At 35.6% G+C, this 111,814-nt stretch carries 105 protein-coding genes, 1 tRNA gene, 1 other RNA gene and 2 pseudogenes (1 of these 109 cut by a window edge); 77 read left to right on the top strand and 32 right to left on the bottom strand.

Going from position 1 to position 111,814, the window contains the following annotated elements; all coding sequences use genetic code 11:
- The first annotated feature begins 216 nt into the window (after nucleotides 1-216).
- The gene (locus tag K4G57_RS01575) at nucleotides 217-1,338 is read left to right on the top strand and encodes a CatB-related O-acetyltransferase (RefSeq protein WP_221531420.1); all 1,122 of its coding nucleotides are present in this window, start codon (nucleotides 217-219) and stop codon (nucleotides 1,336-1,338) included.
- A 192-nt stretch (nucleotides 1,339-1,530) separates the two neighbouring features.
- On the opposite strand, the gene K4G57_RS01570 is transcribed toward K4G57_RS01575, so the two are convergent.
- The 3 genes and pseudogenes from K4G57_RS01570 to K4G57_RS09375 all read right to left on the bottom strand — a co-directional run.
- Nucleotides 1,531-2,523 carry a cation diffusion facilitator family transporter gene (locus K4G57_RS01570; RefSeq protein ID WP_221531419.1) on the bottom strand — a complete coding sequence of 331 codons (993 nt, stop codon included), beginning with the start codon at nucleotides 2,521-2,523 and terminating at the stop codon, nucleotides 1,531-1,533.
- Nucleotides 2,524-2,683: 160 nt separating this feature from the next.
- Nucleotides 2,684-3,076: pseudogene (locus K4G57_RS09380) on the bottom strand (methyl-accepting chemotaxis protein); the annotation flags it as partial.
- A 345-nt stretch (nucleotides 3,077-3,421) separates the two neighbouring features.
- Nucleotides 3,422-4,705: pseudogene (locus tag K4G57_RS09375) on the bottom strand (PDC sensor domain-containing protein); the annotation flags it as partial.
- A gap of 544 nt (nucleotides 4,706-5,249) precedes the next feature.
- Between K4G57_RS09375 and K4G57_RS01560 the strand changes: the two are divergent.
- From K4G57_RS01560 to nuoN, 30 genes are all read left to right on the top strand, one after another.
- Nucleotides 5,250-7,262, top strand: coding sequence for a methyl-accepting chemotaxis protein (locus K4G57_RS01560; protein ID WP_221531418.1), 2,013 nt, complete (start codon nucleotides 5,250-5,252; stop codon nucleotides 7,260-7,262).
- Between the two features lie 121 nt (nucleotides 7,263-7,383).
- Nucleotides 7,384-8,166: a transporter substrate-binding domain-containing protein gene (locus K4G57_RS01555; RefSeq protein ID WP_221531417.1), complete on the top strand. Its 783-nt coding sequence runs from the start codon at nucleotides 7,384-7,386 to the stop codon at nucleotides 8,164-8,166.
- Between the two features lie 16 nt (nucleotides 8,167-8,182).
- Nucleotides 8,183-8,881: an amino acid ABC transporter permease gene (locus K4G57_RS01550; RefSeq protein WP_221531416.1), complete on the top strand. Its 699-nt coding sequence runs from the start codon at nucleotides 8,183-8,185 to the stop codon at nucleotides 8,879-8,881.
- Nucleotides 8,868-9,704 carry an amino acid ABC transporter ATP-binding protein gene (locus tag K4G57_RS01545; RefSeq protein WP_221531415.1) on the top strand — a complete coding sequence of 279 codons (837 nt, stop codon included), beginning with the start codon at nucleotides 8,868-8,870 and terminating at the stop codon, nucleotides 9,702-9,704. The genes K4G57_RS01550 and K4G57_RS01545 overlap by 14 nt, the downstream gene beginning before the upstream one ends.
- Nucleotides 9,705-9,767: 63 nt before the next feature.
- Complete coding sequence (gene lysA, locus K4G57_RS01540; RefSeq protein WP_221531414.1) at nucleotides 9,768-11,030, top strand: diaminopimelate decarboxylase; 1,263 nt, start codon at nucleotides 9,768-9,770, stop codon at nucleotides 11,028-11,030.
- Between the two features lie 9 nt (nucleotides 11,031-11,039).
- Nucleotides 11,040-12,101 (top strand): prephenate dehydratase, encoded by a 1,062-nt coding sequence (gene pheA / locus K4G57_RS01535; RefSeq protein ID WP_221531413.1) that lies wholly within the window; start codon nucleotides 11,040-11,042, stop codon nucleotides 12,099-12,101.
- 34 nt (nucleotides 12,102-12,135) lie between these two features.
- On the top strand, nucleotides 12,136-12,678 hold the full coding sequence (gene fliL, locus K4G57_RS01530) for a flagellar basal body-associated protein FliL (RefSeq protein ID WP_221531412.1): 543 nt from the start codon (nucleotides 12,136-12,138) through the stop codon (nucleotides 12,676-12,678).
- Nucleotides 12,679-12,681: 3 nt separating this feature from the next.
- The gene (gene acpS / locus K4G57_RS01525) at nucleotides 12,682-13,041 is read left to right on the top strand and encodes a holo-ACP synthase (RefSeq protein ID WP_221531411.1); all 360 of its coding nucleotides are present in this window, start codon (nucleotides 12,682-12,684) and stop codon (nucleotides 13,039-13,041) included.
- A gap of 73 nt (nucleotides 13,042-13,114) precedes the next feature.
- Nucleotides 13,115-13,681 carry a septum formation inhibitor Maf gene (gene maf / locus K4G57_RS01520; protein WP_221531410.1) on the top strand — a complete coding sequence of 189 codons (567 nt, stop codon included), beginning with the start codon at nucleotides 13,115-13,117 and terminating at the stop codon, nucleotides 13,679-13,681.
- Nucleotides 13,678-13,869 (top strand): cbb3-type cytochrome oxidase assembly protein CcoS, encoded by a 192-nt coding sequence (gene ccoS / locus K4G57_RS01515; RefSeq protein ID WP_221531409.1) that lies wholly within the window; start codon nucleotides 13,678-13,680, stop codon nucleotides 13,867-13,869. Before maf ends, ccoS begins: the two co-directional genes overlap by 4 nt.
- The gene (locus tag K4G57_RS01510) at nucleotides 13,866-14,825 is read left to right on the top strand and encodes an NAD(P)-binding domain-containing protein (protein WP_221531408.1); all 960 of its coding nucleotides are present in this window, start codon (nucleotides 13,866-13,868) and stop codon (nucleotides 14,823-14,825) included. The genes ccoS and K4G57_RS01510 overlap by 4 nt, the downstream gene beginning before the upstream one ends.
- A 66-nt stretch (nucleotides 14,826-14,891) precedes the next feature.
- Nucleotides 14,892-15,080, top strand: a complete 189-nt coding sequence (rpmB, locus tag K4G57_RS01505) for a 50S ribosomal protein L28 (RefSeq protein ID WP_221531407.1) — start codon at nucleotides 14,892-14,894, stop codon at nucleotides 15,078-15,080.
- 19 nt (nucleotides 15,081-15,099) lie between these two features.
- On the top strand, nucleotides 15,100-16,230 hold the full coding sequence (locus K4G57_RS01500) for a potassium channel family protein (RefSeq protein ID WP_221531406.1): 1,131 nt from the start codon (nucleotides 15,100-15,102) through the stop codon (nucleotides 16,228-16,230).
- On the top strand, nucleotides 16,223-17,413 hold the full coding sequence (gene argJ / locus K4G57_RS01495) for a bifunctional glutamate N-acetyltransferase/amino-acid acetyltransferase ArgJ (protein ID WP_221531405.1): 1,191 nt from the start codon (nucleotides 16,223-16,225) through the stop codon (nucleotides 17,411-17,413). The genes K4G57_RS01500 and argJ overlap by 8 nt, the downstream gene beginning before the upstream one ends.
- Nucleotides 17,414-17,499: 86 nt before the next feature.
- A complete protein-coding gene (locus K4G57_RS01490; RefSeq protein WP_221531404.1) occupies nucleotides 17,500-17,724 on the top strand; it encodes an HP1242/YdcH family protein in 225 nt (74 codons plus the stop codon).
- Between the two features lie 181 nt (nucleotides 17,725-17,905).
- Complete coding sequence (locus K4G57_RS01485) at nucleotides 17,906-18,730, top strand: cysteine ABC transporter substrate-binding protein (RefSeq protein ID WP_221531403.1); 825 nt, start codon at nucleotides 17,906-17,908, stop codon at nucleotides 18,728-18,730.
- A 463-nt stretch (nucleotides 18,731-19,193) separates the two neighbouring features.
- Nucleotides 19,194-19,583 carry an NAD(P)H-quinone oxidoreductase subunit 3 gene (locus K4G57_RS01480; protein WP_221531402.1) on the top strand — a complete coding sequence of 130 codons (390 nt, stop codon included), beginning with the start codon at nucleotides 19,194-19,196 and terminating at the stop codon, nucleotides 19,581-19,583.
- Nucleotides 19,565-20,074: a NuoB/complex I 20 kDa subunit family protein gene (locus tag K4G57_RS01475; protein WP_221531401.1), complete on the top strand. Its 510-nt coding sequence runs from the start codon at nucleotides 19,565-19,567 to the stop codon at nucleotides 20,072-20,074. The genes K4G57_RS01480 and K4G57_RS01475 overlap by 19 nt, the downstream gene beginning before the upstream one ends.
- A 9-nt stretch (nucleotides 20,075-20,083) precedes the next feature.
- On the top strand, nucleotides 20,084-20,887 hold the full coding sequence (locus K4G57_RS01470) for an NADH-quinone oxidoreductase subunit C (RefSeq protein WP_221531400.1): 804 nt from the start codon (nucleotides 20,084-20,086) through the stop codon (nucleotides 20,885-20,887).
- A 1-nt stretch (nucleotide 20,888) separates the two neighbouring features.
- Complete coding sequence (nuoD, locus tag K4G57_RS01465) at nucleotides 20,889-22,118, top strand: NADH dehydrogenase (quinone) subunit D (RefSeq protein ID WP_221531399.1); 1,230 nt, start codon at nucleotides 20,889-20,891, stop codon at nucleotides 22,116-22,118.
- Nucleotides 22,115-22,390, top strand: a complete 276-nt coding sequence (locus tag K4G57_RS01460) for an NADH-ubiquinone oxidoreductase subunit E family protein (protein ID WP_221531398.1) — start codon at nucleotides 22,115-22,117, stop codon at nucleotides 22,388-22,390. The genes nuoD and K4G57_RS01460 overlap by 4 nt, the downstream gene beginning before the upstream one ends.
- Nucleotides 22,387-23,214, top strand: a complete 828-nt coding sequence (locus K4G57_RS01455) for a hypothetical protein (RefSeq protein WP_221531397.1) — start codon at nucleotides 22,387-22,389, stop codon at nucleotides 23,212-23,214. The genes K4G57_RS01460 and K4G57_RS01455 overlap by 4 nt, the downstream gene beginning before the upstream one ends.
- Nucleotides 23,214-25,658 carry an NADH-quinone oxidoreductase subunit G gene (locus tag K4G57_RS01450; protein ID WP_221531396.1) on the top strand — a complete coding sequence of 815 codons (2,445 nt, stop codon included), beginning with the start codon at nucleotides 23,214-23,216 and terminating at the stop codon, nucleotides 25,656-25,658. Before K4G57_RS01455 ends, K4G57_RS01450 begins: the two co-directional genes overlap by 1 nt.
- Nucleotides 25,655-26,653, top strand: a complete 999-nt coding sequence (gene nuoH, locus K4G57_RS01445; protein ID WP_221531395.1) for an NADH-quinone oxidoreductase subunit NuoH — start codon at nucleotides 25,655-25,657, stop codon at nucleotides 26,651-26,653. Before K4G57_RS01450 ends, nuoH begins: the two co-directional genes overlap by 4 nt.
- Complete coding sequence (gene nuoI, locus K4G57_RS01440) at nucleotides 26,650-27,339, top strand: NADH-quinone oxidoreductase subunit NuoI (RefSeq protein ID WP_236033141.1); 690 nt, start codon at nucleotides 26,650-26,652, stop codon at nucleotides 27,337-27,339. The genes nuoH and nuoI overlap by 4 nt, the downstream gene beginning before the upstream one ends.
- A complete protein-coding gene (locus tag K4G57_RS01435) occupies nucleotides 27,339-27,905 on the top strand; it encodes an NADH-quinone oxidoreductase subunit J (protein ID WP_221531393.1) in 567 nt (188 codons plus the stop codon). Before nuoI ends, K4G57_RS01435 begins: the two co-directional genes overlap by 1 nt.
- Nucleotides 27,892-28,194: an NADH-quinone oxidoreductase subunit NuoK gene (nuoK, locus tag K4G57_RS01430; RefSeq protein ID WP_221531392.1), complete on the top strand. Its 303-nt coding sequence runs from the start codon at nucleotides 27,892-27,894 to the stop codon at nucleotides 28,192-28,194. The genes K4G57_RS01435 and nuoK overlap by 14 nt, the downstream gene beginning before the upstream one ends.
- A 4-nt stretch (nucleotides 28,195-28,198) precedes the next feature.
- Nucleotides 28,199-30,058: an NADH-quinone oxidoreductase subunit L gene (gene nuoL, locus K4G57_RS01425; RefSeq protein ID WP_221531391.1), complete on the top strand. Its 1,860-nt coding sequence runs from the start codon at nucleotides 28,199-28,201 to the stop codon at nucleotides 30,056-30,058.
- On the top strand, nucleotides 30,043-31,683 hold the full coding sequence (locus K4G57_RS01420) for an NADH-quinone oxidoreductase subunit M (RefSeq protein WP_221531390.1): 1,641 nt from the start codon (nucleotides 30,043-30,045) through the stop codon (nucleotides 31,681-31,683). Before nuoL ends, K4G57_RS01420 begins: the two co-directional genes overlap by 16 nt.
- On the top strand, nucleotides 31,684-33,171 hold the full coding sequence (nuoN, locus tag K4G57_RS01415) for an NADH-quinone oxidoreductase subunit NuoN (RefSeq protein WP_221531389.1): 1,488 nt from the start codon (nucleotides 31,684-31,686) through the stop codon (nucleotides 33,169-33,171).
- Between the two features lie 128 nt (nucleotides 33,172-33,299).
- Here nuoN and K4G57_RS01410 read toward each other — a convergent pair whose 3' ends face one another.
- Nucleotides 33,300-33,863 carry a hypothetical protein gene (locus K4G57_RS01410; RefSeq protein ID WP_221531388.1) on the bottom strand — a complete coding sequence of 188 codons (564 nt, stop codon included), beginning with the start codon at nucleotides 33,861-33,863 and terminating at the stop codon, nucleotides 33,300-33,302.
- A 108-nt stretch (nucleotides 33,864-33,971) separates the two neighbouring features.
- Between K4G57_RS01410 and K4G57_RS01405 the strand changes: the two genes are divergently transcribed.
- The 8 genes from K4G57_RS01405 (at nucleotide 33,972) to K4G57_RS01370 (ending at nucleotide 42,555) form a co-directional block, all read left to right on the top strand.
- On the top strand, nucleotides 33,972-34,616 hold the full coding sequence (locus tag K4G57_RS01405) for a hypothetical protein (protein WP_221531387.1): 645 nt from the start codon (nucleotides 33,972-33,974) through the stop codon (nucleotides 34,614-34,616).
- A gap of 9 nt (nucleotides 34,617-34,625) precedes the next feature.
- Nucleotides 34,626-35,768, top strand: a complete 1,143-nt coding sequence (locus tag K4G57_RS01400) for a metallophosphoesterase (protein WP_221531386.1) — start codon at nucleotides 34,626-34,628, stop codon at nucleotides 35,766-35,768.
- 57 nt (nucleotides 35,769-35,825) lie between these two features.
- Nucleotides 35,826-38,222, top strand: a complete 2,397-nt coding sequence (locus K4G57_RS01395) for a tetratricopeptide repeat protein (protein ID WP_236033140.1) — start codon at nucleotides 35,826-35,828, stop codon at nucleotides 38,220-38,222.
- A gap of 9 nt (nucleotides 38,223-38,231) precedes the next feature.
- Nucleotides 38,232-38,435 carry an exodeoxyribonuclease VII small subunit gene (xseB, locus tag K4G57_RS01390; protein ID WP_221531385.1) on the top strand — a complete coding sequence of 68 codons (204 nt, stop codon included), beginning with the start codon at nucleotides 38,232-38,234 and terminating at the stop codon, nucleotides 38,433-38,435.
- Complete coding sequence (locus K4G57_RS01385; RefSeq protein ID WP_221531384.1) at nucleotides 38,436-39,218, top strand: carbon-nitrogen hydrolase family protein; 783 nt, start codon at nucleotides 38,436-38,438, stop codon at nucleotides 39,216-39,218.
- 93 nt (nucleotides 39,219-39,311) lie between these two features.
- The gene (gene rpoD / locus K4G57_RS01380) at nucleotides 39,312-41,174 is read left to right on the top strand and encodes an RNA polymerase sigma factor RpoD (RefSeq protein WP_221531383.1); all 1,863 of its coding nucleotides are present in this window, start codon (nucleotides 39,312-39,314) and stop codon (nucleotides 41,172-41,174) included.
- Nucleotides 41,175-41,344: 170 nt separating this feature from the next.
- Nucleotides 41,345-42,286, top strand: a complete 942-nt coding sequence (locus K4G57_RS01375; RefSeq protein WP_221561789.1) for a glycosyltransferase — start codon at nucleotides 41,345-41,347, stop codon at nucleotides 42,284-42,286.
- Entirely contained in the window at nucleotides 42,283-42,555 is a 273-nt protein-coding gene (locus K4G57_RS01370; RefSeq protein ID WP_221561788.1) for a hypothetical protein, read from the top strand. Before K4G57_RS01375 ends, K4G57_RS01370 begins: the two co-directional genes overlap by 4 nt.
- A 1-nt stretch (nucleotide 42,556) precedes the next feature.
- On the opposite strand, the gene purH is transcribed toward K4G57_RS01370, so the two are convergent.
- The 7 genes from purH to ppsA all read right to left on the bottom strand — a co-directional run bounded on the left by purH (nucleotide 42,557) and on the right by ppsA (nucleotide 50,604).
- Nucleotides 42,557-44,089, bottom strand: coding sequence for a bifunctional phosphoribosylaminoimidazolecarboxamide formyltransferase/IMP cyclohydrolase (purH, locus tag K4G57_RS01365; protein ID WP_221531381.1), 1,533 nt, complete (start codon nucleotides 44,087-44,089; stop codon nucleotides 42,557-42,559).
- 9 nt (nucleotides 44,090-44,098) lie between these two features.
- Nucleotides 44,099-45,172, bottom strand: a complete 1,074-nt coding sequence (locus K4G57_RS01360) for an LptF/LptG family permease (protein WP_221531380.1) — start codon at nucleotides 45,170-45,172, stop codon at nucleotides 44,099-44,101.
- A complete protein-coding gene (pth, locus tag K4G57_RS01355; protein WP_221531379.1) occupies nucleotides 45,172-45,795 on the bottom strand; it encodes an aminoacyl-tRNA hydrolase in 624 nt (207 codons plus the stop codon). The genes K4G57_RS01360 and pth overlap by 1 nt, the downstream gene beginning before the upstream one ends.
- A gap of 23 nt (nucleotides 45,796-45,818) precedes the next feature.
- Entirely contained in the window at nucleotides 45,819-46,355 is a 537-nt protein-coding gene (locus tag K4G57_RS01350) for a 50S ribosomal protein L25/general stress protein Ctc (protein ID WP_221531378.1), read from the bottom strand.
- Nucleotides 46,356-46,426: 71 nt separating this feature from the next.
- Entirely contained in the window at nucleotides 46,427-47,425 is a 999-nt protein-coding gene (locus tag K4G57_RS01345; protein ID WP_221531377.1) for a transaldolase, read from the bottom strand.
- 11 nt (nucleotides 47,426-47,436) lie between these two features.
- Nucleotides 47,437-48,060 carry a phosphoserine phosphatase SerB gene (gene serB / locus K4G57_RS01340; RefSeq protein ID WP_221531376.1) on the bottom strand — a complete coding sequence of 208 codons (624 nt, stop codon included), beginning with the start codon at nucleotides 48,058-48,060 and terminating at the stop codon, nucleotides 47,437-47,439.
- Nucleotides 48,061-48,180: 120 nt separating this feature from the next.
- Nucleotides 48,181-50,604 (bottom strand): pyruvate, water dikinase, encoded by a 2,424-nt coding sequence (gene ppsA / locus K4G57_RS01335; RefSeq protein WP_221531375.1) that lies wholly within the window; start codon nucleotides 50,602-50,604, stop codon nucleotides 48,181-48,183.
- 200 nt (nucleotides 50,605-50,804) lie between these two features.
- Between ppsA and purL the strand changes: the two genes are divergently transcribed.
- The 11 genes from purL (at nucleotide 50,805) to K4G57_RS01280 (ending at nucleotide 59,564) form a co-directional block, all read left to right on the top strand.
- Entirely contained in the window at nucleotides 50,805-53,015 is a 2,211-nt protein-coding gene (gene purL, locus K4G57_RS01330; RefSeq protein ID WP_221531374.1) for a phosphoribosylformylglycinamidine synthase subunit PurL, read from the top strand.
- Nucleotides 53,002-53,451 carry a hypothetical protein gene (locus K4G57_RS01325; protein ID WP_236033139.1) on the top strand — a complete coding sequence of 150 codons (450 nt, stop codon included), beginning with the start codon at nucleotides 53,002-53,004 and terminating at the stop codon, nucleotides 53,449-53,451. Before purL ends, K4G57_RS01325 begins: the two co-directional genes overlap by 14 nt.
- Nucleotides 53,452-53,509: 58 nt before the next feature.
- Nucleotides 53,510-54,196: an AzlC family ABC transporter permease gene (locus K4G57_RS01320; protein ID WP_221531373.1), complete on the top strand. Its 687-nt coding sequence runs from the start codon at nucleotides 53,510-53,512 to the stop codon at nucleotides 54,194-54,196.
- Between the two features lies 1 nt (nucleotide 54,197).
- Entirely contained in the window at nucleotides 54,198-54,530 is a 333-nt protein-coding gene (locus K4G57_RS01315; protein ID WP_221531372.1) for a branched-chain amino acid transporter permease, read from the top strand.
- Between the two features lie 10 nt (nucleotides 54,531-54,540).
- Nucleotides 54,541-54,891, top strand: coding sequence for an arsenate reductase family protein (locus K4G57_RS01310; RefSeq protein WP_221531371.1), 351 nt, complete (start codon nucleotides 54,541-54,543; stop codon nucleotides 54,889-54,891).
- A gap of 2 nt (nucleotides 54,892-54,893) precedes the next feature.
- A complete protein-coding gene (locus tag K4G57_RS01305; protein WP_221531370.1) occupies nucleotides 54,894-56,243 on the top strand; it encodes an SH3 domain-containing C40 family peptidase in 1,350 nt (449 codons plus the stop codon).
- Between the two features lies 1 nt (nucleotide 56,244).
- Nucleotides 56,245-56,994, top strand: a complete 750-nt coding sequence (locus K4G57_RS01300) for a metal ABC transporter ATP-binding protein (RefSeq protein ID WP_221531369.1) — start codon at nucleotides 56,245-56,247, stop codon at nucleotides 56,992-56,994.
- A complete protein-coding gene (locus K4G57_RS01295; RefSeq protein ID WP_221531368.1) occupies nucleotides 56,991-58,346 on the top strand; it encodes an FAD-dependent oxidoreductase in 1,356 nt (451 codons plus the stop codon). The genes K4G57_RS01300 and K4G57_RS01295 overlap by 4 nt, the downstream gene beginning before the upstream one ends.
- Nucleotides 58,339-59,160 (top strand): metal ABC transporter permease, encoded by an 822-nt coding sequence (locus tag K4G57_RS01290; protein WP_221531367.1) that lies wholly within the window; start codon nucleotides 58,339-58,341, stop codon nucleotides 59,158-59,160. The genes K4G57_RS01295 and K4G57_RS01290 overlap by 8 nt, the downstream gene beginning before the upstream one ends.
- 16 nt (nucleotides 59,161-59,176) lie before the next feature.
- Nucleotides 59,177-59,392 carry a DUF5408 family protein gene (locus tag K4G57_RS01285; RefSeq protein ID WP_221531366.1) on the top strand — a complete coding sequence of 72 codons (216 nt, stop codon included), beginning with the start codon at nucleotides 59,177-59,179 and terminating at the stop codon, nucleotides 59,390-59,392.
- 85 nt (nucleotides 59,393-59,477) lie between these two features.
- Nucleotides 59,478-59,564: transfer RNA gene (locus K4G57_RS01280), tRNA-Leu, on the top strand.
- A gap of 248 nt (nucleotides 59,565-59,812) precedes the next feature.
- Here the strand turns inward: K4G57_RS01280 and K4G57_RS01275 are convergent.
- Nucleotides 59,813-61,213 carry an alanine/glycine:cation symporter family protein gene (locus tag K4G57_RS01275; RefSeq protein WP_221531365.1) on the bottom strand — a complete coding sequence of 467 codons (1,401 nt, stop codon included), beginning with the start codon at nucleotides 61,211-61,213 and terminating at the stop codon, nucleotides 59,813-59,815.
- Between the two features lie 230 nt (nucleotides 61,214-61,443).
- Between K4G57_RS01275 and K4G57_RS01270 the strand changes: the two genes are divergently transcribed.
- Nucleotides 61,444-62,772 (top strand): MATE family efflux transporter, encoded by a 1,329-nt coding sequence (locus K4G57_RS01270; protein WP_236033138.1) that lies wholly within the window; start codon nucleotides 61,444-61,446, stop codon nucleotides 62,770-62,772.
- Between the two features lie 29 nt (nucleotides 62,773-62,801).
- Here K4G57_RS01270 and K4G57_RS01265 read toward each other — a convergent pair whose 3' ends face one another.
- Nucleotides 62,802-63,014, bottom strand: a complete 213-nt coding sequence (locus tag K4G57_RS01265) for a hypothetical protein (RefSeq protein ID WP_221531363.1) — start codon at nucleotides 63,012-63,014, stop codon at nucleotides 62,802-62,804.
- A 131-nt stretch (nucleotides 63,015-63,145) separates the two neighbouring features.
- Here K4G57_RS01265 and serS point away from each other — a divergent pair, with 131 nt between their 5' ends.
- From serS to K4G57_RS01250, 3 genes are read left to right on the top strand one after another with little or no spacing between them, the layout of a single operon-like run.
- Complete coding sequence (serS, locus tag K4G57_RS01260; protein WP_221531362.1) at nucleotides 63,146-64,423, top strand: serine--tRNA ligase; 1,278 nt, start codon at nucleotides 63,146-63,148, stop codon at nucleotides 64,421-64,423.
- Between the two features lie 3 nt (nucleotides 64,424-64,426).
- Entirely contained in the window at nucleotides 64,427-66,850 is a 2,424-nt protein-coding gene (locus tag K4G57_RS01255) for a tetratricopeptide repeat protein (RefSeq protein WP_221531361.1), read from the top strand.
- Nucleotides 66,851-67,642: a TIGR02757 family protein gene (locus tag K4G57_RS01250; RefSeq protein ID WP_221531360.1), complete on the top strand. Its 792-nt coding sequence runs from the start codon at nucleotides 66,851-66,853 to the stop codon at nucleotides 67,640-67,642.
- A 2-nt stretch (nucleotides 67,643-67,644) separates the two neighbouring features.
- Here the strand turns inward: K4G57_RS01250 and K4G57_RS01245 are convergent, their stop codons facing one another.
- From K4G57_RS01245 to K4G57_RS01235, 3 genes are read right to left on the bottom strand one after another with little or no spacing between them, the layout of a single operon-like run.
- Entirely contained in the window at nucleotides 67,645-69,942 is a 2,298-nt protein-coding gene (locus tag K4G57_RS01245; RefSeq protein WP_221531359.1) for a flagellar hook-basal body complex protein, read from the bottom strand.
- Nucleotides 69,943-69,983: 41 nt separating this feature from the next.
- A complete protein-coding gene (flgD, locus tag K4G57_RS01240) occupies nucleotides 69,984-70,961 on the bottom strand; it encodes a flagellar hook assembly protein FlgD (protein ID WP_221531358.1) in 978 nt (325 codons plus the stop codon).
- 9 nt (nucleotides 70,962-70,970) lie between these two features.
- A complete protein-coding gene (locus K4G57_RS01235) occupies nucleotides 70,971-73,007 on the bottom strand; it encodes a flagellar hook-length control protein FliK (RefSeq protein ID WP_221561787.1) in 2,037 nt (678 codons plus the stop codon).
- Nucleotides 73,008-73,140: 133 nt separating this feature from the next.
- Here K4G57_RS01235 and typA point away from each other — a divergent pair, with 133 nt between their 5' ends.
- Nucleotides 73,141-74,940 (top strand): translational GTPase TypA, encoded by a 1,800-nt coding sequence (typA, locus tag K4G57_RS01230; protein ID WP_221531356.1) that lies wholly within the window; start codon nucleotides 73,141-73,143, stop codon nucleotides 74,938-74,940.
- Nucleotides 74,941-74,951: 11 nt separating this feature from the next.
- Nucleotides 74,952-77,324 carry a ribonucleoside-diphosphate reductase subunit alpha gene (locus K4G57_RS01225; RefSeq protein WP_221531355.1) on the top strand — a complete coding sequence of 791 codons (2,373 nt, stop codon included), beginning with the start codon at nucleotides 74,952-74,954 and terminating at the stop codon, nucleotides 77,322-77,324.
- A gap of 304 nt (nucleotides 77,325-77,628) precedes the next feature.
- Here K4G57_RS01225 and prfB read toward each other — a convergent pair whose 3' ends face one another.
- The 9 genes from prfB to ccoG form a co-directional block, all read right to left on the bottom strand.
- A complete protein-coding gene (prfB, locus tag K4G57_RS01220; RefSeq protein WP_221531354.1) occupies nucleotides 77,629-78,732 on the bottom strand; it encodes a peptide chain release factor 2 in 1,104 nt (367 codons plus the stop codon).
- Between the two features lie 9 nt (nucleotides 78,733-78,741).
- A complete protein-coding gene (mnmH, locus tag K4G57_RS01215) occupies nucleotides 78,742-79,740 on the bottom strand; it encodes a tRNA 2-selenouridine(34) synthase MnmH (protein ID WP_221531353.1) in 999 nt (332 codons plus the stop codon).
- Nucleotides 79,741-79,776: 36 nt separating this feature from the next.
- Nucleotides 79,777-79,874, bottom strand: an RNA gene (gene ffs / locus K4G57_RS01210) — signal recognition particle sRNA small type.
- A 701-nt stretch (nucleotides 79,875-80,575) separates the two neighbouring features.
- Nucleotides 80,576-81,556, bottom strand: coding sequence for an iron-sulfur cluster assembly scaffold protein (locus tag K4G57_RS01205; protein WP_221531352.1), 981 nt, complete (start codon nucleotides 81,554-81,556; stop codon nucleotides 80,576-80,578).
- Between the two features lie 11 nt (nucleotides 81,557-81,567).
- The gene (locus K4G57_RS01200; protein ID WP_221531351.1) at nucleotides 81,568-82,740 is read right to left on the bottom strand and encodes a NifS family cysteine desulfurase; all 1,173 of its coding nucleotides are present in this window, start codon (nucleotides 82,738-82,740) and stop codon (nucleotides 81,568-81,570) included.
- A gap of 266 nt (nucleotides 82,741-83,006) precedes the next feature.
- The gene (kdsB, locus tag K4G57_RS01195) at nucleotides 83,007-83,726 is read right to left on the bottom strand and encodes a 3-deoxy-manno-octulosonate cytidylyltransferase (RefSeq protein ID WP_221531350.1); all 720 of its coding nucleotides are present in this window, start codon (nucleotides 83,724-83,726) and stop codon (nucleotides 83,007-83,009) included.
- A gap of 2 nt (nucleotides 83,727-83,728) precedes the next feature.
- Nucleotides 83,729-84,010, bottom strand: coding sequence for a TFIIB-type zinc ribbon-containing protein (locus tag K4G57_RS01190; protein WP_221531349.1), 282 nt, complete (start codon nucleotides 84,008-84,010; stop codon nucleotides 83,729-83,731).
- Nucleotides 84,011-84,404: 394 nt separating this feature from the next.
- Entirely contained in the window at nucleotides 84,405-85,472 is a 1,068-nt protein-coding gene (locus tag K4G57_RS01185) for an AI-2E family transporter (RefSeq protein ID WP_221531348.1), read from the bottom strand.
- Between the two features lie 8 nt (nucleotides 85,473-85,480).
- Nucleotides 85,481-86,848, bottom strand: coding sequence for a cytochrome c oxidase accessory protein CcoG (gene ccoG, locus K4G57_RS01180; protein ID WP_221531347.1), 1,368 nt, complete (start codon nucleotides 86,846-86,848; stop codon nucleotides 85,481-85,483).
- Between the two features lie 189 nt (nucleotides 86,849-87,037).
- Here ccoG and rpsU point away from each other — a divergent pair, with 189 nt between their 5' ends.
- A complete protein-coding gene (rpsU, locus tag K4G57_RS01175) occupies nucleotides 87,038-87,250 on the top strand; it encodes a 30S ribosomal protein S21 (RefSeq protein ID WP_006803152.1) in 213 nt (70 codons plus the stop codon).
- A 288-nt stretch (nucleotides 87,251-87,538) separates the two neighbouring features.
- On the opposite strand, the gene K4G57_RS01170 is transcribed toward rpsU, so the two are convergent.
- The 7 genes from K4G57_RS01170 to K4G57_RS01140 all read right to left on the bottom strand — a co-directional run bounded on the left by K4G57_RS01170 (nucleotide 87,539) and on the right by K4G57_RS01140 (nucleotide 94,926).
- Entirely contained in the window at nucleotides 87,539-87,943 is a 405-nt protein-coding gene (locus K4G57_RS01170; protein ID WP_221531346.1) for a cyclophilin-like fold protein, read from the bottom strand.
- Between the two features lie 122 nt (nucleotides 87,944-88,065).
- Complete coding sequence (alaS, locus tag K4G57_RS01165; protein WP_221531345.1) at nucleotides 88,066-90,651, bottom strand: alanine--tRNA ligase; 2,586 nt, start codon at nucleotides 90,649-90,651, stop codon at nucleotides 88,066-88,068.
- A gap of 89 nt (nucleotides 90,652-90,740) precedes the next feature.
- Complete coding sequence (locus K4G57_RS01160; RefSeq protein WP_221531344.1) at nucleotides 90,741-91,661, bottom strand: hypothetical protein; 921 nt, start codon at nucleotides 91,659-91,661, stop codon at nucleotides 90,741-90,743.
- Nucleotides 91,661-92,743, bottom strand: coding sequence for a chorismate synthase (aroC, locus tag K4G57_RS01155; protein WP_221531343.1), 1,083 nt, complete (start codon nucleotides 92,741-92,743; stop codon nucleotides 91,661-91,663). Before aroC ends, K4G57_RS01160 begins: the two co-directional genes overlap by 1 nt.
- A gap of 1 nt (nucleotide 92,744) precedes the next feature.
- Complete coding sequence (rnc, locus tag K4G57_RS01150; protein ID WP_221531342.1) at nucleotides 92,745-93,413, bottom strand: ribonuclease III; 669 nt, start codon at nucleotides 93,411-93,413, stop codon at nucleotides 92,745-92,747.
- A 9-nt stretch (nucleotides 93,414-93,422) separates the two neighbouring features.
- A complete protein-coding gene (gene rnhA, locus K4G57_RS01145) occupies nucleotides 93,423-93,848 on the bottom strand; it encodes a ribonuclease HI (RefSeq protein ID WP_221531341.1) in 426 nt (141 codons plus the stop codon).
- Complete coding sequence (locus K4G57_RS01140) at nucleotides 93,823-94,926, bottom strand: tetratricopeptide repeat protein (protein WP_221531340.1); 1,104 nt, start codon at nucleotides 94,924-94,926, stop codon at nucleotides 93,823-93,825. Before K4G57_RS01140 ends, rnhA begins: the two co-directional genes overlap by 26 nt.
- A 105-nt stretch (nucleotides 94,927-95,031) precedes the next feature.
- Between K4G57_RS01140 and dnaG the strand changes: the two genes are divergently transcribed.
- From dnaG to tolB, 20 genes are all read left to right on the top strand, one after another.
- Nucleotides 95,032-96,711, top strand: a complete 1,680-nt coding sequence (gene dnaG / locus K4G57_RS01135) for a DNA primase (RefSeq protein ID WP_221531339.1) — start codon at nucleotides 95,032-95,034, stop codon at nucleotides 96,709-96,711.
- On the top strand, nucleotides 96,689-97,666 hold the full coding sequence (locus tag K4G57_RS01130) for an argininosuccinate synthase domain-containing protein (RefSeq protein WP_221531338.1): 978 nt from the start codon (nucleotides 96,689-96,691) through the stop codon (nucleotides 97,664-97,666). The genes dnaG and K4G57_RS01130 overlap by 23 nt, the downstream gene beginning before the upstream one ends.
- Nucleotides 97,667-97,669: 3 nt before the next feature.
- Complete coding sequence (locus tag K4G57_RS01125) at nucleotides 97,670-98,269, top strand: nitroreductase family protein (RefSeq protein WP_221531337.1); 600 nt, start codon at nucleotides 97,670-97,672, stop codon at nucleotides 98,267-98,269.
- A 132-nt stretch (nucleotides 98,270-98,401) separates the two neighbouring features.
- A complete protein-coding gene (locus tag K4G57_RS01120) occupies nucleotides 98,402-99,508 on the top strand; it encodes a methyl-accepting chemotaxis protein (protein WP_221531336.1) in 1,107 nt (368 codons plus the stop codon).
- Nucleotides 99,509-99,685: 177 nt separating this feature from the next.
- A complete protein-coding gene (locus tag K4G57_RS01115; RefSeq protein WP_221531335.1) occupies nucleotides 99,686-100,510 on the top strand; it encodes a putative metalloprotease CJM1_0395 family protein in 825 nt (274 codons plus the stop codon).
- Between the two features lie 28 nt (nucleotides 100,511-100,538).
- Nucleotides 100,539-101,441 (top strand): methionyl-tRNA formyltransferase, encoded by a 903-nt coding sequence (locus K4G57_RS01110; protein WP_221531334.1) that lies wholly within the window; start codon nucleotides 100,539-100,541, stop codon nucleotides 101,439-101,441.
- Complete coding sequence (locus K4G57_RS01105; RefSeq protein ID WP_221531333.1) at nucleotides 101,441-102,085, top strand: biotin--[acetyl-CoA-carboxylase] ligase; 645 nt, start codon at nucleotides 101,441-101,443, stop codon at nucleotides 102,083-102,085. Before K4G57_RS01110 ends, K4G57_RS01105 begins: the two co-directional genes overlap by 1 nt.
- Nucleotides 102,086-102,098: 13 nt before the next feature.
- Entirely contained in the window at nucleotides 102,099-102,887 is a 789-nt protein-coding gene (locus K4G57_RS01100; RefSeq protein ID WP_221531332.1) for a ParA family protein, read from the top strand.
- A complete protein-coding gene (locus K4G57_RS01095; protein WP_221531331.1) occupies nucleotides 102,887-103,786 on the top strand; it encodes a ParB/RepB/Spo0J family partition protein in 900 nt (299 codons plus the stop codon). The genes K4G57_RS01100 and K4G57_RS01095 overlap by 1 nt, the downstream gene beginning before the upstream one ends.
- A gap of 76 nt (nucleotides 103,787-103,862) precedes the next feature.
- Complete coding sequence (locus K4G57_RS01090) at nucleotides 103,863-104,288, top strand: F0F1 ATP synthase subunit B family protein (RefSeq protein WP_221531330.1); 426 nt, start codon at nucleotides 103,863-103,865, stop codon at nucleotides 104,286-104,288.
- Between the two features lie 13 nt (nucleotides 104,289-104,301).
- On the top strand, nucleotides 104,302-104,823 hold the full coding sequence (locus tag K4G57_RS01085) for a F0F1 ATP synthase subunit B (protein WP_221531329.1): 522 nt from the start codon (nucleotides 104,302-104,304) through the stop codon (nucleotides 104,821-104,823).
- A complete protein-coding gene (locus tag K4G57_RS01080) occupies nucleotides 104,824-105,360 on the top strand; it encodes a F0F1 ATP synthase subunit delta (protein ID WP_221531328.1) in 537 nt (178 codons plus the stop codon). It abuts the gene before it with no gap.
- A gap of 19 nt (nucleotides 105,361-105,379) precedes the next feature.
- Complete coding sequence (gene atpA, locus K4G57_RS01075) at nucleotides 105,380-106,894, top strand: F0F1 ATP synthase subunit alpha (RefSeq protein WP_221531327.1); 1,515 nt, start codon at nucleotides 105,380-105,382, stop codon at nucleotides 106,892-106,894.
- A gap of 15 nt (nucleotides 106,895-106,909) precedes the next feature.
- Nucleotides 106,910-107,797 carry an ATP synthase F1 subunit gamma gene (gene atpG, locus K4G57_RS01070; protein WP_221531326.1) on the top strand — a complete coding sequence of 296 codons (888 nt, stop codon included), beginning with the start codon at nucleotides 106,910-106,912 and terminating at the stop codon, nucleotides 107,795-107,797.
- Between the two features lie 24 nt (nucleotides 107,798-107,821).
- The gene (gene atpD / locus K4G57_RS01065; RefSeq protein WP_221531440.1) at nucleotides 107,822-109,225 is read left to right on the top strand and encodes a F0F1 ATP synthase subunit beta; all 1,404 of its coding nucleotides are present in this window, start codon (nucleotides 107,822-107,824) and stop codon (nucleotides 109,223-109,225) included.
- A 9-nt stretch (nucleotides 109,226-109,234) separates the two neighbouring features.
- The gene (gene atpC, locus K4G57_RS01060; protein ID WP_221531325.1) at nucleotides 109,235-109,627 is read left to right on the top strand and encodes an ATP synthase F1 subunit epsilon; all 393 of its coding nucleotides are present in this window, start codon (nucleotides 109,235-109,237) and stop codon (nucleotides 109,625-109,627) included.
- On the top strand, nucleotides 109,624-110,196 hold the full coding sequence (locus K4G57_RS01055) for a MotA/TolQ/ExbB proton channel family protein (RefSeq protein WP_221531324.1): 573 nt from the start codon (nucleotides 109,624-109,626) through the stop codon (nucleotides 110,194-110,196). The genes atpC and K4G57_RS01055 overlap by 4 nt, the downstream gene beginning before the upstream one ends.
- Before the next feature lie 15 nt (nucleotides 110,197-110,211).
- Nucleotides 110,212-110,610, top strand: a complete 399-nt coding sequence (locus tag K4G57_RS01050) for an ExbD/TolR family protein (RefSeq protein WP_221531323.1) — start codon at nucleotides 110,212-110,214, stop codon at nucleotides 110,608-110,610.
- On the top strand, nucleotides 110,603-111,337 hold the full coding sequence (locus K4G57_RS01045) for a TonB C-terminal domain-containing protein (RefSeq protein WP_221531322.1): 735 nt from the start codon (nucleotides 110,603-110,605) through the stop codon (nucleotides 111,335-111,337). Before K4G57_RS01050 ends, K4G57_RS01045 begins: the two co-directional genes overlap by 8 nt.
- A gap of 2 nt (nucleotides 111,338-111,339) precedes the next feature.
- Nucleotides 111,340-111,814, top strand: partial view of a Tol-Pal system protein TolB gene (gene tolB / locus K4G57_RS01040; RefSeq protein WP_221531321.1) — the 5' end (the start) only. Its footprint extends 806 nt past the window's final position; 475 of the gene's 1,281 nt are visible here — the first part of the coding sequence; it begins with the start codon at nucleotides 111,340-111,342; the stop codon falls past the right edge of the window.

The raw sequence follows: 111,814 nt of genomic DNA, 5'->3' as shown, positions 1-111,814 counted from the left end.
ATGTGATTTAAACAAATGTGTTTGATGTGTTTAAAAAATGCAGTTTGATACATATATCCTCCTTTAAATGTTTATTAAATAAATAAAACCTTATCAAATAAAGGCATTAAAAACAATAAAGGGGGAATGTGATTCGTATTAAAAAATGATTAGGTTTTGATTATTTTTGATAAAATAATAAAATATTTCACAATCTAAATAAGGAGTTTTATTTTAATGCAGATTACAATTAATGCTTTTGTTTTAGAAATTTTTGAAAGGAATAATATTTTTAATTCTTTTAATGGATTAAGTAGGTTTGCCATAGGCGATAAGATTATTATACCCGATGAGGGATTTTTGGAAGAATTTATTTCTTTTAATAGAGGTAATACCTTATGTCAAATGGGTGCTTTTTCTTATAGTAATGCAAATATTCCAAGAACGGATATAAAAATAGGACGTTACTGTTCTATAGCTTGGGGTTTGAACTTCTTACATGAAAAGCATCCGCTGCATTTACTTACAACTTCTTCAGTTTGTTATGATAGTAACTTTGCACCATTTAGAAAAGCTAATGAGGAATTTCCGCATAAACACGAATTTTATTTGAGAGATTTTCTTCCTGCACCTAAAGAGACTATCCTAGAAGATGATGTTTATCTTTGCACTAACGCTTGTTTGAAGCCCGGTATTACGCTTCACACAGGTTGTGTTGTTGGGCAAAATGCTTTAGTAACTAAAGATGTTCCAGCTTATGCTGTTGTTGGTGGAATCCCTGCTCGGGTGCTTAAATATCGTTTTGATGAAAAGACTATAGAGAGACTCTTAAGGCTAGAATGGTGGAAATATAATTTTTCTAGTTTTAAAAATATCAATTTAAAATTAGATATTAATGCTTATTTAGATGAGTTGGAAAAAAGCATTCAAGATAAAAAAGCTCAAATTTTAGAACCTAAGAAAATTGATTTTAAAGAACTTGCTCAAATAAGCACAATGCAAAAATCTATTGTTGTAGAGAAAAGATTAAATTTATCCGCAGCTGCTGTTTTGAGGGTTAAGAATCAACTCTCTTATAAACTTGGCTCTGCAATGCTTGATTCTAAGGGATTTTTGAAATTTTTTAAATTGATTTTTGTTTTGAAAAAGATTAGCAAGAAACATAAAAAAGAAAAGATGATTTATGAATGTATGCTTAAAGTCAATCCTTCTTTAAAGCTTGCTCCCTTAGAGGATCATCCTGACTATAAAGATGCTTTGTTAGTGCAAGAGAGTTTAAATTACAAACTAGGCAAAGCTTTGATAGAAGCAAATAATTCTAAATGGGCGGGGGGGGGGGGCTTTATGGTTTCTGCTTAAGTATAGCCTAATGAGTAGTTTTCAAAAGCAAGGACTTAAGAAACTCCTTTAAAACCCTCGTATTTTCGTGGCTTTTGTGGTTTATATACTTTAATTAGTCTTATCTATTTAGGGTAAGTTGTTGGTATTAGTAATTTTAATGCGAATTGTGTCGGGATTTGACAATTTCTTTAACTTTGAATTTTTAATAATTTAGAGCCATTTTGGGTCAGCAGTAAAGCTAACAGAGAGCCAAATTTTATAGCTTGGAATTGCAAGGGATTCTGCAATACGATTCCTTATATGGTCAAATTCTTGCATGCTTTTTGGTTTAAAATTTTCTTTTGTTAGGATATTGACTTCTATCATATAAAAGCGTCCAGACTTTGCAACATGCGTATCGTAATCCTGGAATCCAAATTCTACGCTAATATGCTCCATAATTTTTGTAATTCTATCATCAATTTCTGCTGGGGCTACCATTATTAAATCTTTAAAATTTGCAATGGCAATGCGTGTAGGAGAAATACAGAGTAACAAAGAGAGCGTAGCAAGCAAAATGGGATCCACATAGAATGCAAGAGCCGTGTTGGTTTGAGGTAAAAAATAGATGATTCCAAATGCTACTAAAGCACCTAGATAAAGCACACAGTCAATTTTCCATTCAATATTATCTACTTGAATTAAATCAGATTCCAAGATTTTGGTATAAAATAGGGTGTAAGTAAATAAAATCGCACAAAATACAAATGCGCATAAGCTATAAATTGCCGCGCCACCTATCTCTATGGCATACCCACCATGAATGATACTTTTTAGTGCATTAATGAAGGCATAAATACATACAAAGACTAGAACAAGGGATTTAAAGAGATTTACCATAGGTTCAAAACGTACATAACCGTATTGGAATATATCATCGTCCTCTTTGTAAATGTAACGTGAAGTAACGACACTTAGTGCGCCTAGACCAACACTAACAAGTGCGACGAAGCCATCAAAGATTACTGCCATTGATTTTACAAAGATTCCAAATCCGATTCCAAAGATTGCTAGAAGTAGTGCGCTAAACATAGAAACTTTTAAGATAAATTGTTCTTTTTGGTTATCAACAATAGAATCTTTGGTGTTAGAGAGGATACGCACTTGGTTATCACGTACACTCGTGCCATATTTTTTATTTAAAATTTTGCTTAAAAGACCCATTAGAGAAGCCTTTATGTTTAGATTAGAAGGATAAAATACAATAAAGTCTAAAAGTGTGGGTTTCTAACGCGTTAAAGTATTGGATAAATGGGGGAGATACATTATGTTAGAAACCCACGCCTTTAGACTTTAATCTAAAAAGATTTTAGTCTTTTTAGATTTAAAACTTCTTTTTATTGGTATCATCGGTAATATCTTGTGCGATTTGCCCAACATCTTTAGAAATGCTTGAAGTGCTATCAGCAATACTTAGATTGTTTTGTGTAATTTTTTCTAGTTGTCCTACTGCTTCGTTAATTTGCTCAATTCCAGCAGTTTGCTCTCTAATGGATTCTCCCATATCATTCACACCTTGTGCTAAAAGATTGATATTTGCATCAATTTCACTTAGAGACTTTCCTGTTCTCTCTGCGAGTTTTCTTACTTCATCAGCAACCACTGCAAAGCCTCTTCCATGTTCTCCTGCTCTTGCTGCTTCAATAGCGGCATTGAGTGCTAAAAGATTTGTTTGGTCTGCAATATCACGAATTACACCAACAACACTTTTAATATCATTGCTTTGGCTAATCACTTCTTGTGTTTTTGAGCTTGCATTTTGCATAGAGCTTGTGATTTCCTCTACTGCTTGTGCGGTTTGTTCCAAGCTTGAAGCTTGATTGTGAGAGCCTTCTATAAGTTTCCCCATCATTTCTTCTAAATCTTTTGATCTCTCACTTAGTGCATTTGCAAAACCAGCAGAAGTTTTTAACATCGTTTTAATTTCTTGTCCTAAAGTATTTACTGTAACTTCCACTATTCCTTTAGCATCTTTAACTTCTGTTGTGAAATCTAGGTTTGTGTAACTTTTAAAAACGCGCCCAATCTCATTTGTATCACTTCCGATTTTATCTTGCAGTGTTTGTAGCATTTCATTGAGGACTTTTTTAAGCTCATTTAATTGTGGATTATATGGATTTGCTGCAATTCTTGCTGTTAAATCTCCACTTTCAATTCTGTTTGCTGTTTCAATGGATTCTTTAACAGCTTGTGCATCGCATTCTAAACCTTTTTGAACTTTTTTTATACTATCATTAACGGCTATTGCCATTATTCCGATTTCATCTTGTGAACGTGGTTTGACAAAAGCAGGTGGTGTTTTTGTCTCGTAATTTAAGTATTTGAAGAATCCAAAAAGCAAATCGTAAAATGTGCTAATCCTTGTAACAATTTGTGTGCGGATATAGAAAAATAACACCAACCCAATAATCACTAATGTAGTTATTGTGCAAGCAATAATTATTGTCGTAAGAGAAGTAACAGGAGCCATAATAGAATCAATTGGTGCTGTTACAACCGCACTCCAAGATGTATTCACATTTTTTCCACCAATTTGAAAAGTGTTAATAGCTGTCAAGCTCTGGTAACCTCTTGCGTTGAAGTATTCATAGACACCTTCTTTTCCTTCTCTGATCGCTTCTCCAATTTTCTTGACGCTTTCATGAGGGTTAATACCGCTTATTGTCTTGCCTAGAACATTTTGGTCAATGTGTGCTGCGATTACGCCTTCAGAAGTAACAATTGCTTTATAATCACCTTCAAATACTAAACGATGTGGAAGATTAATCCTTGTGGAAATCGTATTTAGATTAACAAACAATCCTAAGACGGCAATCACTTTGCCTGCATCATTTATAATTGGATAGCTCATTGCTACACCAGCACTCTCTCCTTGTCCGGAGATATTTCTTATGTCTGGGACGCCAATATTTGGTTTGCCAGTTTGTAGTGTTTGAATAACGCTTGGAAGCTTAAGAATATTCTCATCAGCTTTCAATGCTTTTATGCCACCTGGATTTTCAACATCTGTATCTGCAAGCAAGATTAGGAGATGTCCATTGGGAAGTTTAAAATTCGTATTAACGATATTTTCTCTAGAGTAAGTCTCATCAGTAACATAGAGATACGCATAATCAGCAATTCCCGCAGAATCTAATAGAGTCTCAACAGTTTCTTTAAGCACTTCTTCGCTCACATGACGTTCTAGCATACCATCTATAGTATCGTGTTGGACTTCTAGCACGGCAAACATTTCATTAAAATACCCACTAGCAAGATTTGCAGCTCTAGCGGCTACATTTTCTAGGAGTTTATGAGCTTCTTGTATTTGAATAGCAGATGTGCGTGAGACAATCACATAAGACATCGTCAAAATACAGGAAAAAACAACTGCTAAAGCAACTAAAACTATCTTTGTTCCTAATTTTAATTTGCGGAAATCCATTTAATTAACCCTTAATATGATTTTGTGTCAAAGTCAAAGCAATTTTTTAAAAATACAACCCAAAACTTTGGAAAATCTTCAATTTTTTGAAAATTAAAGGCGTGATTATATCAAAAAATAAAATAAAAAAAAGATTTTTGAAAAAATTCGTAACATTTTTTAAGAGATAACACAAAAAATTAAAATAGAAAAATCTATTTTTCAAATTTATGTTGCTTTATGTGTTATTTTTTAAAGTGATAGCCCTTATTTTTAGATATCCAATAGGGTTTATTAAGTTTTTCGTTTGTGAAATTTTTAACTTTTTTCTTGGGATACAACATAATATCTAAGATTAAGATGTAAAAAATCTAAATTTTTACTCTCTAAATTGTTGAAAATTAATAAAGTATAAATAAATTTAGTGATAAAATCGCGGTTTTTAAGTTTTTTAAAATATTTACAGCGTAAATAAAAGGAGAGAATTATGCTACATTCATTAGGGGGAAAATTAACAGCAAGTGCAGTTGCTGTTTTTGCCGTGATTATCGTTGTGATAAGTGCCTTTAACTTTCAAAATACTTCAACAGATATGCAAGAGCTTTATCGTGGAATCCAAAAACAAACGCTTGAGTCTGCGTATAAGAGTATTTTTATTACTATGGGCGATGAAGCGCAATGGCATTTGCGTGTGCTTGCTAGAGATATTTCAAAAATTGATAAAAATAATGTTGTGCAACAACGTATTGTTTTGGACACAGCATCTGCTTTGGTTAAATATCCTGTCATGTTTATTGTTTATGAGGATGATGGAAAAGCAATTTTACAAGATTATAATAGTGAGGGAAATTCGCAATTTTCTTCGGAGTGGAGTGATGTAGGAAATATAGATTTGCGCCAACGCCCTTGGTATGTGCAGACAAAACAAGCAAATGCAGGAATCATTACTCCTGTTTATACTAGTGAAGCTGGCAAGTATAAGGGGGATTCTTTTGCAACAGCGACAATGCCGATTGTAAAAAATGGCAAGTTTATTGGTGTTGTTGGAATGGACATTCAAGTTAATCAATTTCAAGATCGTTTTGAAGCTTTTGAAAATCCAGAACTCCCTTCTATGAGTGTGTTTATTACAGATGCTGATGGCGCAATATTTTCGCATGAGGATATGGACCTTGTAAAAAGCGGTTACACAAAAGGCGTGGAGTCTGCACTCAAAGAAAAACTTAAATTCGGTAAAGAGGGTGAGATTGCGTATGATTTGACTTTAAGAAATGGAGAAGTTGTTGAGAAGCTTGGATTTTATAAGCAGTTTCCTTTTGGCTGGACAATGGTTGTAACAGCAAATAAGAGTGATTATACGGAGGTGGTTAATAATAGCTTGATAAAAACAATTATTTTAGCCATTGTAATGATTGCCATTGGTGTAGTTGTGATTTTATTTATTATTCGTTATTTTACAAATCCTCTAAATACGATCAAATTAACGCTCATTGAGTTTTTTAAATATCTTAATCACGAAAGTAAAGTTGCTCCAAAGGCACTTGAAATTAAAAGCCGTGATGAGATTGGCACAATGGCACGCGCAATTAATGCAAATATTGAACAGACAAAAAATAGTTTGAAAAAAGATGAAACACTTGTTGAACAGGCTGTTAAGGCGATTGAAAGGGCTAAAGAGGGTTATGCGGACTCTTTAATTGATTTAAATGGTTCTAATCCGCAGTTAAATCATTTACGTGATGCAGTCAATGATTTATTAAGATTACTTGCAACTGCTATTGGTAAAGATTTACCAGAATTAAATCGCGTTTTTGATAGTTTTGTGGCTCTTGATTTTAGTGTGCAAGTGGAAAATGCAGAAGGGCGCGTGGAGATTGTAACAAATACACTAGGTGAAGAGATTCGTAAAATGCTTAGAACTTCTTTAGAATTTGCAAATTCTTTAAATGCGCAAAGTGGGGAGCTTCAAGAAGCAGTAAATTCTCTAATGCAGTCTTCTAATTCTCAGGCTTCATCCTTGCAGCGCACTGCAACAACGGTGGAAGAAATCACTTCATCAATGCATAATGTAAGCAGTAGAACACAAGAAGTTATTCAGCAAACAGAAGATATTAAAAGTGTGATTGGGATTATTAAAGATATTGCAGACCAAACAAATCTTTTAGCACTCAATGCCGCTATTGAAGCAGCAAGAGCAGGAGAACATGGAAGAGGCTTTGCAGTGGTTGCAGATGAAGTAAGAAAACTCGCAGAGAGAACAGGAAAGTCTCTAGGAGAGATTGAAGCAAATGCAAATTTATTGGTGCAAAGTATTAATGATATGGCAGAATCTATTAAGGAGCAAACTGAAGGAGTTACGCAAATTAACGAAGCAATTGCAAATTTAGAATCTGCAACACAAGAGAATGTAGGCATTGCAAATACAAGCTCTGATATTTCTCAAAGTGTTTCTGAGATTGCTAAAGCAATTTTAGAAGATGCAAATAAGAAAAAAATCTAAATAAAATACAGAATCTAATTTAGATTCTGTATTCTCCGTATAACTCATATAGAATCTCTTTAACAAAACACTTAGGAATTTTGCTATAATCTCCGCTTATTTTATTAATAAGGGTTGTGCTATGTATCGTTTAGTTTTATTTGGAATTTTAGTAGCTTTTGTGAGCCTTGGAATAAGTGGTTGTAAGGGTGATGAAAAATTAGTGGTTGCAACTGCAGCGGAGTTTCCGCCTTTTGAGTATAAAGAAGGTCCAGAATATAAGGGTGTGGATATGGAAATATCCCAAGAAATTGCAAAACGATTAGGTAAAAAGCTTGAGATTAAAGATATGGAATTTGATTCTGTAATGAGTGCTGTAAGTAGTGGTAATGCTGACTTTGCTGCAAGTGGGCTTACAATTAATGCAACACGTTTAAAAGTGGCAGATTTTACAAAACCCTATTATAATGCAAATCAAGTGGTGATTATCAAAAGTGAAAATGCTGAACTTAAAGCAGTTGGTGGCGATGCAGAAGCACTAATTGCCACAATTTCTAAAAAAAATAAAATTAAAATTGGTGTGCAGACGGGCACAACGGGAGTATTTTTTGCTAAAGGCGATAAGGATTGGGGATTTGTAGGATTTTCAAATGCGGAAGTTAAGAGTTTTGTGAATGGTTCACTCGCAGTTAGCGCATTAGTCAATGGGCAGGTAGATATTGTAATTTTAGATGAAGCTCCAGCAAAACTCATCTCTAAGGCAAATGCAGGCACAGAAGTGCTTCTAGCCTCTCTGACACAAGAACAATATGGAATTGCGGTAAAAAAGGGAAATAAAGAGCTTTTGGATTCTATTAATAACGTACTTGATGCAATGAAAAAAGATGGCACACTAGAATCCATTATACAAAAATACTTCAAATAAGAGCTTTTATTAAGTTATGGATAAATTAGAAATCTTTTATAATCAGTTGATTACAAAAGGTGGCTACGCGCTTGTGCTAGAAGGGATTGGCGTAACTATTATACTTGCTATTTGTGGTTTGTTAATCGGTATCGTGATTGGCACATTATTAGCCATTTTACTTACAAAAGAGAATAAAAATACCTTAGAAGATGCGTTGGTTTTGCTTGGTAAACTCTATGTTGGTTTTTTTAGAGGGACGCCAATTGTCGTGCAGTTACTTTTTATTTACTTTGTGATTTTGCCACTTTTAGGACTTGCAGGAAGCAGTGCATTGCTTGTAGCAATTGTGATTTTTGGGCTAAATAGTGGAGCGTATGTGAGTGAGATTATCCGTGGTGGAATCTTAAGTGTGGATAGCGGACAAAATGAGGCGGCAAGGGCTTTAGGGTTAAATTCTGGGCAAAGTATGCGCTTTGTTGTTTTTCCGCAAGCTCTAAAAAATGCGTTGCCAAATTTAGGTAATGAATTTATTACGCTTTTAAAAGAAACTTCTGTGGCAAATTATGTCACAGTTCATGATTTAACCTACGCATTTAAGACTATTGGAAGCGCAAGCTATGAATATATGATTCCGTATTTCTTCTTAGCGTTTTGTTATTTGATGCTTGTAATGGTGGCTAGTTTTATCGTGAAAAAATACGAAGGGAGATTAAGAGTAAGTGATAAGCGTTAGAAATCTTGTTAAAAAATATTATGAAAATGTGCAAATAAAGTCTCTCAGGCAAGAAAAGATAGTCTTTAATGGTTTAAATGTGGATTTTAAACGTGGAGAAAAAGTTGTCATTGTGGGACCTAGCGGAAGTGGAAAAAGCACATTTTTACGCTGCTTGAATCTTTTAGAATCTTTAGATGGTGGAGAGATTTGGCTAGATAATCAAAGAATTTCTAATCTAAGCATTGAGTTTTACCCAGAGTTAGCTAAGCTTAAGGGTTGGGCGTTGGAGAAAGCAATTAGGGAATATGATAAAAAATATCGCATTGATATCAATCTAGCGCGCACAAAAATAGGAATGGTATTCCAGCATTTCAATTTGTTTAATAATCTCACCGTGCTTGAGAATATCACGCTTGCTCCTGTGCAATTAAAACGTGCTACACAAGAGGAGGCAAAAGAGCAAGCCCTTGCACTTTTAGCACGTGTTGGTTTGTATGATAAGGCACATGAATACCCCTCACGCTTAAGTGGCGGACAAAAACAAAGAATCGCTATTGCAAGGGCGTTGGCAATGAAGCCTGAAGTTATGCTTTTTGATGAGCCAACCAGTGCGCTAGATCCAGAGATGGTAGGTGGTGTTCTAGAACTTATGAAAAGTGTAGCAAATGAAGGAATGAGTATGGTTTGTGTAACGCATGAAATGGGCTTTGCTAGGGAAGTTGCTACACGCGTTTTGTTCATGGAAGGGGGAGAAATTTTGGAAGATTCTGCACCAAAAAGTTTTTTTAACTCCCCAAAAAGTGAGCGATTGCAGTATTTTTTAAGCCATATTAAACATTAAAAAAGCCTAATTTTTAAGGTGTTTTTTATTATAATGACAGAATTTGTTACTAAAGAGTAAATGATGAATAATACAGAGGAGTTAAATACTCCACAGCTTAGCGGGAATTTCAAAAAAGAATTATTGCAAGAGGCAGCAGATAGGTTTAATACGCCTTTGTATGTGTATGATTTAGATAGGATTCAAAAGCGTTTTAATGAGCTAAAACAGGCATTTTCTGGTAGAAAGGCATTAGTCTGCTATGCGTTAAAGGCAAACTCTAATTTGAGTGTGATTAAAAAACTTGCAAGTTTGGAGAGTGGGGCAGATTGCGTGTCTTTAGGGGAGATTAAGCGAGCGATAATGGCTGGGATTCCAAAATATAAGATTATTTATAGCGGTGTTGGAAAGCAGGATTGTGAAATCAAAGAAGCCATTAAACTTGGAATCTTGTTTATCAATGTAGAAGGCAAAGAGGAAATGTTGCGCATAGAAGCTTGTTCTAAGGAATTAGGAATTCCTGCGAGAGTTTCAATCCGTGTAAATCCCGATATTGACCCCCAAACACACCCTTATATTTCTACGGGATTAAAAGAAAATAAATTTGGTGTGAGTATTGAGGAAGCTAAAGGAATGTATCTGTATGCGCATAATGCAAAGTTTTTAGAGCCTATTGGAATCCATTTTCATATTGGTAGTCAGATCACAAAACTAAAACCTATTGCAGAATCTGCGCAAAAAATTGCACAGCTTACGCGGAGTCTTTTAGCACTTAAGATTGGTATTAAATTCTTTGATATTGGTGGTGGGATTGGTATTGCTTATAGCAAAGAGAACACGATTGATCTTTATGATTATGCACAAGCGATTTTAGAGGAGTTACGCGGACTTGATGTAACGATTGTTTGTGAGCCGGGTAGATTTATTGTGGGGAATAGTGGAGTGTTTTTAACTAAGGTGCTTTACCAAAAAGAAAATCAAGGTAAGCACTTTGTTATTGTAGATGGAGCAATGAATGATTTAATACGACCTAGTCTTTATGAGGCTTACCATCAAATTCTCTCCCTTAAAAATCCAAATGCGGAATCTGCTAGTTATCAAGTAGATATTGTAGGACCTATTTGTGAGAGTGGGGATTATTTGGGTAAAAACATTTCTCTACCATTGCTAGAGCAAGGTGATATTTTGGCAATTTTAAGTGCGGGAGCGTATGGTTTTAGTATGGCAAGTAATTATAATACGCGTCCAAGATGTGCAGAGGTGGCAATTGAGGGTGGAGAAATGCGTTTAGTACGTAAAAGAGAGTGTTTTGAGGATCTAATTGCGTTAGAGAAAGAGTATTTATAAGGAGTGGTTGTGAATTTACAGCATTTTAGGGCAGAAATTGATGGGATTGATGATAGCATTTTAGAACTTTTAGAAAAAAGAATGGAGATTGTCAAACGCATTGGTAAGGCAAAAATACAAAGCAATGTTCCCATTTATCGTCCAGAAAGAGAAAGAGAGATTATAGATCGCTTAAATTCTAAGAAATCTTTATTGCTTGATAAAACTGCTGTTGAGGCGATTTATTTAGAGATTTTTGCGGTGAGTCGGAATCTTGAATTACCAGAACGTGTAGCCTATCTTGGACCACTTGGGAGCTATACGCATCAAGCAGCAGAAAGTCGCTTTGGGGCAATGTGTGAGTATTTTTCACATAATACAATTACACAAGCTATTAAAAGCGTGGAAAATCGTCGTGCAAGTTATGCTGTGATTCCTATTGAGAATAATCAAAACGGAGCAGTTGGTGAGACGTTAGATTTGCTAAAGGATACGGAGCTAAAAATCGTCGCAGAGATTTATATGCCAATCCATCATTGTTTTGCAAGCACTGCGCAGAGCATAAAGGATATTGAAACGATTTATTCTAAGGATATTGCATTTGGGCAGTGTTCTAATTTTTTAAGTGAGCATTCTTTAGACCATATTCAAAGGATACCCGTAGATTCTACTGCACGTGCTGCGCAACTTGCGGCAGAGAATCCAAAATGTGCAGCAATTTGCTCTCACATTGCCGCAAAGCTTTATAATGTTCCAGTGCTTTTTGAAAATATTGAGGATAATTCATGGAATAAAACACGTTTTATTATTGTAAGTAATTTTAAAAACCAACGTAGCGGAAGAGATAAAACCTCATTATATGCAAGCTTGGCAAATGCAGATCGTCCAGGTGCGCTCTACCACTTGCTTTATGATATTAAGGATTTAAATATCAATATGACTTTCATTCAATCGCGTCCGGTTTCTGGCAGTGACTTTAACTATTGCTTTTTTATAGATATTGATGGGCATATTGATGATGCAAATGTGGGCACATTATTCCAACGTTATCCAAATGCCCTAAAGTGGCTTGGAAGTTATTTAAAAAACTAAGTATAATACGCAATTTAATTTATAAGGAGAGTGTATGGCTGAAGAAGAAGAGAAAAAGCCCTCAAAGCTAGATGGTTTGAAACAAAATAAAATGATTTTATTTATCATCATTGGCGTGGTTGCGTTGTTGTTGATTATTTTAATTGTGGTTGGAATCTTAATTTTTAGTGGCGGTGATGAGCCAGCAGCAGAAGGAGGTGCAGCACCACAAGCACAACAAAGTGCAGCAAACAAAGGTAGTGTAGCCAATCCAAATAGTAGTTTGTTAAGCGTAGGTCCGATGTATCCGCTAGATCAATTTATTGTGAATTTGCTTGCATCTGGAGGAGGGAAGCGTTATTTGAAAACTTCTATTGCTCTAGAATTGAGTATTCCTGAAATGCAAGCAGAGCTTGATACAAAGCGTGATGTATTGCGTGATACGGTAATTACGATTCTAAGTTCTAAGACATTTGAAGAAGTGCAAACGACTAAGGGTAAGCAAAAACTTAAAGAAGAGCTAATGGGTCGCATTAACGAATTTTTAGTGGATGGTAGAGTTGCAAATATGTTTTTTACAGAATTTGTTGTGCAGTAGTTTATGCTGTGTGTAGGAGTTGATATTGTTAGCATAGAACGCATAGAAGCGTTTGCTAAGAGGTTTAAAACACGGGGGCTTAGGCGTTTTTTAAGCGATTCTGAGATTTCTCTTGTGAAAACCCCTTCAAACATTGCAGGCTTTTTTGCGGCAAAGGAAGCTTGCGCTAAAGCTTTAAAATGTGGAATTGGAAAAGAGTTGGGATTCCATGATATTTTACTTTCAAAAAGCACCAAAGGTGCGCCTTTATTGCAATTAACTTCAGAAAAATTAGATTATTTTAAGGTGCAGGATTTAAGTCTTTCTATCTCGCATGATGGAGGATTTGCGATTGCAGTTGTAGCAGTAAGCTTACAAAGTTAATAAGCCTTATTATTTTATAATTTTAAAAAAGTTATAATTCCCAACTTACCTTATAAAGCATTAAAGAGGATTTATGTTGCGTTTATGCTCAACTTCTAAAGTGCGTCAAGAGATTTTAAGAAGCTTTGGAATTCCTTTTGTTGTGAGTGATAATGGTTTTGATGAAGAGATTTTGGAGATGACTTTAAAGATAGAATCTCCAAAAGTCTTTGCCTATGTCGCAGCTCTTGGAAAATACAAAAGTGCGCTTGAATGCTATGGCTTAGAAATTCCGCTATTAATTGCAGATAGTGTTGTTAGCTGTAATGGAATCTTGCAACGCAAAGCTAAGAATGAGGCTCAAGCATTTGCATTTTTAGAGGCGCAAAGCGGAAAAATCTTAAGTGTGATTAGTTGTGCTATTTTACATTGTGAAGCGTTTTATTATATGGATTTAAGCGCGACACATTATGAGTTGGAATATTTTGGGCAAAGTGAAATAGAATCGTATTTGCAAAGTGGGCTTTGGAAGGGCAAGGCGGGAGCTGTTATGGTGGAAGGATTCCATAAAGGCTTCATTAAAAAGCAAATTGGCTCTACGCACAATGCAATGGGATTACACATTGAAGCTTTGCTACCATTTTTAAAGGATATGCGATGAATACTACAATGGTTGCTGTAATGCTCGCAACTTCAATCGTGATTGGACTAATTGGACTAATTGCGTTTCTGTGGGGCTTGAAAAATGGGCAGTTTGATGATGAAAAAAAAATGATGCAAGGCGTTTTATTTGATAGTGAAGAGGATTTACGTCACATAGCAAACCAAAAAACAAAGGATAATCAATGAAAAAACTTTATAATATTGCAATTATCGGTGGTGGTCCAGGTGGAATCGCTTCAGCGGTGGAATCGCTAATACTTGGGATTAAAGATGTGGTTTTGTTTGAAAAAGGTGAGGGACATTCTACGACAATCCGCAAGTTTTATAAGGATAATAAGCGCGTAGATAAGGATTACAAAGGTCAAAAGATCGAGTTAAATGGGCACATTTATTTTTGCGATGGGACAAAAGAAAGCACGTTAGATCTTTTTGATAAAATCATTCAAGAAAATGGTGTGGAAGCGCATTTTCAGACAGAAGTGGAGTCAGTTAATAAAGAAGGTGAGTATTTTGTGATTCATACAACAAAAAATATTATGGTAAAGGCAAAGTTTATTGTTATCTCTATTGGCAAAATGGGACAACCTAATAAACCTAGTTATCCTATTCCAAATAGCATTAAGAATATAGTAAATTTTAATGCAAATAGTTGTGTAGATGGCGAGAATATCTTAATTGTGGGAGGTGGAAACTCTGCTGTGGAGTATGCTTGTGTATTAAGTGAAACAAATCCTGTAATGTTAAATTATCGTAAAGTTGAGTTTTCTAGGATTAATGAAACAAATCAAGAAAATCTTACACAATGCTTTAAAAGTGGCAAAATTACTCCAAAATTGGGTGTAGATATTGAAAGCTTAGAAGACGAAAATGGTAAGGTAAAAGTAAATTTTATGGATTCTACAAGCTTAGTATTTGATCGTGTGATTTATGCGATTGGTGGAATGGCACCAGTGGATTTCTTGCGTAAATGTGGAGTTTCTCTAGATAGTGATGGTGTGCCAGTTACCGATGAAAAACACCATAGTTCTGTGGATGGAATCTATATTGCAGGGGATATTTTGTATAAAAATGGTGGTTCTATTGCAGCAGCACTAAATCATGGATTTGATATTGTGCAAGAGATTAAAAAAAGGCTAAATTAATTTAAGCTTTCTAATATTTAGCTTTAGGTAGAATCACGGGTTTAAAGCAATTTTGAAGGATAAAAAATGGCAAGAAAATGTTTTTTTACAGGCAAGGGTCCAATGGTTGGTAATAATGTAAGCCATGCAAATAATAAGACAAAAAAGCGAAATTTACCAAACTTAAGGACAGTTAGAATTAAGCTAGAAGATGGCAGGACAATGAAAGTTAGAATTGCTGCTTCTACATTGCGCACAATGAAAAAACGCTCTTAATCCTGCATAAGATTGGGCTGTGGCTTTTAATAAGCTCAAAAAATTTCTCCATTGGGAAGGAACACAAAAGCCAGATATTGATATGTCTGGGTTGCTCTATGAGCAGTTAAAGCCTTTCCGAGCACCTTTTTTGTTACTTTTTGCAGGCTTACTGCTTAGCACTTTAGGTTATGTTGTTGTTACAGGTTATAGTTTAATTGATGCATTTTTTCAGGCTTCCTATACTTTTACCACAACAGGCTTTGGCGCACTCAAAGAAAGTGAATTTGACGGCTTAGATGTGTTTTATACTGCTGTTGTGATGATGGCAGGTTCGGCTGTTTTAAGTTTTTGTGTGATTAGTGTTATTGATGTGCTAAATAGAGGTAAGCTTATCCCAATTATTAAGGAACGCAATATGATTTACAGAATTGCGCGTTTAAAAAACCATTTCATTATTTGCTACCATAATGAATATACAATTCAGCTTTCTCAGCAGTTTAGAGAAGCTCATATTCCTTTTGTAGTGGTTGATAACAACGATGCACTAGAGGATATCGCACAGAAATATCGCTATCCGTTTTTTATCAATGAAGACCCGCATACAGAAATTGCAATGCTAAAGTGTCATTTATCCAGTGCTAGAGGCGTGATTACGTTATCTAGTAGTATTGCAGATAATATTGCTCAAATTGCTTCTGTGCGCTTGTATGAGCGTGAGCTTGGAAGAAAGCCTTATTTTATTATTGGAAATGCAAACACGAATGAAGATGAGGAAAAGTTAAAAAAATTAGGGGCAGATTGCGTGGTTTCTCCAGCGAAACTTTTTGCCCAACGTGTTAATGCAATGGCAACCCGCCCAGATATGGAAAATTTGCTAGAGCGCTTTGCTTACCAAAAAGATACACCGCTTGATTTAGAAGAAATTGTAGTGCCACGTTATTCTTGGCTTGTGTTAAAGAAATTAAAAGAAGCGCATGTGCGTGAGATTACGCAAACTTCTATTGTTGGAATCACGCAAAAAGATGGAAAATTTATCTCAATGCCAAATGGTGATACGCTTGTAACAAGTGAGTGTAAATTGCTGGTGATTGGAACATCGCTTGGGGTGCGTTTAACAAAACAACTCGTTTCTAAAAAAGATAAACCTGAGGAGTTAAAATATGTTTAGTGTGTTTTCAATTGATGGGGGAGTTGTTGCTCCACAGGGCTTTTATTGTGATGGTGTGAGTGCTGGACTTAAAAAAGATAATGGATTAGATGTTGCGTTTATTTATGCAGATTCCTTGTGTGAGGTGGAGGGAATTTTTACAAAAAATAAGTTTTGTGCCGCCCCAATTTTACATTTTAAGAGTTATCCAAAAGATTTTAAGACAAATTTTGTGCTGGTAAATTCTAAAAATGCTAATGCACTAACAGGTGATGAAGGCTTGGAGAGCGTCAAAGAAGTGCTAGGGGGGTTGCAATATCGCTTTAGTGGAATCCAAAATCCTATTATGAGCTCTACAGGTGTGATTGGTGTGCAGTTACCAAAAGTAAAAATTATAGAGAGTTTTAATAAATTTGATTTAAGTCAAAAGAATCACAACAATGCAGCAGAGGCGATTATGACAACGGATAGTTTTAGCAAAACTATTGCTTTTGAAGTCGTCCTAGAAGATAAGCGTAGTTTTAGAATCGGTGCAATGTGTAAGGGTGCTGGAATGATTAATCCAAGTCTTGCTACAATGCTATGCTTTATCACAACAGATGCTAGTATTCCAAAAAGAGATATGCAAGAATTGCTTTTAAAGGCAGCAGATTCCACATTTAATGCTATTAGTGTAGATGGTGATACCTCCACAAATGATACAGTGTTACTTCTAAGCAATGGTAAAAGTGGAGTATATGATAAAGAAGCATTTTTATTTACTCTTGAGAAAGTAATGCACAAACTTGCCACAGATATTGTGCGTGATGGAGAGGGAGCTACAAAGTTAGTTGCCTTTGAGGTTAAGGGTGCTAAGAATAAGGAGGAAGCAAAGAGGGGTGCAAAAGCACTTAGTCAATCTTTACTTGTAAAAACTGCGCTTTTTGGCTGTGATCCAAATTGGGGGAGAATAGCATCAACTATTGGTGCAAGCGGAATTACTTGTAATCCAAAGACATTAGAGATTTATTTTGGCGATGTGTGTGTATATCAAAAGGGAGTGATTTATTTTAATGAGGAATATGAGCAAAAAGCCGCGGAAATTTTGAAACAGGATTCCTTTAAAATCACTTGTGTCCTTGGAGTTGGTGAGGGTGCATTTGTCGCTTATGGTTGTGATTTAGGCTATGAATATGTGAAAATCAACGCAGATTATCGTTCTTAAAGTTCTTAAAAATTTTGAAATAATTGCAAGGATTAAGACAATTTTGTTTATAATCTTAAGGTTAATTTATCTTGTAAGGAGAATCTATGTTACACGAGTATAGGGATGAGATTAGCATTTTAAAACAAGAAAATGCACATTTTGCTAAGATTTTTGATGAACATAACGAGTTAGACCAAAAAATTCAAGATATCGTAGAAGGTAGAGAACACGCAACAGATATGGAGTTATCTGAGTTAAAGCGTAAAAAACTAGAGCTTAAAGATGAAGCTTACGCAATGGTAATGGAATACATTAAGGAGAAAAAATAAACTAGGTCCCCATTTGGGGATTTATCTACTTTTTAATTTTTCTTTTAGTTTCTTAATTTTTTATTTTTATCCATCATTTTTCTTATGGAATCTTTATAAAAATCTCCCAGTTTTAGTGCATTTTAAAAGCTTTAGTGATAAAGTTACACGCTTTTATGCAAAATTTTTATAAGGAAAATCAATGAAAAACCTAATCTTTAAAATGTTTTTAGCAGTCTTTGCAGTGGGTATTTTTACAGGATGTGGAAATAGCGAAAGTTCTAGTGTAGATGGGCTTACTGCAATTCAACAAAAAGGTGTAATCACGGTGGGAGTGTTTAGTGATAAACCGCCTTTTGGTTTTGTAAATGACAAGGGTGAGAATGATGGCTTTGATGTGTATATCGCAAGACAGATAGCAAAAGATTTACTAGGAGATGCAAGTAAAGTAAAATTTGAGCTTGTTGAAGCTGCAAGTCGTGTGGAGTTTTTGAAAAGTGGTAAGGTAGATTTGATTATGGCGAACTTCACAAAAACTCCTGAGCGCGCAGAAGTTGTGGATTTTGCAACACCTTATATGAAAGTTGCTTTAGGTGTTGTATCAAAAGGTGGCGTGATTAAAGATATTGCGGACTTAAAAGGTAAAAAACTTATTGTCAATAAAGGCACAACAGCAGATTTTTACTTTACGAAAAATCATCCTGAAATTGATTTAATCAAGTTTGACCAAAATACAGAAGCGTTTCTAGCTCTTAAAGATGGTAGAGGCGATGCTCTAGCGCATGATAATTTGCTACTTTTTGCTTGGGCTAAGGAAAATCTTGATTTTGTAGTAGCAATTGGTAAGCTTGGAAATGAAGATGTGATTGCCCCAGCAGTTAAAAAAGGCGATAAAACATTATTAGAATGGGTGAATCAAGAGATTGCAAAACTAAATGAAAATGGCTTTATGCAAGAAGCATATACAAAAACACTTGCTCCAATTTATGGTGAGGATCAGCTGAAATCTGTGCTGTTTGTAAAATAGTGGAAAAATAGGATTCTCTTATTGTAGAATCTTTTAGAGTTTCTATGTAAGGGATTTTTGCAATTTAGATTCTAAATACTTGTAGCCTTTTGATATACTAAGCCACACTGCAGAATCCCTGCAGTGTTACGTTTTGGTTCTTTTTATTTTTTAAAATCCGATTCTAACTTTTGCTTCAATGCTTCTTTTTAGTGTAAATGTTTCTTTTTGTATCAGTTTATTTTATTATTTTAAAAACAAAGCATAAAGCCCAGAATTACGCAAGTTCTAAGAGTGCTTCTATAAATTTGTAATTTTTTCAAAAGATTAATAAAAACTTTACATTCGCCCTTTAATTCAAGTTTGCAATATCTTTGAAAATACTTAGAATATGGAATCCAAAACACAATGTTTTTCAGATGAAATTTTATTTTTTTAAGAAAACTACGCTAAGATAACCAAAATCTTTTTTTCAAGGATAGTCGTGTCCCATCTAGATGTAACACACCCATACTTTGGCGTATTTGTGATTTTTATTTTTACTTTTGTGGCGTTTTTGGCGACAACTTTTTTGTCCCGCTTCGTGGGGAGAAAGTTAGCGAATAAAAACAATCAAAAATTAAAACTTGCCCCGTATGAATGCGGTTTAGCACCGACAAAACAACCCAATCGTATTTCTTCACAATTTTATATCATAGCGTTATTGTTTATTTTGTTTGATGTGGAGATTATTTTTATGTTTCCTTGGGCGGTAGATTTTCAAGTTTTAGGCATGTTTGGGTTTGTTGAAATGGTGTTATTTATCTTTTTGTTGCTTATTGGATTTGTGTATGCGTGGAGAAAAGGAGCGTTACAATGGCAGAGCATGAAGTAGATTATTTTAAGAGCGGTGGATTACCCATTGCTCTAACAAGTGTGGATAAGCTTCTAAATTGGGGACGTAGTAACTCTTTGTGGGCAATGACTTATGGGCTTGCATGTTGTGCGATTGAAATGATGGCAACAGGGGCTAGTCGTTATGATTTTGACCGCTTTGGAACGATTTTTAGAGCGAGCCCAAGACAGAGTGATGTAATGATTATTGCAGGAACCGTTACAAAAAAACACGCCCAGTTTGTGCGTAGGCTTTATGACCAAATGCCAGAACCTAAATGGGTGATCTCTATGGGAAGCTGTGCAAATACAGGAGGTATGTTTAATACTTATGCTACTGTGCAAGGAGTAGATAGAATTATTCCTGTAGATATTTATTTGCCCGGCTGTTCCCCGCGTCCAGAGACATTGCAGTATGCGTTAATGGTTTTACAACAAAAAATCCGTAAGCAAAAAGCAGGTCGCGCAGTTACCCCAAAACGCCTAGTGTAAAGGAAATGTATGCGAGAATATAAGCCGAAGAAAAATGCTCAAAAAAGTGTAAATTACAAAGATAGATTTTATGTTTCTCCTAGAATTCCAAGGGAGAGCGTGGAGAGTGATGGAGTGTATTTGTCTGATGTGCAAACGCTCCAAATGCAAGTTAAAATAATGGAATCTTATATTGAGCGTGGCACACTTGTGATTTGGGTGGAAAAAGATGAGATTTTTAGGGTTTTGGAAATTTTAAAGTCAATGAGCTATGATGTGCTAAGTGAGCTTAGTGCAATGGATTATTTAGAGAGTAAGGGTGGATTTGAGATTTTTTACCAAATGTTATCTCTCCAAAAAGCGAAGCGTCTGCGTGTAAAGACTTTTTTGAAAAAGGGTGAACGCATAGAATCTGTTAGCACACTCTTTAGTAGTGCAAATTGGAGCGAGAGAGAGATGTATGATATGTTTGGAATCTTGCCTCTGAATCATCCTTATCCAAAGCGCATTTTAATGCCAGATGATTGGGTGGGGCATCCGCTATTAAAAAGCTACCCTCTACAAGGCGATGAAATGGCTCAATGGTATGAAGTAGATACGATTTTTGGTAAAGAATATCGTGGTGTAATAGGTCCGGAGCAAAGAGATTCTGCGCGTGTTGATCGTTATGATTCTAAACGTTTTTCGCATCTAGGTTATGAAGTGGGCTATGGAGAAGAAGTTAAAGAAAATAAAGAAAGAGCGCGTCCTATCATGTATCAAGAAGAAGATGGTGTGCTATTTGTAACAAAACTAAAGCCAGAACTTTCAAAAGAGCTGAAAGAAAGGAAATAGTATGCAGCAGCCAAATAAACTCATGCCTTTTTATGAAAATGTGGCTTTTGATCGCATTAGCGATAATGTGATGGTGGTAAATTTTGGACCCCAGCATCCTAGCGCACATGGGCAATTGCGCTTGATTTTGGAGCTAGAGGGTGAAAAGGTTGTGAAAGCGACGCCTGATGTCGGGTATTTGCATCGTGGTATGGAAAAAATGGCAGAAAATATGATTTATAATGAATTTTTGCCAACAACAGATAGAATGGATTATATTGCCGCAAGTTCTAATAACTACGCATTTGCTTTGAGTGTGGAGAAACTTTTAGGGGTTGATGTGCCAAGACGCGCTAAGGTGATTCGGACAATGCTTTTAGAACTAAATCGCATTATCTCTCACCTTTTTTGGCTTGCTACACATGCGCTTGATGTGGGGGCAATGAGTATTTTTCTTTATTGTTTTAGGGAACGTGAGTTTGCTATTGATTTGATTGAGGATTATTGTGGAGCACGTTTGACGCATTCTAGTGTTAGAATTGGTGGTGTGCCATTGGATTTGCCAACGGATTGGATTGCTAAATTGAAAGCATTCTTAGAGCTTTTGCCTAGTCAAATTGAGCTGTATGAGGGGATTTTAAGTGAGAATAGAATTTGGAGAATGCGCCTAGAAAATGTGGGTGTAGTGAGTCCAGAGATGGCGAAAAGCTGGGGTTTAAGTGGTGTTTTATTGCGTGGAAGTGGAATTTCTTGGGATATTAGAAAAGAAGAACCTTATGAGTTGTATGGAGAATTGGAGTTTGACATCCCAGTGAGTGATAATTGTGATAGTTATGGGCGCTATTTGCTGTATATGGAGGAAATGCGTCAAAGTATTAAGATTTTATACCAACTTATTGCTAAATACAAAGATACAGATACGTTATTAATGAGTGAGGATACGCGGTATTTTTCTGCTCCAAAAGAACAAATTATGACGCAAAATTATTCTTTAATGCAACATTTTGTTTTAGTAACACAAGGAATGCGTCCTCCTGTAGGTGAAATCTATGTTCCAACAGAATCACCAAAAGGAGAGCTTGGATTTTTTATCCGCTCTGAGGGTGAGCCATATCCCTATCGTGTGAAAATGCGCACACCTAGCTTTTTTCATACAGGAGTTTTACAGGACTTATTGCCCGGACATTACCTAGCGGATGTGGTGACGATTATTGGAAATACAAATATAGTCTTTGGGGAGATTGATAGATGAAACGCTTTGATTTACGACATTTGAAAAATGATTTTTGTGAGCGTTTAAAGGTGATTTTGGATTCTGAATTAGCAGAAGGTGAAGTTGGAATTTTTCTTTTTGAGGTGCTAGATTTTGATAATGTCCAAAAAAGTGCTGATATCGTGGAAGTTAGTGGGAATACTTTACTAAATTCCTTGCGTTTTAATGAAGTGGATTGGACCATTGTAGTAAGAAAAGAGCCAGTAAATATAAAATCTAAAAATGTAGAATCACAAAAGGCGATTTTATGAATATGTTAATGCAAACATTTCTTAAAAATGGTGGAATCGCTTGTGATTTAAGTGTAGTAAAAGAAGCCCAAAATGTTTTGCTTTTTGGGGGATTTGTGGAAGATTTCAGCAAAGTTTTAGAAAATGAGGAATTCAAAATAGATTCCAAACAAAATAGTGTATTTTTGTTACATCCTTTGCATTTTAATCCTTATGGTTTTACACAATTTGTCTATGAGGTGGGAGTAGAGGAGGCTATCGTCGCATTGCTTGCCTATGGATTGAGTCCTTTTGGAAGTAGTCTATTGCAGGATTTTGCAAAAACGCTTGATGTGGGTTATCTTGCTTCTGAATGTAATTTCTCCGAAGAAGAGCTAGAACAGATTGTACAAAGTTATGAAAAGTGCGGTTTAACATTGCTTGTTGGCTCGGATTTAGCCACACACAAAAATGTAGAAAATATAGCGAAAATCTTAGCCCTGCTTAGTGTGGCATTAAAAAATTTGAAACTTGTATTTTTAGAGTCCGAAATAGAAAAGATTCTGTTAGAACATTCGGCAATTCAACCTTTAGAAGAGTTAGGAAACTATGATGGTTTGGTAGTCTATGTGCAAGAAAACGCTAAAAAAAATAATGTTTTAGAGGTTTCTAGGCAGTTTTGTATGGTAAGTAAAGCACAAGATGGTATAGAGGTTAAGGTAAAGTTGGAATCTCATCAAGAGGTTTTAGCAAAAATGCAGTGCAATACAGAGCTTAAAGGGATGGTTGGAATCCTATGGACTTCTAGGGAAGTGTTGCAAAATGGTTTTTGTTATCAACTTGTAAGTTTAAGCAAGGTGGCGTAATGGAAAGAATAAAAGTAACGATTGATGGCTGTGAAGTAACTTGCTGTGAGGGTGAGAGCATTTTGAATGTTGCGCGCGCAAATTCCATTTTTATTCCGGCAATTTGCTATCTTTCTTGCGCATCTCCTACACTTGCGTGCAAAATGTGTATGGTAGAAGCCGATGGGAAGCGGGTGTATGCGTGCAATGCAAAAGTTAAAGATGGAATGCAAGTGGTGGTGAATACGCCAGAGATTGAAGAAGAACGTGTGGCAATTATGCAAGCTTATGATGTAAATCACCCTTTGCAATGTGGAGTTTGCGATAAAAGTGGAGAATGTGAGTTGCAAAATTATACGCATTATGTGGGCGTTAAGGAGCAAAACTATGCGTTAAAGGATAGCTATAAGCCTTTTGATAAATGGGGTAAAGCGGTTTATGATCCTAATTTGTGTATCGTGTGTGAACGTTGTGTAACTTTATGTAAAGATAAGATTGGTAAATCGCATATTAAGGCGTTGAAATTTGATGGAGAAATGCCAGATAAAGCCTATAAAGATAGTATGCCAAAAGATGCCTATGGCGTTTGGACTAAGTTTAAGAAGTCGCTTATTGGATTAAATGGAGTGGAAGCTGATGCGTGTGGAGATTGTGGAGAATGTGTGAGTGTGTGTCCTGTGGGCGCGTTAAGTATCGGGCATTTTCAATACCGTTCTAATGCTTGGGAATTAGAGAAAATTGATAGCACCTGTGTGCATTGCGCTAATGGCTGTGCGCTAACCTATGAAGTGAAGCAAAAAGGTATCAGCGGAAGAGAGAAAGAAGTTTATCGTGTAGTTAGTGATTGGAATTTTTCTACACTTTGTCCAGCTGGGCGCCTAGCATTTAGTGCAAATAATCAGCACATCAAAAAAGATTTAGATTCCTTTAATAAGACTATTGCAGCCTTCAAAGAAGCGCAAACGATTAAATTTGCTAGTGATATTAGCAATGAAGAAGCGTTAATGTTGCAACAACTAAAAGAAAGATTTGGTTATAAGCTTGTGTGTGATAGCGTATATCCTTTTAAAAAGTTTTTGGATTCTTTTAGTAAAATCTCTGGAAATTTAGGAAGTGCTACGCAAAAGAAAATTACGCAAAGTACGCTTGTGATAACTTTTGGTGGGGCATTAAGTTATGATATGCCAGTGGTAACGCATAATATTAATAATGCAATGAAGCAAAACAAGGGAGCAAATCTTGTAAGTTTTCATACAATGGAGGATGTTGCATTAAATAACTTTGTAAAATCTCCAGTTTGTGGAATCTATAAGCCAGATAGTGAAGAAGCTATGGCGTTATTACTTGCAAGCGTGTGTATTCCTAGTGATGTAATGCCAGAACATTTAAGAGCACAGATTGCAAATTTTGAGCAAATAGAAAAGCAAACAATACAAAAAGAAGTGAAGAAAAAGATAAAAGAAGAAGTGTGTGATAGTGAAGGCAATGTAACTTCTACAGAAAAAGAAATCACAGAAATGCAAAGTGAAGAAGTGGAAGTGATAACAAGCGCACTATATGCGTATTGCGGGGATTCTATAAGGAAAGCAATAGAAAACACGAAAACTGCATTAAGTGGTGCAAAAAATCCTATTTTGGTGATAGGATTTGATGTATATGGTGCGAGAAATGCGGAGAATATTGCTAAGATTTTAGGTTACATTGAAGCATTAAGTGTGGTTAAGATAATGTTGTTGCCTCCAGGAACAAATGCACTTGGAATTGCGCTTATCTGTGATTTGGATAAAGAAAGCTTAGGGTATAGCATCGGTTATAATGTAGAAGGAAAATACACAATTGGTGTGCAGGCAGATAACGTTTTGCAAATGCCTTATCTAAGTGAGCAAGAAGGCACACTAGTGAATGTGGATAAACGCGTGGTGCCTATTGCACCTGCTACGCCTTATTATGGGTATTGCTTTAATGATATTGCAAAAGCATTAGGCTTAGAGCATGAATATAGTGTGGATTATACGCGAGAATTACCAATTTTTAAAGGCTTTAAGAGTATTTCTTATGATGACTTGGAGTTTGGTTTTGCAAATGATGGCACAGAGATTCGCGGGTATCTTTTGGAAGTAGATTACCCTAAAGAAGAAAGAGAAATTGCCCCTATAACTTTGGAATCTTTGGGGCATTATAATCTCTATGTGCGCAATAGTGTGGCACATTTTTCTAAAAACACTTTGGAATCTCCACATTTAGATTCTAAAAATGGCTTACAGCTTAGTAAGGAGTATGCGCAAAAGCTTGAGCTAGAACAGGGTGATAAGGTGGAGATTGATTTCTTAAATGGAGTGGTTGTGTGTTCAGAAGTGAGTATTGATAGGGGTATGCAAGGGGATTTTGCAGCTCTTGGTGTATGTGAAGCGGAGAAAGCCGGGACTTCACGCTATGTAAATGCTTCTATAAAGGCTTTAAAATGATGGCTTATGTGATTGAAACATTAATTAAGATTCTGCTTTTAGTCTTGATTTTTTCGGCACTTGCGGGATTCACAACCTATGTAGAACGCAAGGTTCTAGCGTTTTTTCAAAGGCGTTTGGGTCCTACAATTGTGGGTCCCTTTGGTGTGTTGCAGATTTTAGCAGATGGAATCAAACTCTTTACTAAGGAAGATATTGTTCCAAGTGGTGCTAATCGGCTCATCTTTAGAATCGCTCCAGCAATCACAGCGGCAACAGCGTTTATTGCAATGGCTCCGATTCCATTTTTTCCAGAATTTGAGTTGTTTGGACGAACGATTCAGCCAATTGTATCAGATATTAATGTTGGAATCTTGTTTGTATTAGGCGTGGGTGCGGCTGGATTATATGGTCCTTTGCTTGCTGGAATTAGTGCAAATAGTAAATGGTCACTTTTGGGTGCTGCAAGAACAGCAGTGCAATTATTAAGTTTTGAAGTCGTTTCTGGTTTGTCTCTTCTTGCGCCTTTAATGCTTGTTGGTTCACTCTCACTTATTGATATTAATAACTATCAAAATGGTGGAATTGATAATTGGTTAGTCTTTTCGCAACCCATTGCTTTTTTGCTTTTTTTATTTGCAGGGTATGCAGAGTTAAATAGAACACCCTTTGATTTATTAGAGCATGAAGCAGAGATTGTTGCTGGATATGCTACAGAGTATGCTGGAATGCGCTGGGGAATGTTTTTTATTGGTGAATATGCAAGTATGATTTCACTTTCTTTTGTGGTCTCACTCATTTTTCTTGGTGGCTTTAATCCGTTGTGGTTTATCCCAGGTGGAATTGCAATTATCCTAAAAGTGATGTTTTTTATCTTTTTGTTTATGTGGGCGAGGGCAGCGTATCCGCATGTGCGTCCAGATCAATTGATGGGACTATGTTGGAGGGTGTTGTTTCCCTTGGCGCTTTTAAATGTTTTTATTACGGGGATAGTTGTTTTAGGAGGTGGAAATTGAGTCAATATATAAAAATTTTTGAAAAAACCCCACCTTTGACACAAGCACAAAAGTTTGTACGTTTTTGGAATCGTGCGTTAAAAGGAGAGCTTTTTGTTGGGCTTTGGCTTGTGTTTAAAGAGCTTTGTAGGGCACAAATCCACACGGTGCAATATCCCTTAGAGAAACTACCATTAAGTCCGCGTTATCGTGCGGTGCATGAGCTTAAGCGTTTGTTAGATAGTGGCAATGAGCGTTGTATTGGATGTGGACTGTGCGAGAAGATTTGCGTAGCAAATTGTATTCGTATGGAAACGGGCTATGGTGCGGATAAACGCAAGGTTGTATTTGAGTATAGTATTAACTTTGGGCGTTGTATTTATTGTGGATTATGCGCAGAGGTTTGTCCAGAGCTTGCTATTGTGCATGGAAATCGCTATGAAAATGCAAGCGAACAACGTGCTTCTTTTGCACTTAAAAACGATATGTTAACACCTATTGATAGAGTGCTAAGTGGTAATGACTGCGAATTTGATGGTGTAGGAAGTGTGAGTGTAGATGCAGATAAGCGCATTAAAGCAACGCCACTAAAATACTTAGAAAAAGTAGAAAATGCGGAATCTAAAGTAGAATCACAAGGGGCAGAATCTAAAGAGAACACAGAATTTAAACAAGCAGAAAAAACTCAAAAAATGGAGGCTAAATAATGTTTGAAGCAATTGCATTTTATGTTTTTTGCGCATTGACTTTGGCGATGTTTTTGGTGGTGGTAACAACTAAAAACATCCTCTATGCTCTTAGTGCGCTTGCAGCTGGAATGATGTTTGTTTCAGCCTTTTTCTTTTTGCTAGGTGCAGAGTTTTTGGGGGTTGTGCAAATTATTGTTTATACGGGAGCCGTGATTGCGCTTTATGCGTTTGCGATGATGTTTTTTGATAGTCAAAAGCTAGAAAAAGAGAAAATTGAGAATCCAAAAATATTGTTTTTCTTAAGCGGTATGGGGGCTTTGTTACTTGTATTGATTGTTGTTGCTCCTGTGATTGCAGAAAATCTTACAAATTTATATGCGACAACGCCAATTAAAGATGGAATTGGAAATGTGCAAATGGTAGGCTATGTGCTCTTTACAAAGTTTCTTATTCCCTTTGAAATTGCGGCAATTATGTTGCTTGTAGCAATGATTGCTGGAATTGTGTTAGCAGGCAAGGGAATGCGCTATTCGCTAACTTTGAATGAAGAGGCACCTAAAGGAGAAGAGTATGATAACGCTTAATCATTATTTGATTCTATCAAGTCTTATGTTTGCTATTGGTATTTTTGGAATGTTGAGACGTAAGAATTTGCTAATGCTCTTTTTTGCTACGGAGATTGTCTTAAGTGCAGTTAGTGTTGGGTTTGTTGCAGTTGGAAAATATCTTGGCGATTTAAATGGGCAAATGTTTGCATTTTTTCTCTTAGCTGTTGCTGCAAGTGAAGTTGCTATCGGTGTGGGTTTGCTGATGGCTTGGTATAAAAAATACCATACGCTAGATTTAGACCGATTAAAAATTATGGAAGGTTAAGCGTATGGAAGTCATTTTGTATAGTGCGCTTTTTGCGCCTTTGATTGGTTCTTTGTTTGGAATCCCTTTTGCCTCTAAGAAGAAATTTGTAGGAGTTGGGATTTTTGCATCTTTAATGCTTGCTGTGTCTTTCTTTGCCTCTTTGTTATTATTTATTTACTCTTTTCAAGGCGGAATCGTATTAAAAGTTACTCTAATGGATTGGATTGGGGCAGGTGGGCTTTATATTCCCTTTGGTTTTTTAGTTGATAGCGTGAGTGCTACAATGATGCTTGTAGTAACCTTGGTATCATTGTGTGTGCATATTTATTCTATTGGGTATATGAGCCATGATGTGAGTTTTAATCGTTTCTTTGTATATTTAAGTGCCTTTGTGTTTTCTATGTTAATTCTCGTGATGAGTGATAACTTTGCAGGATTATTTATCGGCTGGGAGGGCGTTGGGCTTTGCTCTTGGATGTTAATTGGATTTTGGTATGAACGTGATTCCGCCTCTTTTGCTGCAAATGAAGCGTTTATTATGAATCGTATTGCCGATCTTGGAATGTTGCTTGGAATCTTTTTGATTTATTGGACTTTTGGAAGTTTGAATTATGAAGAAGTCTTAAGTAATATTTATGAAGCACCAAAGGGAATTTTGGTTGCTATAGGTGTATTACTATTTGTGGGAGCTATGGGAAAAAGTGCGCAGTTTCCATTACATACTTGGCTTGCAGATGCAATGGAGGGTCCAACGCCTGTTTCAGCACTAATCCACGCTGCTACAATGGTAACGGCTGGAGTGTATTTAGTTGTCCGTGCCAATCCTTTGTATTCTATTATTCCAGAAGTTGGCTTTGCTATCGCATTATTAGGGGCTTTTGTAGCAGTATTTGCAGCAACAATGGCACTTGTAAATAAGGATTTAAAGCGAATCATTGCATATTCTACACTCTCTCAACTTGGTTATATGTTTGTAGCAGCTGGTCTAGAAGCATATTGGATTGCGTTGTTTCATCTTGCAACGCATGCATTTTTCAAATCGTTATTATTTTTAGGTGCTGGAAATGTTATGCATGCAATGCATGATAAATTGGATATTTCTAAAATGGGTGCATTGTATCAGCCCTTAAAATATACAGCAATTCTTATGATTTTAGCTTCCATTGCACTTGCTGGAATCTATCCTTTCTCTGGCTTTTTCTCCAAAGATAAAATCTTAGAGGTTGCTTTTGGAAGCGGAGCTTATGTATTATGGGGAGCATTATTGCTTGGCGCATTTTTAACAGCGTTTTATAGCTTTAGGCTTATTATGCTTGTGTTTTTTGTAGAGAAAAGGCATGAAGAGCATCCTCATGAGGCTTATCCTTATATGCTTTATGCAATGTTGCCTTTGGGTATTTTGGCGGTTTTTGCAGGATTGTTTGAAGGGTATTTTCATCACTTTATTGTACAGACTTTGCCAGATTTTCAAGCAAATTTAGATTCTAAAACAATTTGGACTTTAATTCTTATAACTTCTTGTGTTGCACTAAGCGGGATCGCATTTGCTATTTTTAAATACAAAAGTGGAGGTTTTTCTCCAAAATGGCAGGAAAGTTTTATTTATAAGATATTAAGCAATCAATATTTTATACCAGCACTTTATGATAAGTTAATTGTTCAAAATTATTTTAGGATTGCTAAAATTGCATGGTTTTCTGATAAAAATATTATAGATTTTGTTGTGGATTTGATTGCAAGATTACTAAATAGCAGTGGTGAGAGTATGCGTTGGATTCAAGGCGGAAGCTTATCAAGAATGCTAAAAATTATGTTTTTTGGTGTGGTTGCGCTGTTGTTGCTTGTATTTATTTATAGGGAGGGTGTATGGACTACCTTTTAACCTTACTCATCTTTTTTCCATTGCTTGGTGCGCTATTGGCGATTGGAATTAAGGAAAATCTTAAAACTTATGCGGTTGTCATTAGCGCAATAGAGCTTGGGTTGGCAGTTTTGCTTTGGTATGGATTTGATAAAAGTGCCGATGGATTTCAATTTGTAACGGCATTTTCTTTGGTGGAGAGCTTTGGTGTGAGCTACCTTGTAGGTGTGGATGGAATCTCTTTATTTTTAATTTTATTAAGTGCATTAATTAGCCTGATAGGTTTTATTTATCTTAATGAAAAATACGAAACAAAGAAACTCGTTATTGCACTTTTGTGCCTTGAAAGCATTATGATTGGTGTTTTCTGCGCACTTGATATGATTTTGTTTTATATCTTTTGGGAACTCTCTTTAGTGCCTATGCTCTATATCATCGGTGCGTGGGGGAGTGGCAGTAGGATTTATGCGGCTGTGAAGTTTTTTCTTTATACCTTTTTAGGTTCAATGTTAATGCTTGTTGGAATCTTATTTTTAGCGTATTACTATTTTAATGTAAGCGGTGTTTGGACATTTTCCATATTAGAATGGTATAGTTTAAGTGTGATTCCAAAAAATGTGCAACTTTGGCTCTTTCTTGCATTTTTTGCTGGGCTTGCTGTTAAAGTGCCTATGTTTCCTTTTCATACATGGCTACCCTATGCGCATGGACAAGCACCAACAATTGGTTCAATTATTTTAGCAGCAGTTTTGCTGAAAATGGGAACTTATGGTTTTGTGCGCCTCTCTTTGCCTTTATTTCCAGATGCTAGTATTGTTTTTTTAATTCCAATTGCAATTTTGTCTTTGATAATGATTGTTTATGGTGCGTTTGTAGCCTTTGCGCAAGAAGATATTAAACAAGTGATTGCATATAGTTCTATTTCGCATATGGGCGTGATTATGATTGGTGTATTTGCATTGAATACTGAAGGAATCGTGGGTTCTGTATTTTTTATGTTAAGTCATGGAATCATTAGCGGAGCGCTGTTTATGCTTGTAGGAATGCTTTATGAGAGACGACATACAAAAGTGATTGCGGAGTTTGGCGGAATAGCAAAAGTAATGCCAAATTATGCGGCGATATTTGGGATTATGGCTATGGCGTCTGCGGGATTACCTTTAACAATGGGGTTTGTTGGAGAGTTTTTATCTTTGCTTGGATTTTTTCAAGTTTCTCCTATAATGGCAGGGATCGCCGGGATTAGCATTATTGTAGGTGCGGTGTATATGTTGCATTTGTATCGTAAAGCATTTTTTGGGAAGCTAACTCACTCTGAAAACATGAAGTTAAGCGATCTTAATGCGCGTGAGTGGAGTGCGCTATTACCTTTGGTTGTGATTGTAATTTGGCTTGGCGTATATCCAAAGCCTATTTTAGAGCCGATTAACAAAGGTGTAGAAAATACACTTGCGGTTATGCAATCTAGAATTGTAAGTCAAGAGAGCTTTGATTTTTTTGGATTGGAGCTTGCACAAAAATCTAATGGAACAAATGTGCAAGAAGAGAAAGAAAATATGGGGGAAATCTTGGAAGAGATTTCACAAATGGAGGCAGAAAAAGAATTAAAAGCTTCGCAAAATAGCGCACAAGGGGAGGAAAAATAAATGTTAGAACCATTTAGTGTGTCGTTTGAGAGTTTGAATATTTTTAGTATTTTTCCTATGTTGATTGCTATTGTAGGGGCGATTATTATTTTGATTGTGGATATGTGTCTAAAAAGCGCTAATAAGCAACTTTATACAATGCTTACGATTCTATTTTTGGGCTTAGATTTGGGTTATATTGCGTTTTTTGGTAATGATGGGACACAAAGGGCATTTTTTGATTTGATTCTAGTCGATGGCGTCTCTATTCTTGGGCAGTTGATTATTTTAGTTGCTGCAATTTTATTTGTGCCTTTAACGTTAAGTTATAATAAATTCCACGAATTTCAATATCCTGAATACTACACACTTTTTTTATTGATGTGTGCAGGATTCCAATTTATGGTGAGTAGTGATCATTTGATTGTAATTTTCTTGGGGCTTGAGACAGCTTCTTTGGCTCTTTATGCACTTATTGCAATGCATAATCGCGCAACTGCATTTGAAGCTGCGATTAAATATTTTACAATGGGCGCATTATCAGCAGGTTGCTTTGCTTTTGGTTCTATGTTGTTGTATGCGGCAAGTGGGCATTTAGATTTAGCAGGAATGAAGATGGTTTTAGAAGCAAATAGCTATCAACCTTCCTATTTGGTGCTTGGTGGGATTGTATTTTTTATGGCTTCACTTGGCTTTAAGGCTTCTTTGGTTCCGTTCCATACTTGGACGCCAGATGTGTATGAGGGATCAAATTCCTTCTTAGCAGGTTTTATGTCTATTGCACCAAAGATTGCAGTGCTTGTGGTAGCAATTAGAATCTTTAGTTTTTTTATGGATATTGTTTGGGTGCATAATGTGTTCTATTTTCTTATTGTGGTAACAATAACGTTACCAAATCTTGTAGCACTTGTGCAAAAAGATGTAAAAAGAATGCTTGCGTATAGTTCTATTTCACATGCTGGATTTGCCTTTAGTGCGATTTTGATTGGTGGGGCACAAGCATATAGTGCATTATTTGTGTATTGGATATTATTTCTTTTTACTAATCTTGGAATCTTTTCTATGTTGTGGATTTCACGCACAAAAGAGCAGATGTGGGATAAACGTTACGATCACTCTTATGAAAAATTCTCTGGGTTAATTAGGCTTTGCCCTTTAGCAGCAGTGATTATGGGATTATTTATGTTTTCTCTAGCCGGGATTCCTCCTTTTTCTGTGTTTTGGGGCAAGGTGTATCTTATGAGTGTTGCGATGAACCATGGGTATTTATTTTTGGTGATTGTGATGGTGTTAAATAGTGCAATTGCTGCGTATTATTATTTAAAGCTTGTTGTTTTTATGTTTTTAAAAGACCCATTAATTAGTGATGGAAATGTTTATTTGCAGAATGCAACTCTACCACTTAAAATTATTGTTGGAATCGCAACACTCTATGTGTGCTTCTCTGTATTTTTTGTTGATGGCTTACTACTTGGTGTATTTGGACTTGTTGGAAGTAGTTTATTATAGTGAGTTAAGAAAGGAGAGGGTCTATTTCAGATTCCATTTTTTTGGATTTTGTGTTGTGGGTTTGTTATACCTTAATTTTAAGTTTCGCTAAGCAACTTTCTTTAAAAAGTGCTTTAGCAAAAAAGATTCTATTGCTGTTTATCGTGAGAAAAACTACGTGCTATTTCATTAATTGCGGAGTTAATCGCATTTTGTAGAGTGATTTGGATTTGGTTGTTATTTAGTGTTGAAGTTTGACCAAAGACTTTTAAATATTGTTCATTTGTATTTTCTAGGCTAGATTTGCCTTGAGCAATTCTTGTTTCGTCCATTTTGTTGAAAGATAATTGGATCTCAAAAATTAGCAAATCACTTGTTTGGGAGTGGAAAAAGCCACCTTGAGCATTCTTTGTGTTTATGCTTCCATAGACAATATCTAGGCGATAGGGCTTATGAATGTTTATATCTGTCTGTGCTTGTGTAAAGCAACCACTTTGTGCAAGGGATTTTTCTACGCTATCTTTAATGTGTGTATTTGAAATTTGTAAATCATTGTGTTCCCCGTCTTTTAAGAAGCCAAATTCATAGGCTATAATTGGCGTATGGCAAGTTTGTATCACGCGTGTATTTGGGAGTGTATCGTATTTTTGCGCACAACCACTAAGAGCTAAAGCGCTGATAATACAGGCATTTTTTAAAAATTTCTTTTTCACAAGTTTTCCTTCTCTTTTAGATTTATAAGTGTTAATTTTAACACATTTTTATTGATAAATTTTATCAAAGATAATACAATACGCGGATTTATTTTATAGGGAGAATGGTTGGGTATTTTTCAAAGTAAAAAGTTTATCCTCTTAGAGATTCTATTATGCGTGATTTTAGGAGTTGGAATCGTGTGTTATACACAGAGTAATCAAGAAATCATACAAAAACAAAACACAGCATTTTATTATGTTAATATTAGTGGAAAACAACGTGCTTTAGCACAAAGAATCGTATTTTTATCGCAAATCATCTCAACAAATTATATCTTAAAGCGCAATAATCAAAATGTGTTTTTGGAGCTTAGGTATTGCATTAATGAGCTTAGTTCTATTCATCAAATTTTACAAAACTTCGTAGTCTCTACTATTGTAGGAAGGGAAGGGCATTCTACTCTAAATGATGTGTATTTTGGTAGTGGTGGGCTAATGTTTAAGATCGAGAAGTTTTTAGAAAATGCAAATAAAATGTTTTATCTAACGAATTTTAAAGATGTATTACAAGTTAATCAAACATTATTACAACAACTTGAAGGCGATGATGGATTATTAACGAGCTTAGAGCTTGCTACACTTAGCCAACAGATTTATGGGCAAACATTTTTGCGTGAGCAAGAGCGTAACATAGAATGGCTTTTGTATTTAGGGTTATTAATCTGTGGTGTGCAAGTGATTTTGTTACTTTGGAATGTAGTGCGTCGATAAGATTTTGGTATGAAAAATTTATTTCCTATTATATTTCTTTTGGTTTTTTTTGGATTTCATATTGGAATCTATTTTTTCTTTATAAAACAAATTGTAAAAACTAGGATTCCGCTAAAGATTTTAAAATATTTTTTAGTTTTTAATTTCTTTGGTGTGGTGTTGTATTTTAGTGGGCGCTATTTTGTGGATTTACCCCAAAGTGTGTATTTTTTAGTTTCACTCTCCATTGGAGTGGGCTTTGTCTTGTTTGTAGTGATGTTGCTTTATCAGACTTTGTCCCTAATTTTGCGATTCATTGGAATTCTTTTTCCAAAGTTTTCACAAGAGCGCAGAGGTTTTCTTCAAAACTCTTTAAACATTGCAAGTGGAATCTTTGCGCTTGGTTATCTTGGCTTTGGATTGGTAGAAGGACGATTGTCTCCTGTGGTGGAGAGGGTTAGGATTCTGCTAAATGGGTTTAGAGGTAAGATGACTGCTGTGCAAATTAGTGATTTACACATTGGAGGATTGATTGAAGAAAACGTGGTGGGAGAAATTGTAGCTCAAGTCAATGCACTAAAACCTGATTTTATTGTGCTAACTGGGGATATTGTGGATACAGAGATTAGCAAAGTCCCAGAAGCTATCAACGCGCTTACAAGGCTAGAAGCACCACTTGGTGTGTATTTTATACTTGGAAATCATGAGTATTTTCACAGCATTTCTCCTCTACTGAATGCGCTTAAGAGTAAAGGAATTGTTGTGCTTGAAAATGATTGCGTCCTTCTTCAAAAAGGAGAGGCAAGGCTTAATTTAGCTGGTGTGTATGATATTTTTGGGAGGCGCATTAATGCATTAGAGCCTAATTTAGAAGAGGCATTGCAAAAAAGGATTCCGCATTTTCCTCTCATTTTGCTTGCACACCAACCAAAGTTTGCCCTTGAGATTAAAGAGGAGCATAATGTGGATTTGATTTTAAGCGGACATACACATGGCGGACAGATTTTTCCTTTTAGCTTTCTTGTAAGACTTGAACAACCTTATCTAAAAGGATTATACCAACATGGTCCAAAAACGCAGATTTATGTTAATCGTGGCACAGGTTTTTGGGGACCACCTATGCGGATTTTAGCAAGAGCAGAGATTACATATTTTGAGTTTGTTAGCACATAAAATGAAGTTTTAAACAAAACAAAGTATAATGGAGTAATTAAATTTCTAGGAAAAGAGTTGGCGGATTTTAAGCGTTTTGGATATTTCTTGATACTCTTAGCAATGTTGTTTGCAAAGGCTTTTGGGCTTGAGTTTTATGTTGATAGTGGGAGAGAGGCAAATCGTAATTTTGCAGTGCTAAACTTGCGTGATGATAAACCTTTTGCGTGTTATGAGGAATTAGATAGGGCTTCTGAAGTGAGTGCAATTATTTGTAATTTTGATGCGCCTTTACTTTCACGATTTCAACGCAGTGAGACGCTGTTTTTCTCCATTACTCCGGAGCTTTTTAATGATAATACAAATGGTTTTAGTCTAAAAATCACTCCTAAGATGAACAAAAAAATGAAGCTTTACAACACAGAATTTGAGTTATCAAGTAATCAGCGTGTCCCAATGGAGAATAATGCGAAATCTAGGCGTTGGCAGATTTTGGGCTATGAAGGTGAGATTCCGTTTTTAAACGATAAACCAAGCTATGGAATCAATTTTCCAATGCGTTTTGATGAAGTTCCAAGCATTGGTGTACTTGATGCGCAAATGCGTCCTATGGATAATCAAGTAGGTAGAGATAAGGATTATTTTTTAAATGTGCAATCCTTCGTGGAGAGGGGTTCTTATGCAGAGGCACTAAGCACTATTGATGAAATGCTTGGAATCTATCCAGAGACAATTTTTAAGCGTGATGTGTTGTATCTGCGCTTGGTAGCTCTTGATGGGATGTATAATGTAGAGAATTACGAGGATGTTGTTGCTCTTGGTAAAGCTTGGCTTGGGGCGTATCCTACGGATATTCATGTGCCACAAGTGTTGTTTATTATAGCAAAAACTTATGCAGAGATGAAGTTTTTTGAAGAAGCAAAATACTATTATGACCGCCTATTTAATGAATATAAAGGCGATAAATATGAGCTTTTAGCAAGGCTTAATTATGGAGAGCATTTGTATGCACGTGGTGATCGTAAGGTTGTGCTTGAAATGTATGAATCTGTGCTTAATGAAACAAGAGATTTAGAAGTGGCATCTCTTGCTTCTGTGCTCTTAGGAGATTATTATCGCAAGGAGGGAGAGAAAAAAAGAGCAGAGAAGTATCTTAATGATACTTTAGAGGCAAATCCTAACTTTTTTTTGCAAGATGTGCCAAAGTATTATACGATGATGCAATCTTGGGCGGAGTTTGGAGTTTATGAAACGCCTGCAAAAGTGCTAGAAGTGATGTTTAATTCCTTTGAAGATAAAACCGAGCCTTTGTATTTGCCTATGTTAAAAGATATGGCAATGTGGTTTGATAAAGCAGGAGATTTGCAAAAGGCACATAAGTATTACCAAATGTTTCTAAGTGAAAGTGAAAGTGAGAGTGAGCGCGAAGAGATTAAAAAGCTTGATGATGCACTGCTTTTAGATGATAATGAAAGCAATGCAACAAAGCGCTTGGAGCACTATGATTATGTAATTGCAAACTATAAGGGCAAGGAAGAGGAGAGGATCGCGTTAGAGAAAAAGGCGCAGACTTATTATGATTTGGGGGATTATTTAAGTGTGTTTAGAATGAGGGAAGAACTTGATAGAGTGCTTGGCGAGAACATGCCTGTGCTTATTAATGCAACAAGCGCACTAACTAAAAAGACGTTAGAGGCTGGGAATTGTAAAGAAGCAGCGTATTACGGGGGTTTATATGGGGATAAGCTTTTATTACAAGATTATGAATTTTTAAAACTCTTTGATTGTTTGTATGCAAATAAGCAGTTTATCCCAGCATTGCAGATTGCTAGAGAGAAATCTACACAGGCTAACACACCAAAGCAAAAAGAGGAATGGCTTTATCGTTTGGCATGGGTGGAATATTCTTTGCAAGATTATCCAAAAGCGGCTCTTGCAGCACGTGATACTCTAAGATTGCTAAGCGACCCAAAACATAACGATAGTGCGTGGGTTCTCTTTATGGCACAAATAAGACAGGGAAATAATGAAGAAGCTTTTAAGCTGCTGCCACGTTTGGAGGATAGTTTAAAAAATAGCAATAAAATGATCGAAGTATATCGCGTGATGCTTCAAGATGCATTAGCACGTAAAGATGACACAGCAATTAAAGTGTATGCAAAGAACTTGATGGATTTACAAGAAATGCATGAACGTTATGAGTATTCACCTTGGGTAGAGCTTGGGGTGGTAGAAGCACTAAATCGTGAGGGAAAATTTGAAGAATCCCTTGAAATGTTACAAAAGGCAGAATTACATGCAAATAAAGACACAGAAAAGATTCAGATTTACTATTTACAAGGTTATCTACATGATAAACTAGGCGATAAAAAGGCAGCAGTGGAATCCTATGGAAAGTGTGAGACTATAAATGCAGAATCCCCTTGGAAAAATTTATGTGTTGATGCGAAAAAATTATTAGAAAATGAACAATAAGGAGTGGAAATGGAGCAGATATTGAATTTTGAAGAATATTTAGGAAATGTTACACAATGCTTAGAAAAGTTAGGCGATGAAAACATTAGTTTAAATGAAAGTTTAGAATTATATAAAAATGGTATGGAAAATCTACAAAAAGCACAAAAAATGTTAGAAAGCGCACAAGTGCAGTGCGAAAACCTAAAAATGCAATACACAAAGGAATCCTAAATGAAAATCTCTGCATTGCAACTCTCAAATACACGCACCCAAAGTGAGATAGAATCTTATATTAAAGCTGCGGTAGATACAAAAGCAAGAGTAATTTTATTTGGCGAATATTTACTAAATCCGTTTTTTAAAGATTTAGAGATGGGACGTGGGAAAAAGGCACACACACTAGAGAAGATTAAAAAAGAGACAGATGGAATTTTGAAGCTCTCCGCAAAGTATAATATTGTAATGGTAGCACCCATTTTTGAAGTGGTGAAAGATAAGATTTACAAAACAATTCTTATTTTGAATAAGGGCAAGGCATTAAGCTATCGCGCACAAAAATTAATGCCTTATGCGCATTGGAATGAAGCAGATTTTTTTGCAAACACAATGCCAAAACATCCTAAAATGCCTCCAATTTTTAATGTGGGTGGGTTTAAATTTGCAGTTGTGTTTGGATATGAATTGCATTTTGATGATTTCTGGATTAAACTAAAGGCTGAAAATGTAGATTGTGTGCTTTTGCCAACTGCTTCTACTTTTGATTCCTCTTTGCGTTGGAGAAGCATTATTAAAATGCGTGCTTTTTTGAATAGTTGTTACATTTTGCGTGCAAATCGCATTGGGCAGTATCAAGATGTTCCAACGCAAACTTTATGGAACTTTTATGGAGATTCCTTATTTGTCTCTCCAAATGGTGAGATTATTGATTGTTTAGGAGATAGAGAAGAATTGTTAATTGCAGAGGTTGATAAAAAATATTTAAAAGACATTAAAGAGTGTTGGAGATTTCGTTAAGATTAACCCTGTTTTTAATAAATTTCGCTATAATGCCCAATTTTCAATTACCTTAAAATAATCTAATTGCATTCTAATCTTTTGGAGTTCCTAATGTCTGCAAAAACTATCAATCAACAACTTGATGAGTTGTTTCAAAATGCCACTAAATATGTTTCTTATGAAAAAGTTGCACAAGTTTTAGGAAAACTTCCAACAGCAGCACAAGCAAAAAGAGTAGGTGAATTAGCAAAAAAATACAAGAAGCAATTAATGTCTGCTTCAGAAGTTGCAAAGATTTTAAATCAAGATGAAGCTAGAAAGATTAAAGAAGATAAAAAACGTCTTTTAGATGAAGAATTAGAAGATGAATTTGATTTTATGAAAGAAAGAGAGCTTCTAGAATGGAGCAGAAGTGATAGCCCTGTTAGGATGTATTTAAGAGAAATGGGACAGATTCCATTATTAACAAGAGATGAGGAAATAGAACTTAGCAAAAACATAGAACTTGGGGAAAATATTATCTTAGATGCAATTTGTTCTGTGCCGTATTTGATTGATTTTATTTTAGACTATAAAGAAGCTTTAATCAATAGAGAAAGAAGAGTTAAAGAGCTTTTTAAAAGTTTTGACGATGAAGAGGAAAATGAAGGTGAGGAGAGCGAGAGTGAGGAAAATGAAGGTGAGGAGAGTGAGAGCGAGGAAAATGAGGAATCCAAAAAGTCTATTTCTAAAAAGGATCAAAAACGGGTAGAAAAAGTCCTTGTAAGCTTTAAAGCGTTAGAAAAAGCAAAAAAAGATTGGCTAAAGACCTGGGAACAAGAAAAGGGCAATGAAAATTCTAAAGATATGCTCTATCTCCTAACTCTAGCGCATAAAAAACAATTTTTAAAAGAAAAGCTTTTAGATTTAGGTCCTACAAGTAAGTTAATCAATGAACTTGTTAAAGCTATGGAAAACACTATTAAAAGTGATGAGGGATTTGACAAAGAATTAAAGCGTCTAGAATACCGCCTCCCCCTTTTTAATGATATTTTACTTGCAAACCATAAAAAAATTTTGGACAATATTACAGAAATGAATAAAGCGGAGATTACAGCAGCAGTTCCAGAAGCCACAATGGTATCAACCTATATGGAGATTAAAAAACTCTTTCAAACAAAAGTTGCAAGTGAGGGAAGCTTCGATTTAGAGCCAGAGAAGCTTAAACAAATTTTAGAGCAAATCAAAAGAGGTAAAGATATTGCAGATAAAGCAAAAACAAAAATGGCAAAATCTAATCTAAGGCTTGTCGTGAGTATTGCAAAACGTTATACAAATAGGGGACTTCCTTTTTTAGATTTAATTCAAGAGGGTAATATTGGCTTAATGAAAGCTGTGGATAAGTTTGAATATAAAAAGGGCTATCGTTTTTCAACTTACGCGACTTGGTGGATTCGTCAAGCAATTTCAAGGGCGATTGCTGACCAAGCCCGCACTATTAGAATCCCTATCCATATGATTGAAACCATTAACCGCATTAATAAAATTATGCGTAAATTTTTACAAGAAGAAGGTAAAGAACCTGACTTAGAAAAAATTGCAGAAGAAGTAGGTTTACCAATAGATAAAGTTAAAAATGTGATTAAAATCACAAAAGAACCTATTAGCCTTGAAGCTCCTATTGGAAATGGAGAAGATGGTAAGTTTGGTGACTTTGTAGAAGATAAAAGTTCTATTGGACCAATGGAACATATTTTAAAAGAAGATTTAAAAAGCCAAATTGATGATGTATTAGACCAGCTTAATGAAAGAGAAAAAGCAGTTATTCGTATGCGTTTTGGATTATTAGACGACGAATCTGATAGAACACTAGAAGAGATCGGAAAAGAATTAAACGTAACAAGAGAGAGAGTTAGACAAATAGAATCTAGTGCGATAAAAAAACTCAAACATCCAAAAGTAGGAAGAAAGCTTAAGAATTATATTGAGGATTAAATAATAATTAGTTTATTCTAATTAAAGAGCTAGAGATTTATCACGCATAAATTGGGGTATTTCTAGTTGCATAACTAAATTCGGCGAAGAGTGTCTCCCTAATAGCATAAGCCGTCCTAATAAAAAGCTTAAAAATTATTGTAGAATATGCTTTTGCAAAAGAGGTAAAAATGAAAAAACATTCCTTTGGGATATTGTTGTGTGCCACTTGTGATTCTGCCTTTGTGATTGGGGCATTAATAGTAAATATTAAGCAGAAAATGCAAGAAAATGGGCAAGATGTGGATATTTTTTATTGTATTCACGATGGTTTTAGCCCTAGCGATCAAGAGGCTTTATGTAAAGTTGCTGGGAGTAGTAAAGTGCATTTTGAATCCTTTAGTAAAGAGGATTTTTTAAAGAGATTAAACGCTTTTGCAAAAACTCCTATTGATTTACATAACAATCAATTTTTGTCGCGTTGGACACATATGGTGTATGCTTGTTTTGAAGGTTTTAGATTCTTAAGTGAATGCGAATGTATAGTGTATTTAGATTTTGATATTTTATTGCTTCAAGAAATTGGGCATTTAAAAGATTTAAGAAAGCAAGGTTATGTGCTAGCTGCCAATGGTGGTAAAAACCCACTTAAGGCGAGCTTTCCTTCTGCTCCACAAGAATTTGCTAATCGTAATATTTTTAGAACAGGGATTATAGTTTTTAATGACATATTAGAAAATCCTTTGGGATGCTATGATTTTATTTATCACCAAAGTGCGCTAAATATTATAAATGACCAAGCTATTTTTTCCTTGCTTGTTTTTGAGAAAAAATTAAAGATTAAAAACTTAGATAGTCGTTATGCAGGTAGTGTGCTATGGCGTGCAAATCGTGAACCCATCTTAATCCACGCATATGGCAAAAAAAATCGCTTTTGGAATAATCAACTTTGTAATCAAATTTGGAATGAATGGAATCTCTATTACAAACAATGGCTAAAAGCCGGCGGTAGTCTAAATACAGAAGGATTTATCGCAAAGACAACTTATGGTTTTGAAAGAATCCGCTACCATCTCTCCTATAAACTCGGATTTGCAATGGTTAATAATTACAAAAGTGGGGGGGGGTGTTGAAATTGCCTTTTATTCTTGCTGTAATCGCATTAAGACATAAAAGAGAAGCGAAATTTTATGCGCGTATTATCCAAGAAAAACCCCATTTGAAATTACCCCCATTAGAATCCTATGAAGATTACAAGAAAGCAATACAAGAAAAACAAACCTTTTCTTATCGTCTTGGAAGCGCGTTTATTGAGGCGGATTCTTTAAATTTCTTGCAGTGGTTAAAAACTTACAAAAAGAATCTCGCCTTTAATTTTTTAATAAACCTCTCCGCTATATAATTTAGTGTAAAAAATGTCTCTTTCCACTAAAATAAAGAGCAATTCCATTAGCATTTGCACATTCAATAACTTCATCATCTCTAATGCTTCCTCCCGGTTCAATCACAGCACTAACACCGACTTTATGTGCCTCTTCAATGCTATCTTTAAAGGGAAAGAATGCTTCACTTGCTAACACGCAACCTTTTAAATCTAATCCCATATCTTGCGCTTTTTTAATTGCCGCTTTTGTTGCATCTACGCGACTTGTCATTCCCATTCCAACGGCTACCATCGCAGAATTCTTCACATATACCACGCAGTTTGACTTCACAAGTGCTGCGATTTTATAGGCGATTTCTAAATCTTGCATTTGCGCTTCTGTAGCTTGTCTTTGACTAACGCATTGTGCATTTTTAATTTCGCTAATTTCTACGCAATCAGAATCTTGCAATACAAATCCTCCTTCAATGTGTTTAAAATCTTGTGTATCTTTTGGAAATTTTAGGGTTTTTCCTCCACATGTGAAAATTTTGATTTTCTTTTTATTTTCAAATTCTTTTAATGCTTCTGGTAAAATTTGTGGAGCAACAAGCACTTCAATAAAGATTTTATTAATCTCTTGCGCTAAAGCAATATCCACAGGAGCATTCACAGCTACCACACCACCAAAGGCAGAGATATTATCACATTTTAGTGCTTCTTTATAGGATTCTAGTGCATTGCTTTTTAATGCAAAGCCACAAGGATTTCCATGTTTTATAATGCTAACACAAGGAGCATCTCCAAAGCTTGAAGCAATTTTAACCGCGCTATTAATATCTGTTAGGTTATTAAAGCTAATTTCGCCTTTTAACGTTTTAAAAATGTTAGAGTAGAAATTCTCAAACTCGTAATATGCGCCCTTTTGGTGAGGATTTTCTCCATAACGTGTTGGAGCGACAAGTTTGCCACTAATAAAATGCGCCCCACCAAATCCCCCGTTAAAGCGTTGATTCATATAATTTGCAATCATGCAATCATAGCCTGCTGTGTGTTCAAACGCCTTAATCATCATGCTTTGACGAAATTCTAAAGTGTTTTTGTTGCTTTGTAGGTTTTCTAAAACTTTTGTATAATCATTAGGATTTGTAACAATAAGCACAGAGGTGAAGTTTTTTGCAGCTGCACGTACCATAGAGGGACCACCAATGTCAATGTTTTCAATAATTGTATTAAAATCATCAGTGCGTTCAATTGTGGCTTTGAAAGGATAGAGATTTACGCATACTAGGCTAATATCCGCAATTCCGAAGTGTTTTGCTATTGCTACATCTTCGCTATTATTACGGCGATATAGGATTCCTCCATGGACTTTTGGGTGTAGGGTTTTTACGCGTCCATCAAACATTTCTGGGCTTTGCGTGTATTGACTGACATCTAGGGCTTGGATTCCATTTTGTTCTAGTGTTTTTAGTGTTCCGCCTGTGGATAAAATCTCATAACCTAGAGAAATAAGTCCTTCTGCGAATTCTACGATTCCGCTTTTGTTGCTCACGCTTAATAATGCCACCATTTAAACTCCTTATGTTTTTAAGATTTTATACAAGCAAAAGTTACTCGCTAAAAACAATGTAAATATTGGTATTAGCACACTAAATTCGGGTTGCAAGAAGCCACTTATTGAAAGTTTTGAGAAACTAAAAAATATTCCCCAAGTGATTAGAATACCCAATACCATTCCTAAAGTCATTAAGCTAAAATTTGCATAGCGGTTGGAATTTGGAATAAAAATGGAAAGACAAATCATAATTAAAGGGGCAAAGAAAGGAAAAAAGAGTAGATTATAGAGTGCTCCACGTACCTTTTGTGTGCTTGCATTTTGCATTTTTAAAAGTATAAGAGCTTCAAATGCGTCAAGGATTGAAATGTTTCCTTGTTTTTCGTAAATATTCTCCAAGATTTTTGGTTTAAAATCGTGCAAAGTTTTATAAGTGCTTTCTTTTTGCACTTTTAGAGGATTCTTGCTAAACTCTAGGGTGTCATCTAGTGTTGTGATTGTTACATTTTCTAAAATCCAATCTCTCCCGTTAAATTGCGCCTTTTTGGATTCTACAATACTAGTTAGCATATTTTTTGTGCTATCAAACTCATACACAACAACACCTTCTGCACTCTGCAATAAAGGGTATATTTTTTTAAAATAAATGTAGTTTTGATTGTATTTTACAAATAAATCACTTTTATAATTACCCACAAAGCCTTGATTGATAATTAAATCTACGCGCTCCTTAGCATAAGCAAAGGGTGTTGCATTAAGTGCGATAAATAAAAGTGTAATAAGAAAACTTAATAAAAAAATGGGATAAAAGATTTTTACTCTTGCATAACCAAGTGCCAAAAATGCTGTAAATTGCGCACTTCTTAGTAGATTTATCATCAGCACAATTTGCGCCAAAATTAGTGAAAGAGGCAAAATAAATTGTGAAGCATACATAAAATCATATACAAGCAAGAGGATAAAAAGATTTGCAGAACTTGGGAGGCTATCAAGGAATTTAATTAAATCAATAGCAACAAAAAAACATTCCAAAGAAACAAATAAAAAGAAGAGGTATTTTAAATATAAAAAGCTGATGTAGCGAAAAAATAAACTCATTATGTCACTTTGAAAAGGTTTTTGGATTGCGTGGAGGTAGAGTAGGTATCTTTATTTAATTTTGGAGAAAGAGTCCATTTGTTAGAAATTTTAGTAGCAAGCCCATCACTTGAATCTAGCTTTGCAATCTCTAAAGCTGCATTTGCAGAGTGCGCAATGAGTGCTTGATTTTGCTCTTCTTCTAAAGCACTAAAATCTTGTAACACCCAGTTTATTGTCTGCGATTTAATAGCAGGTTTGCCGATTCCATATCGGATTCTGTAATAGTGATTTCCGCAGAGTGAATCTATGGATTTTAATCCATTGTGTCCGCCATTGCCTCCACCAAATTTAAATTTCACTGCACCAAAGGGTAAATCTAATTCATCATGGATAACTAAAAAATCTGTGATTTTATAAAAATTAAGCACACTTTGGACAGATTTTCCTGAGAGATTCATAAAAGTTTTGGGTTTTAGGAGGAGAAGTTGAGAGCTCTTATGAAGCTCTCCTTGAAAGTCTTTGGCGCTTTGTTTTGCGGTGTTTAGTGTCTGGATTAGGGAGTCAATGACTCTAAAGCCGATATTGTGGCGATTGTTTTGGTATTTTTGTCCCGGATTCCCTAAACCTACAATTAGAAACATTCGCGTAAAAATATAAGCGCAAATTAGCGAGACTTAATTACACCAACAATAGCAACATCATCACGTTCAACGATTTTTACTCCATTAAATGGAGGTAAATCACGCACAAGCACAACATCGCCCACATCTAAATTGCTCACATTAATTTCATAATCTTTTGGGAGATTTTCAGGTGCTGATTTAACTTTAATGCGTTTTTTAGACATCATTAAGACGCCTTTATTCTTAAGACCTTTTGGTGTTCCAATAGTGCGCACTTTTACAGAATATTTTGCCTCAATTCCTTTTTGAGCTAGCATTAAATCCACATGGATAATCTCACTAGTAACAGGATCTTTTTGGTATTCTTGGATAACAACAGGGTATTTTTGTGTGCCAACTTCTACATCAAAGATTAAATCTGTTTTTTTCTTCACTTCTCTAACGAAGTCATTGCGCTTGAATGCGCAATGGATATTCTCTTTGCCTTTTCCATAGATATTAGCAATTAGATAACCATTTTTTCTTAGCGTTTTTGTATTCGCTTTTGAAATACTCTCTCTAATTATTCCACTTAACATTGATTGTCCTTAAAAATAAAATCTAGGGCTGTGATTATAGCACTTTTTGCAAAAACTATGTTTAAATTCGCCTATAAACTTTCTAGAATTTTGGAAAATGCTACTTTAAAATCATTCAAACCTTGTTCTAATAACTCTTCGGATACGGAATCCAAATTTACACCCACGTCATTTACGCTTTTTAAGAACTCTTCAAGCTCTTCAATGCTTGGTAAATATGTTTCACTCGCTTCATTATTATTAAATGCTTCAATAGCGGAGAGTGGAGCAGTGTTAATTGCATAGGGGTGATACAACTCTTTAATATAATAAGCTGGTTCTAAATCATCTCCTTTTACGCCGGTGCTTGCAAAGAGTGCGCGCACACCGGGGAGTGCATAACTATTTAAGATATGGTAGAGATATTGTGCGTTTTTAATACCAAGTGTGGCAGTAGGGATTCCATGTTCTTTTAAGATGGAATCACATTTGCGGTCAAAACGGGATACAAAAATACTCACAACAGCGCGTGGAAGGTCTTTTAATTCACGTTTGCTAAATTGTTTGAGTTGCTCATAACCTCTTTTAAAAGCTTCCATACAGCCAATGACTTGAGTTTTGCTAAATACAAGCGTAGCATTTACAGAGATTCCATGTGTAATAAGTTCTTCCATCGCACTAAATCCAGCCTTTGTTGCTGGAATCTTAATCATCACATTAGGATAACCAATTGCGTTAAATAAGCGGATTCCCTCTTCAGTGGTTGCCTTAGCATTATCACAGAGATTAGGATCCACTTCAATGCTAATATAGCCATCATTTGGATTATTATCATAAAGTGGTTTCAATATCTCTGCTGCGCGTTGAATATCTGTTTTTGCAAGAGTTTCATAAATGCTTTTTTTATCCTCTTCTTGCAGAGAATCTTTTTGCATTTGGTAGCTTTCGTTTAAAAGAGCTTGTTGAAAAATTGCGGGATTGCTTGTGGCACCATTTATGATTCCATCTTGGACCATTTTTGTAAAATCATTTTCTAAAAAATTACGCTCAATAAAATCACACCAAAGTGAAAATGAAATATTTTCTTGCATCAAAAATCTCCTTAGTCTAAATGCTTAGCAATAAGCATTAAGTTTTTTTCATCTATAACAATGTTGGCAGCCTCTTTAAGAATCGGTTTTGCACAAAATGCCACTTTCTTTTTAGCACAATGAAACATTGAAACATCATTTGCCCCATCACCAATGGCAATGGTGCTTTCATAAGTTGCATTAAGCAGTGTTTGGATTTTCTCCGTCATTCTCCCTTTAGAGTAGTTAAACATCATCTCACCACCCACTTCTCCTGTTAAGATTCCATCTTTGTGGTGGAGTTTGTTGCTAAAGTGGATATGGTAGCCTAGCACCTTTTGTCCAGCACTTACCCCTTCATCAAATCCGCCACTAAAAACAACGATTTTATAGTTCCTTGCTTTTAATTCTTCTATAAGCTCTTTTGCTCCAAGATTATATTTTAGGCTATTGCAAACTTCTTGAACTTTAGTTAGTGGCATTCCTTTAAGTGTTGCAACGCGAAGTTTTAAGCTTTGGTGAAAATCCATTTTACCTCCCATTGCTTCTTTTGTGATAGTTTGCACAGCGTCTGCACTCCCATTTGCTTGGGCTAGAAGGTCAATTGTTTCTCCATTCATTAAAGTTGAATCAAAATCAAAGATAGCAAGTTTCAAGAAAATCCTTATGTTAGAAAAGTAAATTATACAATGCAAAATTGTAAAAGTTTTTCAAAAATAGTGTTGAATCGTTTTTAAGATTCTTTAAAGTTAAGCAGGGAGATGCCCTGCATTTGTTTATTGGATTCCTAATTTTTTCTCTAATTTTACGATTTTATCCCAAGCCTCAATAATGGAATCTGGGTTTAGAGAGACAGATGTAATTCCATTTTCTACTAAAAATTTTGCAATTTCTGGATAATCACTTGGTGCTTGTCCGCAGATTCCGCAGTATTTATTATGTTTTTTACACGCATCAATTGCCATTTTAAACATTTTGAGTAATGCAGGATTTCTCTCATCAAAGATATGGCTTACAAGCTCTCCATCTCTATCTACGCCAAGTGTTAGCTGTGTAAGGTCGTTTGAACCAATGGAGAATCCATCAAAGAGTTGTAAAAATTCATCTGCCATAATTACATTCACAGGTAATTCGCACATTACATAAATTTCTAAGCCATTCTCCCCTTGTGCAAGTCCATTCTTACGCATAATCTCTAAAACTCTACGTCCTTCTTCTGGTGTTCTTAGGAATGGCACCATAATTTTCATATTTGTAAAACCCATTTCGTTTCTAGCCATTGCTATGGCTTGACATTCCCATTCAAAGGCTTGGCGGTATTGTTCAGAATAGTAGCGAGACGCACCACGATAACCGATCATTGGATTTTCTTCGTGAGGTTCATAATTTTTTCCGCCCACCATTCGGCAATATTCGTTAGTTTTAAAATCGCTTGTGCGCACAATTACGGGTTTTGGATAGAATGCTGATGCTATCATTCCTACACCTTCAGCGATTTTTTTAACAAAAAAGTCTTTTGGGTTTGCATAGCCAGACATAATTTCTCTAACGCCTTCTACACCATCAAATTCTTTATTCCCATTGTGTAAATCAATGAGTGCTAGAGGGTGAGCTTTAATGTAGTTATTGATAATAAATTCCATTCTAGCAAGCCCAACGCCGTTATTTGGAAGCATAGAAAAAGCAAAAGCTTTTTCTGGGTTGCCAATATTCATATAAATTTTTGTTTTAGGTTGTTCTAGACTATCTAAATCAATCCTTTCAATCTCAAAAGAATGGATTCCAGCATACACAAATCCATCCTCACCCTCTGCACAAGAAACGGTTACTTCCATTCCTGTTTCTAGTTTTTCTGTTGCACCTACTGCACCTACGATTGCTGGCACACCAATTTCACGCGCAACAATAGCAGCATGGCAAGTGCGCCCACCGCGGTTTGTAATTACAGCAGCAGCCTTTTTCATTGCGGGTTCCCAATCTGGGTCAGTGTTGTCTGTTACAAGAATTTCCCCTTGTTTTAGTTCGCCCATATTTGCGATATTATCAATTATACGAACTTTACCTGTGCTAATTTTCCCACCCACAGCTTTTCCAGTAAGGAGAATCTCTTTTTCTTCTTTCTCTTTAAAAAAATATTTTTCAAGCGTATTGCTTTGTTTTTTCATTTTTTGACTTTGCACAGTCTCTGGACGTGCTTGCACGATAAAAAGTTCGCCGCTATTACCATCTTTTGCCCACTCCATATCCATTGGACGATATTCACCAGCTTCTTTGGAATAGTGCTTTTCAATTAGCATTGCATAGCGCGCTAAAGTTAGAATCTCATCATCATTTAATGAGAAGCTTTTAAGCTCTTCTTCTGTAGTTTCAATGTTTTTTGTAGGGTGAGGAGAGCCAGGTGCTGCATAGACCATTTTGATGTTTTTAAAGCCTAATTGACGTTTTAAGATTGGGCGCTTACCTAGTTCTAACGCAGGTTTAAAGACATAAAATTCATCAGGATTAACCGTTCCACCTACAACATTTTCACCTAATCCCCAGCTTGAAGTGATAAACACCGCATCTTTAAAGCCTGTTTCTGTATCAATACTAAACATAACTCCAGAGCTTCCTTTATCAGAGCGCACCATTTTTTGTACCCCAACAGAGAGTGCGACTTTAAAATGATCAAATCCTCTTGAAGCTCGGTAGCTTACTGCTCTATCTGTAAAGAGTGAGGCAAGGCAGGATTTTATATAGTGAATAAGTTCTGTTTGTCCTTGCACACTTAAATATGTGTCTTGCTGTCCCGCAAAAGAAGCATCAGGTAAGTCTTCAGCAGTAGCAGAACTCCTAACGGCTACATCAGCTTCTTCCATTTTGTATTCTTCGCTTAAGATTCTGTAGGCTTCTAGGATTTCCTTGCGTAAATCTTCTGGTAGGGGCGTTCCAAAAATCATATCACGGATTTTTTTGGAGCGGACATTTAATACATCAATTTCTGTTACATCAATCCCATCAAGTAATTCTTTGATTTTTTCTCTAATTCCTGCACTATCAAGCAAATACCAATATGCTTCACTTGTGATTGCAAAGCCATTTGGAACTTTGATTCCCATTGGAACAAGCTCTTGAAACATCTCGCCAATACTTGCGTTCTTTCCTCCAACTATGGGAACATCTCTATTATTTAACTCTTTGAAAAACTTGATGTATTTCATCCTACTTTTCTCCTTAAATCATTCCTAAACATTATTATGGTTGCTATGAAGCAAAACGCGCATATTTTACAGAATTTAACTTTATTGCAATCTTAGTTTATTTCTACTTTATGCGTCATTTGCTAAACTTTTAGTTATTTTGTAAAATTTACACACAAAGAGTCTGTAAAAGCACATTAATTTCTTAAGGAAGTCATAAGATGGAGAATCTACCCCAAGTCTTAAAACAACACAAGCTAACACAAGAGGATTACGCAAAGATTTTGAGTATTTTAGGACGTGAGCCAAATCTTGTTGAGATTGGAATTTTTTCTGCAATGTGGAGTGAGCATTGCAGTTATAAATCAAGTAAAATCTACTTAAATGGGTTTCCAACACGTGCCCCATGGGTGATTCAAGGTCCGGGTGAAAATGCTGGTGTGATTGATATTGGTGGTGGATATGGTGCGGTGTTTAAAATGGAATCGCATAATCACCCAAGTTTCATTGAGCCTTATGCAGGAGCTGCAACAGGTGTAGGTGGCATTATGCGTGATATTTTTACAATGGGTGCAAGGGTTGTTGCAAGCTTAAATGCGATTCGTTTTGGGGATATTACAAGACGTGATTTAATAGGAGCAAAGCATAGATATTTGTTGCGTGGTGTTGTGGCTGGGATTGGAGGTTATGGTAATTGTATGGGTGTGCCAACAATTGGCGGTGAAATGAGCTTTGAGTCTAGCTATGAGGGGAATATTTTAGTGAATGCGTTTTCTTTAGGGATTGTGAAAAATGACGCAATTTTCTATGGTAAAGCAAGTGGAATAGGAAATCCTGTGATTTATGTGGGTTCAAAAACAGGACGAGATGGTTTAGGCGGGGCAGTAATGAGTAGTGATTCTTTTAGTGAATATTCAAAAGCATTGCGCCCAACGGTGCAAGTAGGCGATCCTTTTACAGAAAAGTTACTTTTAGAAGCGTGTTTAGAGTTGTTTAAAAGGGATTTAATTGTCGGAATTCAAGATATGGGGGCAGCAGGGCTAACAAGCTCGAGTTTTGAAATGGCTGGGCGCAGTGGTAGTGGAATGGTGATGTATCTTGATAAAGTGCCAATGCGTGAAGCTGGAATGACACCTTATGAGCTAATGTTGAGTGAGAGTCAAGAGAGAATGTTAATTTGTGCAAAAAAAGGTTGCGAAGCGGAGATTATGGAGATTTTTGCAAAATGGGAGTTAGATTGTGCAATTATTGGGGAGGTAACAAATAGTGGAAAAATGGAGTTATTTTGGCAAAATAATAAGTGTGCTGAGATTCCAATTGCTCCTTTAAGTGAGAAAGCTCCAATTCTAAAACGTCCTGTGAGTGAGAATCCTAGTTATTTAGATTTCATAGAAACCCTCAATTCACAAGAATTGGAGTCCAAAGATAAAAATGCAGTCTTTAGAGAGTTGCTTAAAAGTCCTGAAGTATGCGACAAAGCGTGGGTGTATTCGCAATATGATTCTAGTGTGCAGACAAATACTATTGTATCAAGTGGTTCTGGTGGGGCAAGTGTAATTCGCGTTAAAGAAAATGGCAAGGGGTTAGGAATGAGTGTGGCTTCTCAAGCAAGACTTTGTTATTTAAATCCAAAGGAGGGCGCAAAACAATCGGTAGCAAAAGTAGGACGTGATATTGCATTACGAGGAGGCAGGGCTTTAGCAATTACAGATTGCTTAAATTTTGGAAGCCCAGAAAATCCTGAAGTAATGTGGCAGTTTAAAGAAACGTGTGAGGGGATTAAAGAATCTTGCAAGGCACTAAATACGCCTGTTGTTAGTGGCAATGTGAGTTTATACAACCAAACAAATGGCAAGGATATTTATCCAACACCAAGTATAGCGGGAGTTGGGGTTATAGATAATATTAATAATGTGTTGTGTTCAAATTTTAATAAAGAAGGTTTAGAAGTGTATTTGCTAAAATCTAAGAGTGTAATGCCTGAATTTGGAGCGAGTTTGGTAGCAAAATACTTTGGAAATTCCATTAAGGGTGTAACTGCAAAGATTTCTTTACAGGATGAGCTGTATTTATGGAGTGTTTTAAATGCAGCAAATGAGCGTGGAATCCTAAATGCCGCAGTTGATGTGTATCAAGGTGGCGTGGCTATTGCTCTTGCTAAGGCTTGTGTGCGTGGAAATATGGGTTGCAAAGGAGTGGTAGATTTAGACTTTAAAGCACTCTTTGGTGAGGCACCAACACAAGTTTTAGTGGCATTAGAATCTCAAAATATTGCGCAATTAAAAATAATGCTAGGAGATTCTAATTTTGAGTTGGTTAAGATTGCAATACTAGGTGGCGAAAATATTGTAATGAGTGATATTATAATTCCATTAAAAGAAGCAAAAGAAACATTTTATGGAGCTTTCGAAGAGATTATTGAAACGTTTTAATTTTTGCGTTTTTTTAAAAAAAGCTAGAATCCTTTTTGTCTTGTTTTTATTCTTTAGCATGTCTAAAGGAGCGGGAGCTATAGATTTTGACACTTTTTATGAACAAATCCATAAACAAACGTTAGAGCGCAATTTTGTACGTTTTAGAAATCGCTTACTTGTGAGTGCGGATGCTTACCATTTGCTTCCTTTAAAAGAAAAAGAGATTTTAAATCAATACTACTCTTTGGTATTAGTGTTTGATGTGCTAGAACGTTTTATTTATTTTAATGAGCAAAGTGGGGTTGGAGTCGCAACACAAAGGGGGAGCAATTTGCAGTTTGATATTCGTTATTACGAGACTTTAAAGGATATTGGAATCGGTGGAAAAATCAATGCAATGTGTGTTTTGCCTTATTTTGATAAATGTATTTTGCTTGGGTATATGATGTTTTAGTGGGATTATGCAGAAGGTAATTTTGCTATAATGCGCACTTTATTTTTTGGAAAAGTCTATGTTTTTTAGAAGTTTTATACAGACATTGCCGGTGTTAATGGGTTATATACCTCTTGGTGTAACTTTTGGAATTTTGTATGCAAATTTGCATTTGCCTTGGTATTATGGAATCCTAAGTGCTGTTGTGGTTTTTACAGGGACTGGGCAGTTTTTGCTAGTTTCACTATTAGCTACACACACTGGGCTTTTTGAAATAGCAATTGCTTCCTTTTTGTTAAATGTTAGACATCTTTTTTACGCACTCTCTATTACAGAAGACATTAAGAATTTTGGACTTAGCAAGTATTATGTGCTTTTTGGGCTAACAGATGAAACTTTTGCAGTGCTTAAGGGTAATCAAGCAGCTTTGGATTCTAATGATTCTAAAGCAATGGAGAAAAACTATCTATTTATTACGCTTTTGAATCATTTGTATTGGATTATTGGTTGTGGTATTGGAATCTTTTTGGGTGAGTATTTTCAGTTGAATCCTGCTGGGATTGAGTTTGTGCTAACAGCACTTTTTAGTGCGCTGACGCTTTCATTGTTGCAAAACTCTAAATTAAAAGAACCTTTTTATATTGCTTGTGTGCTAGGAGTTTTTGGGTTAATAGTATTTCCAAAAGAGAATTTTTTGTTATTAAGTATTTTATGTGGAATTACAATTTTACTTTTCTTAAAACCTTGGACTATAAAAAGGGTATAGCATGGAATTTGAGCAGTTAAGCCATTGGTATATCTTTGGTGCGGTTTTAGCAGCGGCAGTTGGCACGGCACTTACACGCTTTTTACCCTTTTTTATGCTAAGGAATAGCAAAGATATGCCACTTTTACGCTATTTGCAACTTACAATGCCTCTACTTATAATGACACTTTTGGTGTTTTTTACTTTAAAGGATGTGGATTGGAATGCACATTATGGGTTGTATGAGATTGGTGGAATTGCATGTGTAGTGGTGTGTTTTTTGTGGAGTAGGAATGCGATTTTGAGTATGTTTGCAGGTATGATTGTTTATATGGTTATAAGAAATCTTTTCTAAGGAGTCTAAAATGGTAAGGTTATATGGAATTAAAACTTGTGGAAGTGTTAAAAAAGCAATGGCTTTTTTGGAGTCTAGAGGTGTGAAATATATTTTTGTGGATTTTAAGAAAGAAGCACCAAGTCTTAGCTTAATTGAATATTGGTTGGAATTTGTGCCACTCTCAAAGCTTCTAAATAGTAAGGGGGCAACTTATAAAAAGCTAGGATTAAAAGATAAGAATTTAGATGAAGATGAAACTAAGCAATGGTTAATAGAAGCACCAACATTGATTAAACGTCCTGTGGTAGAGTATAAAAAGGGTGAAAATAAGGTTATTGTAGGCTTTGATGAAGATTTATATACAGAAATTTGGAGATAATAATGCTACAAAGAATTTTTGCTTTTACCTCTATTGTTTTTCTTTTTTTGGTTTTCATAGGTTGTGCGCAAAAAGAAGCAGCACCAATCGTGCTGGATTTACCCCCACAGAATTTAGGAGAGTTTGTAAAAGATTTCAAAGTTTTAGAAAATGTGGAATCTAAAAAGCAAGATTATCTAAAACATTTCTTTAGTCCTTGGGATAAGAAGTCGCAGCTTAAAGCAAAAGATGTGAAATGGGGATTAGAGGTGGCGTATTTCAAGCAAGGCTTTGGTGAAAATTTGCAACCTTATAGCATAGAAGAAATACAAGCACTAGAATTGGAATCTAATTTTGATACATTTCCTAGTGTGAAAAAACCAGCGATTATTACAAGAAATACGCATTTACGCGTACTACCTACAAATAAACCACGTTTTTTAAATCCAAAGTTAGCAGGAGAAGGATTCCCTTTTGATTATTGGCAGAATTCCTATATTTATTTAGGAACACCGGTGTTAATCACGCACTATTCGCGCTCTAAAGCATGGGCATATGTAGAGAGTGGATTTGTGAGCGGTTGGGTTAGTGTGCTTGATGTTGGAATCCTAAATGATATACAGATTAAAACACTTAAAAAAACGAAGGATTTTTTGATAGCAAAGCGTGATTATATTTCTCTTAAAAATACACACAATGAGTTTTTAGAAAATGCAAGAATTGGAATGCTTTTGCCTTTAATTGGTAGTACAAAAACGCAGTATGAAACAGAAATTTACGAGCGTGATGGGCGAGGATATGCGCATGCAGTTAGAATTGCATTAGATAAGAATGATTTTGTAAAATTTCCTATGGCATTTTCAAGTGCGAATGTTGCTAGACTCGCACAGAATCTAATAGGTGAGAAATATGGTTGGGGAGGAATGTTTGGAAACAGAGATTGTTCTATGCTGTTGCGTGATGTTTTAGGGAATTTTGGATTCTACCTCCTGAGAAATTCTCAAGCACAAATGCACCAAAATGCGGAGCAAAAAAGCATTTTGTACAAGGATATTAGTAAGCAAAATCCAAAGGAAAAAATAGAATCCATTAAAAAATACGGGATCCCATTTGCTACTTTGCTAGGAATGAAAGGGCATATTATGTTGTACTTGGGTGAAAAAAATGGGGAAATTTATGTCTTGCACGATGTGTGGGGACTGAGAACGCTACAAAATGAAACACAAGAAGGGAGAAAAATCATAGGAAAAATTGTGATTACTTCACTTGAAGTCGGAAAAGATGTCAAGGGCATAAAACAGGATAGTTTGCTACTACATAGGCTTTATGGAATGCGGAATCTATTTTCAAAAGAGGTGCTAGAGAGCGAATAAAATGGCGCAAGATAAAATAATTGAATGCAAAAATGTTAAATTTTATTTTACCAAAGAGAGAATTTTATATAATGTGAATTGGACGATTTCCAAAGGGGATTTTTGGGCGATTATTGGTCCAAATGGAGGCGGTAAAAGCACATTAGCTCGTCTTTTAGTTGGATTGCTAAAGCCAAGTAGCGGAGAGATTATTAGAGATACAAATCTGCGCATTGGTTATGTGTCGCAAAATACTTTTTTGAATCGTCATTTTCCTATAACCGCACTTGAAGTGGTGATGATGGGATTTTTAAAACCTAGGCTTTTTGGGGGATTCTTGTCAAAGAATGCAAAGGAAACTGCAATGCGACTTTTAGCGCAGTTTAATATGGAATCTTTTGCACATAAAAAGATTGGCGAACTCTCTGGCGGACAAAGACAACGCATTTTGATTGCTAGAGCGTTGTGCGGTAATCCAAATTTGCTAGTTTTAGATGAACCAACAGCAAGCATTGACCCAAAAAGCCAAAAAGAAATTTATCATTTATTGCAGCAAATCAATCAAGAAAAGACTATAATAATGATAAGTCATGATGTGTCTATCTTGTTGGGATATGCAAAAAAAGTCTTGTATGTTAATAAAGAAGTTACGGTGCATTATTTGCCAAAAAATATAGATACCGCTTGTGATACAAATGGTTTTGATGAGCATTTTTGTGAGGTAGAGATGCTTATGGGCTTATGGCACTCTAAAATAGGAGAAAAAAAATGAATAATTCTTATGATGTGGCGATAATTGGGGCAGGGATTTCTGGTAGTGCGTTGTTTTATGTCTTAACACAATATACAAACATTAAAAGAGTGGTGCTTTTAGAAAAATATGCACAACCTGCAACTCTAAGTTCTAGTGGAAATAATAATTCCCAAACAATCCACGCAGGAGATATTGAGACAAACTACACTTTTGAAAAAGCGAAGAAAGTTTCGCGCGCAGCAAAGCTTATAGAATCTTATGCCTTGTACCATAAACTACAAAACAAAAGTATTTTTGAATATCAAAAAATGGCAATTGGTGTGGGTGATAAAGAAGTAGAGTTTATGAAAAAACGTCACGAGGAATTTAAAGAAATTTATCCTGATTTAGAATTTTTCACAAAAGAAGTTTTAAAAGAAATTGAACCAAATGTCGTAAAAATGGCAGATGGTAGTGATAGACCTGAAAATATCGTAGGTTCTGGTATGCGCAAAAGTTTTTGTGCAATGGATTTTTGTTCTGTGGCAACACATATGATTGAACAATCTTGTGGCGGTGAGCATTCTGTAATTTTTAACTATCATGTAAGTAGTATCACGCGACAAAGTGATGGACGCTATTTAATACATGCTAAAGGAAAGGAAGCTGTTAGCGCGTCTTTTGTGCTTGTAGATGCTGGTGCGCACTCTTTATTTTTAGCCCAACAAATGGGTTATGGGTTAGACCTTGGGTGTTTGCCTGTTTCTGGAAGCTTTTATTTTATACCCGGAGACAAACTAAGGGGCAAAGTTTATACAGTGCAAAATCCAAAACTTCCTTTTGCTGCAATTCATGGCGATCCTGATGTTGTTGCACGAGGTAAGAATCGCCTAGGTCCAACAGCTCTTGCGTTGCCTAAACTTGAACGTTTTAAGAGTGGAACATATTTAGATTTTATGAAAGTTTTTGGGTTTGGTAGTGCGACAACAAAAATTATGTGGGATTTATTTTCTGATAAGGAAATTCGTAATTACATTCTTAGAAATTTCGTATATGAGATTCCAGGTATTGGGAAAAAATACTTTTGGCAAGAAGCAAAGAAAATTATCCCATCCATTAGGGTGGAGGATTTAACTTATGCAAAAGGCTTTGGAGGAATTCGTCCGCAAGTTTTAGATAAGAACGAAAAAAAGCTTGTTTTAGGAGAAAAAAGGATCAAAAGTGGCAAAGGAATTAGCTTTAATATGACACCAAGCCCGGGAGCTACAAGTTGTATGCGTAATGCTTTAATAGATATGCTAGAAATTACAGAGTATTTAAATGCTCAAATCAAAATGGATAGAATTAAAACAGAGCTTAATGAAGAAAGCTTGGAGTGGCTAATTGATTAATGCACTTTCTTATGTGTTTGTGCAAAATGCGCTAATTGGAGCATTTTTTACAAGTATTATTTGTGGGATTATTGGCACACTTGTGGTTACAAATCGTATGGTCTTTGTTGCAGGTGGAATCGCACATAGTGTGTATGGTGGCGTTGGAATTGCTGCATTTTTTGGGTTGCCCATTTTAGTTGGAGCAACAGGGTTTAGTGTGTTTTGCGCTGCGATTTTAGCTTATATGCTTCTATATGCTAAAGAACGTTTAGATGCACTAATTGGTTCTTTATGGGCATTTGGAATGGCTTTAGGAGTGATTTTAGTAGAGCTTACTCCGGGATATAGTAAAGATTTTATGGGGTATTTATTTGGAAGTATTTTAAGCATAACACAAAATGATATTGCGGTAATGGCAGGATTTAGCTCGTTTTTGCTTGTTTTTATGGTGCTGAATTATCGTGTGATTTTGGGCTTATCTTATGATAATGAATTCACGCAATTGCAAGGGATTAACACACGTTTTTTTGGTGTTATGTTAATGGTGTTAATTGCTATTGGAGTCGTGATTTCTATGCGTTCTGTAGGAATTATTCTTATCATTGCGCTTTTAAGTATTCCTGCGTATTGTAGTGAGATTTTTACTGCTTCTTTGGCAAAAATGATGTTTTTAGCAAGCGCGATTTCTTTTATTGCAATGTTCAGTGGAATTGCAATTGCATATTATTACGATTTGCAAGCGGGTGCTAGTATAGTGATAGTCTTAGCTTTATTTTCTTTTATGTTGGCATTCTATCATCACTTTTTAAGTCCTAAAATACAATTCGCTTAAATTTTAGAGGATAAAAATGGAAGAGCAACAAAAAGTTTTAGAATTAGCAGAAAATACAGCAAAGAAAGCAGTAAAAATCGCACTCATAGCTTGTGTAGTAACGATTCTTTTTGCTACACTTAGTCTTTGGGTATTATTAAACCAAATCACTGCTACTGCAAACTTGACAAAAGCACAAAAAGCACAAGAAGGACGTTTAGAGAAACTAGAGAAGGGATTTGCGTATCAGTAGTTTTTAAGATTTTTATAGAATCTAATTTTTAGAAACTTTTTAAGTTAAATATTCTATTTTCTTGGATATAATAACGCTCTTTAATGCCGGGGTGGTGAAATTGGTAGACGCGCCAGACTCAAAATCTGGTGGGGGCAACCCCGTGTCGGTTCGATTCCGACCCTCGGCACCAAATAACTTAACTCTAATAAATCTTTATTATCAACAATCACTCTATCTTAGAATTGTATTTTTGGTTTTTTTGCCATTTTTATGCCTACATAATGTAACTATATGCAAATTTTTAGAATGAATTTGTCTTAAGTGTTAATAAAAGTTTATTTAATGGAGTTTATTTCTATGGAAAAATGTTAAGTTCTAAAAATAACGATAAATAAAGCTAAACTTTGGAATTTAAAGATTCCAAAGACTTAGTGAATTTTATTTCCAAAACTCCGTATTTGTGATTCCAATATTCTCAGCTTTAAATACAGGATTGTTGCCCGCTTTTCTTTGTGCTTCATAATCTTTTAAAACCTTGATTGCAATATTACTTAAAAATAAAATCACAATAATATTAATGCTCGCCATAAATCCCATAAACACATCTGCTAAATCCCAAGCAAGCGATAAGTCAAGTTGCGCCCCAATAAACACCATTAGCACAGCACAAATCCTAAATATCTGCAAAGCAAACTTATTTTCTGTGATGAATTTGAAATTTGCTTCTGCGTAAAAATAATTTCCAATCAATGAAGTAAAAGCAAAAAGCACGATTGCTATACTCGCAAACATTAATCCAAAAGTCCCAAAATGTCCTTGCATTACGCCTTGTATTAGAGCCATTCCTTGCAGATTGCTTGTATCAATGTTGGAGCAAAGCACCATAAACGCACTTGCAGAACAAATAATAAGTGTGTCAATAAACACAGATAAAGTTTGCACCATTCCTTGTTTTGCAGGATGGCTAGTGTGTGCTGCTGCAGCCGCATTTGGGGCAGAACCCATGCCTGCTTCATTAGAAAACAACCCACGTTTAATCCCAATGACAATAGCACTTCCAGCAAATCCACCAAAAATTGCTTTAAAGTTAAATGCTTCTTGTAAAACATTTTCAAAAATAAGTGGAATCTTTTCAATATTTAAGCCAATAACACAAAGTGCTACCACAAGATAACCAAATGCCATAATCGGCACAAGAATAGAAGAAATGGTTGCAGATTTTTTGCCCCTACCAAAGAAGAAAAACGATACTAAAACCGCTAGAACAAGCCCTACAAAAGTCGTTAAATGGCTGTCATTATAAGTTTCGCTTCCTACAAAAATTTCAAACGAAGAAGTGAGTGTATAGGATTGTAATCCATTAAATCCAAATGCAAAGCAAAAAATCAAAGAAATTGCAAATATTATGCCAAGTGCGCGTGAATTTAAAGCGCTCTCAATGTAATAAGCAGGACCTCCTTTATAAGTGTGTTCTCCATCTTTGCGTTTATACACTTGTGCTAAAGTGGATTCCACAAAAGCACTAGCTCCCCCAATAATTGCGGTAATCCACATCCAAAACAACGCCCCAGCACCTCCACTAGCAATCGCTACGGAAACCCCAACAATATTTCCGATTCCAACTCTTGAAGCAGTAGAAATCATTAATGCACCAAAAGGTGTAATGTGTTCTTTATTGCTACGCTCTTTTAGCACAAAAAATGCTTCTTTTAAAAAACGTAACTGAATAAAACGTGTTCTAATTGTCAAGTACAATCCACAAAAAATTAGCGCGAAAACAAGCCAATAGGTGTATAAAAATCCACTCGTTGCGCCTACTAGATTATAAAACATATTCATAATTATCCTTATATTAAGATTTGAAGTCTAATTCTAGCAAAGCATTATGTCTTTATTGCAGTATCCAAAAGTAATACTATGTAGAAAATTACAATAGAAGAAATAATGAAACAAAGTTTGTTTATGAATAAGAGTTAAAATATAACAAATCTTTGTTTGGACATTCTTAAAATTTGTTACAATTTAGGCTTTAGATTCCTTAAACTTTCGGAGTAGAAGTATTGGAGAGATTGCGTTTTTTTTCTAGAGATAGAAGCCGTAGGATTTTAAACATTGCAATTCCATCTGGGCTAAATTCACTTTTAGATATTATTAATCTTAGTATTGATTTGTTGATGATTGGCACATTTGGAGCAAGTGCGCTTGTAGCAGTTGGGGTTAGCTTAAATTTTATTATGCTAATGTTTGCCTTTACAACAATTATTTTTGTAGGCAATAGTGCGCTTGTAGCAAGGTTTTTAGGAGCAAATGATAAAAGAAGTGCAAACGAAGTTACGCTTAGTTTATCATTTGCTTCTTTTTGTTTTTCTCTGCCTCTAATGGCATTAGGTTTTTTGGGCTATGAGCTTTTTTTTTCTTGGGTTGGAATCTCTAGCGAAGCGCATAATATCGGAAGTGCGTATTTAGAGATAGTGCTTTGTAGTGTGCCTTTACTTTTAATTAAACAGGTGAGTATTTCTGCATTTTCTGCTGCTGGAGCTACAAAATTCCCTTTTTATATCAAAATTATTATTACACTCATTAATCCTTGCATTAAATCTATTTTGATTTTTGGCTTTGTTTTTATTCCTGCTTTTGGTGTAATTGGAGCGGCTATTGGGACATTAATTATTAATTTTTTAGAAACATTAGCACTCTTTTTGTTGCTACTTGTTTATAAGAATAGTCCTGTTGCATTAAGAGGGCGCATTAATTTTGATTATATTAAACGTGCATTTATTATTGGGATTCCAAGTGGTGTAGAGCGCTTTCTTACGCTTTTTGCGATTTTATTTATGACAAAATTTGTTGCACTTTATGGGACATATGCACTAGCTGGATACCAAATAGCCACACGGATTGAAGGTTTTGCATTTATGCCCGGCTTTGGTTTTATGATTGCAGCAATGGCATTAATGGGGCAGAATCTTGGTGCAAAAAAACCTTTAGAAGCAAAATACTCTACCTTAAATACATTGCTACTTGGTGGAATCTTTATGGGGATTGTAGGGCTTGTAATGAGTGGATTTGCGCCACAGCTCTCAAGCTTTTTTAGTAAAGATATTGAAGTCATAAATGCGAGTGCAAGTTATCTCATTCCCATTGGAGTCTCACAAGTGCCTTTTGCTTTTATTTGCATTTTAGATGGTGCGTTGCGCGGAGCTGGGATTACAAAGATTACGTTATTTATAAATAGTGTGATGATTTGGGGGCTACGTGTTGTGCCTTGCTATTTTATCGCTACTTTAGGATATGCAGTAGAGTATATTTATATTTGTATTTGTGTGGAGACATTTTTGCGGGCACTCGTGTATTGGAGGATTTTTCAAAGTGGAATTTGGAGAAAACAAAAAGTGTAAGTTTAAAAAAGTTAGATCCACTCTGAACCCTAGCTAACCAGGGCAATAAATAGTTCAAGATTGCTTACAATATACAAAACAATTGCGCCAAAGCAGAGCAAAAATGCGACAAAAAATAGAATCTTTTTCTCAAAGCCTGTGAGTTTAGAGCTATTTTTGCTAATTGAAATTCCAGTAATGACTAAAATTAGAAGTGAGATTCCACATAAAATTGAAAGCGTGAGCGCAAAATTCCCGACCATTTAAACTCCTTAAAAACTGAAATTATATAGCATCTTTCTTTGATTTTTTCTAATTTATAAAATTTTAGCATGTTTTAAAAAGCAGTTTTGTAAAATCTCTGCATTTGCATTCTTAAAATTTTGGGGTGTTTATGATTGATTTAAAACTTCTTGTAAATGACTTTGACTCTGTGGCAGAAAAGCTCTCATGGCGTAATATTGACGCTACTTTGTTAGATACTTTGCGTGAGAGTAGCATAAGCTATAAGAAAAAGAAAATTGCCCTAGAAGAATTGCAAGCAGAGCAAAATATGAAAACAAAGCTTTTTGCAAAATGTAAGCAAGAAGGTGGCGATATTAATGCTTTAAAAAACGAATGCGATGGGCTTAAGGTAAAGATTGATTTGTATGCTAAAGAATTAGAAGTTTGGGAAAATAAACTTCAAGAGCTCACACATAATATCCCAAATATTCCAGACTCTAAAACTCCTTTTGGTAAAGATGAAAGGGATAATGTAGAGCTCAAAAAAGTTTTAGAGATTCCACGATTTGACTTTCAGCCAAAAGAACACTGGGAGTTAGCAGAACAAAATGGTTGGATTGATTTTGAACGTGGTGTAAAGCTTGCGAAAAGTCGTTTTAGCGTGTTTATGGGAATGGGGGCGAAGATAGAGCGTGCATTAATGAATTACATGCTTGATTTTAATAGTGCTCGTGGATTTAGTGAGGTCGGTACGCCTGCAATTGCGAATGCACAGACGCTTTTTGGAGTAGGGCAGTTGCCAAAGTTTGAGGAGGATTTGTTTAAAATTTCTGATTTTAAAGATGAAGAAAAAGGCAAAGGGCATGCTTTATATTTGATTCCAACTGCAGAAGCGACACTTACAAACCTGTATAGTGATGAGATTTTAAAAGAAGATATGCTTCCGATGATGCTAACAGCTTATACACCTTGCTTTAGAAAAGAAGCGGGAAGTGCGGGACGTGATACGCGTGGAATTATCAGGCAACATCAATTTGATAAAGTTGAGCTTGTAGCACTCACAACACCACAAGAAAGTGATATGATGCAAGAGAGAATGATTTCTTGTGCCTCGGAGTTGCTTATATCTTTGGGTTTACCACATCGTTTGATGCAACTTTGTAGTGGGGATTTGGGTTTTAGTGCGAGTAACACGGTAGATATTGAAGTGTGGCTTCCGGGTCAAAATTGTTATCGTGAGATTAGCTCTATTTCTAATACAAGAGATTTTCAAGCACGTCGTGCAAAAATTCGCTATAAGGATTCTAACAAAAAGAATCGCTTAGTGCATACGCTAAATGGTTCAAGTTTAGCAGTTGGTAGAACACTTGTGGCGATTATGGAGAATTATCAAAATGCAGATGGAAGCATTACGATTCCACCTGTTTTAGAGTCGTATTTGAGATAACAAATGGCAGATAACCAAAGCACTGGAAATTCGCAAAACTTTTCGGATGCTCCAAAATTAGAGAGTCCAAACGATAATGTTATCCAGCTTGATGATAATTTTAATATTTTAGATGATATTTTAAAAAAAGAGCCAGAGCCACCAAAACCAGAAGGCAAGTTTGCTAAATTACTAGATTATTTTGCAAAACATAAAAAAATAACAGCTTTTCTAATTTTTTTGTTTGGAATTTTATTGCTTGCATTTATCTTTCTTGTTGGTGTTCTTTTAACAAAAGAACATAAAATTCCACAACAAACAAATACAGCAATAACTCCTCCAAAAGATTTTATTATTAATCAAAGCAAAGAATTGATTACAGATGCTGAGAATTTGGAAGCATTGATTAAGAAGGCAAATTTTTTATACACAAATGGCAATAAGCAAGAAGCACTAGATTTGTATGGCAAAATTTCTAATTATTCTGAAGTGTTATCCAATTATAATTTGGGTGTGGCACAAATGGAAGAAAAAGCTTATGCAGAGGCACTTAAATCTTTTCAAAAGGCAATTGATTTAAATGAGGACCGCGTCATTAGCGCACTAAATGCTGCAGTGTGTGCCTTGCACTTGCGAGAGCCTTTACAATATCGTTATTATTTGCAATTAGCACAAACTTATTTGCCTTATTCTGGTAATTTGCCACTATACTCTTATTTGTATTCCTTAACAAATTTTTATTTAGGGAATTATTTGGAAGCTTTTTCATCATTAGTGCATAGAAATTCATCCTATTACCAAGCAGAAAGCGATGAGCTTTTAGCGGCGATGTATGCGTATTTTAATAATAATTATAAAGCCATTGAAACCTTGAGTAAAAATTCAACGGATGCTAAGAATTGGTTTAATCTTGCTTTGCTTTATGCACGTATCGGGGATTATTCGCGCGCAAATACGTTAATGCTTCAAAGTATTGATGCATTTGGAAGCACACAAGAAACAGACTTTGCGCTCTTGCTTATTAAGATAAAGCTTCCAGAATACGGACAAGTTTCTAAGATTTCTAGCAAGTATGCAACCAATCAAGAAGCTTTAGATAGCAATCCTTATCCGGTTAAAATTACTTTGCGTGATGAGTTTTTTAGTGTTGATGTAGCACAAAGACGCTTTTGGGAGAGCTTTACCGGGCAAAAACTCAATGCTTATAAAATCCTTTTTTATTATGCGCCTTATAAGGTTTTTGACGCACAAGAAGCATTTAATGTGATTCAAGAGGGTGGAATTAGTATCCATATTGAAAACTTACAAGAAGCTAAAGAGATTTTAGTTAGAGGACAGACAATTTCTCGTGTGAATCGTAATATTGCAAATGCAATTTTAGAAACACTACATGGTAATATCCGTAATGCTAATGCGCTTTTAAAAAAGGCGGTGGAGACTTATCCAAACCATTCCATTTTGCATTATAACTTAGGATTAAATTACGCACAAATGAACGATTTTGACTCGGCATATCGCCATTTTTTGCGTGCATTTCACTTAAATCCTAGTGATTTACATGCAGGACTTTTTGCTATGATTGCAGCAAAACTAACTTATAGAGATACGGTGCGTTTAGAAGAAGAAATTGGTGAAGAGATTGTAAATTTTAATGGTGGAGTGATGGAACAAGAATTTATCCAAGCACTTTTAAACTTTGCGCGTGATGGGATTCCACAACCTTTAGAATCATTGGAAAAAGAAAAAAGCAATGTGGCAATTTATTATGCGCTTGATTTTGCACAAGGTGTGCAACTAAACAATCAAAGCTTACTAATTAAAAGTGCAGAATCTCTAAAACATATTACCCCACGTGACCCTATTGCAAACTTACTAACCTTGCTTGCACTAAATTACAAAGACGACCCAAAAGCTTTATCTTTGAAGCTCCAGCAGTATTATCAAGATAAAAATATCAATAAAGATGCGTTTTATTATGGGGCATCTGTAGTACGTGATATGTATATTGAAATGGCACACATTATTGGGACTTTGCACTACATTGAGCAGGATTTAGATACGCGTTTAATTACAGAGCAAAAAGATGTACGTGGTGTGATACAAGCATTAGCCTTGACTTATTTGTATTTACAAGAGTTTGAGAAGTCTTTTACACTTTATAATAGTTTGATTGATGATTTTAAAGAGCAAGACACACAGACGCTGTTCTTAGCGGCTGTGGCAGCAGTTGGAGCGGGACATTTAGAAAACGCTTCAGCCTTATTGCAATTGGCAAAACTTGAAGCACCCACACATTATGAAACGAGAATTGCAAATGCGATTATTTATTTGCAGGAAAAAAATTTTAATGCAGCAAGTGTGCAGTTTGGAATGCTTGGGAATTCTAAAGTTACTTCAAAATATTTTGATTTTAAAGTTGATACAGAGCAATTGTTACAGAATCCATAAATGCCTTTTAAGATTCCAAAAAATCCTTCTAAAAAGTTTTTGCGCACATTTTTAGAGGAGCAATATCAGAGCTTTAATACAGAATGTGCTGTGAGTGAAACATTGCTAGATCCCTTGCTTGTAGCTAGAAAGTTTAGAGATGAGAAAATTGCGCTTTTTTGTGCGTTGTTTGCTTATGGAAATGTTAGAGCAATTTTGAAATTTTTGGACTCTTGTGCTTTAGAATACTTACAACATGGGCAAAGAAAAGAGAAAATAAAAAGGAATTTTAGTTGCACAAATAAGCCTTATCGTTTTCAAAGTAATATTGAGATTTGTGATTTTTTTCAAGCACTTTGGCATTTGGATTCTTTAGAAGAGATTTTTTATATAGGGTATCAAAAAGGCAAAAGCGGAAATGGTATTTTAGGTGGAATCCAAAATCTACAAAATGCAATCTATGGGAGATTAAAGAATCCGAATTCTAAAGGTTTGCAGTTTTTGTTAGGCATGCTAGTTACAGAACAAAACACTTCTCCTCTAAAGCGATGGAATCTCTTTTTGCGTTGGATGGTGCGCAAAGATTGTCTTGATTTAGGGCTTTGGAGTAGTGTAGATAAAAAAGATTTGTTGCTACCTCTTGATACGCACACATTCAGAATTTCTCAAAGGCTTGGGTTATTAAAGCGCAAAAGCTACGATTATAAAGCAGTGCTTGAAGTGAGTGAGAAATTAAGAGAGTTTGACGCAAGCGACCCGATTAAATATGACTTTGCACTTTATAGAATCGGACAGCTTGGGCTTTTTAATTAGGTTTAAGAACGTTTGAGTTGGATTGCCTCTTGCATTAATTGATCAGCAGTTGTGATGGATTTTGCGCTCATTTGATAACCCCTTTGATAAACAATCAAGTCTGTTAGGGCGGTCCCAGTATCCACATTGCTAGTCTCTAGCATATGGTCCATTACTTGTCCAAATCTAAGTCCAGCAACACCATTTTCATTCCAAGCTAAAATCGGAGGTCCGCTGACAACATTTGTTTCCCCATTTATAGTGCGCACATTCATCTCAAAAAGATTTCCTCCAGCTTTGCTAAGCCCTTGATCATTGACAAATGCAGCAATTCCAAAGCGCCCAATAGGCTCTATTTTATCATTTGTGAAATTAACTAAAATGATACCATCTTTATTAATTACTATATCTTTCATGATTCCAGCTTCTGCACCATCTTGTGTGATAGATTTTGTTGTAGAATCTGTATAGGCAAAATTGCTAGAAGTTTTGCCATCTTCAGATTTTGCTAAATCCACAGAAATATTTCCATTATTAAAAGGCACTTCAAAAGGGGTGGTATTTGCGCTTCCATCGGCATTAAAGGTAATTTCACTCATTACAGGTGTTTCACTAATGAGTGTTTTGCCTGTGCTATCATAAATTGCTGTGCGCACTTCCCAACGTTCTAAGGTAGCAGGATTAGCATTGGGATCACTTTGTTCTAAAAGAACATATTGACTCTTTAGGATAAATTTTTCACCAGAGTCGCTAAAGATTTCTGTATTTGTTTCATAAGTTGGAACTTGAAGTTGTGTGCTACTAATGCCATTTAAATTTAATGCCCTCCAACCTTTGGAATCTTCATTAGGGTTAGTATTACCATCCTCATTAATTTTTTGGTATAAGATTCCATTATGGCTTACAATGGAACCTTGTGTATAAGTTCCCCCTCCTTGATACTCCTCAATACTTCCCATAGCTGCTTCGCCCACTTCTTTCCAATTTGCTGTGTCTTCTGCGGGAGTTTTAATGGCAGTTTCACCTGTGGCTGGATCTGTGATTTCTTCTACTTGTCCTTTGTCGGTTAATTTTTGGTAAATCTTGCCATCTACCATAACAAAGGAATCTTTTTTGTATTCTTTGGCTTGTTTATCAGTGTATTGAGGCGTAGCACTACTATCAACTAATGTCCAATTAGCAGTATCATTAAGCGGACTTCCATTTGCTACTCCATCGCCTTTTTTTTGGAATACCATTCCTTCATATTTCACATAATCTTTATCTTTATAATCTGCTTTGTCTTTAAACTCGCCAAGCTTACTTTTAAAAGCGGATTCTAAAGTATTTCCAGTTGTTTTTAAACCTAGTTTATCTGCGAGTTTTCCGCTTACACTTAATTTCACATCTTGCATTCCGCTATTGCTTAGATATAAAGAACAATCTGTCGGATTACTTTCATTATCAAGTTTTAAGCCTAGTGTTAAACCTGTCTTTTCTTTTACTAAATCTATTAATTCGCCTACATTCTTAAAATCTGTGCCATAAGAGAAAGTATAATCTGTGGTAGTCCCACCTTTTTCAAGACTAAACTTAATGTCTTTAAAGTTTTTTGCATCAATAAGCTTCCCGTTGGCATCCATTAATGTATTAACATCTTGTGCTAGAAATTTGTCCATACTAAATTTACCATTTTCATCTTTTAATGCAGTGATTCCTTTTGGATTTTGTGTGCGGTTTAAATTGATAGCTAGATTAACTTTTGTGGTAAGTGTTGGCTTATAATGTAAATCTTTTGGGATTTGTAAGGGTTCAAGTTTTGAACCTCCAAGTGCCGCATAATCTGCTTGTAGGTTGTTTGTGCCAGTTAGTGTTCCATCCGCTCCGATTTTTCCTAGATTGATTCCATACATGTAATAACCACTAGAATTAACTAAATAGCCCTCACCATCTAAACTAAAAGAACCATCACGAGTGAAATAGTTTTGTTGTGTGCCAGTGTAATTTGGGGCTTTGATGTCAAATTCTCCTCCTTTGTTAAGCCCAACAACAAACCAACCTTTTCCGCTGTAAGCAACATTAAAATCTCCATCTGCACTTACATAAGAGCCATCATTAGAGTTAATGGCATTAGAACTAATTGTCGCACCATAATTGTAATCGTTATTAATAGGAGAATTGGAATTAATATAGTTTAGATTCGTGGAAAAAAGACTCTTAAACTCTGGTAAATTTGCGCGGTAACCTGTTGTATTGACATTGGCAATATTGTTTGATGTGGAATCAATTCCAAATTGATGGGTTTTGATTCCGCTAATTCCATTATAGAATGAACCAACCATAAAAAACTCCTTTTAAGCTTTAGGTAAAATGGGCAGTATCCCTACTTCTTATAATAAGAAGTAACATAAACAATTGGCACGGTCAAATTATCTCCTAATTTCACATAAGGCACACCTTGTTCAAAAAGAATGCTTTGCACTTCGCCTCTACCTAATTGTGTTCCTTTATATTTATTTGTGTTTGCATCAAGGTTATATTCAGCCTTGACTGCATAATCTCCTTTTCCCATAAACTCGCCCTTGTTGTTTCTAGTATCCCATTCAAATGCAACATATCCTTGTTTTCCTTGATATTTATAAGTGCCATCTGGATTTTTTTCAGTGAGATCAATTTCACGAACGACCTTATTATCTTTATCAGTAATGGTAACTTTAGGAGAACCTTTTGTGGGGTCAATAGGTTCATCAAAATACAAGTCAAATTTAATGGGTTCATTTTTCTCTACTTTTAATGCAGTAAAGGCTGTTTCTGCAATATTGCCAATCATTCCAACTGTGTTATAGCCATCAAGTATGGAACTATCTTTGATACTATTTGAGAGAACTCCCATAGTTTCTAACATTTTTTGTTGTGTTTCTACAAGTTTCTTTTGTGCTTCAATAGTGGATTGGTTTGTTTCTTGCATAGACTTCATTGTTGTTGTCATATCTTCCATTGCTTTTTTCATTTTTTCTTGCGCTTCAACTTGTGTGAGTTGTGCGGTTTGTGTTAGAATCTCTTGTGTTTCCATTGGAGCCGTTGGATCTTGATTTTTAAGTTGCTCTAAAAATAATCGCATAAAAGCTTCATTAGAAAGGGAGCCGTTATCTTCTTTATTTTTATTTGGAATGGGTTTATCTCCTAGTGCATTACTAGTTTTATTTTCTGATTGTGTGTTATTTGCAGAGTTTGTGCTACTTTCTGTTTGTGTTGTGTTTCCTGATTGTGTGTTATTTTCTTTTTCTGCGCTTGCTGAAGTAGTATTTGCGCGTGAAGTTGGGTATTGGTAGTTACCATTTATATTGGAAGTTGTTGACATAGTCGCTCCTTATGCGTAATATGAAAAGCTAATATTCACTAGCGCAACTTTAGCGTAAGGATTATTGGCTTCTTTGTAAATGTGTAAGCTATTTTCATTCCAGTTTTCAGTATTTTGGTGATTTTGTTGTGCATTTTGTTGTGCATTTTGCGGATTTTGTTGTCCTCCTTGTTGGAATCCGCCTTGTTGATTGCCATGAGAGTTACTAAAATCACCATTTCCTAAGCTATTACCTTGATTGTCTTTGAAGTCAATTTCCACATTTTGGAATCCTAAATTGCCTAGGGCATTTTTAAATTCTTGTGTGTTTTGCATAATAAGTTGTAAAGCGTTTTGGTTGGAGCTAATTTGCACGGAGAGTTTATCCCCATTTTTAGCGATGGTTAGCTCTACATCGCCTAGATTTTGGGGATTTAGCTCAAGACTGATTTTAGTTACTGGTGGGCGATAATTTGCTATGGCATCTCTTAAGCGGTCGCTAAAGTGCGCGAAGGTGTTTTGAACGTTAAAACGTAATTCCCTTTGGTTTTGCACATTGTTTTGGTAATTTTCTTGATGGAGCTTCTCGCTTTCTTTGCGCACCTCTTTTTCTTTTGGTAGTTGCTCTTTTAACTCGTTTTGTGGTTTTTGGTTAGTTTTTAAGAGATTATCTAAAAAGCTCTCTTGTTTGCTAGGTTGCTCTAAGAGTTGTTGAGAAATTTCTTCTTTTTGGACTGCATTAAAGGTGTTTAGAGGACTTTGCCGAATCTCTCTTTGTCTATCACTTTTAATAGGTTCTTTTTGAAATTCTTTATTGTTTCTTGAAATAAAATCCATTTGTGTGCTGTTTGGTTCATTTTTAAATGTGGAATGACTTTTAGATTCTGCTTTTATTTTGGAGTTGGAATCACTTTTTGGCTCTTGGATTTTATTTTCTAGTTTGGAGTCTTTAGATTCTTTTAGCGGATTTTCTTTAGTAAGTGCAGAATCTAAAATGTCGGAATTCTTTTTAACTTCTTTTACTTCTTTGTGATGATTTTGTGCAGTTTTGTCCTCTTTAAGCTCTTCTTTGTTTTCTTTAATTTCTAGCTTGGAATCCATTTTGGGATTATTTTTTAAATCTTTGGCTTTGTCTTTTGACTCTGCATTTTCTTTTGCTTCTTTAAGCACTTTTGTATCTTTGGATTCCTTAACCTTATTTAAGGAGTCTAAAGATTCTTTAGAAGTTATGTTTTTATCTTTAGATTCTTTTAGCGGATTTTCTTTAGTAAGTGCAGATTCTAAAATGTCGGAATTCTTTTTAACTTCTTTTACTTCTTTGTGATGATTTTGTGCAGTTTTGTCCTCTTTAAGCTCTTCTTTGTTTTCTTTAATTTCTAGCTTGGAATCCATTTTGGGATTATTTTTTAAATCTTTGGCTTTGTCTTTTGACTCTGCATTTTCTTTTGCTTCTTTAAGCACTTTTGTATCTTTGGATTCCTTAACCTTATTTAAGGAGTCTTTGGAGACTAGATTTTTATCTTGTAAAATAGAGCTAAGCAAAGAAGATTCTTTTTGGTTTTTTTGGGACGTTGTTTTGTTTGATTCTAGTGGGGTTTGGATTTGCAATTTAGATTCCATTTTGGATTCTATATTTTTAGACTCCAAATTTTCTAATTCTGCGGAGATTTTTTTAAGATTAAGCTGTAAGTTTTCAGCAACTTCACTTAAGTCTTTTAGTGTTTTGCTTTGTTTTTGAGAGTTTGAAAACTCTAATAAATCCTTAGCACTTTTTAGTTGTGTTGTCTTTTGGTTTTTAAAATCTTTGGTAAGATTGTATTTTTCATCAAGGTTTTTTAGAAAATTGCTAGGTTGTTTATGGGAGATGGATTCGTATTTTTTAGTGGCATTGGAATTCTTTGGAGTAGAATTTTTTTTAGTTGGTTGTGCTAAGGCATTAAAAATTTGCGCAAAACTTTGAGAATCTTCCGCAGAACTCTCTAGGGAAATTTTTGGATTCTCAATAGCACTTTGAGAATGGATAGAGGATTTTTGATTAAAGGATTCAATCTCTAAGAAAGGAAACATAAATAACGCCTTTTAATGAAATATTACTACACTTTAAAGCAAAAAATATTCCAAAAATACAGCAAAAAAACATTTAAGGAAGTTTAGAGTAGAATCCGCGAATTATTTTCAAATTTTTCGGTCAAGGAAGTGAATGCAAGAAATTAGAAATATTGCGGTTATTGCACATGTAGATCATGGTAAAACGACGCTTGTTGATGGGTTGTTGCGGCAGTCTGGAACTTTTGCAAGCCACGAGCAAGTAGATGAGCGTGTGATGGATAGTAATGATATTGAAAAAGAGCGCGGAATCACGATTTTATCTAAAAATACAGCAATTAACTATAAGGGCGCAAAGATTAATATTATTGATACTCCAGGACATGCGGATTTTGGAGGAGAGGTTGAACGTGTTCTAAAAATGGTTGATGGCGTGTTATTGCTTGTAGATGCACAAGAAGGGGTTATGCCACAAACAAAATTTGTGGTAAAAAAAGCACTAGGACTTGGAATCCGTCCAATTGTGGTGGTTAATAAAATTGACAAACCAGCAGCACAACCTGATAGAGTGATTGATGAGGTGTTTGATTTGTTTTCTGCAATGGGAGCAAATGAAGAGCAACTTGATTTTCCTATTGTGTATGCAGCAGCACGTGATGGCTATGCAATTAAGGAGCTTGATGATGAGAAAAAGAATCTAGAGCCACTTTTTGACGCGATTTTAGAGCATGTGCCACTCCCTAGTGGAAATAGAGATAATCCACTCCAAGTGCAGATTTTTACGCTAGATTATGATAATTATGTGGGTAAAATTGGAATTGCTAGAATTTTTAATGGTAGGATTAGAAAGGGTGAGAGTGTAATGCTTGCAAAAAGCAATGGGGAAAAAGTTACAGGCAAGATTACAAAATTGATTGGATTTTATGGACTTGCAAGAACGGAAATTGATGAGGCACAAGCTGGAGATATTGTAGCACTTGCAGGATTCCATTCTATTAATGTTGGGGATTCTATTGTAGATCCTAATAATCCTATTCCCCTTGACCCTATGCATTTAGAAGAGCCAACAATGAGTGTAAATTTTGCAGTCAATGACTCACCTTTTGCAGGATTAGAGGGGAAGCATGTAACAGCAAATAAGCTAAAAGAGCGCCTTGAGAAAGAAATGCAAACCAATATTGCAATGAAAGTAGAAGAACTTGGCGAAGGGAAGTTTAAGGTTAGTGGTAGAGGAGAGTTACAAATTACAATTTTAGCAGAGAATCTAAGGAGAGAGGATTATGAGTTTAGCATCTCTCGTCCTGAAGTTATTATTAAAGAAAGAGATGGGCAAAAATGCGAACCTTTTGAATCTTTGGTTGTGGATACACCACAGGATTATTCTGGAAGTGTGATTGAAAAACTAGGGCGTAGAAAAGCAGAGCTAAAAGCAATGAATCCCATGGGTGAAGGCTATACGAGATTGGAATTTGAGATTCCAGCTAGAGGGCTTATTGGTTATAGGAGTGAGTTTTTGACGGATACTAAGGGTGAAGGAGTGATGAATAATAGCTTCTTGGAATTTCGACCCTTTAGTGGAAGTGTGGAAACAAGAGGCAATGGGGCACTCATTTCAATGGAAAATGGAGAAGCAACTCCTTTTTCACTAGGAAACATTCAAGAGCGTGGCGTGTTGTTTATTCCACCACAGACAAAAGTATATGTAGGAATGGTTATTGGAGAGCATAGCAGAGAAAATGATCTCGATGTAAATCCTGTGAAAGCAAAACACCTAACAAATATGCGTGCAAGCGGGAGTGATGATGCAATAAAGCTTACTCCACCACGTGATTTAAATTTGGAACGTGCGCTAGAGTGGATAGAAGAAGATGAGATTTTAGAAGTTACACCAAAAAACATTAGAATTCGTAAAAAAATACTAGATCCAACACAGAGAAAAAGAAAAGCAAAGTAGGGAGTGGAATAATGCTAACAGTTGTTAAAAGAAATGGGCGCATTGAGCCGCTAGATGTTACAAAGATTCAAAAATACACACGTGATTCTGTAGTGGGGCTTGAGGGTGTGTCTCAAAGCGAACTAGAAGTGGATGCAAAGTTGCAATTTCGCGACAAAATCACCACACAAGAGATTCAGCAAACACTAATTAAAACAGCAGTGGATAAGATTGATATTGATTGTCCAAATTGGACCTATGTTGCAGCACGTTTATTTTTGTATGATTTGTATCATCGTGTCAATGGATTTAATGGTTATAAGACTTTAGCAGAATATTTTGAAGTGGGAGAGAGAGAGAATCGTATCATTTGCGGATTAAAAGAAAAATTTAATTTGGAACGTTTGGATAAAAAAATTGTTAAAGAAAGAGATTTGCAATTTAATTACTTAGGTATTAAAACGTTATATGACCGCTATTTACTAAAAGATAAACAAGGCACTCCTATTGAATTACCTCAACATATGTTTATGGGAATTGCTATGTTTTTGGCACAAAATGAAAAGGATCCTAATTATTGGGCGGAGCAGTTTTATGACTTGCTTTCAAAATTTGAAGTTATGGTGGCAACTCCAACACTTTCAAATGCTAGGACACCACGGCATCAATTAAGTTCTTGTTATGTGGGGAGCACCCCAGATAGTATTGAGGGTATTTTTGATTCCTATAAAGAAATGGCTCTTTTAAGTAAATATGGAGGTGGAATCGGTTGGGATTTTTCAAAAATTCGTGGGCTTGGAAGTTTTATTGATGGGCATAAAAATGCGGCAGGAGGGGTAATTCCTTTTTTAAAAATTACAAACGATATTGCTATTGCCGTAGATCAGTTAGGCACTAGAAAGGGTGCAATTTCTGTGTATTTAGAGCCTTGGCATAGTGATATTTACGATTTTGTAGATATTAAGAAGAATAGTGGGGAAGAGCGTAGAAGAACACATGATTTATTTCCAGCACTTTGGATTCCAGATTTATTTATGAAAAGAGTGAGTGAAGATGGTTTGTGGAGTTTGTTTGACGCATTGGCTTGTTCTGATTTAACAAATCTTTATGGTGAAGCTTTTGAGATGCGCTATATCCAGTATGAACAAGACGCAAGTATTGCGCGTGAAACGGTTAGAGCTAAGGATCTTTGGAAAAAGATTCTAACAAGTTATTTTGAGATTGGTTCACCCTTTTTGTGTTTTAAGGATAATGCAAACCGCGCAAATCCAAACGCACATGCAGGGATTATTAGAAGTTCAAATCTTTGCACGGAGATTTTTCAAAACACAGAGCCAAATGCTTCCTTTATTCGTGTAGAATTTGAAGATGGGACAATCGAAGATTATCCAGAGTATCAATCCATTATTACTGATTGTGGCGTGGAAAAGCTTTCTAATAAAATTACTTCTACAGATAGCATTGGAGGTAAAAAGGTTTTTATTGCACAAAGAGAATCTAGAGATGGAAAAACTGCAGTATGTAATCTAGCCTCTATCAACCTTTCAAAAATTAACACAAAAGAAAATATTGAACGTGTTGTACCGATTGCGATTCGTATGCTTGATAATGTGATTGACTTAAATTTCTATCCAAATCGCAAAGTCAAGGTAACAAATCTTGATAACCGAGCCATTGGACTAGGAGTTATGGGGGAAGCGCAAATGCTTGCAGAATCTCGTATTGAGTGGGGCAGTGATGCGCATTTGCAAAAGATTGATGCGATTATGGAATCTGTGAGTTACAATGCGATTAAATCAAGCTGTGCGTTAGCACAAGAGAAGGGTGTGTATAATGACTTTGTAGGCTCTGAATGGTCAAAAGGGATTTTTCCGATTGATAAGGCAAACAATGAGGCGAAAGCCTTAGTGGATCGCGGAGGGTTATTTGCGTATGATTATGATTGGAATGCATTGCGTGAAGAGGTAAAAACAAAAGGAATGCGCAATGGTTATTTAATGGCGATTGCTCCAACAAGCTCTATTTCAATTCTTGTGGGAACAACACAGACGATTGAGCCAATTTATAAACGTAAGTGGTTTGAGGAAAATCTTAGCGGTTTAATTCCTGTTGTTGCGCCAAATTTAAGTTTGGATAATTGGAACTACTACACTTCTGCATATGAAATTGATCAATGTTTGCTTGTTAAAGCTGCAGCAGTGCGTCAAAAATGGATTGATCAAGGGCAAAGCACAAATATTTTTATGGCATTGAATCTAGCAAGTGGAAAATACTTAAATGAAATCTATATGCTTGCATGGAGGCTTGGATTGAAATCAACTTATTATCTACGTTCTCAAAGTATAGAAGCAGAAACTACAACAGATACAATGGATAGAAGCATTGAGTGTGAGGGGTGTCAATAGGTGAAAGTCTTATTTTGTTGATACTTTAGAGAATGTATCTCTCTTGTTTCTATTAAAATAAGTGGAATGCAATCTTTATTTATGATGTTATGTTAAGGCAAACTAGTAAGAAAAATTTAAATACAAATGGATTTAGGAATTAATCATAATTGTTATGTGCAGATTTTAGAATCTCTTTAGTTTATGTGAAATCTTTATTTGAGCAAGTTTTTGTAATAGATTGCTTATAAAAAGCAAACGGCATTAGGAAAATCCCTCCTTAGATAATCTGTAAGCAAGATTGCGAGTTGGTTTGCAGTAATAATTACGATTCCGTATTTTGTGTGTTAAGATAAATAAGCACACCTTCTAAAATTGCATCAATATCGCCATCTAAAATTGCATCAACGTTAGTATAAGCTAGGTTTGAGCGCAAATCTTTCACTTGCTGGTAAGGCGTTAAAACATAGCTTCTAATTTGATGTCCCCAGCCGTTATCGCCTTTATCAGTATTGCTACTTTGCTCCTCACGTTTTAAACGTTCTAATTCATAAAGCTTAGATTTTAGCATTTTAAGCGCACTAGCTTTGTTTTTATGTTGGCTCCTATCATTTTGACATTGCACAACAATCCCTGTTGGTTGGTGTGTGATTCTAATAGCAGACTCTGTTTTATTAACATGTTGTCCTCCTGCTCCAGATGCTCGGTAAGTGTCAATGCGCAAGTCTTTTTCCTCAATTACAATATCAATCTCATCATCAATTTCTGGACTGACCTGCACAGAGCTAAAGCTTGTATGACGTTTAGCGTTTGCATCAAAAGGAGAAATGCGCACAAGGCGATGCACACCATTTTCAGCCTTAGCATAACCATAAGCATTTTCACCTTTGACAATAAAACTTACGTCTTTAATCCCAGCTTCATCACCCTCTTGATAATCTAGTAATTCCACCTTAAAGCCTTTGCGCTCCGCCCAACGCAAATACATACGATAAAGCATACTAGCCCAATCTTGTGATTCCGTCCCACCAGCACCGGGAGTGATAGTGAAAATGGCATTATTGGAATCTAAAGAATCACTTAGCATGACTTCAATTTCTGCGTGTTTAATAATCTGTTCTAGTTCTTCAGATTCTGCAAATAGTGCTTCAAGGCTTTCGCTATCATCGCTTGAGAGTTCAAAAAGCTCACGTGCATCATCAAGGGCTAATTTTGCGTTATTGTATTTTTCTAATTGACGTTCACAACGTTTTTTTTCTTTTTGTAGCTCCCCAGCTTGTTTTGCGTTATCCCAAAATTCTTTTGTTTGTTCTAACGTTGAAATCTCATCAATACGTTTTTTTAAGAAGTTTGGTTGCATAATTTTTGTAATGTTTTTACATTTTGTATCAAGAGTTTTTAGGAGTTCGCTATAGGTATAAGTATCCAAAATTTTCCTTTATACGTAATATTGTGTTGCAAAATCGCAAATTTCTGCTTGTGTTTGCTCTAAAGAGTGGTAGGGAATGGAATAAACATAGGATTCCTTTTTATAGACTCTATCATAATATTCTACAAGCAAAATTTCAGCTACACGCTCTAAATCCCCACGCCAAAAGGCATCCTTAGCACTTTGCCAATACTCCTTTTTCATAAAAGGGGCGATTTTTTGCATTGCGTTTTCAAAAAATGCAGGTGAAATTTTACCATATTGCTCTGTGATTCTTTGGATACGTGCTTGAAGAGGTGTTTGAATAAGAATCTTTGGGGAACTTTGGTAAGAGTTATAAAGAATGCTTGGTAAAATTAAATTGCCAATTTTTTTGCTCTCCCCCTCTATTAGCACAAAAGGCACACTCTCTAGTTTTTTTAGTCTTGCAAAAAGCATATTTTGGAAATCCTTAACGCTAGGTTGGAATCCATAAATTGCTCCAAAGCTAGAACCCAAATGTTTTGCGATTTTTTCTAAATCCAAAGAATTCTCAAAAGAAGCAATAATTTCACTTTTTCCACTCCCTGTTTTTCCAACAAGCGTAACAAAGCGGTGTGGTAGTGGGGATTGCAAATAGCGCACCACCTCCTTGCGGTAAGTTTTGTAGCCACCTTCTAATAAAGCCACTTGATAGCCAATGGCACTTAGCACTGTGAAAAAGGCTTGACTGCGCATTCCACCGCGTGCGCAATGGATTCCAATAGGTTTTTTTGGGCTAATTTTATCTTGTAAATTTAAAAGGTGTTTGGAAATATTTGCACTCACAAAACTTGCACCCAAAACCCTAGCTTTAAAAGAATTTTGTTTGTATAGCGCACCAATACATTCAAATTCATCATTATTTAAAACAGCGCAATTTATGGCGTTTGGAATGTGGGATTCTGCGTATTCTCTAGGAGAACGCACATCTATAATGTGTGAAAAATCCATTTTTAAAAATGTCTCTATGGAAACCTTTTTTGTCATTGTTAATCTTAGTTTATAGAAGTTTAGTAGTTATACCCCTCTTAAGATACTTGCGGCACATAAACTCTTTAGGGGCTCTGCTGTGTTCCCACCCTGAAGCATTACCCAAAAAGCCCATTGCACAAGTCTCAAAAAGGGCAGATAGGATTTTATAACATCTTAAATAAAAATAAATTGAATTATAAGCTAACTTTTAAAATATCTTGGCATCTTTATTGTCTTGTGTCCTTTTCTAGCGGAAAATTATCAAAAAGGAGATATGGCAGAATCTCTACTTCAATATAATCTAAACCTATCTTGCAGTTTTATCACAAAGGAAGCGAGTCAATAAACATTTACTTTAGGTAAAAGTGCGCAAGTGCAAGGAGAGTATTCCATAAAAAAGAGTTAGAGAATTATAGTGGCAATGGAGATATTACACTAATATGAGGAGATGGCAAAGCGGGATTGGGTGCATATTTTATAAGGATGCACAGAGTTTTTTAGATTAAGGATTCATGTAAAAGGAAGCAAACTTAGGAAAGACCACTTATTTTGCTGCAGGAGAAAATAGGAGTAGAAGTAACCTTTAGCGCACAAAATCCAAAACGGCAGTTGCACTAAGGCAAAAGAACTCTGTTTTATCTATAAATGGAAAAGGTATGTAAGGATAACTCTTGCGGTGCTAAAAGAGTTAAATCCTCTTTTGGCAAGTGGTATTTTCTGCCATTTTTGCAATAACAAAACTAAAATTTGCAATACTTGATATTTAAGATAATACCACGTCAAATTAAAATTTTCTAAATTTAAATGCTATATAGAATCTATACGTTTAAGATTCATTTTGGCATATTGTTTATACAGGAAATACTCGGATGCTAGAATCTAAGGATTCCTGCAAAACAGATTCAATGGCAAAAAGTGTCCCAGTAGCACTACTTGCACAACCACTACACGCACCCAAATAGCGGATATAAACATCTGTATAGCCGTCACTTCCATTTTTTAAATCAATGATTTCCATATTGCCACCATCCATCATTAGCATTGGGCGAATTTTTTCATCAATTGTGTGTTCAATAGCTTTAATTTTTTGCACCATCGTCATTTCTGTAAATTTCAAATCCCCATGTTTTTGTGCATCGGCTTTTGCACTTAAGGATTCCTCTTCCATTTCTGTGCGCACTTCTTTTAAAATATCTTCTAAATAATATTCTCTCTCTTCGTGTCCTCCGGGCTTAATACAGCTTTTACAAAATGCACCCGCTTTTGTGTATTCTGTAATTTCTTCCACACTCTTTAAATTGTTAAGCTTAATCACTTCTTTAAGTGTTCCAAGACTCACTCTAGCGCACTCACACACGATAATTTCATCTTCAAAATCATCGGGGTTTTTTCCTAGATAAAGTGCCGCTGCTTTTTTAATGACATCATAAGCCATAACAGAGCAGTGCATTTTTTGACCCGGAACCGCTGGAGTATCTGGATCATCACGCAAGGCTTTCTCTACATCAATATTTGTAATTTTTACTGCCTCTTGCACCTTTTTGCCTAAGCAAAGCTCTACCATCATATCACTACTTGCAATTGCAGTTCCGCAACCAAAACTCTTAAATTTTGCATCAACAATTGTGTCATCAGAATCAATAAGCCAATATAATCTAACTGCATCACCACACGCTTCTGCGCCATAGTCTGCAACAATGAGTTTTAAACCTCTCTTATTGGCTTCCTCTTGTGTGATAACTCCTAAATGTGTTGGGTTGTCCATTCGCTCACTAACTTTTTTAGAATATGCATCCCATAATGCACCACCTAATAATTCATTTTTTGCCATATTTTTTCCTTTCAATAACTGCTTGAAATTGCTCTTAAGCGTTCAATGGATTTTTTAAAAATTTCAATTGCATAATTAATCTCTTCTTCTGTTGTAAAGCGACTAAGAGAGATTCTGACTGCTGTATGTGCTAGCTCTTTATCTGCACCAATTGCACTCATTACAGGATTCGCTTCTAAATCTTCACTAGCACAAGCACTTCCTGTAGAACACGCAATTCCATACTTGTTTAAATCCCACAGCATTGCCTCACCTTCAACACCACGGATACTAATTAGAATCGTATTTGGGACTCTAATATCACGACTCCCTACAACAAAAGTATCCTTAATAGATAAGAGGGCATCTTCTAATTTATCACGTAAACGTTTTACATTATTGCGTTCAAAATCTAAATATAACGTTGCTTGACGCATTGCCTCTCCCATTGCGATAATATAAGGCACATTTAAAGTTCCGCTACGACGCCCACCCATATGCTCTCCGCCATGGAATAGAGGAGTAAGTTTTATATTTTTTCTTATGTATAAACCACCGATCCCTTTTGGTCCATGGAATTTATGTGCACTAAAGCTAAGTAGGTCGATATTGCATTTTTGCACATCTACGGGAATCTTACCGATAGCTTGCACGGCATCTGTGTGAAAAAGGATTTCATGTTTTTTGCAGATTGCCCCAATTTCTTCAATGGGGGAAATAATTCCTGTTTCATTGTTTGCCCACATTACACTAACAAGAGCAGTTTTCTCTGTGATTGCTGCTTCAAGTTTAGCAATATCAAGCGTCCCATTCTCGCCAATGGGTAGATATGTAACATTGACACCTAAATCTTCTAGGAAGCGACAGGTTGCAAGAATTGCTGGATGTTCCACTTCTGTGGTAATGATGTGGTTTTTCTCTCCAAAGCGCAAAATATCAAAATATACTCCCTTTAGCACCCAGTTGTTACTCTCTGTTGCGCAAGAAGTAATGATAATATCATCCTCATTGTGCGCATTAATACCTTCATAAATGTATTCAAACGCTTCTTTGATAGCTGGATGTGTTTCTGTGCCAAAGCTATGCAAAGAGTTAGGATTGCCATATTTTTCGCAGAAATACACATCCATTTTTTCCTTTGCTTTTGGGTCTAGCATTGTTGTGGCGTTATTGTCTAAATACACCCTTTTGTTAGGCTTCTCCATATTGTTTGTCCTTTCTTAAATAAAAGATAAAAATAATGTTTCTATTTTATGTAATGCTAATTGTAAATTGCGTTTAGCTTTTACTCTAAAAACGCTTAGATTTTTTTTAAGTGTCGCGTAGTATAAACCATGACAAAATCAACGTCAAGACAAATCAAAATCACATCTACTAAATCTCTTATAAGTCCAGCTAACCCATCAAAAAGCATACATATAAGGATAGGCTCAAAAATAGCACTTACATAAAAATAAATAAGGATTTGCAATTATTGATGAAAACATTTTAATGCTCTTTGTAAATCTTCTTGTGTATCAATTCCGAAAGATTGTGATTCCACCTTTGCTATTGCGATGGTTTTTCCATTTTCTAATGCACGTAGTTGTTCAAGCTTTTCAATAGATTCCAAAGTGGATTTTGGTAGGCTACAAAATTCTTGCAAACTCTCCATACTAAAAGCATAAATCCCTAAATGCCCATAGTATGTTATGGAATCCAAGTTGTCTCTATTGTAAGGAATCTTAGAGCGTGAAAAGTAAATTGCTTCATTGTTTTGATTTAGCACAACTTTTACAAGGTTGGGATCTTCTGCTTCACTTTGTGTGATAACTTTTGCGCAACTCCCCATAAATGGAGTCTTACCTCTTTTAGATTCCATTAAAATTTTTAGTGTTTTTATGACCTCTACTTCTAAAAAGGGTTCATCAGCTTGTAAATTTATCACAATCTCAGAGCCTTTGAGTTTCAAAGAGCGTGCGCATTCTGCGATTCTATCTGTGCCACTTTCATGTGTGTTGCTTGTTAGGATAGAGGCAATCTTATAATGCGCACAAACATGAGCAATGCTATCGTCATCACAAGCCACTACGACATCATCAATTTGCTTTGCTAGTTGTGCTGTGCGAATCACCATTGGGATTCCATCAATTTGTGCTAAAACCTTGTTAGGAAAGCGCGTGGATTTGAGTCTTGCTGGAATTATAATCATTGCTAAAAGTCAAACAAGTCGCTAAAGAAACTTTCGCGCTTTTTGTATTTGTAATCTTTATGATGGCGGTAATCTTGTGAATAGTTTTGTTGGTTTTGGTAGCTTGGCTGCGGAGTTTGCTGATAATTTTGTCTTTGTTCTCTTGGTTCATTTGAACGTTCAATAATCTTGTCTAACTCTCCGCGGTCAAGCCACACGCCACGGCATTTTGGGCAATAGTCAATCTCAACGCCACTGCGCTCACTCATTACTAAATCTACACCTACACATACAGGACATTGCATAATTTCTCCTTTTTAAAAACGATATTATAGCAAATTAGAGACAATCTAGCAGTAAAATGTAGGAGGATTTGAGATGTATTGTTGTAAGGATAAGGCAGAGGTGTGGAATCTAAATTTCTAAAAGTTTATAACCAACTCCTATGATTTTAATGTGATAGGCTTCACTTAAGAAATACGGCTATATGCTTATAAAGGTGATTTGCAAAAATATAGGCATTTTTTTAAGATTCCAAAAATATATTCTTTATTCTGGTGCAAAACTTAAAGATTTTATCTCTTATTTGGTCAAAAATCATAAAATAATCTTTTTTAACAATTCTTTAGAATAAGATTGATAAAACTAATATCAAAATCTTACATGCTTACTATGGTTTAAGCAAGGCTGACTTTAAAATTAGTGTTCGTGGGATTTCAGAAGAGTTTTGTAAATCCTAAGCAATGCGATAAATAGTGCAGTGATTGTTGGTCCTAGCACAATTCCCCAAAAACCAAAACTTGTAAGTCCAGCAATAATGGCAAAGAAAATTAGCATTTCGTTAATATTTATTGGAGTTTTAATAAGGACACGATTAATGAAGGTAATGATAAATGGTTTTACGCCATTATCTGCAAGAGTTGCAATGATGATAATAGAATAGAGAGCGATAATAATAGCATTAGTATGGTTTCCAAGATAGAGTTCGTATCCGACAATAGGAAGCCATACAAGTGTGCCACCAACCACAGGCACAAGAGAAGCAAAACCATAAAAAACCGCTAGTAAATAGGCATTATAGCCATAAAATAGCATAAGGATTCCAAATAAAGTCCCTTGCAAAACCATAGAGAAAATAGAGGAATAGAAAACCACGTTAATTACCGCATTTACCTCATTATATAAGGATTGTGTTTGTTTAGGATTAAAAGGAATTAACTCTAAGAAATAATGTCCTAGAGTATTTCCATAGTAGTAAAAAAAGAATAAAAACACCAAGATAAAGAGTGTATCACTTACAAAATGCAAACTATTTTTTGAAGCTTTTGCAACTAGATTTAGCCCTTGTTTGACGACATCACCCCAATTTATTGTGTGGAATTGCTCAAGCCACACATTCACTTCGTTCTGTATCATTGTTGGTAAATAGGAAAGTAAATCTTTACTAAAAAGTGTTAAACGTATTTGAGTATCAAGTAAGAAATTTTGAAAATTTCCTAAATCTAAATTTGTGGCTATGTTTGCAAGGTTTAATAAAATGTAAAAAATCGGCACAAAACAGAGTGTAATTAGCATTAGCACCATTAATATGGAGGCAAGGAGAGGGGATTTTACACATTTTAAAAGTGCGCAGTAGATACCTTGTGTAGCAATAAATAGTAAGAATGCAATCAAGATATTCATCAAAAAAGGCATATAAAGCTTAAAAAGTGCCAACAAAGTCAGCATAAAAGCAATTAAAAAGAAATAGATTCCACTACTGCGCATTTTCGTCCTTATTTGTTAATCATTTTGCTAGGTGGATAGATAAATACGCTTTTTCTATGCACTTCAATTGGTTCTTTGCTATCTAGTGCATAAGCTTTGATTTGTAGCTGAATATGCGTATTTTTTTGTGTATCTTGTGCTAAGTTTTTATCCGTGTAGAGCGTAACGGGCTGTTTTTGCTTCTCACCAGCTTTAATTAAAAATGGCTTACTAGGGCGTTTAATCTTAATTGCATCGTTATTTTCTATTGTGAAATAAAACTCATAATCTTCCTTGTTTGTGTTTTGAAATAGGAAAATGTAGGAATTTTCTACAATGTGATTGTCGCGAATGGATAGTTCTCCTCGATTAATATTTAAAAGCATGCTTTCCTTTTTGGAACTCATTGTCAAAAGTCCAACAAAAACAATCGCAAGCGCAACCATATACGCAATGGTTTTAAAGCGCATATAGCGCACTTTTTTACGCTCTTCAATGCTTTGTGGGCTTGTCCAAGAAATCAACGTCTCTTTGCCAAGTTTGCCCATCACGCGTGTGCAAGCGTCAGAGCATTCAAGGCAGTTAATGCACTCTAGTTGCATTCCTTTCCTAATGTCAATATGTGTTGGACAAATCTTTACGCAAGCTTCACAGCCCGTGCATTCAGCATTTGGGGTTTCAGGCTTTTTCCAGAGTTTAATTCCTTTTGCATCAAAGACATTTCCACCGCGTTTGTAGTCATACACAGTCATAATTGTGTCATTATCGTATAAAACGCTTTGAACGCGACTATAAGGACACATATAAATACAGAAATTTTCTTTAATAAATACGACATCAGCAATCAAAAATAGCGTGATTCCTAGTAAGAAAATAAAGAGATATTTATGTTCTAGTGGATTTTGGATATAGTTAAAGAAATCTGTCGGTGGCACGAAATACCACATAAAGTTTGAGGCTGCAACAAGTGCTAAAGCTGCCCAAATAAGAATAGCTATAACTTTTTTTACTTTGTTAATTCCTAAGCGCATATCAGGTTCTAATTGGCGGTTTTCAATGCGTTTGCGCAAACGTAGAATCTTAGTTTCTAGCAAATCTCTATAGAGCACACGGAAGATTGTCTGCGGACAAGCCCAACCACACCATACACGTCCAGCAAGTGTTGTAAGAAAGAAAATGGATAAAAACATCAAAATTAATAAGAAAGGCATTAGATATAATTCTTGTGTATCAAAAGCAACACCAAGTAAATGCAATTGATTGTGGTCAAAAGATAAGAGAAAAATTTGGTTGCCATTGATTTGGATAAATGGAATTGCAAAGATAAAGATTGTCGTAATGAGATACATGCTATATCGTCTTTTGAAATATTGTCGTATATTCCGTATTTGCTCCATAAAATCTCCTTAAAAAAATCTAAAAATTTCTCGCAATACTAGCGCAATAAGTGTAAAAAGTAGCAAAAAATTCAAATTTTTATGTTTTTGGTGGGATTTTTCATTTTTCTCACATTGTGTTGGAATGCTTTATGATACAATCACATGCTTTTTTGAAGCAATAATTTTTACACGAAGGTGGTGATTTAGATGCCGGGAATTAAAGTTAGGGAAAACGAATCTTTTGATGATGCGTATAGAAAGTTTAAAAAACAAGCTGATAGAAATCTTGTTGTAACTGAAAGTCGCGCAAGAAGATTCTTTGAACCAAAAACTGAGAAGCGTAAAAAGCAAAAAATTAGCGCACGTAAGAAAATGCTTAAACGCTTATATATGCTTAGACGCTACGAATCAAGGCTCTAAAACAAAAGGGATTCCACTTTTTTTGGAATCCTTGTTTGCCTCTTTAATATTTCTTTATTGATATTTTATTGGTCTTAGAATTTCTAAGATTATTTTTTTGTGTGATAAGCTTTTTAGTTGCAAGTTGCTTGGATAAAAAACTAAGACTTCTGTAAAAACAAAAATGCTTGAATGAAGAGCAATCCATTACAAAGCTTAAGCTAGAAATTCCATATACTAGGCTTTAACGCAATTTCAAAACTACGACTACTTAGTAAAATTCTTTTTGGTGAAATTCTTCTTACAAAATTACAAAGGCTGAAATCTCTCAAATCTAACGCTTATATCTCCATCTCCTAAATGTGGTAGATTCTCAATATGTCCGATCTTTGTATAGCTATAATTTGTGTTAAAACTTTTATAAAATATCACCAAGCAATCCTCGCCATGAAGCATTATATCTCCAGCATTAATAGTTTTGGGATTAGACGAATTAGAAGGAAGCGTGTAGGGTAGAGTTCCGTATTTTTCATTTCCATTTAGCTCTTTTAAGGTTAGAGTTTGTGGCAGCTTTTTTGCGAAAAGTTGCGCACTTGGGTTGTTGTAGATTTGCGCAATATATTTTTTATCATTTATGTTTATGATAATCTTTGTTTGTGTTTCCACTGCATTAGCTCCTAAAAGTATCAAAAAAAGAATCAAAAAGCGCCACATGAACTTCTCCTTTAAAGTTAGGCTAAAATTTATCTTTAATCAAGATTCCAATGTCTTAACAAATCCCGCCAATTCTAGCAGACAATTCGATACAACTAAATTGCTTTATATTTTTGCCAATTTTATTTTAAACTCTCCCTTGCGATTTGTTTTGCTAAATCTAGAGCTTCTTTGATTTTGCTAATATCTTTTCCACCAGCGGTAGCAAAGTCGTCTCTCCCACCACCATTACCGCCTAGTTCTTGAGCAACTTGTTTAACCCAAACTCCAGCTTTAAGTGGTGCGTTTTTAACACCAGCCGTGATAGTGACTTTATTTTCATTTTGTGTGATGAGCAAAATTGCAACCTTTTGATTTTCATTCTTTGCATTATCTACAAGCTCTTTAGCTTCCTTTGTATCAATGTTTTTTAGATTTAAGACAATGAGCTTTACTTCATTTAGTATTTCTGACTCCAAAGTTTTTGCACTCTCACCACCTTTGCCTACCTTTTCTTTTAGCGTCTGTATTTGTTCCTTTAGCTTCATAATTCCTTGCATAACATCTTGAGTTTTTAGTGTGTTTTTTAGTATTTTGATAGAATCTAGCGCATTTTTGCCATATTGATATGCTGCTTTGCCACACACTGCCTCAATGCGTCTTGTCCCACTGCTCACGCTACTTTCGCGCACAATATAAAAACTCCCAATTTCTGCGGTATTTTGCACATGGATTCCACCGCATAGTTCAATGGAATCCCCAAAAGTGATAACCCGCACACTTTCTCCATACTTCTCACCAAAGAGTGCCATTGCCCCTTTTTCCTTTGCTTCTGTAATCCCCATATTCTCGCATATTTGTGCGCTTTGACTTAGAATTTGCGCATTTACAAGTTCTTCGATGGCTTCTAGCTCATCGTTTGTTAGGGCTTTTGGGTGGCTAAAGTCAAAACGCAAACGATTAGATTCTACAAGGCTCCCAGCTTGCGTGATATGGCTACCTAAAATCTTACGCAAAGCATAATGTAGTAAATGTGTAGCAGAGTGGTGCTTAGCAATTTCTAAGCGACTAGAATCCACTTGTGCATCGACCAAATCCCCTGTTTTAATCACGTTTGCTGTAGTAATTTTAGAGAGATTTAATCCAAAAAATTTTTGTGTATCCAATACTTTTGCAACAATATTGGAATCTATTTTTAAGATTCCTTTATCTCCTACTGGTCCGCCTGATTCTGGGTAAAAAGGTGTGGAATCCAACATTACATAGCCATATGCATCGCTTTGCAAAGATTCTATGCGCTTAAAGTTAGAATCAAGTAGGGCTAAAATCCTAGATTTTGTTTGTGTATGCGTATAGCCATTAAATGTGTTTTCTCCAAATTCATTTAACAATGTATTAAAATCACCCTCTTTTACGCTATCACCACTTCCCTTCCAATGCGCCTTGCTTCTGTCTTTTTGCTCTTGCATACATTTTTCAAAGCCTTCCATATCCACGCTTAAACCTACTTCTCTTAACATATCTTGTGTTAGATCAAGCGGAAAACCATAAGTATCATAAAGTTTAAAAGCAATATGACCTTTAAAGTTTTTCTCCTTGTGTTTTTTTATGGAATCTAATTCTGCGTTAAACAAACTCATTCCTAATTCTATTGTCTCAAAAAACCGCTCTTCTTCGGCTTTGCATTGCTCCATAATTGCATTTTGACGTTCTCTTAAGTAACCATAATGCTCTCCCATTTGCACGCACACAGCCCCTACAATTTCGTATAAAAATGCTTTTCTTAAACCTAGTAAATATCCGTGTCTAACTGCACGACGTAAGATTCTACGTAGCACATAACCACGTCCCTCTTTATCAAAATGAACACCTTGTGCAAGCAAAAACGTCACACTTCTAGAATGGTCAGCAATGACTCTAAAGCTTGCGCCACTCTCATACACATAGGTTTGTCCACTTAGTGCTTCTACTTTCTTAATTAGAGGCATAAATAAACTAGAATCAAAGTTGCTAAACTTACCCTCTAGTAGTGCTACTACTCTCTCTAGACCCATTCCTGTATCAATGCTAGGCTTAGGTAGTGGCTTTAACTTCCCATCTTTATCGCGTTCATATTGCATAAAAACGAGATTCCATATTTCTAAAAATCTATCACCATCGCCACCAAAATAATCTTCTTCTCCTTTAAAATGTTTTTCTCCTTGATCAACAAAAATCTCACTACAAGGTCCGCAAGGTCCTGTATCACCCATTTGCCAAAAGTTATCTTTATCACCCATTCTTTTAATACGACTAGAATCTATGTGTCTGCACCATAGTTCATAGGCTTCATCATCACTTTCATGGATTGTTACATACAACAAGGATTTATCAAAACCTAGAATTTCTGTTACAAACTCCCATGCATACGCAATTGCTTCTTTTTTAAAATAATCACCAAAGCTGAAGTTGCCAAGCATTTCAAAAAGTGTGTGGTGACGTGCAGTGTAGCCGACATTTTCTAAGTCATTATGCTTACCTCCTGCGCGAATACATAGCTGTGCGCTCGTAGCCCGTTTTTGACTTGGAATTGGAATTTTGCCTGTAAAAATATCCTTAAACTGCACCATTCCTGCATTGGTAAAAAGCAAACTTGCATCATCTGGAACAAGGGGCATTGAAGCATACACTTGATGTCCTTTGGACTCAAAATACTCTAAAAATAGTGCTCTTATGTCTTTTGCTTTCATTGAAATACCTTAAAATTTTAAGTAAAAAAATTGCAAAATTCTACTTTTTTTCAATTAAAAACTCGCTTTAGTTATGGTTTTTGGTGAATTTATTTTAAGAGATTTTGCAGCGCACTCTGCCATAAATTTTTGCGTTTTAGCAATGCTTGTGCAATGTTTTGATGGGCTTGACGCAAGGCTAAATTTTGATAGGATTTTACAAAATCTATGACTTGTTGTGTAATCCTTTCTTTAGGAAGCGCATAAGCTTTTGGAATATTGAGTGTACAGGATTTGTAGCTTTCTAAATTTGCGCTTTGATTGTCTGCTACCTCTAAAGCAATAGCTGGGATTCCACAAGATAGAATCTCTCTTAAGTTCTGTCCGCACGCACAAATGCAAAAGTCCATACTAGCAATGCACTGCGCCATTGCTTTTGGGCTTAGATTGTAGTGTGGAATTATTCCTTTTGGTAAAATGTTGGAATCTTTTGTAATGCAATGGATTTGAAAATGAGGAAATGTATTTAAAAGTGCATAAGCTAGGGGAGTGTTGAGTTTTAAAATATCTTCTCCACCTAATGTGATTAAGCAGTGCTTAAGAATTGGTTTGAGTTTTGGTGGGGTTTGATGCTTAAAAGCACTTTGGATTAATGTATAGGCATCACCTAAAAGTAGTGTGTGGTTAGGGTATTTGACTTTGTATTTTTCGGATTCTACACCCTTTGCATTATTAATGATAATTCCTTGTGGGTAATCTAGACGTAAAGTATCATCAAAAAAGAGACAATTTCTTGTGTGCTTTGTCGCTAGGATATAAGAATCCAAAGGCAAAACATAAGAATCAATAGCAATTAAGTCGTATAAAGTTTGGAATGTAAAAGTTTCTAAAAGTGCGGAATCTAAAAGTTCTGTTTTAAAACCCTGCGCTTCTAGCTGTTCTTTTAGTGCAGTGCAACGACTAATATGCCCAAAGCCAACACCAAGTTTGCCATCGGCAAAGATTAATGCTGTTTTTGTGGGTCTTAGCATTACTTTTTAGAAGCGTAGATTTTTTGTAAATATTCAAGCTTACTTGTGGCATTTAGCAAAAGCATATCAGCTAGAATTAATGCAAGCTGTGCTTCACACACGACACTACCACGCACGGCAATGCAAGGGTCGTGGCGTCCTTTAATGTTGCACTCTAATACATTTCCATTAATATCTTGCGTGTATTGAGGTAAGAAAATGCTAGGTGTGGGTTTAAAATGCACTTTAATTAGAATTTCATTTCCTGTGCTAATACCTCCTAAGATTCCGCCACAATGATTGCTTTGGAATCCCTTTTTATCCATTTGGTCATTATTTTCTGATCCTAGTAAATGTGTAGATTCTGTACCTTCGCCAATTTCTACTGCTTTAACGCCATTTAGCCCTAGCATTAATGCTCCAATGGCACTATCAAGTTTATAATACAAAGGTTCACCAAGTCCAGCCGGGATTCCACTTGCTCTAACTAATGCAACACCGCCAATACTATTGTGCGCATTTCTCGCATTATTTATTGCTTCTTTTTGTTGGGATTCTACATTTTTATCTAGAGCAAAAATCTCACTTTTTTGAGCATTCTTAAAGTCAATATCTTTGCCTAAAATCTTGCCAATACTTAGGATTCCACTTTGTATTTTAATGTTAAAGTGTGATAAAAGTAGCTTTGCAATTGCTCCAGCTGCCACGCGCACAGCACTTTCTCTAGCACTACTTCTGCCGCCACCTCTATAATCTCGGACTCCGTATTTTTGAAAATAGGTAAAATCTGCGTGTCCGGGACGAAATAAATTTTTAATGGAATCGTAATCTTTGCTTTTATTTGCAGAATTTTGGATAAAAAATCCAAGCGGTGTGCCAGTGGTTTTTCCCTCAAATACACCGCTTAAAATTTCAACCCTATCAGCTTCTTTACGTTGTGTAGAATAGAGATTTTGTCCGCCTGCTCGGCGTTGCATTTCCTTATAGATAAAATCCATGTCCATAGGAATTCCAGCGGGCAATCCATCAATTACCCCTCCAATCCCTACTCCATGGCTTTCTCCAAATGTTGTAACCCTAAGCGCTTGTCCAAAAGTATTCATTTTATGCCTTTAACGTTTCAAGAGCGATTTTTGCACAAGTTTGTTGAGCTTCTTTTTTGCTTTTTCCATTTGCCCTTGCAAATTCTCTACCTTGAATTTTTACACCTATTAGGAAGTTTTTATTATGATCTGGTCCGCTAGAATCTAACACAATGTATTCTGGAGTTTCGCTAAATCTAGCTTGCGTTAATTCCTGTAAAGCTGTTTTGTAATCATAAAATAGACTATTTAAATCAATATTAGGATGCACTGCGTTTAAGAGATGATGCACTAGAGTGCGCACCACTTCTAAGCCACTCTCTAGATAAATTGCACCAATGACTGCTTCAAAGGCATTAGATAAAATGGAATCTTTTTGACGACCATTGTTTTGTTCTTCAGAATTTGAAATAAAAATATAATCTCCAATATTTAGATGGCGCGCAACTTTAGCAAAAGCTTTTTCATTAACCATTGAAGCACGCATTTTAGAAAGTTCCCCTTCTTTTGAGTTTGGAAATTTTTTATACAAAAACTCACCAATGATTAAATCTAGCACTGCATCGCCTAAAAACTCCAAACGCTCGTTGTGAACACCTTTTTTAGTGCTTTTATGTGTAAGAGCTTCTTTGAGTAAATGTTGAGTTTGAAAGTGGTAACCTAGTATTTTTTCAAAATGTTTTAAATCCACAAATAATCCTTAAATATTTTTAAATTTTAATGCTTCTTCTTTAGCAATCCTGTCGCAACGTTCATTTTCGCTATGTCCGCTATGTCCTTTTACCCATGACACTTTGATTTTATGGGGTTTTGCTGCCTTGATGTAACGTTGCCAAAGTTCAGAGTTTTTGACATTTTTGAAATTTTTAGCAATCCAGTTTTGAAGCCATTTACTAAGTCCATCTAGAACATATTTAGAATCACAGACTACAAGCACCTCACAAGGCTCTTTTAAAGCTTCTAAACTTGCAATTAATGCCATTAGCTCCATTTGATTATTTGTGACGTTTTTCGCTCCTCCGCGCAGAACTTTTTCGTGTTCTCCATAACGCAAGATTCCGCACCAACCGCCAAAACCTGGATTTCCTAAAGAAGAACCATCACAAAAAAGAGTAACACACTTCATCTTGCTTTTCCTTTAAAAACACTAGTGTTTTAGAAGTTAAGAGTTTAGCGCAATATGGACAACGTTCAAAGGCTAAAGGAGAAGTTCCGCTACAATTTATACATTGGTAACTAAAACGTAAATCCCCTTGATAATTTTTGTTTGCACGCAATAAACAGAGTGTTTCTAGTTCAAAAGTTGCCTTTTTTGATGTGCTTAGCGGGAGGATTCCTTTAGCTTCTAGAATATCTTTTAGAACGTTTTGATTTTCTTGCAAAGAAGAGTTTTCTAGTGTCTCTAATAGACTTGTTGGAATCTCTTTTTGATTCCATAATAAATCTAGAATTTGCAAAGGTAAGTTGTGTGGATTCTCTAATAAACATTGCCAAAATAGTGTTGGATGGTAATCTTTAAAAAAACTCAAAATTAATCGTGCTAAGCGAGGCTCATCTTTTAGCATAGTAAGAAGCTTAGAAGGAAGCTGATTTTGACTAATTTTAGTTGGGTTTTGGTGGGTAAAAATTAGAATTTTAGTTTTTAGATAAGCTTTGTGTAACTGCGTTCCACCTTGGATTTCTTCTAGGCAATCTAGTGCTTCTAGTGCATCTCTAAAAGCATTTAACTCTTCATAAATTTTAATTAGCGCATTTAAAATTATAGGATTGCGCGGATAGTGGTGTAAGATTTCAAGGTAAATCTCTTTTGCACGCAAGGGAAAGCCAGCTTTGGTATAGACAAGTCCTAGAGATTCTAGGATTGGAATCTTATCAAGTGGATTTTTTATGGAATCTAAAAGCGTGGCATAAAGTCTGATTGCTTTTTCATAATTCGCGCTTTTTTGATACATTTTTGCCATAAAAAGTAAAGATGGAATCGGATTTGGGCTTAGGGCTAGAAATTCCTTAACTTCCTTATCAAATCCGACATAATCAAAACTTTTCATAAATTTACTTAACGCTTCTTGTTGTTTTTTGCTAATGATATAATTCCAATAATAGCCAAAGAGACTAACAAGCCCAATACAAAAAATTAAGACCACAACACCAAAGAGCGGATTGCGGTATTCAATATTATGTATTGCGTATTCAAAAAAATCCACACTATCCCTTTTAAATAAAAATGTGAGCATTATAACAAAACTTATAGGTAAAATTTTGTAGAATACACATTTCTTTAAAGTTAATCTTGAACGCTTGGAGTAGAATTGATACAACAACAAAGCATTGATGCACTAAAAAATCAAATAGATATTTTAGAAGTGATAAGTCATTATATTGAAGTAAAAAAAATGGGCAATAGTTATAAGGCTTGTTGTCCTTTTCATCAAGAAAAAACCCCAAGTTTTGTGATTAATGTCAATAAGGGTTTTTATCATTGTTTTGGCTGTGGAGTGGGTGGCGATTCTATAAAATTTGTCATGGAATATGAAAAGTTAAATTATGTAGAAGCAATTGAAAAGCTTGCACAATTATATAATGTGCATTTAGAATATTCTCAAAATATTCAAAGTGATGATAGTCATAAGATAATGGATTTTATGAATGGCTATTATCAAACAATGTTAAATTCTGAAGTGGAGTCTTATATTAAGCAACGTGGAATCACAACAGAGATTAAAACACGTTTTGAGCTAGGTTTTGCTCCTCAAAATCACGAGATTATGGCGCATTTACAACGTAATATGGTAAATTTGCACGAGGCACTAAATCTTGGAATTTTGGGACTTGATAGGGAAAATGGCGTGAGACGCTACTATGCGCGTTTAACGCAACGCCTAATTTTTCCTATCCGTTCTGCACAAAATAAAATCATCGGTTTTGGAGGGCGCACACTTACAAATCATCCAGCAAAATATATTAACTCGCCTCAAACAAAATTATTTAATAAATCTCAAGTGCTTTATGGCTATCCACAAGCTAAGGAGAGTATTTATCGTTTAGGAAGTGTGATTATTACAGAAGGGTATTTAGATACACTTATGCTACATCAAGCAGGTTTTACAAATGCGGTTGCTACTCTTGGCACAGCACTAACTAGAGAGCATTTGCCTTTATTAGCTAAAGGGAATCCAAAAATCATTTTAGCATTTGATGGAGACAATGCTGGTATGCAAGCAGCTTTTAAAGCCGCAAGTTTGTTAAGTATAGCAAATAAGCAAGGAGGTGTGGTGCTATTTGATGGGGAATTAGATCCTGCTGATATGGTAAAAAATGGAGAAATTGAGGAACTAAAGAGTCTTTTTGATTCTCCAATTCCATTGATTGACTATGTTTTAGAGAGTGTTTTAAAACGTTATGATTTACAAAATGCAGTACAAAAAGATAATTGTCTAAAAGAAGCATTAGAGTATCTTCACCAACTCTCTCCAGTGATTCAAGAGGAATATAAGTTTTGGCTCTCTCAACATTTAGGGTTACCTGCGCATTTAATTCAAACCAAAAAGTCATACACTCAAAATAAAAATATTACAAAAGAAGTGTCAAGGGTGAGTGAAGCAAGTTTTTATGATTTGTCAGAGAAAATTATTATTAAAAGTGTGCTAGAGAATATGGAGCTTTTGGAGTTTGTGTTAGATTATCTTGAACCACAGATGTTTCATACACAAAGAGAAGCTTATGATAAACTTTTAAGGAATGAGCTTGAAGACCCACTATTAATTGGAATCTTATTAGACGAAAAGATAAAACCACAAGATAAGGAGCATTTAAGACAGCAAATTATTATGGTTTTATACCAGCATTACGACCAAAAACGTAGGGCTTTAAATTACGATAAGGGTTTATCTTTGCGCGAGAAGGCGTTTTTGCTGCGGAAATATCAAAAATATTTAGATGATTTGAAAAAAGGAGATTTGTTGCTATATGAAGGCATTAGCGTTATTTAGTGGTGGGCTTGATAGTCTGCTTGCGATTAAAATCATTAAGGATTTGGGTGTTGATGTGTTGGCACTGCATTTTAATATCGGCTTTGGTGCAAAACGTGATAAAAGTGAGATTTTGCGACAACGTTTGGATCAAGTGGGCGTGGAGCTAAAGATTGTAGATATTAGAAAGCAGTTTTTTGAAGATGTGCTTTTTAAGCCGAAATTTGGCTATGGAAAATACTTTAATCCTTGTATTGACTGCCATGCAAATATGTTTTCTCACGCACTTGGTATGTTGGAATCTCAGGGAGCTAGCTTTGTGATTAGCGGGGAAGTTTTGGGGCAACGTCCAAAAAGTCAAAGAGCAGAAGCACTTGGACAGGTGGAGCGTCTTTGTGAAGCAAATGGTTTGATTGTACGTCCAATGTCAGCAAAGCTTTTGCCTATTAGCATTCCAGAGCAGAGAGGTTGGATTGATAGAGAGAAATTATTAGATATTCATGGAAGAGGACGTGAGAGACAATTACAACTTGTAAAAGAATATGGTTTGGAATATTACGAACGACCAGGAGGGGGTTGCCTTTTAACAGAAACTTCAGTGGCAAACAAAATAAAAGATATTCAAGCACATCGTGAAGTAGTGTTTGAGGATATGGAGCTTGTGAAGTTTGGGCGTTATATGATTTTACCAGATGGTGGGCGTTGCGTGATTGCAAGAAATGCAGAAGAAAATGAGCGCCTAGACTTTAAACATCCTAAGATGAGTAAGATTGAGCTTTTAGATTGTATTGGACCTTTAGGGCTTGTAGAAAACAATGCAAGTGAGCGTGATAAGCAACTTGCAATAGAACTTACGTTATTGTATGGAAAATCAGAGGCGGATAAAAACTATCAAGTGCGCTTTGAGGGACGAGAATTTCAGGCAATGGCGTTTGAAAGTAAAGAAAAAGCAAAAGAATTTTTAATTAAGGAGTAAGTTATGGATTTTTTGGAGATTGTAAATGCACGCTATTCTTGTAGGAATTTCAAGGATTCTGCAATTAGTGCAAAAGATTTAGATTTTATTTTAGAAACTGGGCGTTTAGCACCTAGTTCTTTGGGGTTAGAACCATGGATTTTTTATGTCGTGCAAGATCCCAAAAAAAAGAAAGAAATTGCACAAATTGCTAATGGACAAAGTCAAGTGGAACATTGTGGGGCGATTATTATTATTGTTTCGCGCCTTGATTTTGGGGAATATTTTGAGGGTAAGCTTAGGGAAAGGAATCTCCCAGAAAAAGAGATAGAGAAACGTTTGAGCTTGTATAAACCTTTTATTGACGGAATGCATTTGGAAAAAAAGCTAAGTTATGCGAGAGAACAAGCGCATTTAGCATTAATGAATATGGCAAATGCTGCGACTTCTTGCAACCTTGCTTCTTGTATCATTGGAGGTTTTGATAATGTAGCACTTGATAGATATTTAGGGCTTGGAGAGAGCGAGAAAAGTGCAGTAATGCTTGTAGTTGGAGAACCAAAGGAATTAGCAATTCTAGAAAAAATACGAAATCCTAAAGCAGAAGTCATAAGGTTTTGGTAAGCAAGGCTTTAATAAATTTTTAATAATATATTTGAAGTTTAGCCATAATTTAGATATAATAAAGCTTTGTTTTCACCGAAAATATATAGTTATCAGTTATCGTCTAAATGGAATCAAAGAAAGGAAATCTTTATGTTTGGAAATTCAAAAAGGGAACAGGAGTTAGTCGCGGAAAATAATGTTTTATATGCGAAGATTGAGCAACTTCAAAATGCATTGCGCCAACAAAATGAAGAAAATGCAAGAAAAGATGCATTGATTGCTGAATTTGATGAAAATAAAGAAAAATCTGCAGTTTCTAGTGGAATCTTTCAAACAGTAATGGGTTCTTGTGCAAGAAATTTGAAAGTTTTGCAAGATAATTTCGCATCTTCAGTAGAAATGCTAGAGAATGCAAAAAGTATATCCACAGATAATGCAAAACAAACAAAGCTTTTAGAGAAGGCAATTGCAGATAGTGTGCTTCAGGTTACAGAGCGTTTAAATAGTTTTCAAGGGATGATTCAACAAGTGTATCAAGATTTGGATTCTATCTCTAACGTGATTAATCTTATTACTGATGTTAGCGACCAAACAAACTTACTTGCACTTAATGCTGCTATTGAAGCAGCAAGAGCAGGGGAGCATGGTAGGGGATTTGCCGTTGTGGCAGATGAAGTTAGAAAACTTGCAGAGCGTGCGCAAAAAGCTACAAGAGAAATTGAAATGAATATTCAAGTGTTGCGTCAAAACTTTTCAGAAGTGCAAACTTCCACAGAAGAAATTGTGGATAATATGAATGAAGTCAATGACGAAGTTGCAAAATTTGTAGAAATTGGCGAGGCTTCAATGGATGTAAGACAAGATTCCGCAAATGTGCTTGATACGACATTTATTGGACTTGTAAAGTTAGATCACTTACTCTTTAAAATTAGAGGGTATAAAGCAATATTAGAAGAGGATTTGGATATAGAGCTTGTTAATCACCATGATTGTCGTTTGGGTAAATGGTATGAACAAGGAATTGGGAAAGAGGCATTTGGACAACTGGCAGATTATCCAAGCTTAGAGTCTCCTCATGCTGGTGTTCATAACTGCTTTAAAAGTGCGATTGAAATCTTTAGAGATAAAGGCATTGAGGGTAACTCAGAAGAAATTTTAGGGCTTTTAAAGGAAGGGGAAATTGCTTCAGATAAAGTCGTAGAAGTGCTTGATAAAATGCTTAGTGAAAAAATTGCAGAGCGTAATAGTCGTTCTTAATCTTTTAAACTTTCTATACGTTTTTGCATAGAAAGTTTCTCCATAAAACTTTAAATTTGCCCCAGAGGCTTCTTTTAATTCTCTTTGAAATTGTAGTAAAAATCTGTAAAAGCTTTTAGATTCTGTGTAGATTTAGTATTTTTTACGTTATAATCACATTGATTAAGGAGTGGTAAAATGCAAGTTGGTAATGTGATGTCTGTTTTGCAAAACAGCTACCTTTATACTTCTAGAAATGTAGCAAACTCTATAAACTTTACAGATACGACAGATTTTACTAAACGTCCATTTTTTGCCGAAGAGATAGAAAAGATAGAATCTAAAAAAGATTCTGTGCAAAGTGCAGAAAGTGTAGTTTTTGATACGTCTGTAGAATCCAAAGATTCTAAAAAAATGCAATCTGCCACAGATGAGAAAGCACTCAATGGTGAGACTTTAGATGAAGAAGAAACACAATATGTGAGGGAACTAGAGAGGATTGATAGGAATGTTCGCGCACATGAAGCAGCTCATATTGCTGCTGGAGCTGGCGTCGTAACTGGTGGTGCTTCCTTTACTTATACACGCGGACCTGATGGAAAAATGTATGCAACTGCTGGTGAAGTGCCAATTACAATGAAAGAAGGCAAAACTCCGGAAGAAACAATTCAAAATGCGCGTCAAATTGTTGCAGCGGCAATGGCGCCATCAGATCCTAGTCCGCAGGATTATAAGGTTGCAGCAAGTGCAGCACAAATGGAGAGCAAGGCTAGAAGTGAGCAAGTAAGAGAGAAAGCTGAAGAAGTAGAAGAAGCACTTGAAAAGCAAGAAGAAGCCAGAGAAAAAGATTCCATAGAACAAAATATGGCATCTAAAGTGCAAGATAAATCAGAATCAAAAGTTAGCTTACAAAGAGACTTTAATTCCAATATGAGAGAAGAATCGCTTTTGCGTGATTATGCAATTCAAAGCTATAAGGTAAATTTTACAAATCCTACTCCACTGCTTGAAATTGTTAGCTAAGAACACTTTTATCAATCTAGGATAAACAATGCAAATTATTTTTATGGGAACGCCAAATTATGCAGCGGTAATTTTGGATTCTCTATTGCGACATCATACAATTTGCGCACTAGTGTGTCAAAGGGATAAAAGGGCAGGGCGCAGTATGCAGCTAAAAGCCCCAGCGACAAAGGAATTGCTACAACTAAAAGCTCCCAGTATTCCTATTTTTCAGCCGGAATGTTTAGATGATGTTTTTGTGGAAGAATTAAAGGCTTTAAAGCCTGATATTATTATTGTTGCAGCCTTTGGGAAAGTTTTACCCAAAGCAGTTTTGGGTATTGCGCCTTGTGTGAATTTGCACGCGTCAATTTTGCCAAAGTTTCGCGGAGCAAGCGCAATTCAGCAAAGTATTTTAGAAGCGGAATCGTATTTTGGTGTGAGTGTGATGCAAATGGAGGAAAACTTAGATTGTGGCGATATTTTGGGTTTTAAAGTGATTGAAAATACAGGACAAAATGCTGTGATTCTTTTTGATGTTTTAGCAAAACTTGCTGCGGAGCTAATTTTAGAATATTTAGAACGTATTAGCATAATTAGACCTCTAGCGCAAAATAATGCCGATGCTAGTTATTGTAAAAAAATCAGAAAAGAATTTGGACTTGTGGAGTTTGATAATTCTAAAACACTAGAAAATAAGGCTTTAGCTTATAGTGGTTGGCCAGAAGTTTATTTAAAGAGTGGCTTAAAGCTAAAAACACTCAAGTTAGATTCTATAAATGGCACACATAAAAAAGGTGAGATTTTAGAGATTGCAAAGAATGGAATTAAAATTGGTTGTGAAATGGGAAGTGTATGGATTACAACCTTGCAAGCACCTTCAAAAAAAGCAGTGGGTGCATATGAATATGCACAAGGCAAACGTCTAAAAGTAGGAGATATACTAGAGTAATGCAGATTTTAAAATTTGATTGCATAGAATCCACGCAGCTGTATTTGGTAGAAAGTTTGCGTAATGGCAGCTTAAGTGCACCTATTATGGTAGTAGCAGATGTGCAAAGTGGAGGAGTTGGTAGCCGTGGTAATGCATGGGAGAGTGTGGAGGATGGATTGTATTTTTCTGTTGCGATTCCATTTTTCAAGCTTCCGCAGGATTTACCACTAGAATCTGTGTCAATTTATATGGGATACATTTTTAAGGAAATATTAAATCAAAATGGTGCGCAAGTTTGGCTAAAGTGGCCCAATGATTTGTATGTGGGTAGTAAGAAAGCAGGAGGAATAATTTGCACGAAGTTACAAGAAAACATTATTGTTGGAATTGGAATCAATCTAAAGGTGAGTGATATGTGTTTTGGGGTGGTAGAAGTTGGAATCCAAAAGGAAGCAATTTTAGAAATTTTAGCAGAAATCCTAGAATGTGAAGAAAAAAAGTTTAGTTGGAAGCAAATTTTTAGTAAATATGCGTTAGAATTTCACAAGAATTTTAACTACGGATTTCATTATAAAGGCAGTGTTTTAGCAATGAGCGATGCGGTGCTGTGTGATGATGGTGCGATTTTAATTGAAAATGAAAAAATTTATAGCTTAAGATAATGGAGTTTGAGGGATGTGTGAAGTCATTTGTATTGCAAATCAAAAAGGGGGCGTAGGAAAAACAACAACGGCGGTAAATCTTGCCGCTTCACTTGCTGTGGAAGAAAAGCGCGTTTTGCTAATTGATGCCGATCCGCAAGCAAATGCGACAACAAGTTTAGGATTCCATCGTAATAGTATAGAATTCAATATCTATCATGTGTTAATTGGGACAAAAAAGCTTTCGCAAATCATTCAAAAAACTGCAATCCCAACTTTACATTTAGCACCCTCTAATATTGGTTTAGTTGGAATTGAGAAAGAGTTTTATAACCACAAGCGTAATGGGCGTGAGTTGATTTTGAAAAAGAAAATTGAAGATATCCTCGATTTATATGATTATGTAATTATTGACTCTCCACCTGCTCTTGGACCACTTACGATTAATGCACTCTCTGCCTCAAATTCTGTGATTATCCCAATCCAGTGTGAATTTTTTGCTCTTGAAGGTCTAGCCCAACTTTTAAACACGATTAAGATTTTGCGCAAAGAGATTAATCCGGATTTAGAGATTAAGGGTTTGCTGCCAACAATGTATAGTGTGCAAAATAATCTCTCAAGACAGGTATATGCGGACTTGGTGCAACATTTTGATGGACAGCTCATCAAGGAAGTAACTTCTAAAACTACTATTGCAATTCCGCGTAACATCAAACTAGCAGAATCTCCGAGTTTTGGGAAGCCAGTGATTTTGTATGATGTGCGCTCTCAAGGCAATATGGCGTATCAGAATCTTGCGCGCGCGATTTTAAAGAGAGCTTAATGGCAAAGAAGGGATTAGGACGTGGACTTGGTGCGATTTTAAGTGAAGTAGAAGAGGCATATCAGAATGACTTACAGGACAACTCGGGCTTAGTTGTAGAACTTGATATTGAAAAGATTAAGCCAAATCCTTTACAACCGCGCAAGGTTTTTGATGTAACCTCACTTCAAGAGCTTGCTACTTCTATTGAAGAGCATGGATTATTGCAACCGATTTTGGTATATGAGGATAGCAAAGATGCAGATTCTTATTATCTAATCGCAGGTGAACGCCGTTTGCGCGCAAGTAAGCTTGCAAAACAAGAGAGTATTAAGGCAATTATTGTAGATATTCAAGTGGGTAAATTGCGGGAATTAGCGCTCATTGAAAATATCCAGAGAGAGGATTTAAATCCTATTGATTTAGCGCATTCTTATAAGGAATTGATTGAGGATTATGGAATCACACATGAAGAAGTGGCAAAGCGACTTTCAAAGTCGCGCGCACAGATCACTAATACATTGCGTTTATTGGATTTAAGTGAGGAAGTGCAAGAATTAGTATTAAAAAATAAGATATCTCAAGGACATGCAAAAACTTTAGTTGCACTACCAAAAGAGAAGCAAAATCTTATCGCAAATTCTATTGTTGGGCAAAAGTTAAGCGTGCATGCGACGGAAAAAATAGTAAAAAACTTTAAAGATGCAAAAAATGTAAATGCGATTACAAACTTTTTACAAGATTCTCCTCAAAACCTCACACGAAAAACTCTAAATAAAGATTCCATTGTGGCTTTAAATGCTATTTGCGCAAAGTTAAAAAATAGTGGAATTGTAGCATTTATTCAAAAAAATCGCTTGATTGTAGAATTTGGTAACGACGAGGAGGTTAAAAAGTTTAATAAAATTTTACCAATATAAAGTTTTTAAGAAAAACTTAGAAAAAGTCGTGGTAGAATAAAAACTATTTTAGAAATAAACAAAGAAAGGAGTGCAAATGACTATTATCCCAACTCCTTGGGTAATGGCTTTAGTTTTTGTTATTTTTCTTATTCTGGTATATTTACTAGATCGTATCCTGTATAAGCCATTGCTAGGCTTTATGGATATGCGTGATGCTTCCATTAAGAAAGATAGCAAAGGAATTGAAGGTAATGCTGCGGATATTGAGGTGTTAAAAAAAGAAGCAGATAATATTTTACAAAAAGCTAGGGAAGAAGCGGCTTTGATTAAAAGTAAAGCCCAAGATAATGCAAAACAAATTGCGGAAGTGAGAATTTCTGATAAAAAGAATGAATTAACACAAAAATACAGCGCATTTATGGCAAGCTTGGAGGATGAAAAAGAAAAACTTAAAGCGTCTTTGCGCTCTGAAGTTCCACTTTTTAAAGAAAGCTTGCAAGCTAAGCTTGGAAAACTTTAAAAAGGAGGTGTAGATGGGTAGTAAAAAGTTGTGTCTTTTATCGTTATTATTTGCCCCGGCCGTGCTTTTTGCAGCTGGTGGAGAGAATGCTGACTATGACATTGTTGAGAGAACAATTAATTTTGTAATTTTCTTTGGACTTGTGTATTACTTTGGAGCAGATGCAATTAAAAATACTTTTAAGGCACGTAGGGATGATATTGCAAACTCTTTATTAAAGATACAAAAGAAATTGCATGATTCTCAATTAGCAAAAGAAAAAGCACAAAGCCAGTTAGAAGAAGCAAAGCAAACTGCGCGTGATATTGTAGAGACTGCGCATAAGGAATCTGCGATTATTGCACAAAAGGTTGAAGAAGCAACGAAAATGGAGCTTGAAAATCTTGTGCGCCAATACAATGACCACATTGCATTTGAGCAAAGAAAAGCAGAAAAATTAATTGTAGATGAGATTTTGTCAGAGTTTTTAAATAGAGATTCTGTTGTGTTGAGTAAAGATGTTTTGGTGCAATCTTTATTGAAAAAGGTGGCGTAAATGAAAGATTTGATTGCAAAGCGTTATATTAAAGCGTTGGTTGCTTCAGTATCGCAAAAAGAACTAGGAGAGATTGCTCCTTTACTTGGAAAACTAGCAGAGGCAAACACAATTTCAAAATTTAAAGAGATTATAGAATCTCCCTATGTTGCTACAGCACAAAAAGTGGATTTTATATTGAAAAATATTTTGGATAATTCTGCAAATACAAAATTTGTGAATTTTGTCAAGGTGTTAGCGGAGCATAAACGACTAGGTTTGTTTGGAGAACTTCATGGAGAATTATCTTCGTATTTAGCAACTTTAAATAAAGAATACATTGCGCAACTTATCGTAAATGATGGTTATGAGGATTCTGTGCTAAAAGAGATTGAGAGCAAATTTAGCAAAAAACTCGGTGTAAATCTTGTGTTAGAACAACAAGTTGTTGCAAATTCTGGGATTAAACTGGTTGTAGAAGATTTAGGTGTGGAAGTTTCTTTTTCACAAGAGAAATTTATTAGTGATTTAAGAAATCATATTCTAAAAGCATTTTAATTTTATATAAGGAGTAGCAGTGGTAGTAAAATTACAAGCAGACGAAATTAGTTCTATCATTAAAGAGAGAATTGATAATTTTGAACTTGATTTAGACATCGCACAGACAGGGAAAGTTGTTGCGTATGCTGATGGAGTTGCAAAAGTTTATGGGCTTAAAAACGCAATGAGTTATGAGATGGTTGAGTTTGACACAGGAGATAAAGGTCTTGCGTCAAGCTTAGAAGAAGGTAGTGTTGGCGTTGTTGTCTTGGGTGCTGGAAAAGAAATCAAAGAGGGAGCTTCCGTTAAGCGCTTAGGAAAACTTTTGCGTGTGCCAGTTGGCGATGGTATGATGGGGCGTGTTGTAAATGCACTTGGTGAGCCAATAGATGGAAAAGGTGCAGTGGAGGTTAAAGAATATCGTTTTATGGAAGAGAAAGCTCCTGGAATTATGGCTAGAAAATCTGTCCATGAACCACTTCAAACAGGATTGAAAGCAATTGATGCGCTTGTTCCAATTGGTAGAGGACAAAGAGAGTTAATTATTGGTGATAGACAAACAGGAAAAACAACTGTAGCAATTGATACAATCATTAATCAAAAAGGGCAAGATGTTGTTTGTATTTATGTTGCAATTGGACAAAAGGAATCTACAGTCGCACAAGTTGTGAGAAAACTTGAAGAGCACGGTGCAATGGAATATACAATTATTGTTAATGCGCCCGCTTCAGATTCTGCAGCAATGCAATATCTTGCTCCATATGCAGGTGTTACAATGGGTGAGTATTTTAGAGATAATGGCAGACATGCATTAATTGTTTATGATGATTTAAGTAAGCATGCTGTCGCCTATCGTGAGATGTCTTTGATTTTAAGACGTCCTCCAGGTCGTGAAGCATTCCCAGGAGATGTATTCTATCTACATTCAAGATTGTTAGAGAGAGCTGCTAAGGTTAGTGATGAATTAGGAGCAGGATCCTTGACTGCATTGCCAATCATTGAAACGCAAGCAGGAGATGTTGCGGCATATATTCCAACGAATGTTATTTCTATTACAGACGGACAAATTTTTCTAGAAACTGACTTGTTTAATTCTGGAATCCGTCCAGCCATTAATGTCGGCTTGTCTGTTTCTCGTGTTGGGGGTGCTGCACAAATTAAAGCAACAAAACAAGTTTCCGGAACACTAAGACTTGACCTTGCTCAATATAGAGAACTCCAAGCATTTGCACAATTTGCATCGGATTTGGATGAATCTAGTAGAAAACAATTGGATAGAGGACAAAGAATGGTAGAAGTGCTTAAGCAACCTCCGTATTCTCCACTACCAATAGAGCGTCAAGTTGTAATTATCTTTGCTGGGGCTAGAGGGTATATGGATGATGTGGCAGTTGCTAACATTACAAAGTTTGAGGCAGATCTGTATCCATTCTTAGAGGCAAAATATCCGCAAATTTTTGAGGATATCCGTTCTAAGAAAATGTTAGATAAAGATATTGAAGAAACACTTTGCAAAGCATTAGAAGAATTTAAATCTAGTTTTGCTGTATAGAAGTAGGGAGTTGTTATGGGAAACAACCTAAAGGACATTAGAAAGCAGATTTCAAGTGTTTTGAACACGCAAAAAACAACGCGTGCGATGAAACTTGTATCAACTTCTAAACTTAAAAAAGCCGAAGAAATGGCTAGACGATCTCGAATGTACGCAGGGAAGATTGTGGAAGTTTTAGAAGAGATTAAAGCCAAAGTTGCAAGTGGAGAGGATGTGCAAGAAAATCCTTATTTTAATGCGGGAAATAAGGATTCCAAACTTGTTGATATCGTTTTAGTGACAGCAGATAAAGGGCTTTGTGGTGGCTTTAATATTAATACAATCAAAGAAGTTAATCGCATAATTGCTGAACAAAAAGAAAAGAGTTTAAAGGTACGCTTACGCGTAATTGGCAAGAAAGCTATTGAGTATTATAAATTTAATGAAATTGAAGTGCTTGATAGTGCTGTCGGTTTAAGTGCTACACCTCAATATGCAAATGCTGCAGAGTTTATTAATAAGGCAGTCGCAGATTATCTAAGTGGTGTGACTTCTAAGGTAATTTTGGTGCATAATGGGTTTAAAAATATGATTGCCCAAGAAATGAAAGTTTCTCAGCTTTTGCCAATTGAGAATGCTACGCTTTCAAAAGAGTGTTCTTCTGTGTTGGAAGTGGAACCAAGTGAGCAAGAGAGTGAAATTTTAGATGAGCTTGCCAAGAAATATGTTGAGTTTAGTATGTATTATGCACTTGTGGATTCTTTAGCGGCAGAGCATAGTGCTAGAATGCAGGCAATGGATGCGGCAACAAGCAATGCTGGTGAGTTAGCAAAAAATTTGACTGTTGCCTATAATAAAGCGCGTCAAGAGGCTATTACAACAGAGTTAGTAGAGATTAATACTGGCGTTGAGTCAATGAAATAAGGAGTATAGTAAATGTCAGAAAATATGGTAGGAAGAATCATTCAAGTAATGGGTCCTGTGGTTGATGTTGATTTTGAATCATATCTGCCAGCAATTAATGAAGCGTTAGATATTGATTTTGAAATTGATGGGCAAAATCGGAAATTGGTTTTAGAAGTTGCAGCGCATATTGGTGATAATCGTGTGCGTGCAATTGCTATGGATATGACAGAAGGTCTTACAAGAGGCGAAGAAGTAAATGCTAGAGGAAATCCTATTACTGTTCCAGTTGGTGAGCAAGTTTTAGGTAGAATTTTCAATGTTACTGGTGATGTAATTGATGGTGGTGAGGCACTTAACAATCCAGAGAAATGGTCGATTCACAGAAGTGCACCAACTTTTGAAAATCAGAGTACTAAAACAGAAATGTTTGAAACAGGAATCAAAGTCGTAGATTTACTTGCACCTTATTCTAAAGGTGGTAAAGTTGGTCTGTTTGGTGGGGCTGGTGTTGGTAAAACAGTTGTTATTATGGAACTTATTCATAATGTTGCGTTTAAGCATAGTGGTTACTCTGTATTTGCTGGCGTTGGCGAGAGAACGCGTGAAGGAAATGACCTTTACCATGAAATGAAAGAGTCAGGAGTTTTGGATAAAGTTGCTCTGTGCTATGGACAAATGAATGAGCCACCGGGCGCAAGGAATAGAATTGCATTTACAGGTCTTACAATGGCAGAGTATTTTCGCGATGAAAAAGGCTTAGATGTATTAATGTTTATTGATAATATTTTTAGATATGCGCAATCTGGAGCGGAGATGTCAGCACTTCTTGGAAGGATTCCATCCGCTGTAGGTTACCAGCCAACACTAGCAAGCGAAATGGGAAAACTTCAAGAAAGAATTACATCTACTAAAAAAGGTTCTATTACATCTGTTCAAGCAGTTTATGTTCCAGCAGATGACTTGACAGACCCAGCACCAGCCTCTGTTTTTGCGCATCTTGATGCAACAACAGTATTAAATAGAAAGATTGCAGAAAAAGGGATTTATCCAGCTGTTGATCCATTGGATTCCACCTCAAGAATCTTAGATCCTCAAGTCGTTGGTGAGGAGCATTATAAAGTTGCTACGAGCGTACAACAAGTGCTTCAAAAATATAAGGACTTACAAGATATTATTGCGATTTTAGGTATGGATGAGCTTTCAGAAGAGGATAAAAAAGTTGTAGAAAGGGCAAGAAAAATTGAAAAATTCCTTTCGCAACCATTCTTTGTTGCAGAAGTTTTTACAGGAAGTCCAGGTAAGTATGTAACGCTACAAGAGACTTTAGAGGGCTTTAAAGGAATTTTAGAAGGCAAGTATGACCAAATTCCAGAGAATGCTTTCTATATGGTGGGTAATATCAATGAGGTTCTTGAAAAAGCGGAGAAAATGAAAGCTAATGCATAAGGAGCTTTGATGGAGACCTTGAAATTAGATATTGTAACTCCAGAGGGTAAAATTTTTTCTAACTCTGTAAAAAGTGTTACTCTTCCTGGAAGCGAGGGTGAATTTGGTGTTTTGCCGGGGCATGTTGGAGTTATAACAACATTAAATGCAGGTGTAATTGAGATTGAAAAAATTGATGGGAAAAAAGAACTTGTTGCAATCAATTGGGGACATGTAAAAGTAGATGAAATGAGTGTAGATGTCCTAGCTGAGGGTGCAGTGGATATTAATGGGGATAGTGAGAGTGAAATTGCTCGAGCTATTGCAGACGCTAAACAACTGCTTGAAGAATCTACAGATAATAATGTTGCTGTTTCAATGGTGGTTTCACGCATTGAAAATGCTGCCAAGAGCGCATTGTGAGCCTCTTTTCATTGCTAGATAACTACGGAGTTACTACCGTAGTTGTTCTGTCTTGGCTTTCTTTATACTTTATTTTGGTACTTTGGATTTTTATGTATCGCTATTTTTCAATCACTATGGCTTTATCTGGTGAAAAAAAATGCCTAGAAACATTGCTAGGTGGTCGCAATACGCTACCTAAAAATTCTTTGTTAGGTTCTAACCTAATAGGGATTGACAAAAGACTAACAGAGTCGATGTTGCAATATGCTTTGGATAAAGCAATTAAAGATGCAACAATTGGCTTAACATTTTTAGCTATCGTTGCTTCAACCGCTCCTTTTATTGGGCTATTTGGCACTGTTGTTGAAATTTTGGAGGCATTTTCAAAACTCGGGGAAAATTCAAGGGCGACTTTAGATGTCATTGCTCCCATTATTTCAAAAGCCCTTGTTGCTACTGCTGCTGGAATCTTAACGGCAATTCCTGCGTATTCTTTTAATTTATTTTTAAAGCGTAAAGTCTTTGAACTTAACACCTATTTGCAATTACAAATTAATGTTTTGATATCCCCAAAGACTACTGCTTAAAATTTGGAGAAATCTTTGAGAACACATTATAATTGGGACGAAACTCCAGAGTTAAATATTACGCCTTTAGTGGATATTATGCTTGTGTTGTTGGCTATTTTAATGGTAACAGCTCCTGTAATTGTTTATCAAGAGGAGATTGCTCTACCACAAGGTTCAAAAAGTGCAAAAATGCAAGAGGATTCCAAAATTGAAATCCGTTTAGATATAAAGCGCAATATTTACTTAAAAGACGAAATTTTGAATTTTGAGAGTTTTCCAGATGCTTTTGTGGTTTTTGCAAATGCCTATGACAAAAACACGCAAGTGTATATCCGCGCAGATAAGAATCTAAAATATGATGATGTAATTTATGTCTTAAAAATTGCAAAGCAGAGCGGATTTTCAAGGGTTTCACTCGTTACTGATGGCTAGAATTGTTTTATTCTTGACAAGTGGTAGTATTTCTATTAGTTGTTATACTCTTATTATTGTCCTTTTGTTTTGGCGTTTAAACACAGCTAGTGAGCCACCAAGAGCCTATACTGCTTACAAAGAAACGACTTTTAGTATTGATTTGATTGAAGAATTTAAATCCCAAAAGGAAATTAAAGTTACACAAAAAAGAGCAGAAAAAAAGATTAAAGATGTCTCAATAAAAAAAGAAAGTGCATCTGTAACTCCAAATGTTGGAGTTGGGATAAATGATCTTTTTAAACAAGTGGAATCTAAAATTCCAGTAAAATCTACAAAACCGCCTAGTCAAAACGATAAAATTGCTAAAAATAAAAAGGCAAAAGAAAGTGCGCAAAGTGAGAGTTTAAATGATGAGCTGCAAAAAATCATGACAAATTTAGACACACAAAAAACACTAAGTTTTGCTACACCAAAAGGTGAATATGATACATTTTATGCAAAAGTGCATGAGATTTTGGCGCAAAATTGGAATCCAATGCGCACAGCCATAGAGCATTTTGCAGAGGTTGCAGTTATTATTGATGCACAAGGAAAATTTTCTTATACGATTGTCAAAAAATCAGGGGATTTGAAATTTGATGAGGCTTTGAATAGCTTTTTAGATATAATGCGCACTCAAGAATTTCCACGTTATGAAGGTGGAGATAGCACTAGAATTATGGTAACTTTCAAAACTGAGGTGTAAAAATGAAAAAAATTGTTTTTGTGTTGTTGTATGCTTTGGGGTTTGCTTATGCAAATCAAGTTGATGCTACTTTAGAAGTTGTGAAAAAGTTTGGAAATCTCCCTAATATTTTAGTTCAAAATACAGGAAGTAGTTATTCTGAACGCGATCTTAGTCAAAGAATTTTCAAAATGCTTGTTGCAGATTTAAAGGTTACAGGGCATTTTATAGTTCAAGAAGCAAAGGAAGTAGTTCCTAGTGAAATGCTTGTGAATTTTGATGAATACCGTAAAAATAAAATTGATTTGGTTGCGCACATTAAAGCAGAAAAAAGTAGCAGTGGTATCACAGCAAGACTTCAACTATATGATGCAAATTCTGGCTTAGTTGCTCTAAGTAAAGAGTATAAAAATACCCAGCAAGAAACTTATCCTTTTTTAGCGCATAAAATGGCAATTGATATTAACGCTTACATCAAAGCCCCAAGTGTTGATTGGA

Source organism: Helicobacter turcicus, from assembly GCF_019711685.1.
Taxonomy (GTDB): domain Bacteria; phylum Campylobacterota; class Campylobacteria; order Campylobacterales; family Helicobacteraceae; genus Helicobacter_D; species Helicobacter_D turcicus.
Note: the sequence above shows the minus strand (reverse complement) of the source record. Positions and strands in the feature narration are given on the sequence as shown.

What these genes read in the sequence shown, in the direction of transcription:
- K4G57_RS01575 (WP_221531420.1), top strand. Translation starts at nt 217, where the DNA reads ATGCAGATTACAATTAATGCTTTTGTTTTAGAAATTTTTGAAAGGAAT.
- K4G57_RS01570 (WP_221531419.1), bottom strand. Translation starts at nt 2,523, where the DNA reads ATGGGTCTTTTAAGCAAAATTTTAAATAAAAAATATGGCACGAGTGTA.
- K4G57_RS01560 (WP_221531418.1), top strand. Translation starts at nt 5,250, where the DNA reads ATGCTACATTCATTAGGGGGAAAATTAACAGCAAGTGCAGTTGCTGTT.
- K4G57_RS01555 (WP_221531417.1), top strand. Translation starts at nt 7,384, where the DNA reads ATGTATCGTTTAGTTTTATTTGGAATTTTAGTAGCTTTTGTGAGCCTT.
- K4G57_RS01550 (WP_221531416.1), top strand. Translation starts at nt 8,183, where the DNA reads ATGGATAAATTAGAAATCTTTTATAATCAGTTGATTACAAAAGGTGGC.
- lysA (WP_221531414.1), top strand. Translation starts at nt 9,768, where the DNA reads ATGAATAATACAGAGGAGTTAAATACTCCACAGCTTAGCGGGAATTTC.
- fliL (WP_221531412.1), top strand. Translation starts at nt 12,136, where the DNA reads ATGGCTGAAGAAGAAGAGAAAAAGCCCTCAAAGCTAGATGGTTTGAAA.
- acpS (WP_221531411.1), top strand. Translation starts at nt 12,682, where the DNA reads ATGCTGTGTGTAGGAGTTGATATTGTTAGCATAGAACGCATAGAAGCG.
- maf (WP_221531410.1), top strand. Translation starts at nt 13,115, where the DNA reads ATGTTGCGTTTATGCTCAACTTCTAAAGTGCGTCAAGAGATTTTAAGA.
- ccoS (WP_221531409.1), top strand. Translation starts at nt 13,678, where the DNA reads ATGAATACTACAATGGTTGCTGTAATGCTCGCAACTTCAATCGTGATT.
- K4G57_RS01510 (WP_221531408.1), top strand. Translation starts at nt 13,866, where the DNA reads ATGAAAAAACTTTATAATATTGCAATTATCGGTGGTGGTCCAGGTGGA.
- rpmB (WP_221531407.1), top strand. Translation starts at nt 14,892, where the DNA reads ATGGCAAGAAAATGTTTTTTTACAGGCAAGGGTCCAATGGTTGGTAAT.
- argJ (WP_221531405.1), top strand. Translation starts at nt 16,223, where the DNA reads ATGTTTAGTGTGTTTTCAATTGATGGGGGAGTTGTTGCTCCACAGGGC.
- K4G57_RS01490 (WP_221531404.1), top strand. Translation starts at nt 17,500, where the DNA reads ATGTTACACGAGTATAGGGATGAGATTAGCATTTTAAAACAAGAAAAT.
- K4G57_RS01485 (WP_221531403.1), top strand. Translation starts at nt 17,906, where the DNA reads ATGAAAAACCTAATCTTTAAAATGTTTTTAGCAGTCTTTGCAGTGGGT.
- K4G57_RS01475 (WP_221531401.1), top strand. Translation starts at nt 19,565, where the DNA reads ATGGCAGAGCATGAAGTAGATTATTTTAAGAGCGGTGGATTACCCATT.
- K4G57_RS01470 (WP_221531400.1), top strand. Translation starts at nt 20,084, where the DNA reads ATGCGAGAATATAAGCCGAAGAAAAATGCTCAAAAAAGTGTAAATTAC.
- nuoD (WP_221531399.1), top strand. Translation starts at nt 20,889, where the DNA reads ATGCAGCAGCCAAATAAACTCATGCCTTTTTATGAAAATGTGGCTTTT.
- K4G57_RS01460 (WP_221531398.1), top strand. Translation starts at nt 22,115, where the DNA reads ATGAAACGCTTTGATTTACGACATTTGAAAAATGATTTTTGTGAGCGT.
- K4G57_RS01455 (WP_221531397.1), top strand. Translation starts at nt 22,387, where the DNA reads ATGAATATGTTAATGCAAACATTTCTTAAAAATGGTGGAATCGCTTGT.
- K4G57_RS01450 (WP_221531396.1), top strand. Translation starts at nt 23,214, where the DNA reads ATGGAAAGAATAAAAGTAACGATTGATGGCTGTGAAGTAACTTGCTGT.
- nuoH (WP_221531395.1), top strand. Translation starts at nt 25,655, where the DNA reads ATGATGGCTTATGTGATTGAAACATTAATTAAGATTCTGCTTTTAGTC.
- K4G57_RS01435 (WP_221531393.1), top strand. Translation starts at nt 27,339, where the DNA reads ATGTTTGAAGCAATTGCATTTTATGTTTTTTGCGCATTGACTTTGGCG.
- nuoK (WP_221531392.1), top strand. Translation starts at nt 27,892, where the DNA reads ATGATAACGCTTAATCATTATTTGATTCTATCAAGTCTTATGTTTGCT.
- nuoL (WP_221531391.1), top strand. Translation starts at nt 28,199, where the DNA reads ATGGAAGTCATTTTGTATAGTGCGCTTTTTGCGCCTTTGATTGGTTCT.
- K4G57_RS01420 (WP_221531390.1), top strand. Translation starts at nt 30,043, where the DNA reads ATGGACTACCTTTTAACCTTACTCATCTTTTTTCCATTGCTTGGTGCG.
- nuoN (WP_221531389.1), top strand. Translation starts at nt 31,684, where the DNA reads ATGTTAGAACCATTTAGTGTGTCGTTTGAGAGTTTGAATATTTTTAGT.
- K4G57_RS01400 (WP_221531386.1), top strand. Translation starts at nt 34,626, where the DNA reads ATGAAAAATTTATTTCCTATTATATTTCTTTTGGTTTTTTTTGGATTT.
- xseB (WP_221531385.1), top strand. Translation starts at nt 38,232, where the DNA reads ATGGAGCAGATATTGAATTTTGAAGAATATTTAGGAAATGTTACACAA.
- K4G57_RS01385 (WP_221531384.1), top strand. Translation starts at nt 38,436, where the DNA reads ATGAAAATCTCTGCATTGCAACTCTCAAATACACGCACCCAAAGTGAG.
- rpoD (WP_221531383.1), top strand. Translation starts at nt 39,312, where the DNA reads ATGTCTGCAAAAACTATCAATCAACAACTTGATGAGTTGTTTCAAAAT.
- K4G57_RS01375 (WP_221561789.1), top strand. Translation starts at nt 41,345, where the DNA reads ATGAAAAAACATTCCTTTGGGATATTGTTGTGTGCCACTTGTGATTCT.
- purH (WP_221531381.1), bottom strand. Translation starts at nt 44,089, where the DNA reads ATGGTGGCATTATTAAGCGTGAGCAACAAAAGCGGAATCGTAGAATTC.
- K4G57_RS01360 (WP_221531380.1), bottom strand. Translation starts at nt 45,172, where the DNA reads ATGAGTTTATTTTTTCGCTACATCAGCTTTTTATATTTAAAATACCTC.
- pth (WP_221531379.1), bottom strand. Translation starts at nt 45,795, where the DNA reads ATGTTTCTAATTGTAGGTTTAGGGAATCCGGGACAAAAATACCAAAAC.
- K4G57_RS01350 (WP_221531378.1), bottom strand. Translation starts at nt 46,355, where the DNA reads ATGTTAAGTGGAATAATTAGAGAGAGTATTTCAAAAGCGAATACAAAA.
- K4G57_RS01345 (WP_221531377.1), bottom strand. Translation starts at nt 47,425, where the DNA reads ATGCAAGAAAATATTTCATTTTCACTTTGGTGTGATTTTATTGAGCGT.
- ppsA (WP_221531375.1), bottom strand. Translation starts at nt 50,604, where the DNA reads ATGAAATACATCAAGTTTTTCAAAGAGTTAAATAATAGAGATGTTCCC.
- purL (WP_221531374.1), top strand. Translation starts at nt 50,805, where the DNA reads ATGGAGAATCTACCCCAAGTCTTAAAACAACACAAGCTAACACAAGAG.
- K4G57_RS01320 (WP_221531373.1), top strand. Translation starts at nt 53,510, where the DNA reads ATGTTTTTTAGAAGTTTTATACAGACATTGCCGGTGTTAATGGGTTAT.
- K4G57_RS01315 (WP_221531372.1), top strand. Translation starts at nt 54,198, where the DNA reads ATGGAATTTGAGCAGTTAAGCCATTGGTATATCTTTGGTGCGGTTTTA.
- K4G57_RS01310 (WP_221531371.1), top strand. Translation starts at nt 54,541, where the DNA reads ATGGTAAGGTTATATGGAATTAAAACTTGTGGAAGTGTTAAAAAAGCA.
- K4G57_RS01305 (WP_221531370.1), top strand. Translation starts at nt 54,894, where the DNA reads ATGCTACAAAGAATTTTTGCTTTTACCTCTATTGTTTTTCTTTTTTTG.
- K4G57_RS01300 (WP_221531369.1), top strand. Translation starts at nt 56,245, where the DNA reads ATGGCGCAAGATAAAATAATTGAATGCAAAAATGTTAAATTTTATTTT.
- K4G57_RS01295 (WP_221531368.1), top strand. Translation starts at nt 56,991, where the DNA reads ATGAATAATTCTTATGATGTGGCGATAATTGGGGCAGGGATTTCTGGT.
- K4G57_RS01285 (WP_221531366.1), top strand. Translation starts at nt 59,177, where the DNA reads ATGGAAGAGCAACAAAAAGTTTTAGAATTAGCAGAAAATACAGCAAAG.
- K4G57_RS01275 (WP_221531365.1), bottom strand. Translation starts at nt 61,213, where the DNA reads ATGAATATGTTTTATAATCTAGTAGGCGCAACGAGTGGATTTTTATAC.
- K4G57_RS01265 (WP_221531363.1), bottom strand. Translation starts at nt 63,014, where the DNA reads ATGGTCGGGAATTTTGCGCTCACGCTTTCAATTTTATGTGGAATCTCA.
- serS (WP_221531362.1), top strand. Translation starts at nt 63,146, where the DNA reads ATGATTGATTTAAAACTTCTTGTAAATGACTTTGACTCTGTGGCAGAA.
- K4G57_RS01255 (WP_221531361.1), top strand. Translation starts at nt 64,427, where the DNA reads ATGGCAGATAACCAAAGCACTGGAAATTCGCAAAACTTTTCGGATGCT.
- K4G57_RS01250 (WP_221531360.1), top strand. Translation starts at nt 66,851, where the DNA reads ATGCCTTTTAAGATTCCAAAAAATCCTTCTAAAAAGTTTTTGCGCACA.
- K4G57_RS01245 (WP_221531359.1), bottom strand. Translation starts at nt 69,942, where the DNA reads ATGGTTGGTTCATTCTATAATGGAATTAGCGGAATCAAAACCCATCAA.
- flgD (WP_221531358.1), bottom strand. Translation starts at nt 70,961, where the DNA reads ATGTCAACAACTTCCAATATAAATGGTAACTACCAATACCCAACTTCA.
- K4G57_RS01235 (WP_221561787.1), bottom strand. Translation starts at nt 73,007, where the DNA reads ATGTTTCCTTTCTTAGAGATTGAATCCTTTAATCAAAAATCCTCTATC.
- typA (WP_221531356.1), top strand. Translation starts at nt 73,141, where the DNA reads ATGCAAGAAATTAGAAATATTGCGGTTATTGCACATGTAGATCATGGT.
- K4G57_RS01225 (WP_221531355.1), top strand. Translation starts at nt 74,952, where the DNA reads ATGCTAACAGTTGTTAAAAGAAATGGGCGCATTGAGCCGCTAGATGTT.
- mnmH (WP_221531353.1), bottom strand. Translation starts at nt 79,740, where the DNA reads ATGACAAAAAAGGTTTCCATAGAGACATTTTTAAAAATGGATTTTTCA.
- K4G57_RS01205 (WP_221531352.1), bottom strand. Translation starts at nt 81,556, where the DNA reads ATGGCAAAAAATGAATTATTAGGTGGTGCATTATGGGATGCATATTCT.
- K4G57_RS01200 (WP_221531351.1), bottom strand. Translation starts at nt 82,740, where the DNA reads ATGGAGAAGCCTAACAAAAGGGTGTATTTAGACAATAACGCCACAACA.
- kdsB (WP_221531350.1), bottom strand. Translation starts at nt 83,726, where the DNA reads ATGATTATAATTCCAGCAAGACTCAAATCCACGCGCTTTCCTAACAAG.
- K4G57_RS01190 (WP_221531349.1), bottom strand. Translation starts at nt 84,010, where the DNA reads ATGCAATGTCCTGTATGTGTAGGTGTAGATTTAGTAATGAGTGAGCGC.
- K4G57_RS01185 (WP_221531348.1), bottom strand. Translation starts at nt 85,472, where the DNA reads ATGCGCAGTAGTGGAATCTATTTCTTTTTAATTGCTTTTATGCTGACT.
- ccoG (WP_221531347.1), bottom strand. Translation starts at nt 86,848, where the DNA reads ATGGAGCAAATACGGAATATACGACAATATTTCAAAAGACGATATAGC.
- rpsU (WP_006803152.1), top strand. Translation starts at nt 87,038, where the DNA reads ATGCCGGGAATTAAAGTTAGGGAAAACGAATCTTTTGATGATGCGTAT.
- K4G57_RS01170 (WP_221531346.1), bottom strand. Translation starts at nt 87,943, where the DNA reads ATGTGGCGCTTTTTGATTCTTTTTTTGATACTTTTAGGAGCTAATGCA.
- alaS (WP_221531345.1), bottom strand. Translation starts at nt 90,651, where the DNA reads ATGAAAGCAAAAGACATAAGAGCACTATTTTTAGAGTATTTTGAGTCC.
- K4G57_RS01160 (WP_221531344.1), bottom strand. Translation starts at nt 91,661, where the DNA reads ATGCTAAGACCCACAAAAACAGCATTAATCTTTGCCGATGGCAAACTT.
- aroC (WP_221531343.1), bottom strand. Translation starts at nt 92,743, where the DNA reads ATGAATACTTTTGGACAAGCGCTTAGGGTTACAACATTTGGAGAAAGC.
- rnhA (WP_221531341.1), bottom strand. Translation starts at nt 93,848, where the DNA reads ATGAAGTGTGTTACTCTTTTTTGTGATGGTTCTTCTTTAGGAAATCCA.
- K4G57_RS01130 (WP_221531338.1), top strand. Translation starts at nt 96,689, where the DNA reads ATGAAGGCATTAGCGTTATTTAGTGGTGGGCTTGATAGTCTGCTTGCG.
- K4G57_RS01125 (WP_221531337.1), top strand. Translation starts at nt 97,670, where the DNA reads ATGGATTTTTTGGAGATTGTAAATGCACGCTATTCTTGTAGGAATTTC.
- K4G57_RS01120 (WP_221531336.1), top strand. Translation starts at nt 98,402, where the DNA reads ATGTTTGGAAATTCAAAAAGGGAACAGGAGTTAGTCGCGGAAAATAAT.
- K4G57_RS01115 (WP_221531335.1), top strand. Translation starts at nt 99,686, where the DNA reads ATGCAAGTTGGTAATGTGATGTCTGTTTTGCAAAACAGCTACCTTTAT.
- K4G57_RS01110 (WP_221531334.1), top strand. Translation starts at nt 100,539, where the DNA reads ATGCAAATTATTTTTATGGGAACGCCAAATTATGCAGCGGTAATTTTG.
- K4G57_RS01105 (WP_221531333.1), top strand. Translation starts at nt 101,441, where the DNA reads ATGCAGATTTTAAAATTTGATTGCATAGAATCCACGCAGCTGTATTTG.
- K4G57_RS01100 (WP_221531332.1), top strand. Translation starts at nt 102,099, where the DNA reads ATGTGTGAAGTCATTTGTATTGCAAATCAAAAAGGGGGCGTAGGAAAA.
- K4G57_RS01095 (WP_221531331.1), top strand. Translation starts at nt 102,887, where the DNA reads ATGGCAAAGAAGGGATTAGGACGTGGACTTGGTGCGATTTTAAGTGAA.
- K4G57_RS01090 (WP_221531330.1), top strand. Translation starts at nt 103,863, where the DNA reads ATGACTATTATCCCAACTCCTTGGGTAATGGCTTTAGTTTTTGTTATT.
- K4G57_RS01085 (WP_221531329.1), top strand. Translation starts at nt 104,302, where the DNA reads ATGGGTAGTAAAAAGTTGTGTCTTTTATCGTTATTATTTGCCCCGGCC.
- K4G57_RS01080 (WP_221531328.1), top strand. Translation starts at nt 104,824, where the DNA reads ATGAAAGATTTGATTGCAAAGCGTTATATTAAAGCGTTGGTTGCTTCA.
- atpG (WP_221531326.1), top strand. Translation starts at nt 106,910, where the DNA reads ATGGGAAACAACCTAAAGGACATTAGAAAGCAGATTTCAAGTGTTTTG.
- atpD (WP_221531440.1), top strand. Translation starts at nt 107,822, where the DNA reads ATGGTAGGAAGAATCATTCAAGTAATGGGTCCTGTGGTTGATGTTGAT.
- atpC (WP_221531325.1), top strand. Translation starts at nt 109,235, where the DNA reads ATGGAGACCTTGAAATTAGATATTGTAACTCCAGAGGGTAAAATTTTT.
- K4G57_RS01045 (WP_221531322.1), top strand. Translation starts at nt 110,603, where the DNA reads ATGGCTAGAATTGTTTTATTCTTGACAAGTGGTAGTATTTCTATTAGT.